Genomic DNA, 114,637 nt, shown 5'->3' on the forward strand with positions numbered 1-114,637 from the left:
GAGCTCGAAGCCGAGCTCGCGGGCCATGCGCTCGCGCATCTCGTACATCGCCTGGAACTTCCAGGTGGTGTCCACGTGCAGCAGGGGGAACGGCGGCTTGGACGGATAGAAGGCCTTGGCCGCCAGATGCAGCATCACGGCCGAGTCCTTGCCGATCGAATAGAGCATCACCGGGCGCTCAGCCTCGGCGACGACCTCGCGCATGATGTGGATGCTCTCGGCTTCCAGGCGCTGCAGGTGGGTGAGGGTCTGGGCGGACAAGCGGCTTTCGCGGGGTTCGGTGAACGGGGCGGGCGCGTGACGGGCGTCCATTGCGGCGACCTTCGGTGACGAGAAAATCTCCGCGCGCCGGACGGCGTTCGGAGGTGGCCCTGGCCAGCCATCTAGAGAAGCGGCCGGACCGCTGCAAGGCGAGGGAGCCGCAGGAAATCTGCAGAGGGTTGCAGGCTTTAACGAGAGACCGGGGTCACGGCCGACGTGCGGCGCAGGTAGACCACCGCGTCGAACTGGTGGTCCAGGCGGGCGTCGATGTAGTGGGCGCGCCGCTCCTGCCGCGGGTTGTAGACGACGCCGATGGCGCGCTGCGGCCGGCGCCGTGAGGCGGGGTCAGGCGTGAGCAGGCGCAGGGCCGCATCCGGCCCTTCGGCGCGGAGCCGGGCTTCATGGCTCTCGGGGATCACCGGCCCCAGCGGGAAGACCCGCGGCCGACCGTCCCAGACCTCGGCGGCCATGACCTCGCCCTCATCGGCCAGGAAGCCCACCAGGAAGGCGCCGCCCCGCTGGCGCAGCAGCTGCCCGAGCGAGAGTTCGCCACGGTCGCGCTGGGAGGTCTCACGGGCGTCGCCGATGTGCGTGTTGTGCGCCCAGATGGCCACCCGCCCCGGGCGGCCGTCCCTCGCCAGGTGGGCGGAGATCTGGGTAGCCGCCTCCGCCATCCGTCGGTCGCGAGCGTTCCAGGCGTAGCCGGTGGACTGGCTGACGCGGAAGTATTCCTCCCCGCCGACCACGGTGGCGGCCGCCCGCAGGAGGCCGAAACGTCGCTCGCGCGCTTCCGCGTCGGCGTGTGGGGGCGGGGGCAGCGCCTGCACCTGCGCCAGCACCGCCTCGGCTGCGCGGCGGCAACTGCGGCCCTCACGCGTGGCCACGGCGTACCGCTCCATGGAGCGACGGTAGCGGCCGAAGCACTGATATTGCGCCTTGGCCTGCGCGCCGGCGTCTGGCGCCACCGCAGCCAGGCCCGCCACCACCGCGTCGGCCGCGTCGAACACATCGTAGACGTCCAGGCCGTAGAGGCCGACGCGCGCTTCCGGGGGCCGGGTGAGGTTGATGCGGCGAAGCGCTTCCACGAAGTCGCGGAACTCGCCGTTCCGCCACATCCAGGTGGGGAACTGGCGGAAGTCGGAGAGGGCGGCCTCCGCCGTGCGGTCTGGCCCAAGCCCGCGGACATAGAGGTTCGCGCGGTGCGCCCCCGACCAATCGCCCTCGATCGCGACGCCGCGCACCTGGGGGTCCTCCAGCAGACCTGCGGTGATGCGGGCGCGCTCGAGATAGAACTCGCGCGTGCCGTGGGTGGATTCCCCCAGCAGCACGAACGTCGACGGCCGCGCCGCGCTGAGCAGCGGCGCGTAGTCTTGAGCTGCGCCGCGGATCGGCGACGCCGGCTGGGCGACAGCGGCCCCGGCGAGCCCCAACGCGGCCGTCAGGGCGCAAGACAGGATGGCGCGCCGGGCCTTACTCCGCCGCATGACGGACGGCCGCGGCCTCGTCCGTGTCCACCGGGCAGCTGTTGCGGCCCGCTGTGATCAGCTTCCAGCCGGCCACGACCCGAGAAGCGGCGCTGTGCAGGGTCGGCATGACCCGAGCCGGGCCCTCCCACGCGGCGGGCGTCGCCCGCGCCGAACCGATCCGCGGCACGGACACCGGCTCCACCAGGAAGGAGTCGAGACCCGCCTCCTTGGCGATAAAACAGGCCAGCTCGGCCCAGGATGCGGCCGGCGCGGCGGCCAGCCGCAGCGAGCCGCGAGCGTCATCGATCAGCAGGTCCAGGACCGTGTTGGCCGCGTCGGGCAGGTAGACTCCCGGCGCCAGCCGGTTCGATGCGGCGCGGAAGGTCTGACCCGCACTCAGGCTGGCGATCACCTGGTCGGCGAACTCCTGCAGGTCGTGGCGGGTCAGCAACTCGTCCGAGCCGATCAGCAGGGCGCGGCCGCCCGGCGGCTCCGTGGCCGGCGCCCCGAGGCGCCAGGAGACGTAAGGCAGGCGGCGACCGGCGGCCAGGCCGGCGAGATCGCCGTCCAGTCCCGCCGCCAGGTTGAGGACGGCCCAGGCGTTGGTCTCATCCAGCCTTTCGCCCACGCACTCGGCCAGCGTCTCGTGCTCGCAAGCGCGGGCGTCGAGGACCACGTGCGCCAGGTGGCGGTGCTCGCACGCCTGGACCAGGGCGTCACGGCGCGCGCAGCGGGGGCCCACGATCAGCAGCGGCCGGGCGGCCTCCGTGTCCGTGGCCGGCAGCGGCCGCTCCTCGCATGGCCGGTCGAGGGCGATCACCTGACCGAAAAAGCGGTCGTGCCGCCGCCACCAGCCCAGGCCCTTCAGCGATGGCGCTTGCGGGCGCTGGCCGGCGGCCAGGGCCTTCAGCAGCGGGACCATGGCGGTGGGGCGCGGCGCACCCTGGCTGAGGTCGAACACCCCGGCTTCATAGAACCCGGCTTCCTCGGCGAGCAGCCGGTTCCAGTCGTAGGAGCCCAGCAGGCCCCAGGTGGTCACCGCCACCAGGTCCACGCCGTCGGCGCGCACCGCCTCGGCGGCGCGCCAGACCTCGTCGAACCAGCGCATCTGTTCTTCGCGGGTGCAGCCGTTGTGGCACTCGGTTATCGCGATGGTCCGGCCGTAGCGCTTCCAGGTCTGGTCGAGGATCGTGCCGATGCCGATCTGGCCGTCGGCCACCGTGCGCACCGCCTCGATGTTGACGTAGGCGCCCGGCCCATCGCCGCCCCGCAGGGCTTCAGGATAGAGTTCCACTCGGTGATCCAGCAGCCTCTCGCTGGAGAGGTAGTGGTTCAGGCCCAGGACGTCGGGCGGGCAGGGATCGTCGGCGATCGCCCGCAGGCGGTCCTCCAGGCCCCAGCCGCACAGGCGTTCCCAGAGTGGGTGTTCCGGGGTCACCATCCCGCAGAGCAGGTCCCAGGTGATCCAACGTCGCTCGTTCTCGTAGTCGGCCTGAGCCTGCATGGGCGGGGTGGCGTGGCAGAAGCCCATGTCCTCGGTTTGCACCAGGCGGGCCTGGGGGTTCACCCGGCGGATCTCGCGCATCGAGAGGCGGGTGGCGTCGATCTCGTTCAGCAGGGCGCGCCAGAAGGCGCCTTCGTTGCGCGTGTGCGGATACCAGATGCCATAGAGGGCGCTGAAGCGGGCGGTGGTCAGGGGCTCGTTCACCGGCGTCCAGTCACGCACCCACGGGTAGCGCTCGGCGGTGGCCCGGGCGTGGTCGGCGAGACCGGTGGCGAAGCCTTGGTCGTCGATCAGGCTGGTGTGCTTTGGCCCGCTGCCGTGGTGACACAGGCCGACGATCGGCCGCATGCCCAGGCGCGCGATCTCGTTCAGCCGGTGATCGGACCAGGTGAAATCGCGCTTGTGATTGCCGTCCGGCGAGACCCGCTCCCAGAGAACCGGGTAGCGCAGCGCCTTCAGCCCAAGGTCAGCGAACAGTTGCAAGTCCGACGGGCGGTCCTGGTGCCCGGACAGGACCGTCTGATCCAGGTAACGATTGCGGACGCGATTGACGGTGCACTCGTGACCGCCCCAGAGTTCCAGCCCCACGACATACCTCTTACTCGGACACCGGGCGGACCCGGCGGACACGCCTCTGCAGGCGGGGCCGATAAGAGGCGGCGGCGAGCGGCTGTTCCGGCTTTTATCGATTGTTGCATTCGGAGTTGGTCCGCACACCGACGTGATCCGAAAGAAAATCGGCGTTGCGGCGACGCTTGAACCCTTTCCTTTTCTGCGAGTTGGGCAAACATCGGGCCGCGCCGGATCGCGGGGCGATGCTGCGCGCCCTTGCTCCTATCTCGCGATTGCTGTTCCATCCGCGCCCGTCGGGAGGGGCTGAACAGGAAGTGTTCCGCCCGCGATGTACCGTGCCTGCAATGCCCGAATGAGCGAGGAACCGGCGGATCTCGCCACGCACCTGCGGACAGAGACCCTCGCGGCGCACCAGCGGTTCGAGCAAAAACTTTCCCTGCTAAGTCGCCCGGCGGACAGACGCCGCTTCTTGGCCGTGTTGGAGCGTTTCCACGGTTTCCACGCGGTTTGGGAGGGGGCCATACGCCGACGCTCCGCCCACGCCGCGTTCCATGCCGGACGAGGTCGGCTGCCGCACCTGCGCCGCGACCTGGCGGCGCTCGGCCGCACCCACAGTGAGATCGCGGCCCTGCCGGCCTGCCATTCGGCCGAGGACCTGCTGGCCTGCGAGGCGGCCGCCGTGGGCTCCATCTACGTGCTGGAGGGCTCGACCCTCGGCGGCCAGGTGATCTCGCGGGCGCTCCAGGGCGAAGCCTGGCTGCCGAGCGGCGGCTTCGCCTACTTCAATCCCTACGGCCAGCGCACCGGCGACATGTGGCGCGGCCTGCGCAGCTGGCTCGGCGACCAGGACGTGGCGCCAGAGGCCGCCGTGGATGGGGCCCGGCGCACCTTCCGGCTGCTCGAAGACTGGGTGGCGGCATGAGCGAGACCATCAGCTCTCCCGCCTCCGCGCCGCCGGAACTGGACCTGGACGCCTGCGCCGCCGAGCCCATCCGCATCCCCGGCGGGATCCAGCCGCATGGCGCCCTGCTGGTCGTCGACCCGGCGCGCCTGACCAGGCTGCAGGCCAGCGCCAACCTGGCGGAGATCAGCGGGCTCGTCCTGGCCGAGGGGCAGTCGCTGGCTGACCTGCCCGAAGCCGTCGGTCTGGTGGGCGAGTTGCGCCGCTGGGCCACGGGCGGCGATCCCGTCCTGCTGCGCACGGTCACCATCGGGGCTTTCGTCCTGCAGGTGTTCGGCCACGTGACGCCGCAGGGCCTGATCCTGGAGTTCGAGGATCCGCCCCGCTCAGAGGCCGAGACGCTGGAGGGCCTCTATCCCCGGCTGCGGCGGTTCCTCGACGCGATCTCCCAGGCCCGGGACGTCCCGGCGGTCGCCGCGGCGGCCGTGCAGGAGGTGAGCGCGCTGACCGGCTTCAACCGGGTGATGCTCTATTCGTTCGACGAGCAGGGCGACGGCACGGTCCTGGCGGAGAATGGGGACGGCGTGCTGCCGTCCTACCTGGGCCAGAGATTTCCGGCCTCCGACATCCCGCCGCAGGCGCGCGCCCTCTATCAGCAGAACCGGATCCGGCTGATCGCCAGCGCCGACTACACGCCTTCGCCGATCGAGCCGCCGCTGAGCCCTGTGGACGGCCAGCCGCTCGACCTGTCGCAGGCGGCGCTGCGCAGCGTCTCGCCCGTGCACCTGGAATACATGCGCAACATGGGCACCGGCTCGTCCATGTCGATCTCCATCCTGGTCGAGGGGCGGCTCTGGGGGCTGATCTCGGGCCACAGCCGTGCGCCGCGGCAGGTCAACGCCCAGGTGCGGACCGCCTGCGACATCCTGGGCCAGGTCCTGTCGCTCCAGATCGAGGCCCGCGAACAGGCGGAGCGCACCGCCCAACGGCTGGCGCTGAAGCATGTGGAAACGGAGCTGCTGGCGCGGCTGGCCCTGGCCTCCAATTTCGAAATCGGCCTGCTGGACAACGCTCACCTCTGGCTGGGCCTGACCAATGCGGCCGGCGCCGCGGTGGTCCGCGAGGGGCGGGTGAAGACCGCAGGCATGACGCCCTCCGTGGACGAGGTGCGCCGACTGGCCGCCGTTCTGGAGATGCGCGGCGAGGAGCTGGTGAACCTCGACTCCATCGCCGAGATCCTGCCGCAGGCGGAGAGCTACGCCTCGGCGGCGGCGGGCTTGCTCGCCGTGTCGATCTCGCAGCTGCATGCGGACTACATCATGTGGTTCCGCCCCGAGGTGGTGCGGACCATCGAGTGGGGCGGCGATCCGCGCAAGCCGATGGAGGTCGGCGCCGACCGGCTGCACCCGCGCAAGTCCTTCGAGATGTGGCGCGAGCAGGTCCGGCTGCGGAGCACGCCCTGGAGCCCCTCCGAGGTCGACAGCGCGCGGGGGTTCCGGAACGCCATCCAGAGCGTGGTGCTGCGCCGCGCCGAGGAGCGGGCGGAACTGACCACCCGGCTCGAGGCGATCAACAAGGAGCTGGAGAGCTTCTCCTACTCCATTTCCCACGACCTTCGCGCCCCGTTCCGGCATATCGTCGGGTACGCCGAGCTGCTCGCCGACCGGCAGCCGGACCTCGACCCCAAGTCGGCCCACTACCTGCAGAGCATCCAGGACGCCGCCCTGTCGGCCGGTCGCCTGGTGGACGACCTGCTGAATTTCTCCCAGCTCGGCCGCGCGAGCCTCACCAAGGACCGTGTGGACATGACCAAGTTGGTGGCCGAGGTTCGCCGCAGCGTCGAGCCCGACCTGGCCGGCCGGCAGATCGACTGGCGCGTCGGAGAGCTGCCGCGGGCCTGGGGCGACGCGGCGATGCTGCGGCAGGTTCTGCAGAACCTGATCCAGAACGCGCTGAAGTACTCGGCCCCGCGCGAGCGAAGCGAGATCACGATCAGCGGCGAGGATCGCGGGGCTATGGTGGCCTACACGGTCATCGACAATGGCGTGGGCTTCGACATGGCTTACGCCCACAAGCTGTTCGGCGTGTTCCAGCGGCTGCACCGGACGGAGGAGTTCGAAGGCACCGGGATCGGCCTTGCGCTCTGCAAGCGGATCATCGAGCGTCACGGCGGGACCATTGCGGCCGCGAGCCATCTGGGCCAAGGCGCATCCTTCACCTTCACTTTGCCCAAGCGCGAGACGGCGCAACAAGGAGATACCCCGCGTGGCTGACCTGAGGCCGATCCTGCTGGTGGAGGACAATCCCCGGGACCTGGAACTCACCCTGGCGGCGCTGGCCAAGTGCCAGCTGGCCAACGACATCGTCGTGGCGCGGGACGGCGCGGAGGCGCTGGACTTCCTCTATTCCAAGGGCGAGCACGCCGACCGCACCCCCGGCGATCCTGCCGTGGTGCTGCTCGACCTGAAGCTGCCGAAGGTGGACGGGCTGGAGGTGCTGGAGCGCGTGAAGAGCGACAGCCAGCGGCGCCAGATCCCGGTGGTGATGCTCACCTCCTCGCGCGAGGAGCGGGACCTGGTGAGGAGCTACGAGCTCGGTGTGAACGCCTTCGTGGTGAAGCCGGTGGACTTCAACGCCTTCTTCGAGGCCATCCAGGACCTCGGCATGTTCTGGGCCATCCTCAACGAGCCTCCGCCAAGGACCGCCGCCAATGCCTGACAGCGAAGGCGGCGGCGCGGGGCGGGAGATCTGCATCCTCCTGCTGGAGGACAGCGAGATCGACGCCGAGCTCCTGGCGGCGCACCTCGCCAAGGCTGAGCTGAGGTTCAACCTGCGACGGGTAGTCAACCGGCGGGAGTTCGTCAGCGCCCTGGAGGAGGGGGGCTGCGAGGTGATCCTCGCCGACTACTCCCTTCCGGACTTCGACGGCCTGTCCGCGCTCAACATCTCCCGCGCCCTGCGGCCGGAGACGCCGTTCATCTTCGTCTCGGGCGTGGTGGGCGAGGAGTTCGCCACCAACGCGCTGAAGCGTGGCGCCACCGACTACGTGATGAAGCGCAACCTCACGCGCCTGGCCACCGCCGTGGAGCGGGCGCTGGAGCAGGCTCGCGAACGGCGGGTTCGCCGCGAGGCCGAGGATGCGCTGTCCCACAGCGAAATGCGCGCAAGGCTCGCCATCGAAGGCGCTGAGCTTGGCCTGTGGGACTACGACCCCCGCACCGGCGCCACCGAGTGGGACGACCGCTGCCGGGCCCTCTTCGGCCTCCCGGCGCAGAGCCCGATCACCTACGAGCTGTTCCTGCGCGGGGTGCACCCGGACGATCGCGAGCGGGTCGATGCCGCGGTCCGACGGGCGATCACCTGGAGCCATGAAAACAGCGGCGCCTATGCGGAGGAGTTCCGCGCGGTCACGCCCAATGGCGTGGAGCGCTGGATCGCCAGCCGCGGCCAGGCGCAGTTCGAGGGCGGCGTCTGCACACGCCTGGTGGGCGTGCTCCGCGACATCAACGAGGAGCGTCAGGCGCAGGAAGCCCTGCGGCGGCTGACGGGGGACCTCGAGCAGCAGGTCGCCGAGCGCACCGCCGAGCGCGACCGGATCTGGCAGCTCTCGCAGGACCTCTTCGCCGTCGCCGGCATCGATGGCCGGCTGGGCCGGGTGAACCCGGCCTGGGAGTCGGTGCTGGGCTATCCGCCCGAGACTCTCGTGGGCAGCAACTTCAACCTGCTGATCCACCCTGACGACGCCGTCGACACGGCCGTGGTGGTGGCCAGGCTGGCCGCCGGGGAGGTGATCGGCCGCTTTGAGAACCGCGTGCGCAAGGCGGACGGCGACTGGTGCTGGATGTCGTGGACCGCGGTGCCTGAGGGCGACGTGTTCTACGCCGTCGGGCGTGACATCACCGCCGAGAAGGCGGCCGCCGAAGCTCTGGCCGAGCGAAATCGGGAACTCGCCGCCCAGATCGAGGAGCGGGAGCGGGTCGAGGCGACCCTTCGCCAGATGCAACGCCTCGAGGCCGTAGGCCAGCTTACCTCGGGTGTGGCGCACGATTTCAACAACCTGCTGACGGTCATCCTCGGCAACATCGGCTTCGTGGAGAAGGCGCTCGCCCGGCAGGGCGTGGACGGGCCTATCGTCGAGCGTATCAGCCACATGCGAACCGCCGCCGAGCGGGGCGCCAAGCTCACCGCCCAGATGCTGGCCTTCTCGCGCCGGCAGAAGCTGGAACCCAAGCCGGTGGACCTGAACGAGACCGTGGCCGGGATGCGCGACCTGCTGCAGTCCACGATGGGCGGCAGCGTGCGCCTGGAGTCCGTGCTGAAGGCGGACCTCTGGCCGGCGCTCGTCGACCCCACGCAGATCGAGCTGATCATCCTCAACCTAGCGATCAACGCCCGCGACGCCATGGAGGTGGGCGGCGGCCTGACGGTGGAGACGGCCAACGTGGTCCTGTCCAACCAGCCCACGCGGCCGGAAGAGCCGCCGCCGGGCGAGTACGTCATGCTGTCGGTCAGCGACACCGGTCCGGGCATGACGCCCGAGGTCCTGGCCAAGGCGTTCGAGCCGTTCTTCACCACGAAGGAAGTGGGCAAGGGGTCCGGGCTCGGGCTGGCGCAGGTGTACGGCTTCGCCAAGCAGTCCGGCGGCGGGGTGCGCATCGAGACCGCCCTCGGCGAGGGCACCACGGTGAAGGTCTACCTGCCGCGCGCCGCGGGCGTGGCGCGGCGGGAGGCGGACGTTCGGCCGCAAGCCGCCGGCCCGGCCAACGCCGCCTCCCGCACCGTGCTGGTCATGGACGACGACAGCGCCGTGCGCGAGATCACCGCGGCCATGCTTCAGGAGCTGGGCTACTCGGTGGTGGAGGCCGGCAGCGGCGGCGCGGCGCTCGACGTGCTGCGCTCCGACCAGCGCATAGACATCCTGCTCGCCGACTATGCGATGCCGGGCATGAACGGGGTGGAGGCTGCGCGCGCGGCGGTCGAGCTGCGGCCTGGCCTGCCTGTGCTGTTCATCACCGGCTATGCCGACCTGAAGGCGCTGCGCGACGTGGGCGAGGACCGGATCATCCAGAAGCCCTTCCGCGACGATGAGCTGGCCCGCAAGGTCGAGGCCGCGCTGGCGGATGTCCGGCCGGACGCCAAGGTGGTGCCTCTCCGCCGCTAAGCCGGCAGGGCCTCGGCCACCACGCGGGCAAGCTCGTCCATCTCGAAGGGTTTGCGAAGGATCACGGGCTGGCCCCCGAGGGCGCTCTCGACCGCCGCGGTGTCGGCATATCCGCTGGCGAAGATGATCGGCAGGCCCGACCACTTCTGGCGGGCCAGGCCCGCGGCCTCGGCGCCGTTCATGTTGGGCATGGCGAAATCCATCAGCACCAGGTCGGGGCGCGTCTGGTCGAGCAGGTCGAGCGCCGCGTGGCCGCCGTCTGCGGTGAGCACGCGGTAGCCGAGCAACTCCAACGTGTCCCGCACCAGGTTGCGCACCTCGCCATCGTCGTCCACGACCAGGATGGTCGCGCCGCCGGCTGGCGCCAGCACCGTCCCTGGCGCGGCCGGAGCCGTGGCCGGGGCGTCTGCATCGGCGGCCGAGCGGCGCAGCAGCAGCCGGACCGTCGTCCCTTGCCCCGGCGCGCTTTCGATCTGTGCGGCGCCGCCGGCCTGGCGCGCCACTCCGTAGACCTGAGACAGGCCAAGTCCGGTGCCCTTGCCGACCCCCTTGGTGGTGAAGAAGGGATCAAAGGCGCGCTCGGCCACTTCCGGAGCCATGCCGGCGCCGGTGTCGGAGACGCTTAGCTCCACATAGGTGTCGGGCGGCAGGACCGGGTGGCCCTGCGCGATCTCCACCACGCGCGTGGCGATGGTCAGTCGTCCGCCTTCGGGCATGGCGTCACGGGCGTTGATCGCCATGTTGAGCACCGCGAGTTCCAGCTGAGTGCGGTCCGAGAGCACCCGCACGCGCTCGTGGTCGAGGTCGAAGACCAGCTCGATGTCGGAGCCGAGGCTCCTGGTGATCAGCTCGCGCATTTCGTCGACCAGCTCCGCCACAATGAACGGACGCAGCTCCAATTTCTGAGCGCGGGAGAAGGCCAGCAGCTGGCGGGTAAGGCTCGCGCCGCGCTCAGCCGCCTGAAGTCCGTTCTCGGCCCATGCGCCCACCCGGGCGGCGTCGTCCGGCTTGCGCCGGATCAGCTCGAAGGCGCCTTGGACGACCTGCAGCAGGTTGTTGAAGTCGTGGGCGATCCCGCCGGTGAGCTGTCCCAGCGCCTCCATCTTCTGGCTCTGCCGCAGCGCCTCTTCGGCCCGCGCGCGCTCGCGCATCTCCACCGTCAACCGCTCGTTCGCCTGCGCCAGCTCACCGGCCCGGCGCTGCAACTGGGCCGCCGCGCGGGTGACGAGCCCCAGCATCAGGAAGGCCATCAAGGTCAGAAGTGCGAGCGCGCCGTGGCGGCCGAGCACGTCGCCGAACGGCTCGGGCTCCGTGCGCAGGTAGACGCCGCCCATGGTGAGGCCCTGCTCAGACACCGGCACGGTCACTTCGGCGCCGCCGCCGCGGTAGTGGGCCCCCGCCGCGCCCAGCTGGGCGGGCGGCGGGGCCGCGGGCGAGCGGGCGTAGGTCACCAGCGGGCGCCCCTCGGAGTCGTACACGCCCGCGGCGGCGATGCGGCGGTTGGCTCGAAGGGCGTCGACGTACTCGCGCATGGCCGGGCGGTCGTCGAAGGCGAGGGCGGCGGTGACGCTCGCCGCCAGGATCTCGGCCTGCACCCCGGCCGCGCGGGCCGCCTGGGCGCGGTAGACGGACTCCGCCCGCGCGCCGAGCAGCAGACCGAGCGCCAGCAGCGCCAGCGCCCCCAGCCAGGCGAGGTTGAGGTGACGCCGCTCGGAGGGGGCGGGAAGGGCCGGTCTCATCGTTTCACCGAAAGGCCGAGCGCCAGCAGCTTGGAGCTGATCGTGAGGCCGCCCTGCGCCGCCTGGCCCGCATCGATGTGGAAGCGGACCCGGTCCTGGAAGACGACGAAGTGGATGACGCCGCGCGCCGGGCCGCGAGCGGCGTCGGTGACGGTCAGCACCGGCGCGCCCCGCACGGCGGCCAGGGTCTGGGCTACGGACTGGCGCGAAGAGCCGGCGGCGTAGAGCACATGGCAGCCCGCGCCACGGTCGGCGACGGTCATCCGGCGCACCACCGCCGCCCCGCCCGCGGCCGCTTCCAGCGCGGTCCCGAACGGGTCGTCACCGACGACGCAGATCCGCACCGGCGGGGCCGCGCCGCCCGGCCAGCTGACGAAGGCCGCAAACTTGGTCAGGAAGGCGGCCTTGACCGCGTATTCCAGCGGCTGAGCGGCCGCACCCATGGGGGCGAGCGCGCAGCCGAGCGCTGCGGCAGCCGCCGCCCATTGGGCCAGGGCTCGCCGCGTGCGCCGCACTCAGGGCGTCCAGCGCAGGGTGACGAAGGCGCTCCGCGGGACCTCCGTTCGTCGCGTCTCGCTCGCCTCGGCGTGCCGCTCGTGCAGGAGGTCGTGGCCGGTGAGGGAAAGCTCGAACTGGTCGGTGACGCGCCAGGCGAGGCGCGCGCTCGCCTCCGCATAGCCGGGCGTTCCGACGTAGCCCGAGGCGGTCAGGCGCGGGACGTCATCGTAGGCGCGCACCGCCAGGTCGAGGCTGACGCGATCGGTCAGGCGAAAATGCGACCGCGCCTTCAGCCACCAGGACGGATCCGCGCCCGCCGCTTCGAAGCGCGCCACGTCCCGGCTGCCGGGTTTCAGGCGGAAGTCCTTGCGCAGCAGAGAGCCGCCGAGGCTGACCCGCCAGGCGGGGGTCACCTGCACCTCGCTCCAGGCCTCCACCCCCCAGGTCTCGCCCTCCATGGTGTTGCCCACGAAGATGGGTGGGGTGCGGCCCGGCACGTTCTCATTGGTCCGCAGTTCGTCGTAGTCGTGGTAGTAGGCGGTGACCGATAGGGTGGCGGCGTCGGTGACCCGGCCGCGATAGCCCGCCTCGTACGCCACCAGCTTTTCCGAACCCATGTGTCCGGGCTCCACCAGGCCCGCGATGGTGAAGTCGCGCTCGATGCGCGAGGGGTTGCGGATGGCCCGCGACACGGCCCCCCAGAAGAACTGCCGATCCGACAAACGCCAACCGAGCCGGGCGTTCGGCATCCACTCGGCCTGGGTGTAGTCGTTGGTCTCGAGCTTCAGGCCGAGCGTCAGCAGCAGGTTGGGACGAAGCGCGATCTCGTCCTGGGCAAAGACATTGCCGATATCCACGCGCCGCCGAGGCGGCGCCAGCAGCTGGGGGTCGGCCAGAGTGCGGAACTCGTCCTTGGTTATCCGATAGCCGGCCCCCACCACCATCGAGTGCCGACCGCCGAAGCTGAAGGCGTGCTGGGCCTGCAGGTCCCAGACCCGCAACTCGTCGTGGAGCGCGCGCGCCTCGCGCTTGATCTCGTCGTAGTAGGCCTGCACCTCGAGCGCCGCGCCGTCGTTGAAGCGGCGCGTCCAGCGACCGAGCAGATTGCCGCCGCGGACGTATCCGGCCGTGAAGCCTTGGCTCTGGTCGATCGCCGCATCCTGCAGGTCGCCCTGGACCGTGAAGGTGTTGGCGCCAAGCGCCCAGTCGGTGCGGAACCCGGCCTGCCAGCCGTCCCAGCCGTCATCGGCGCGGGCCCCGGTGGCGCGCTCCAGGTCGCCGCGCTTGAAGGCGGTGGCGTAAACCCGGCCGGCCCCAGAGTCGCCCAGCTGGGCCCCGTACCGCAGGCGCACGTCGCTATCCAGCGTGCCGAGGTCAGCCACGGCCAAGCCGCCTTGGGTGTCGAAGGCGCTGCGCGAGGTGATGTTCACCACCCCGTTGACCGCGTTGGCGCCCCAGAGCGTGCCGCCCGGGCCGCTGATCACCTCGATGCGGTCGAGGTCGTCCAGGAGGGCGTGGTGCTGGTCCCAGTCCACGCCCGAGAACAGCGGGGTGTAGACGCTGCGCCCATCGATCAGCACCAGCAGCTTGTTGGCCGACTCGAAGCCCGCGAAGCCGCGGGCGGTGATCGAGTAGTCGAGGGCGTCGATCCGCATGACCTCGAGGTTGGGCGCAAGCCGCAGGGCCTCGGGGATGGTGAGCGCCCCGGCCTGCCGGATGGCGTCGTTGGTGATCACATAGACCGAGGAGGCCGCGTGGCTGATCGCCTCGGGCCGCTTCGAGACCGAGGTGATGCTGATCTCTGAGAGCTCGTCGATCGACAGCTCGCCGAGCGCCTGAGCGGCGGGTGCGCTGGCGAGCTGAAAGCTGTCCTGGGCGCGGGCTGCGCCGGCCCACGCGGCGGCAAGGAGCGCGGCCGCGGCCGCTCCGGTGGGGCAGGGGCGACGCCCCGCGCGCTTCGACTTCGTCATGGCCCCCCAGGGATCCAGATCCTGCACAGCCGCCCGGCTTGAGCGTGGATTATCACAAGAACTCCGGATGTTGAGTCCTGTTACCGCCGCCCGCTGCGAGCAGGGCTTTACGCGGCCCATGCTTGCGTAGAACAATGGGTATGCTCCGGCGGCAGACCGGAGGCTGTCCTCCGGGGGAAATCATGACTTTTCGACGCGTCCTGGCCGCAGCGGCGGCCCTTGCCATGCTCGCCGCCGCACCTAGCGGGGCGCAGACCGCGCCCGCCGCCGCCGCCGCGGCGGCCGGCCCGGTGGTGAAGACCGCCCAGGGCGCGGTGCGCGGGGCGGCCGCGGACGGGGTCGCCGTCTTCCAGGGGATCCCCTACGCCGCACCGCCTGTCGGCGACCTGCGCTGGCGCCCGCCGGCCGCGCCCGCCGAGTGGACGGTGGTGCGGGACGCGACCAAGCCTGGCGCGAATTGCACCCAGTCCGAGGACTGCCTGTTCGTGAACGTCACCCGCCCGGCCAACGCGAAGGCCGGCGCGAAGCTGCCGGTGATGGTCTGGATCCACGGCGGCGCCTTCGTCACCGGCAACAGCATCGGCGCCTTCGGGGCCGAGCACGACGGGACCGAGTTCGCCAAGCAGGGGGTGATCACCGTCAGCCTGAACTACCGGCTCGGGCGGGCCGGCTGGTTCGCGCATCCGGCGCTGACCCGCGAGGGGCCCACGGGCAACTACGGGATCATGGACCAGATCGCGGCGCTCAGGTGGGTGCAGCAGAACATCGGGGCCTTCGGTGGCGACCCGAAGAACGTCACCATCTTCGGAGAGTCGGCCGGGGCGATCTCGGTGTTCTATCTGATGCTGACGCCGGACGCCCGGGGTCTGTTCCACAAGGCGATCTCCCAGTCGGGGTTCGCGCGTCACCAGCCGACACCGCTGGCGGTCGCCGAGGCCACCGCCGTGCAGCTGGCGGAGAAGGCGGGCGTGCAGGGCTCCGGGCCCGAGGCCGCCGCGGCGCTCCGCAAGCTGCCGCTCACGGCGCTGCCGGTCGGCGGCGGCCTGACGGCGCCCGGGCGGCCCTCGCCGATACTCGACGGCAAAATCATCACGAGCGGCATAGCCGAAGGCTTCGCGGCGGGACGACAGGCCAAGGTCCCGCTGATCCTCGGCGGCAATTCCAACGAGGCCAGCCTCTTCCGCCCCCAGCCCGCCCAGCTCGACTTGGTGCCCGAGGCCGCCCGGCCGTCGATGCTCGCCGCCTTCGACCCCGACAACACTGGCGACAGGGCCCGCATCGTCCACCGCCTGGCCACCGCCCAGTTCATCACCGAGCCTGACCGCAACCTGGCGCGCATCCATTCCCAGGCGGGGGCGCCGGCCTGGCTCTACTACTTCTCCTACGTCACGCCGGCCGATCGGGCGACCTCGCTGGGCGCGGCCCATACGGCCGAGATCAAGTACGTCTGGGGCGGAGCGAAGCAGAAGTTCGTCGCCGAGGACCTGCCGGTTTCACGGGCGATGAACGCCTACTGGGCCGCCTTCGCCAAGCGGGGCGACCCCGACAGCGCGGGCGGCCCGGCCTGGCCGCGGTTTGCGCCCAAGGAAAGCTCCATCGAGTTCGGCGTGGCCGGCGTGCAGGTGCGCGAGCAACACCTGAAGGCGCAGCTTGACTGGGTCGAGCGGAGCCTGAAGCGCTAAAGGACGGGGGTCGGCGCCGGACGGGGCAGGGGAGCGCGCACCGTGCACACCAGCCCGTCCGGGGCGTAGTCCAGCTCCACCTTGGCCTGCAGCTCGGCGGCCAGGCCGCGGCGGATCAGTCGGGTGCCGAAGCCGGCCCGGTCCGGCGCACGGACGGGCGGGCCGCCGCGCTCGCGCCACACCAGACGCAGCTCGTCCGCTTCGGCGTCGATCGCCCAGGTGAGTTCGACCTGGCCGTCCGGGAGCGAGAGGCCGCCGTATTTGGCGGCGTTGGTGGCCAGCTCGTGGAGCGCCAGGGCCAGGGCCGTGGCCGATTTCGGCGGCAGTTGCAGCTCGGGACCTTCGCAGGAAAACCGATCCGGCCTGGCGGGATCGCTGTGCGGGCTGGCCACCTGCCGCGCGATGGCGGCGAGGCTCGCCCCCGCCCACTCCTCCGCGATCAGGATGTCGTTGGCCTGGGCCAGCGCAATCAGCCGATCGGTGAAGGCCCGGCGCGTGGGCTCCGGCGTGTCCCCGCCCAGGGTCTGGGCGGCGATCGCCTGGACGGTGGCCAGCGAGTTCTTCACCCGGTGGTTCAGCTCGTTCATCATCAGCCGCTGACGCGCTTCGGCCGCGCGCCGGGCGGTGATGTCGCGCACGACGGCTTCCACGCCGCCGCCCGCGAGCACCCCGGCGCTGATCTCCACGTCCACGAGGCTGCCGTCCTTGCGGCGCACGCGCCATTCGCTCATCGCCGGCCGCTCGCGGTGGGGCGAGGCGCGCCAGGCCAGCACCCGCGGCATGTTCTCCGGCCCCATCACGTCCTCGACGCGCATGGAGAGCAGCTCCTCGCGGCTGTAGCCCAGCAGCCGGCAGGCGGCGGCGTTGACCTCCACGTACCGGGCGTCCGCGTCCTCCACGAAGATGGCGTCGCCGGCGGTCTCGAAGAACTCGCGGAACCGCGCCTCGCTGTTGCGCAGCGCGCTCTCGGCGCGGGCCCGCTCCACCGCCGACCAGGTGCGCTCCGCGACCTCCTCCACCAGACGCGCCTCGTCGTCGGTCCACCAGCGCGGCGTGCTCTGGTGCACGTAGAGGGCGGCGGTGAGGCGACCGCCCTTCACCAGGCTCACCACCAGTGAGGCCTTCAACTCCAGGCCGGCGAAGGCCGCCTGCACCTCCGGTGCGGCGAAGGCCGGTTCCGTGGTGGCGTCGTTGACCCGCAGCGTCTGGCCATGGCGCATCGCGGCGAGCACGGGCGGGCCGAAGGCGGCCAGATCGTGCAGGCCGCTGTGATGCTCCACCGTGCCGTCCGTCCAGTTGTGCTCCGTGGTGAAGAAGCGCTCGTCCTCCGCGACGTCGCCATAGCCGACCCGGCTGGCCCCCAGATGCTCGCCCAGGGCCCGCTGGGCCTCGGCGATGATCTCCCGCGGAGCGGTGAGGGGACGCAACCGCCGCTCCAGCTCGAGCAGGAACGCCGACCTGCGCTCGGCGAGCACCGCCTCGGTGGTTTCGCGGCAGATGCACAGCGCGCCCTCCACCGAACCCGTGTCGCCGGTCGCGGGCGTGTAGGAGAAGGTGAACCAGGCTGGCGCGGCGGCGCCGTTGCGCTCGAGGATCACCGGCAGGTCTTCGAAGAAGCTCGCCTGGCCGGCGTAGGCGGCGTCGATGACCGGGCCGATCTCGTCGCGCACCTCCGGCCAGATGTCGAAGAACGCCCGGCCAAGCGCCGCCGGATGCTTGTCGCCGAGGATCGGCGCGTAGGCGTCGTTGTAGATCACCGTCCGCCGCGGGCCCCAGAGCAGGAAGGCCGGCTGGCGGCTGGCGAGCACGAAGGCGACCAGGGTCCGCAGCGAGGCGGGCCACTGCGCGCGCTCGCCCAGCGGCGTCGACGCCCAGTCGCCGGCGCTCACCCGCTCGGCCTGGGACGCGGAAGCGGAAGGTGGGAAGGGCGGATCCACGGGCACGCTAAAGGTTTAACTCACGAGGTCGCGCTTCTCTCCCCAGATCGCCGCCCGCGCAAGCGTGGCCATGCGCAACCGCCGCCCTCCTGCGCCCTCTTGGCGACCTCAACGCCCCATGCCACAAGGCCTTTCGAAGGAAACGCATACCGGCGCTTCGAAGCCAGAAGACTGGCCGCGCCGGAGGTCCAGGGGGAGTTTTCCGCATGACCACCGCCGCGCCTGCAGGCCGTCCGTCGAGCCTGAGCTACAGCTATCTCGTCGTCTTCGTCCTGGCGGTCGTCTACACCCTGAACTTCCTCGACCGGCAGATCGTGGCCATCCTGGCCGAGCCGATCAGGAAGGACCTCAACCTCAGCGACACCCAGCTCGGCATGCTGGGGGGCATCGCCTTCGCGGCCTTCTACACCACCTTCGGCCTGCCGGTGGCGTGGCTGGCGGACCGGGCGAAGCGCGTCTGGATCATCTCCGGCGCCTGCGCGCTCTGGAGCCTGTTCACCGCCCTCTGCGGCACGGCCACGAACTTCGTGCAGCTGGCGCTCTTCCGGATGGGCGTGGGCATCGGCGAGGCCGGCGGCTCCCCGCCGTCTTACTCGCTGATCAGCGACTACTTTCCGCCCGAGAAGCGCGGCACGGCGCTGGCCATCTACTCCCTGGGGGTGCCCGCGGGCTCGATGATCGGCGCCTTCGCGGCCGGCCGCATCGCCGAGGCGTACGGCTGGCGTACGGCCTTCTACGCCATGGGCATTCCCGGCCTGGTCATGGCCGTCCTGCTGCTGCTGCTGATCCGCGAGCCCAAGCGCGGCGCTTTCGACGTGCTCGGCGAGGGCGAGAGCCATGAGCCGGCGCCGCCGCTCTTCCAGGCGATCGGCGGCTTCTTCCAGCAGCGCACCCTGATCCTGACGGCGATCTCCAGCGCCATGAGCGCCTTCGTGGGCTACGCCGCCCTCAACTGGAACGCCCCGTTCCTGATCCGGGTGAAGGGGATGACCCTGGCGGAGGTGGCCAACTACTATTCGCTGGTGCTGGGCGTCACCGGCATGATCGGCACCTTCGCCGCTGGCTGGCTGGTGGACCGGCTCGGCCGGAAGGATCGCCGCTGGTTCGCCTGGGTGCCGGCGATCGCCTTCGCCATCACCATCCCGTTCTGGTTCGGCATCGTCTGGGCGCCCACCTGGCCCCTGGCTCTGCTGTTCATCGCCGTCCCGGCGCTGCTCAACAACATGTATCTCGCGCCGGCCCTCACCGTGGTCCAGAACGCCGTGCCGCCGGCCCGCCGGACCATTTCCGGCGCGGTGCTGCTGTTCATCCTCAACCTGGTCGGGCTGGGCGTCGGCCCCGTCTACGTGGGTCGGATCTCGGACTGGGCGAAGCCGCAGTACGGCGAGGATTCCCTGGCCGTGGGCTTCATCGCCCTCGTGCCGATCATCGTGATCACCATCCTCTGCCACCTGGCGGCGGCGGCCTCTATCAACAGGGACAAGCGGCTCGCCCACAATCTGTGACCCTGGGGACGCAGCGCGTCGGCGCCGTCTCGTCTAGGATGGTTCGCAGGGACACCATTCTGAGTCGGGTCGAGTTGTGAGTGACGTAAGCGAGACGCCGTGGATCCGGAGCTATGCGCTGGCGCCCCGACGCCTAAGCGAAGGCGGCTGGGTGTGGCTGCGCCCCTACGAGTGGCGCTGGGCGCGGCCGGACACCGGCCTCCCGGCGGCCGTAAACCCCCCGCGCGTGTTCTCCCGAAAGACCTCCGGCCGGCGCTGAACGCCGGCCTCAAACGGCCCCCAACCCATTGCGGAGCCGTATGACACCGGTTACCAAAGCTCCCGACAGGGAGTGAGCCGATGTTTGACAAGGTCTATCACGCGACGCACCCGGACATGATGGCCGGTGTGGACAACCAGACGCTGCGCGACCGGTATCTGGTCGGCGGCCTGTTCCAGCCGGGCCGGATCAGCCTGAACTATTCACACAACGAGCGCTTCGTGATCGGCGGCGCCGCCCCGACGTCGGCGGCTCTCACCCTGCCGGTGCAGAGCGAGCCGGAATCGGCCAAGGGCCACCCGTTCCTGGAGCGGCGCGAGCTCGGCGTGGTGAACGTCGGCGGCGCCGGCCGCATCTCCGTGGACGGCCAGGTCTTCGAGCTCGCCCCGCGCGACGGCCTTTACGTGCCGATGGGCTCGGAGACGGTGACCTTTGAGAGCGCCGACGCCGCCGCTCCGGCGCTGTTCTACCTGGTCTCGCTGCCCTGCCACGTGCGCCTCGAGGCGCAGCACATCTCGATCGACAAGGCCAACCCGCTGGAGCGCGGCACGCCCGAGCAGTCGAACGAGCGGACCATCTACCAGTACATCATCCCGGGCGTGTGCAAGTCGGCGCAGCTGCTGCTGGGCGTCACCATCCTGAAGCCGGGCAGCGTCTGGAACACCATGCCGCCGCACCTCCACGACCGGCGCAGCGAGATCTACTTCTACTTCGGCCTCGAGGGCGATAACCGCGTCTTCCACTTCATGGGCGAGCCGGACGCCATGCGCCACGTGGTGATGAGCAACAACGAGGCGGTGATCTCCCCGCCGTGGTCCATCCACATGGGCGCGGGCACCTCGGCCTACGGCTTCATCTGGGCCATGGGCGGCGAGAACCTCGACTACACCGACATGAACGTCCTCGACATCTGCCAGCTGAAGTAGGCGTCGCGCCATGAGCACCGAACTGTTCAGCCTCGCCGGCAAGGTGGCGGTGGTCACGGGCGCCAACACCGGCCTTGGCCAGGCGATCGCCGTGGCCCTGGCGAGCGCTGGCGCGGACGTGGCCGCCGTGGGCCGCTCAGCCATGGACGAGACCCAGAAGGTCGTGGAGGCCACCGGCCGCCGGTTCCTGGCGATTGGCGCGGATCTGGGCTCCACCGAACCGATCGGAAGGATCGTGCGCGAGACGGTCGACGGTCTGGGCGGGCTCGATATCCTGGTGAACAACGCCGGCATCATCCGCCGCGCCGACGCCCTGGAGTTCACCGAAGCGGACTGGGATGCGGTGATCGACGTGAACCTGAAGTCGGCCTTCTTCCTCAGCCAGGCCGCGGCCCGGGTGATGGTGGAGAAGGGCGCGGGGAAGATCATCAACATCGCCTCGATGCTGAGCTTCCAGGGCGGCATTCGGGTGGCGTCCTACACGGCGTCCAAGAGCGGCATCGCGGGCCTTACCAAGCTGCTGGCCAACGAGTGGGCGGCCAAGGGGATCAACGTCAACGCCATCGCGCCCGGCTATTTCGCCACCAACAACACCGAGGCGCTGCGCGCCGACGAGAGCCGCAACAAGGATATCCTGGCCCGCATCCCGGCCGGCCGCTGGGGCCGGCCCGAGGACCTGGGCGGCGCGGCGGTGTTCCTGGCCAGCGCCGCGGCCGACTACATGCACGGCGCCGTGGTGCCGGTGGACGGCGGCTGGCTCGCCCGCTGACAAGACCGTTCGAATAGGAGGTAGGTCCAGGTCACGCCGGCGTTGCGGTTGCTGGGCTGGATCGACTCCTGGTCCACCTCGAGCCGGCAGTTCAGGCCATGCTCCGCCGCCAGGGCTCGTGTCTCGGCCCCTGTGACCTCGAACATGCGCCGGCCTTCCGGAACGGGTCCGTGGCGTAGGGAGATGGAGAGCTGGCCGGCGGGGCCGAGCAGCGGAGCCGTGGCCCTCATGGCCCGCCGGCGCTCGGCTTGGTCCAGGTGCATCCAGACGCCGGTGCACATGACCAGCTCGAAGGTCAGCTGCAGGGCATGCACCGCGGAAAGCTCCGCCAGTCCGTCGCCTAGCCAGGTGATGGCGGGAGAGGGATGCCTGAGCCGAGCGGGCTCCCGAAGCTCGTCGGTGGGCTCGGCGGCGACCACTCGCGCGCCGCGCGCCACCCACCAGCCGGCGTCGCGGCCTGTGCCCGCTCCAATGTCGAGCACGCGAGAGGGGCGTTCCGGGAAGAGGTGCAGGGCGGCGCGGTGGACGTGCTCAAAGGGGAGCGCGTCGTAGCGGTCAAATGCCGCCGCGGCCTCCTGGGCGTAGCCGTCGGTTCCGGTGAAGCGGCGTGTCGTCATCGCGTCCCCCCTGGCCGGATCCTTCAGTGACGCGAGCGCCGTGCGCAAACAAGAACGGCGGCCCAGCCTGGCTGGACCGCCGCCTTGGAGCCGGGTTGTTCCGCGCCTTAGTCCAGCTTGGCCGGCGTCATGCGCGGGCTGAGCAGGTGCACCACCAGCAGGGCCAGCAGGTAGGCCGAGGCGGCCACGACGAAGATCGGGGTGTAGCTGCCGATCTTCTCCAGCACCCAGCCGGCGTACTTGGACATGGCCATGCCGCCGATGCCGCCGATCATGCCGCCGATGCCGATCACCGAGCCCACGGCGGCGCGCGGGAAGACGTCGGAGGGCAGGGTGTAGAGGTTGGCCGAGAAGCCCTGGTGGGCCGCCGTCGCCAGGCCGATGATGCCCACCGCCAGCCAGACGTTGTCGGCGTACATCGCGAAGGCGATCGGCGTCACGCAGACCGCACAGATCAGCATGGTCAGCTTGCGCGCGGCGTTGATGCTCATGCCCCGCTGCATGAAGCGAGAAGAGAGCCAGCCGCCGCCCACGCTGCCGAAGTCGGACAGCAGGTAGATGGCGATCAGCGGCGGGCCGAAGGTCTTCAGGTCCAGGCCATAGCGCTTGGAGAGGAAGTCCGGCAGCCAGAACAGGTACATCCACCAGATCGGGTCGATCAGGAACTTGCCAAGCGCGTAGGCCCAGGTTTCCTTGACCCGGATCAGCTTGCTCCAGGGCACGTGCTGGACCGGGTCGGCAGGATCCTGCTCGATGTAGGCGAGTTCGGCGGCCGACAGCTTCGACTGCTCGCGCGGGCGCTTGTAGACGAACCACCAGACCGGCAGCCAGACGAGGCTGACCACGCCGGTGATGATGAAGGCCGCCTGCCAGCCCATGGTCAGCACGATGCCGGGGACCACCAGCGGGGTGACGATGGCGCCGATGTTGGTGCCGGCGTTGAACACGCCGGTTGCGAAGGCGCGCTCCTTCTTGGGGAACCACTCGGTGACCGCCTTGATGCCGGCCGGGAAGCCGCCACCCTCGCCGATGCCCAGCACCACGCGCGCGGCGATGAAGCCGCCGGCCGACTTGGCGAAGGCGCAGCTGATGTGGCCTATGGTCCAGATGATGAAGGCCGCGGCGAAGCCCATCCGCGCGCCGATGCGGTCCACGAACCGGCCGAAGACGGCGTAGCTCAACGCATAGGCGGCCTGGAACCAGAAGACGATGTCGGCATAGGTGGTCTCGCTCCAGCCGAGCTCCTTCTCGAGGGTCGGCTTCAGCAGGCCCAGCATCTGCCGGTCCACGTAGTTGATCACCATCGCCGTGAAGAGCAGGGCGACGATGATCCAGCGATAGTTGCCGACCTTGACGGCGATCGGCTGCGCCCCTTGCGCCTCAGCGGTCACGGGCATCCTCCCTGGTTATGTTCTTACTTGTTGCGGGCGTCGGTGGCGGTGCAAAGCACCTGCCCCAGCGCGCCGAAGTCGATGACGGCTCGGTCCCCCGGCGCCACGTCGTGGATGCCGGTCAGTTGGCCGGTGGTGATCAGCGCCCCGGCCCGCAGCGGTCGGCCGCGACGGGCGGTGTGGCCCAGAATCCAGGCAAGGCAGCCCAGCGGACCGCCTTCGAGGTTGCCGGCCGAGCCGGTTCCCACTTCGACGCCGTTCACCAGGGTGCGGCAGGTCAGGCTCTCGGGCGCGCGTTCGCGCCAGCCGGGGATCGGCGGACCGAGGATCAGGCCGGCGTTGTTGCCGAAGTCGGAGACGACGACCCGCGGCCCCAGCTCGTTGATGGTGGCGAGCGGGCTGCCGGCCATCTCGCAGCCTATCAGCATCTCAGCAACGAGCTCGGCCGCCTCCTCAGGGGTCCACTCGTACTTGTTGGCCGGCGCATCCTTGGCCAGGCGGATGACCACCTCGGCCTCGACGGCGGCGAAGCCGCCAGGGATGGTCCGGAACGTCCCGGCCTCGCCCGGTGCGGGCTGCTGCACCCGGCCTTCGAAGATGGGTCCCACGAGGCGGGTCTCGCCCACCTCCGCCTGAACGGCGGGCGGCACCTTGCCGATCTTCCAGCCGACCACCTCGCCAGGCCATAGCCCGATGGCGGCCTCCTGGGTTTCGTACCCTTCGGCGAGGGTCTGCGGCAGCGGCCCCGGGAAGGTGGTCACAGCCTCGCCGCCCGTTCTCGCATCGACGAATCGCCGGGCGATGGCGAGGGCGGCGCCCTCTGGCATGGTTGTGGCCGCCGGCTTCGTCAAAACGCTCATCCTCCCGCCCTGCGGCCGGTCTTCTGGTGTCTCAGCAGGGGTATAGGAAACCGGTGTCATTTTCAAATCAAGGTGAGGCTGCGGGACGATCAGACGGCTAACGCCTGGGCGGAATCCACTTCGAGGCGGCCGTAGGCGGTCTCGACCGCCACGCGGAACGCGGGGGCCTGTGTCACGGCGGGCGGGAAGACTGAGCTCAGCGCCAGCAGCGGGGCGAGGTCGGACGCCGGGTCGCCCCTCATCCGCTTGCCGAGGTCCAGCAGTGTGTCGGCCATCGGATCGGTGATCGACTCCCCGGCCTGGGCGCGCGCCCGTATGAAGCGCGCCCAGGCGGCGATGGCGGTCGCCAGTCGGTCTACCGGCCGCCTGGCGGCCAGCGCCTCGGCGGTGGTTTCCAGGATGCGGAACGGCAGCTTCTGCGAGCCGTCCCAGGCGATCTGCGCCAGGCGGTGGGCGATGGCGGGATTGCGGAAGCGCTGCAGCACCGCCGCGATATAGGCGGAGAGGTCGAGGCCAGCGGTGGCGGGCAGGGTGGCCGCAATGTCCTGCCGCATCATGCGTTCCACGAAGGCGGAGAGCCGCGGATCGGCCATCGCCTGGGCCACCGTCTCGTGGCCGAGCCCCAGACCCAGGTAGGCCAGGGTGGAGTGCGCGCCATTCAGCAGCCGCAGCTTCGCCTTCTCGAACGCCGCCACGTCACGGGTCAGGGTGACGCCGGCCGCCGCGAAGGCCTCTGCGTCGCCCCCGAGTTCGTCCTCCACCACCCACTGCACGAACCGCTCGCGCTGGATCGGCCAGGCGTCCTCCAGTCCCAGTTCGTCGCCCACCCGGGCCCGCAGGTCGTCGTCGGTGGCGGGCGTGATGCTGTCCACCATGGTCGACGGGAAGCGGACCTCGCCGGCGATCCAGGCGGCAAGGTCGCGGTCGCCCTTCGCCTCGGCGAACTGCGCCACCGCCCGGCGCAGCCGCTTGCCGTTGTCCGAGAGGTTGTCGCAGCTGACGGCGACGAAGGGGGCGAGCCCGGCGGCGCGTCGGGCCGCCAGGCCAGCCGCGAGCCACGCCGGGAAGCTGACCGGATGGCGATCGCCCGCGAGGTCCCGACGGATGTCCGGGTGCTCGAGGTCCAGGTCGCCGGCCGGGGTCAGGCAGTAGCCCTTCTCGGTTACAGTCGAGGTGACCATGCGGACCATCGGGTCCGCCAGCCGCGCCAGCACGCGCTCCGGCGCCCGCGGCGCGGTGAGCACCGCCTTAATCGAGCCGATCACCCGAAGGCGCGGCTCGGCCTCCCGCTCAGCCAGGGTGTAGAGCCCGTCCTGCGGCGCCAGCGCATCCTCGACATCCGACGAGCGAACCGCGACGCCGCAAACGGCGAAGGCGCCGCCGGCCTTCAGCATCTCATCGAAGTACCAGGCCTGGTGCGCGCGGTGGAACGCGCCGGGGCCGAAGTGCACCACGCCGAGGGCCGCCGCCGCGCGGTCGTAGGCGGGACGCTCCACGTGGTCCGGGACGAGGTGGAGGGTCGCATTGGAAAGGCGCGGCCGGCTCAAAGCGTCACGCCCCGCTTCCAGAGTGCGATCTCCCGCTCCCCGTTCTCCTCGGCCCGGGTGGGCTGGCCGGAGGCGGTGGCGACCACGAGGTCCATCAAGGCGTCGGCGGCCTCGTCCAGGGTCTGGCCAGCGGCGATGCGGCCGGCGTCGAAGTCGATCCAGTGCGGCTTGCGCTGAGCGAGACCTGAGTTGGTGGCGAGCTTCAGGGTGGGCGCCGGGAAGCCGAGCGGCGTCCCCCGTCCGGTGGTGAACAGGATCACCGTGGCCCCCGCGGCGGTGAGCGCCGTTGAGGAGACGGCGTCATTGCCGGGCGCCTCGAGCAGGGCGACGCCCGGCTTGCCGGCGATCTGGCCGCCGTAGCGGACCACTTCCGTCACGGGCGCCCGGCCGGCCTTCTGGACGGCCCCGAGCGACTTTTCCTCCAGAGTTGTAATTCCGCCCGCGATATTGCCCGGCGAGGGGTTCTCGCTGACCGGCTCGCCATGGGCCAGGAAGTAGCCCTTGAAGTCGTTCACCACCGCGGCCACGTCCGCGTAGACGGCCTCGGTTTCGGCGCGGGCCATCAGCAGCCGCTCGGCCCCGAAGATCTCCGGGATCTCGGTCAGGATGGCCGAGCCGCCGGCCGCGCAAACCTTGTCGGCGATGCGCCCCACCAGCGGGTTGGCGGTCAGGCCGGAAAGCCCGTCGGAGCCGCCGCACTTCAGGCCGATCACCAGATCCGAGACGGGGCAGGGTTCGCGCCGGTCTTGCTCCGCGACCCGGACCAGTTCCTCGACCGCCTGCAGCCCCGCCTCGTACTCGTCCTCGGCCACCTGGGTGGTGAAGGACCGCAGCCGCTCCCGATCCAGGTGAGGCGCGCTCTCCAGCAGGGCGGAGAGCTGGTTGTTCTCGCAGCCCAGCCCGATGATCAGCACCCCGCCCGCATTGGGGTGGCCGGCGAGCGCCGCCGTCATCCGCCGGGTCGCCTCGAGGTCCCCGCCGAGCTGCGAGCAGCCGAAGGGGTGGGTCAGGGCATGCACCCCGTCCACGCGGCCTTCGAACAGCCGGTTGGCCCGCTCGGCGATCTTCTGCGCGGTCCGCGAGACGCAGCCGACGGTGGACAGGATCCAGATCTCGTTCCGTGTCCCGACGCGGCCGGTCTTGCGGCGGTACCCCATGAAGGTCTGCTCGCGCGGCGGGGGCAGGGGCTCAGTCGGCGTCGGCTCATAGGCATAGGCGTCGAGCCCCTCGAGCGCTGTCGCCACATTGTGCGTGTGGACGTGGTCGCCGGGCAGGATGTCCGCCGTCGCCCGGCCGATCGGCCAGCCATACTTGCGCACCGCCTCTCCCGCGCGCACCGGCCGGACCGCCACCTTGTGGCCAGCGGGGACGTCGCTGCGGGCCATGACCCCATCGGCGACCGGGTCGCCGGCCATCAGGCCCTGTACCGCCACGGCCACGTCGTCGCGAGGGTCGATCCGCAAGAGGGAGGCTGCTAAGTTCATCACACCTATGGTAACCGGTGTCATAGACGCGGCAAGCCCGCGCGACATCGCAGTGACAAGCGTTGAGAGGAACCACCATGCCCAGGCCGCTCACCCTGCACGAAGACCGGCTGTTCTCGCCCGAGCCCGCTCAGCGCGCCGTGGCCCGCCGGCTCTATGCCGAGGTGAGGGACCTGCCGATCATCAGTCCGCACGGCCATACGGATCCTTCCTGGTTCGCGCTGAACCAGCGGTTCTCCAACGCCACGGAGCTCTTCCTGGCGCCCGACCACTACCTCTACCGGATGCTGTACTCGCAGGGCATCCCGCTGGAGAGCCTGGGGGTGCCGAGCCGGGTCGGCCTTTCGAGCGCCGACCCGCGCAAGGCCTGGCGCATCTTCGCCGAGAACCAGCATCTTTTCCGCGGGACGCCGTCCTCCATGTGGCTCGCGCACGTGTTCGGCGAGGTGTTCGGCTTCACCGAAGCGCTCGCTGCCGAAAACGCCGACGACTACTACGACCGGATCAACGAGAAGCTGGCCAGCGACGCCTTCCGCCCGCGGGCCCTGTTCGACCGCTTCCGCATCGAGGCCCTGGCGACGACCGAGGGGCCGCAGGAGAGCCTCGACCACCACGCCACGATCCGCGCGAGCGGCTGGGGCGGCAAGGTGATCACGGCCTACCGCCCCGATCCGGTCATCGACTGCGAGCACGAGCAGTTCCAGGCCGCCTTGGCCACCTTCGGTGAGATCACCGGCCGGGACGTGATGAGCTGGGACGGCTATCTCGAGGCGCACCGCCTTCGGCGCCAGCAGTTCATGGAAGCGGGCGCCACCTCGACCGACCATGGGCATCCGACCGCGCGCACGGCCGACCTGCCCCGCGCGGAGGCCGAGCGGCTGTTCCAGACGGTGATCTCGGGCAAGGCCTCCGCGGCCGAGGCGGAGCTGTTCCGCGCCCAGATGCTCACCGAGATGGCGAAGATGAGCCTAGACGACGGCCTGGTGATGCAGATCCACCCCGGCTCGTTCCGCAACCACAACCGCCTGATCTTCGACCGCTATGGGCGCGACAAGGGCGCCGACATCCCGACCCGGACGGAATACGTCCATGCGCTCAAGCCGCTGCTCGACCGGTTCGGCAATGAGCGCGACCTCACCGTGATCCTCTTCACCCTCGACGAGACCAGCTATTCCCGCGAGCTCGCCCCGCTCGCCGGCCACTATCCCATCCTGCGGCTCGGCCCTTCGTGGTGGTTCCACGACAGCCCGGAAGGCATGCGCCGGTTCCGGGAGCAGACCACCGAAACGGCGGGCTTCTACAACACGGTCGGCTTCAACGATGACACGCGGGCCTTCCTGTCGATCCCGGCGCGTCACGACGTGGCCCGGCGGATCGATTGCGCCTTCCTGGCCAGGCTGGTGGCCGAGCATCGGCTGGATGAGGACGAAGCCCGCGACGTGGCGATCGACCTCGCCTACAACCTGCCCAGGCGCGCCTATAAGCTGGATCAACCGTCGCCAGCCCCCTTGGCGCACGCCGTCTGAAGGTGCAGCCTGTTGGCCTGCGCCGGCCTCCGGCGCTACAGGTTGCGTGACCGGAGGCCAGACGCCCGTTGACCGAAGCTTCGAATGCATCGCGCCCGGCGCTGGTGTGGGACGCCGCCAAGCGTCCGACGATCAACGACATCGCCCGCCTGGCGCAGGTCTCGAAGAAGACCGTCTCGCGGGTGATCAACCAATCGCCGTTCGTGAAGGCCGACACCCGCGAGCGGGTGAATGCGATCATCGCCGAGCTGGGCTACGCCCCTGACCCGCAGGCCCGGGGCCTCGCCTTCCGCCGCTCGTTCCTGATCGGAATGGTCTACGACAACCCGAGCCCCCAGTACGTCATCGACATGCAGCAGGGCATCCTGGACGCCGTGCGCGGTTCCGGCTTCGAGCTGCTGGTGCACCCCTGCGATCGCTCCAGCCCCACCTTCCTCGCCGACGTGCGCGGGTTCGTGGAGCGGCAGAAGCTGTTCGGCGTGGTTATGCCGCCGTCCGTGTCCGAGGACGAACGGGTGGCCGAACTGCTGACCGAGCTGGACTGCCCCTATGTCCGCATCGCCGGCATCCCGCTCGACGAGCCGGACTCCAGCCTGGTCACCCACGACCGCCATGGCGGCTACCAGGCGGCCAAGCACCTGGTGGAGCTTGGCCACAAGGTGGTGGCGCACATCTCGGGCCCCAACACCTTCCGGTCCGCCCACGAGCGACGGGCGGGTTTTGTAGAAGGGCTCGCCGAAGGCGGGGTCGGGCTGGAGGGCGCCTATTCCGTGGAGGGGCGCTATACCTTCGATTCGGGCGTGGAGTGCGCTCGGCGGCTCTTCGCGCTCTCGCCCAGACCCACCGCGATCTTCACCGGCAACGACGAGATGGCCGCCGGCGTCTATCAGGCCGCCCGCGAAGCCGGCCTGGCGATTCCCAAGGACCTGTCCGTGGTCAGCTATGACGACAGTCCGACCGCGCCCCGCCTGTTCCCGCCGCTGACCAGCGTGCGCCTGCCGATCCGGGAGATCGGCAAGGTGGCCGCGCAGATGCTGCTGCGCGACCCGGAGGCCGAGGCGAGGGCGGAGCCATCGGAGTTCGAGCCCACCCTCATCGTCCGCGAGTCGGCCGCGCCCCCCGCCTGAACGCGTCCCCCGCTGCGGGGCGTTGCTATTCCTGGCGTTTCGGCCATACCGCACCCGAAAGACCCGCAGTTGGCGAACTAGGGGGGAAGGCGGATTGGAACCTGCTGAGCCGTCCAACGGGCGCGCTGAGGACAACCCGCTGCTGCGCGCCTTCTTCGAACGGCGCGAGGCCCTGCTGCTGTTCCTGGCGTCGCGCACCCGCTCCATGGCGGCGGCGGAGGACCTGGTGCAGGACCTCTACGTGAAGCTCGCGACCGCCGAGCTGAAGAGCGAGGTGAGGTCGCCGGCCGCGCTGCTCTACAAGATGGCGGCCAACCTGCTCACCGACCAGGCGCGCAGCGTCCAACGCTCGGCCCGACGGGACGGCGAGTGGCGGCGCGAGACGGTGGTCTCCATCGGCGGCGACGACGTGGTGCGTGAGCCGGCCGCAGACGAGGTGCTCCTGTCCCGCGAACGCATGCGCCTGCTCGCCGAAGCCGTCCAGGCGCTGCCGCCGCAGCAGCAGCGCGCCTTCCGCCTGCACAAGCTGGAAGGGCGCAGCCAGGCAGAGACCGCCGACGCCATGGGGGTGTCGCGCAAGATGATCGAGCAGCACATTCAGGCCGCCGTCCGCAACCTGGCTGAGAGGCTGCGCACGTGATCGGTGCAGAATTTGCAGCCGCACCTAGGGCGAGGGGCGGCCGGCGCCGTCTCTCTGTGAGTCCCGCGTCCCAGGCGCACTTCGGACAGGCGAACGGATGAGCAGCACCATGGCGCAGAAGGAGCGGGCGACGGCCGAAGCCGCCGACTGGCTTGCGCGCCTGCAGCGCGCTGAGGTGTCCGAGGAAGACGGCCTGGCCTTTGAGGCCTGGCTGGCGGCGGGCCCGGAGAATGGCGCCGCCTATCGCGAGGCGCTCTCGGTCTGGCACGCTTACGAGGCGGCGGCCGAGGCGGTGCTGTCCGAGATCGATACGCCGGCGCGGCGCCGGGCCACACGACAGGGGTCCACGCGCCGCTGGTGGGTGGGCGCCGGCGGGTTCGCCGTCGCCGCCGGGCTCGGCCTGGCCATCCTGCCGCCGATGCTCGCCCAGGCCCCCACAGACCTCTACCAGACCGGCCGCGGCCAGCACCGAACGGTGAAGCTGGCGGACGGCTCAACCATCCACCTCAACGCCGAAACCCGCCTGACCGTCAGCCTCGCGCGCTCCGAACGACGCGTGGCGCTCGAGGACGGGGAGGCGATCTTCCAGGTGGCTGCGGACAAGGCGCGGCCGTTCACCGTCGCGTCCATCGGCCACGAGGTGCGCGTGGTCGGCACCCAATTCGACGTGCGCAGCCGTGACGGGGATCTCGCGGTCACCGTGGCCGAGGGCAGGGTCCAGGTGACGCCCAGCGCCGCGAGCCACGGCGCGCCCGTGCTGCTGACGCCCGGCCAGAAGCTCGACATCGCCGCATCCGGCCTGGCGCGGCTGAGCCGGGTGGATCCGCAGGAGGCGTTCAGCTGGCGCTCGGGCCGGCTGGTCTACCGCGACGAGCCCCTGGGCAAGGTCGTGGCCGACTTGAACCGGCAGTTCGCGCAACAGATCGAGATCGCCGACGCCGAGCTTGCGAACATTCCGATCACCGGCGTCATCGTGCTCGACGACCCGGGCGCCGTGACGCAGCGCTTGTCCTTGATGCTGCCCATAAGATCAGTACCTTCCGAGCGGGGGCTGCGGCTTCTCAAGAAGTAGCGCCAAGCGGTTAGGGCGGACGAACCATCTCCAGGCGACGGGAATTTGCCGCCGCGTTGACGGGTGTCGGCGTGGCCCTTGGCTTGGCTGATTCCAGCCAGGCGGCGACCGCGCCTGTTCGCTTCCGGATCGAGCCGAAGCCCTATTCCGAAGCTCTGATCGACTTGGCTCAGCAGGCCAACATCACCCTCGTCGGCGCCCGCGCCTGTGACGGCGAGGTCGGGCCGGCCCTGGTCGGCAGCTTCACTCTGGAGCAGGCCCTCGACCGGCTGTTGGCCGACGCGCCGTGCGCCTGGCGTCTCGTGGCCGCCCGCACTGTGGAGGTCACTCCGCGCCGGGCCGAACCGGCGCAGGCCGCTCCGCGACCGACGACCTTGTCGGAGCTGCTCGTCACGGCGACCAAGCGGGTGCGCAACCCACGCCAGCTGGCGGTCGCCATCTCGGCGGCCTCAGGGCGAGATCTGGAGCGGGCCGGGGCCACTGACATCGCCGACGCCTCGCCGCAGCTCGCCGGCGTGCTGGCCACCAACCTGGGCCCTGGCCGCAACAAGCTGCTGCTCCGCGGGCTGGCGGACGGCGCCTATACCGGGCGGACCCGCTCGACGGTGGCCACCTACCTCGACGACATCCCGCTGAACTACAACGCGCCGGACCCCGACCTGCGGCTGGTCGACGTGGAGCGGGTGGAGGTGGCTCGGGGACCGCAGGGCGCGCTCTATGGCGCGGGCTCGTTGAGCGGCGTCTATCGCATCGTCACCCGCAAGCCCGACCCGAACGCCTTCGAAGGCGAGGTGCGCGGGACCCGCGCCACCACCGAGGGCGGGGAGCCCAGCTTTGCGGCCCAGGCCTATCTGAACCTGCCCGTGTGGCGCGACGTGGCGGCTCTGCGGCTGTCCGGCTACCACGAGATCCAGGGCGGCCAGCTGGACGACATCAGCCTCGGGCGGAACAACGTCGACCGGACCGAGCGGCAAGGCGGGCGCGCCGCCCTGGTGGTACAGCCGTTTGCCGACTGGACCCTGACCCTCACCGGCGCCGGGCAGCACCTGCGGTCCGAGGACACGCACTACACCACGCTTGGCAAGGGGCTGAACCGCAGCAACCGGATTCCCGAGCCGCACGTGAACGACATCCTGCTCGGGACCGGCACGCTGAAGGGCTCGCTCGGCGGCCTCCAGTTCACCTCGTCCACCGGCTTCGTCCGTCACGCCTACGGAAGCTTCTACGACGCCACCTCGGTCCAGGAGACCTACACCAGCTTCGCAACGACGGCGGCCTACTCCGAGCGCAGCCGCACCCGCATGCTGGTGCACGACATGTTCGTCTCCTACGACGGCGAGCGCCTGGAGTGGCTGGTCGGGCTCTACGGCTCGGCCACCTCGGCCCACTCGCCTAGCGAGCTGCTGGCGCAGAACAGCCTGGCGGGACAGCGGATCGACGTCCCGGTCTATTCCGACGACCGGCGCGACCGCATGCGCGAGTTCGCGGCCTATGGAGAGGCGGCCTTCCGGCTCGCGCCGGGCTGGACCGTAGCCTTGGGAGGCCGAGTCTTCACGCACAGCACCCGCACGGCCTCCAACGTGATCTCCGAGCGCTGGGGGCCGCGCAGCTTCGAGCTGAGCCGCGACTTCACAAGCTTCTCGCCCAAGCTGTCGGTCCAGTACGAGACGCCCGAGGGCGACCTCTTCTATGGCGTATTCTCCGAGGGTCACCGTCCCGGCGGCTTCAATTCTGGCGGGGCGCGCCCGGTGGAGCCGGAGCAACTCGCCACCTATACGCCGGACCGGCTGCGCCACGCTGAACTCGGGGCGAAGCTGCAGTTTCCCGAGCTCCGCCTGGCGATCAATTCGGCGCTCTTCTACGACGCCTGGCGCAACATCCAGACCGACCAGTTCCGCCGCTCCGGCATCCCCTTCGCCATCAACGCCGGCGACGCCCAGATCCTGGGCTTGGAAACCGAGCTCGCCTTCCGCTGGACCGAGAACCTCTCGACCCAGCTCAACGGGCGGATCACCCAGACGCGGACCAGCGACGCCAATCCGTTCTTCGAGCGCGGCCTGGCCGACGCGCTGCCCGGCGCCCCCGCGATCTCGGGCGCGGCCGTGGTGGCGTACGAGCGTCCGCTCGCCGGCGACTGGCTGCTGCGGCTGACCGGCGAGGCCGCCTACCTCGGCCGCTCACGGCTCAGCTGGGAGCGCTCGGACGCCCAGCGGATGGGCGGCTATGTTCGCAGCCGGCTGGTGGCGGAGGTCAGCCGGGGCCGCTTCGGCCTGCAGGCCTTCGTCAGCAACCCCACGAACGCCTTTGGCGACACCTTCGCGTTCGGCAATCCGTTCCGGAAGGAGCCGCAGGTGACCCCGCAGCGGCCGCGGACCGTCGGCCTGACGGCGTTCCTCGCCTACTGAAGTTTTTTCGCAGGCGACCTGGGGATGCGGGGGCCGGGCGCCGTCTTCACCACGATCCCGGCCTTCTGGAGAGGCCGGTATCCGGACCCCGCTGACCACGAGGCCCGAAAGAATCGAGACGGCGCGCGATCCGAGCCCAACACTCGCGCCGTTTCGGACGAGCGCGGCCCCGGCGAAGGAGAGCGCCGGGGGCCGCGCCTTGTCGCATGCGGCGCCCGCATAGTTCAGTTGGCCGATCCGCAAGCCGGTGCTAGGCTCCCCTTTGTTGATTGCGGCTGGCTCGGGTCGCGTTGGCGCTTCTGGCGCCGATCAGGTCAATGCGCGCCGGTTCTCTCCAGTCGCCGGCGCGGGATACTGCCCCGGCTCGAGGACGTCACACCTCGGCCGGGGCCTCTCCCACAGAACCCCTCCTGACAGCCGTCGCGCTTCGCCGGTTGCGTCTCGTGACACCGGTGTCACAATGCGCGGATGAGCGCGTTCACGACCCGCCGCAGCCTGCTGCTCGCCGGCGCCGCCGCCAGCTTCGCCCGTCCTGCCTGGGCTGAGATCGCGCCGCGCCGTGACAGGGTGCTGGCCGCCATGCGCCGGGCCACGCGCTTCATGACCGACAAGGTGGCGTTCAACGGCGGTTACGTCTGGAGCTACCTGCCGGACTTCTCCCGTCGGTGGGGCGAGCTGGAGGCGAAGCCGACCATGGTCTGGGTGCAGCCGCCCGGCACGGCGACCATGGGCCACCTCTACCTCGACGCCTATCACGCCACCGGCGAGGCCCAGTACTACGCCGCGGCCGAGCAGGTCGCCGGCGCCCTAATCTACGGCCAGCTCGAATCCGGCGGTTGGAACTACCTGATCGACTTCGGCGGCGAGGGCTCGATCGCCGACTGGTACGCCACCACCGGCCGCAACGCCTGGCGGATGGAGGAATTCCACCACTACCTCGGCAACTCCACCTTCGATGACGCCGGCACGTCCGAGGCCATGCAGTTCCTGCTGCGGCTCTATCTCGAGAAGCGCGACCCGAAGTACCGGCCCCCTGTGGACCGGGCGATCGATTTTGTCCTGGCCAGCCAATACCCTGTGGGCGGCTGGCCGCAGCGGTGGCCGCACGCCGCCGAGGGGCCGGACTACGCCCGCTACATCACGTTCAACGACGACGTGGCCGGCGAGAACCTGAAGTTCCTGGTGATGGTCTACCAGACGCTCGGCGAGCGGCGGGTGCTGGACGCCATCAACCGGGCGATGACCTCGTTCCTGGTGACCCAGCAAGGCCAGCCACAGCCCGGCTGGGCCCTCCAGCACACGGCGGACCTGAAGCCCGCCGGCGCGCGCACCTACGAGCCGAAGGCCCTGGCCACCCACACCACGGCCAACAACCTCGAACAGCTGATGAACTTCTACGAGCTCACCGGGGACAGCAAGTTCCTGGCCCGGGTGGGCGAGGGGATCGACTGGCTGGACAAGGTGAAGCTGGCCGCCCCACGTCCTGACGGGCGCACTCACCCGACCTACATCGAGCTCGGCACGGATCGGCCGCTCTACGTGCACCGCACCGGCTCGAACGCTGTGAACGGCCGCTACTACGCCGACTACGACGACCAGAAACTGCTCGGCCACTACAGCGCCCACCGCAAGATCGACGTGGCCGCGCTGCGCCGGCGGCTGGCCCGGCTGCAGGCGACCCCGCCGGCCGAGGCTGCGAAGAACTCGCCGCTGTTGTCGAAAACGCCGATCAACCTGCCGCGCTACTTCGCCAACCAGGACATCTCCACGTCCGACCTGAACGCGGTGCGGGCCCCGCCGAAGGACAACAAGGCGCAGGCGGCGGCGCAGATCGTCTCCGAGCTAAACGCCGAGGGCTGGTGGCCGTCACGGCTGGCCGCGCTCAGCAACCCGTACCGCGGGCCCGGACCGGCGACGCCGACGCCGGGCGACTACGCCTCGACCCACGTGGGCGACCAGTGGGACACCTCGCCCTTTCCGGTGAAGGACGGGCCCGTGGGCATCTCCATCGCCCACTACATCGGCAACATGAGCACCCTTATCGCCTATCTGGACCAGGCGCGCTGACGGCCGACAGTCGCCCGTCGAAGCGCTGGCCGCCGATCTGCAGGTTGTCCAGCGTCAGGCCGCGGACGTTCTCCAGCACGAAGTTGGTCTTCGCCGAAGCCACGCTGACGTCCTTGATCAGCACCCCGTCCAGCGGCGCAGCGGCCGGCGCGTGGCCCTCGAACACCACGCCCACGTTCTGGACCTTGATGTCTTCGAAGACGATGTCCCGGTAGGTGGAGGGGAAGTTCCCGCCCAACTCGCCCGGATAGTTCAGCTGGAACCAGAACAGGGTCCCAAAGTCCTCGACGGTGAAGTTGCGCACGCGCACGTGCTCCACCGTCCCGCCGCGATCGAGATTGGCCTTGAAGCGGATCGCGGACGCGCCCTTGCGCAGCACGTTGTCGGTGAAGAAGACGTGGGCGATCCCGCCCGACATTTCTGAGCCGAGCGCGATGCCGTCCTCGCCACCCATGTCGTTGTTGCGCACCACCACATGGGTGGAAGGCCGGGCGATCGTGCGCCCGTCGAGATCGCGGCCCGACTTCACGACCACGGAGTCGTCGCCCGTGCGGAACTTTGAGTTCTCGATCAGCACATAGGTGGAGGAGTCCACGTCGACCCCGTCGTTGTTCGGGAACATGGAGTCCACCGTGATCCCGCGCACGACGGCGTGGTCCACGTACACCAGGTGGTTCACCCAGAAGGGCGAGTTCTTCACCGTGTAGCCTTCCAGCTTCACGCGCTTGCCGCCCAGGATCTGGATGATGCTGGGACGCAGGTAGGTCCCCTCGGCGAAGACGCGCCTGCGCAGCGGAACGCCGTCGAACCCCATCCGGCGCAGGCGCTGGAAGTCGGGCTCGGCCGTTTTGTGCCAGGCGTGGAAGCCGCTCTGCGCGTTTCCGTCGATGACGCCCGCGCCGGTGATCGCCACGTCCTCGACGTCCGCGGCGTAGATCAGCGGCGAGTAGCTCATCACCTCGGTGCCTTCCCAGCGGGTCTTCACCACCGGCAGGTAGTCGGCTGGCTCCGGCGAGAAGAGCAGGGTGGCGCCGGCCTCCAGGTGCAGGTCGATCCGGCTCTTCAGGTGGATCGGGCCCTTGGAAAACCAGACGCCGGGCCCCAGGACCACACGGCCCCCGCCCGCGCGGCTCGCCTGTCGGATGGCCGCCATGATTGCAGGGCGGGCATCGGCCTTGCCGTCCGTCGGGCCCTTCACCCGCACCACCCGGGCCGGAATGCGCGGCGCCTGGATGGACGCGACGATCTCGTCGGCCATGCGCCAGTCGGCGGCGGTGGACTGGGCCACGGCGGGCGAGGCGAGGGCGGCGGCGAGCGCCGCGGCGATCAGCAGCCTACACAAGACGCATCACCGGGCGGCCGTTCACCGTCACGTCCTGCAACTTCAGGCCCTTCACGTTCTTGACGATGCTGGGCTCGGCCACGCCCTGGAAGTCGCAGTCGCGGATCGTCAGGTCGTGGATCGGCGCATTCTCGAAGCCCTGCAGGTCGGCGACCCGCGTGGACTTCGCGCTCCGCACCCGCTCGACCACCACGTTGCGCAGCACCGGGGTGAAGCGGCCGTTGCGGCCTTCCTCGTAGTTGAAGTCGACGGTCACCACGGCCTTTCGGACCTGGCCCACCTCGAGGTCGCGGAAGAAGCAGTTCTCCACGACGCCGCCCCGCAGGGCGTTGTTCTTGAAGCGGATGGCGTGATCGAGGTCGGGGCTGTCCAGGCGGCATTTCTCGGCGAAGATGTTGCGCGCGTTGCCGCTGATTTGGCTGCCCACCGTCAGCCCGCCGTGACCATCGGCCATGCGGCAGTTGCGGATGACGATGTTCTCGGACGGCGTCTTCAGGCGGCGACCGTCCTCGTTGCGACCCGAATTCACCGCGATGCAGTCGTCGCCCGTGGAGAAGAAGCAGTCCTCGATCAGCACGTCGCGGCAGCTCTCGGGATCGCAGCCGTCGTTGTTCGGACCGTGGCTGTTCACGTCCACGCCGCGAATGGTGACGTTGGTGCAGAGCACCGGATGGATCTGCCAGAACGGCGAGCGGCGGAGCTTCACGCCTTCGATCAGCACGTTCTTGCAGCGGTAGGGCTGCAGGAAGCTCGGCCTCAGGTAGGAGCCCTCGCCGAACACCCGCTGCGCAACGGGGACGCGGTCCTCGGCCATCTGGAACAGCTTCGCGCGCGCGGGCCGCTGGTCGGGCATGCCCTCGACCCAGCCGTGCTGGTTCTGCTTCCACTTGCCCTTCCAGGTCCACCAGTGCTCGCGGCTGCACTGGCCGTCGATCACCCCCTTGCCGGTGATGGCGATGTTCTCGCACTCGAAGGCGTAGATGAACGGCGAATAGTTCATCAGCTCGATGCCCTCCCACCGGGTGAACACCACCGGCAGGTAGGCCTTGGGATCGGTCTTGAACCTGAGCGTCGCGCCTTCAGAGACGTGCAGGTTGACGTTGCTCTTCAGGTGGATCGGCCCGGTCAGCCAGTCGCCCGGCGGGATGACCACCCTGCCGCCGCCGGCGGCGTGGCACTCGGCGATGGCCTTGGCGATGGCGGCGCTGCTGTCGGCCACGGCCTCGCCGTCCCCGCCATAGCGGTCGATCGGGAAGTCGCGGTCGGGGAAGGTCGGGGCCTTGATCCGCGCGACGATGGCGGCGGCCTCAGCCCACGGATCGCCCGGGGCGGCGGCGGCGCGTCCCGCGAGCAGGGCGGCGGCCGAGGTGAGCAGGAGGTCACGGCGAGCGAGCATCGGGGAACTCCGTACGAAAGAAAAAGGCGGGCGCCCCGGGGAGGAGAGGGGCGCCCGCCTTCGCGTCAGCTCATCAGAAGCTGTAACGCAGACCCAGGTAGTACTGTCGGCCGAAGTGGTGGTTGGTCCAGATGCGCTTGGCCTCGGTGTCGTTGTACTGGCGGCTGGGCTCGTCCGTCAGGTTGATGCCCTCCAGGCTGACCCGCATCTTCTCGGTGAGCTGGTAGGAGATGGTGGCGTCGACGGTGTCCGTGGCGGGCACGAAGTCGGCGTCCTGGTACTCCAGCCGGTTGGCGCTGCCGAACAGGCCCGCGTTGGCCGACGGGCTGGCCGTCAGGTACTCGTCGCGGTGGGCGAACGAGATCCGCGCGCTCAGCTTCTCGTCCTCGTAGAAGAACGTGAAGTTGTACGCCCCCTCGGACGCGTTCAGGCGCTGGCTCCGGAAGGGGTTGGGGCACACGCCGTTGACCGGGGTCGACGGGCAGTTCTCCTGCTTGCCGAGGAAGTGGGTGTAGTTCGCCAGCACCCCGAAGTTGCCGGTCCACTCGGGCAGGCCGAACCGCTCGGGCAGGAAGGTCAACGGCATCTGGACGTTGGCTTCGAAGCCCTTGATCGTCGCGCCGCTGTCGTTGTTCACGGTGGTGGTGAACTGGGTCTCATCGTTCGGCGTGCGGCCGGTGCCCACCAGCAGCGACTCCGGCAGGCCGAACGAGCTGTAGGGGCCGGTCAGGCGCACCGTCGTGAAGTCCCGGGTGAACTTCTTGTAGAAGAGGCCGAGCGCCACCAGCGACTTCCCGCCCGGATACCACTCGAAGGACAGGTCGGCCGTGTTGGCCACCTGCGGCAGCAGGCGCGGGTTGCCGGCGGTGACCGTCAGGTTGCCGGTGGTGTTCAGCGTGCCGCCCGGGTTCAGGGCGCCCAGGCCCGGGCGAACCATGACCTTGGCCGCGGCGCCGCGGACCAGGAACTGCGGCGTAACCTCGGCCACCACGTTGGCCGCCGGCAGCCAGTTCTTGTAGGAGTTCGGCACCGTCAGGGCCACCGGGGCGCCCCCCGCAAAGGTGTAGCCGCGGGCGGTGATGTCAGTGTCCACGTAGCGGACTCCCACGTCGCCGCGCAGCCGCCAGGGCAGGGCGTCGGTGTCAAAGTCGAGCTGCACATAGGCGGCGCGCGACTCTTCGGTGATCGTCCGGAAGCTGCCGCGGGCGTTAGTGTTCTCGATCCCGAACAGCTGGAACGTGCCGGTGTTGCTGTAGATGTTCAGCGCCGAGGCGATGGCGTCGAAGTTCGGCACGACCCACCCTTCCGGGATGCCGTCGCCGTCCAGGCCCTTGCCGAAGCCGCTGAGCTGCTGGGCGAGAGACGCCATCGTCGTGCCGGCCGGCAGGGTTGGGATCGCGAATTCAGTGCTGCGGCGATATTCCTGGCCGTCGTTGACGTACTTCTTCCAGACCGCGCCGGCGCGGAAGGTGAAGGTGTCGTTGAACTCCCACTCGATGTCGCCGACCGCCTGATCGAAGGTGTTGCGCACGAACTGCGGGCGCAGGCGGATTTCGCTCGGGCGCACCGTGCCGGTTGCGTTGGCGTTTCCGAAGGTGAAGGCGTTCGGGTCGTTGTAGTCGAAGCCCCAGGTGATGTTGGGCATCTCGGGATCGTTGCGGGCGTCGTAGATCCAGCCGTCCTGGTTGGCCCGGTCGAAGGTGATCGTCGTCTGGACCGGGTTCTTGAAGCTCGACTTGGACGTCCCGTACATCCCGCTGAGCCGGATATTGTCGGTCAGCTCGTGCGTGCCGCTCAGGGTGTACTGGGTGAAGATCGTCCGCAGCTCGTCCTCGCGGGCCTCGATGCGGATGTCGACGTTGTCGAAGCGGCCGTAGGTGAGCGTGCCGTTCTCATCCGTCTCGAACTCCCGCACGATCATGTACGGCTTGCCGAACTCCGGCGAGGCGGCGGCGCGGCTGAAGGAAATGGCCTCCAGGTAGTTCTCGCGGCGATCGCCCTTGAAGTCTGAATAGAGATAGTCGAGCGAGATCGTGGTGCGGTCGGTGGGCTTCCACTGGACAGAGCCGGTGATCCCCAGGCGCTCCTGCTCGTAGTCCAGGCGCGCGAAGCGGGGCAGGCGGGGATGCCAGCTCGCAGGGCTGTTGGCCCGCTGGTACGCCGCGATCTCAGCCGCCGTGGAGGCACGCGGTTCGCCCACGAGGCAGTTGGTGGCCGAGGAGCCGATGGTCGCGTTGGCGCCGGGGTTGAACTGCTGGCCGGCTTGGGTCGCGTTGGTGTCGAAGCCAAGGGGACTGCAGAAGCCGCCGCTGGAGGTGCCTTCCGCCCAGCGCACGGTGTTGAAGCCTTCTTCGCGCACGTTGCGCTTGGAGTAGGCCACCGAGCCCAGGATGCCGACGGTGTCGTCGAAGAAGGTCTTCGAGAACAGGCCGGCGAAGCGGGGGTCCCACTTCTTCGACAGGTCGTTGTAGCCATAGTTCACCGACAGCACCGCGGCGTCCTTGCGGAAGTCGAACGGGCGCGAGGTCGTCAGGTCGATGGTGGCGCCCAGCGAGCCTTCCTCGGTCGAGGCCGACGGCGTCTTGCGCACGGCCAGGCTGTTGAAGAGTTCCGAGGCGAAGACGTTGAAGTCGAACTGGCGGTTGCGGTTGGCCCCGCCGTCGGCGTCCGAGCCGCCGGTGGAGGTCAGCGTCTCCAGCCCGTTGATCCGCACCCGGGTGAACTGCGGTCCCAGGCCGCGCACCGTGATGTTGCGGCCTTCGCCGCCCGCACGGGTGATCGAAACCCCCGGCACCCGCTGCAGGGATTCAGCCAGGTTGTTGTCGGGGAATTTGGCGACGTCCTCGGCCTTGATGATGTCGACGACCGCGGTCTCTTCCCGCTTCTCGGCGATGGCGCTTTCGATCGACGCGCGGAAGCCGGTGACCACGACCTCCTCGACCTCGGATTCCTGCGCGTTCGCCACGCCGCCCACGGACAGGGCGAGCACGGCCATCGATGCGCCGCAGGCAAGCGTGCGCAGGCGAGATCCCGTGTTGAGCTTCATCTTCTTCCCTCCGTGGCCGGGGCTCACCCCGATCCCGCGCATCTCGCGCTTGCTTCTGCTACCGGTGTCAATCTGCGCCGCAGGAAGCTGACACCGGTGTCAAAGGAGCTTAGAGCCGCAGAGCGGAAAATCAAGCCGGACGGTTAAGGTCGGTTTTCACGCACGTCGGGCAACGCGGTTCTGCGACCTTCCCGCCACACTCCGACGCCGGAACCGGCGCTTGTTGTGCCGGTTGAAGTCGGGTTCGCAGGAAAGGGAGCCACTTGGCCGAGCTGCAGGTTTCGCGAGCTTGGCGCGCCGCGGCGGACCGGCTCTGCGAGGGCCCATGGCGTCGGCTGGTCGTCCTGGGCGCCTGCGACCGGGGCAAGAGCACCTTCTGCCGCTATCTTGCGGCCCGGCTCGCCGCCGGGGGGGACGTGGCGGTGCTGGACTGCGATCTCGGCCAGAAGCTGGTCGGGCGCCCCGCCTGCGTGACGCTCGGGCGGGCCGCCGGCGGTGCGATCTTTCTCGACCGCCTCCGGTTCATCGGCGAGACCAACCCCACGCTCAGCTTGGCGGGCGTGGTGGCGGCCGCCGCTCGTCTGGCCCGGACCGCAGGCCCTGGACGTCTTGTGGTCAACACCAGCGGTCTGATCGCCGGCCCGGGCCTCACCCTCAAGCGCTGGAAGCTGGAGGCCCTTGATCCGGATTGGATCTTGGGACTGGCCATCGACGACGAGCTCGAGCCCCTCCTGGCGCCGCTGCCTCAGGCCCGCGTGCTACGGATCCCCCCTTCTGCAGCCGCTGTCCGGAAGGGTGACGCCCTGCGCAGCGCGGCGCGTATCTCCGCCTTGGCGGCGGCGCTGACAGGGGCCACCCGCCAGGCCCTGTCCTCGAAGGTCGTCATGGAAGAGCTGCAGCGGGAGCCTCCGCCCGGTCCGCGCCTGTGTGGCCTGGCCGACTTCGCTGGCGAGGATCTTGGCCTCGGGATAATTGATCTGAAAGACCCAGACTGGGTGAACACGCCGGTGGATGCTGGCTGCGTTCGACGCGTGCGCATCGGCATGGCCGCCCCGCCGCCGCTGCTCAACCCCGCCCCGTCACCCGGCGCAGCCAGGCCGTAAGGTCGCGATCGAGGGCGTCACGGCATTGGTCCAGGCCGTGCCGGCATCCCGGATAAAGAGTCAGCTGCTTCGGCTCTCGCGCCCGGCGGTGCAGGTCGAGCGAGCAGCGCGGGGGCAGGACCTCGTCGGCTTCGCCGTGGGCAAAGAGAACCGGCCTCGGGCTGAGCGCCCCCACCGCCTCGGTCCCGGCGGTCTGGCTCGAGAGAGCAGCGACGGCGATCACCTGCTCGCTCGCCGCGCCGGCGGTGATAACCACCGCGCCTCCGAACGAGTGGCCGACCAGCACCACCCGCGTCTTGCCGAGCGCCGCAAGGTGCTCGATTCCGGTGAGCACATCCGCGACGCAGGGGCCGAGGCGGCCTGGACGACGGTAATCCAGCTCGAGGGAGGCGATCCCGCCGGGGCGCAGCACTTCCGCCAGACGGTCGTAGAGGCCGCCCGCCGGCCCGCCCAGGCCGCCGCCAGAACCGAACACCCATAGGATCGCGGTGTCCCCCGGACAGGCGTGAAGGCGGCCACTCAGTTCGCCCTGCTCGGTCAGCAGCCGGAGCGGGTAGACGCCCTCCGCCTCCGGCGCGGCCCCTTCGGCGCGGAAGGGCAGGGCGTCCATGGCTCAGGCGTGGCCGCGCGGGTCGGCCGCGGCGGCCTCCTCGTCCTCGGCCTCCCCGCGCCAGCTCGCCGCCTCCTGGGCCAGTTTGCGGGCCATGGCCTCGGCTTCCGGCGCGCGGACCAGGTCCATCTGTTCGGGGATGGTGCGTTGCTCGGGGCCCACGCTGTCGTCGGGCACGCCAGGGCCGGTCTCGGCCACCGTCTCGTCGAGGGGGCGACTGTTGGTTCCGCCGCCGGGCGTCTGTCCGCGTGCTTCTGACATGTCCGCGCCTCCGTTCTCGGCGCTCAACCCGCCCCTCCGCCCTCACGTTCCCGGACGGGTTCGATGAGGGTCGAAACCGTCCGCAGAGGTTGGACGCCGGGGCGAGGCCGCCTAGGTAGGCGGCTCCGCAGTCAGGAGCGCATCATGAGCCAGCCGGCGAAGCCCATCTTCCAGGTCGTCGATCCGGCCACCGGCCAGCCGGGCCGGGCCTACGAGGGGATCACGGGCGACGAGGCCCTGGCGATCGCCCGCCGGGTCCGGGCGCGTTTCGACAGCTGGCGGCGCACGTCGTTCGCCGAGCGCGCGGCCCTGATGCGGGAAGCCGCCTCGGTCCTGCGGCGGCGGACCGAAGAGTTCGCCGGGCTGATGTGCGGCGAGATGGGCAAGACACTCGCGGACGGACGCGCCGAGGTGGAGAAGTGCGCCGTGGGCTGCGACTTCTACGCCGAGCACGCCGAGGCCTTCCTCGCCGACCAGCCGGTGGACATGGGCGGCCCCAGGGCGAAGGTCCTCTACCGACCGCTGGGGACCATCCTGGCGGTGATGCCTTGGAACTATCCGTTCTGGCAGGCCTTCCGCTTCGCCGCGCCGACCCTGATGGCCGGCAACGCGGCGGTCCTGAAGCATGCCTCCAACGTGCCGGGCTCGGCGCTGGCCATCGAGCAGGTGTTCCGCGAAGCCGGCTTCCCCGACGACGTTTTCCGGACCCTGCTGATCCCCAGCCGGGACGTGAAGGCGCTGATCGAGGATCCGGCGATCGCCGCGGTCAGCCTCACCGGCAGCGTGGAGGCCGGCAAGACGGTGGCCGCCCAGGCCGGGGCGGTGCTGAAGAAGTGCGTGCTCGAGCTCGGCGGCAGCGACGCCTACCTGGTGCTCGACGACGTCGATCCCGCCAAGGCGGCCAAGGTCGCCGCCGCCGCGCGGCTGGTGAACGCCGGCCAGAGCTGCATCGCCGGCAAGCGCTTCATCGTGCTCGCCAGCGTCCGCGAAGCCTTCGAGCAGGCGCTGGTGCGGGAAATGGAGAGCTACACGCTCGGCGACCCGCGGGCGGACGGTACGAAGCTCGGGCCGCTGCAGGCGGTGCAGGCGCGCGACGATGTCCACGACCAGGTCGCTCGCGCCGTCGAGGCGGGCGCGCGCCTGCTCACCGGCGGCCAGCTGCCGAACCGGCCGGGCGCCTGGTATCCGGCCACTGTGCTGACCGACGTCGCGCCCGGCAACCCGGCCTTCGACGAGGAGGTGTTCGGGCCGGTGGCCGCCGTGATCGAGGCGAGGGATGAGGCCGAGGCGATCGCGCTGGCCAACACCTCGGAGTTCGGGCTGGGCTCGGGCGTGCTGACCGGGAATCCGGCTCGCGGCGAGCGCATCGCCAGCGACAGCCTGGAGGCGGGCATGAGCTTCGTGAACCAGAACGTCCGCTCGGACGCCCGGCTGCCGTTCGGGGGGATCAAGCACTCCGGCTACGGCCGCGAGCTGTCGGCCTTCGGCCTCCGCGAGTTCGTCAACGTAAAGAGCGTGCTCGTTTCGCCGGAGACGCTTGCCGCCGGCGGGCCCGAGTAGGGCTCAGGCCGAGGGGCGGCTGACCACATAGGCGGCCACTACGATCAGCAGGGCGCCGACGCCCAGCGACAGGAGGAGTTTATGCGTGGTCAGGGCCAGGATGCCCCAGCTGGTCGCCATCATCACCACCGCCAGCAGCTTGGCGCGCCGGGGAATGGCGCCGCGGGCCTCCCAGTCGCGGATGTAGGGGCCGAAGCGCGGATCGGCGCGGATCCGCTCGGCCCACTCGGGCGAGCTGCGGGCGAAGGCCCAGACGGCGACGATCAGGAAGATGGTGGTCGGCAGCAACGGCAGGAAGACGCCCGCGGTCCCAAGCGCCACGGCGGCCACGCCGAGCGTGCGATAGGCGAGCACCGCCGCCCGGCCGGGGCGGCGCTTCGCGGGCGGCGTGTCGGGCGCAGGTGCGGTCACGCGCGCCATGTGCCCAGATCGCGCGGGACCGGGCAAGCCGGCGCCCCGAGGCCGCCACGTTTGGCTGGGCAACTGCCCGCCTGTTCCTCAGGAGGTCGCCCTTGAGAATTCTGCTGGCGGGCGCGCTCGCCCTGGCCGCCGTTTCCCTCGCCGCTCCAACGCGCGCACAGGACCCCGCCGCCGACGCCGGCTCGGCCATGCGCGCCTGCCTGGATGCGGTGATCGACGGCGCGCCGGTGGATTCCATCCGCGCCGGCGCCGTGGAGATCAGCCGGGAGAAACAGCCCAACGCCTGCACCGTAACCGTCAACGAGGGTGAGCCGGCCGTGGTGCGCGAGGCGGTGCTCAAGGCGGTGGGTGAGCGCCGGGAGCGGTTCTCGCCCGCCAGGACTCGATGGGATCCCGGCCAGTTCGCCAGCCGCGAGACCTTGTGCAGCCTGCCGGGCCGGCGGCACCTCAACGTGGTGATCTCCACCGGCATGCCTGGTCGGCCGCTGAAGCTGATCGCCACGGCGCTGGAGGCCAAGGACCGCGACGCCCGCTGCGACCGCGACGAGGGGCTGCAGAAGCCCGCGCTGCAAGCCGCGCCGCCGGCTCCGGCCGCCGGCTAGGCGTTACGGGCCATCAGCCCGCCGTCCACCGGGATCACGGCGCCAGTGATGTAGCTCGCCGCCGGGAGGCACAGGCTCAGCGTCATGTGCGCCACCTCCTCGGGCTCGCCGTAGCGGCGCAGCGCCGTGCGGCGGTTGGCGAAGGTGCGCCGGTCTTCCTCGGACAAGCCTTGGGTCATGCCGGTGAGGATCGGACCCGGGCAGATGCAGTTGACCGTGACCCCTTCCTTGCCAAGCTCGACGGCCAGAGCGCGGGTCAGGCCCGTGACGCCCGCCTTGGCCGCTGCGTAGGGGCTGTCGCGCGCGGTGGCGCCCAGCGCCTCGGTGGAGGCGATGTTGACGATCCGCGGACTCTGCGAGCGCCGCAGGTTGGGGAGGGCGGCGCGGACCAGCCGCTGGTGGGCGGTGAGCAGGATGGAGAACGCCCGGTCCCACACCTCCTCGTAGCCCTCGGAATCGACGGCCGCGAAGGCCGAGATCCCGGCGTTGTTGACCAGGATGTCGAGCCCGCCGAACCGCTGCGCCACCGCCTGCGTCACCTCAGCGATGGCGTTCGGGTCGGAGACGTCCAGCCCCCAGCCCTCGGCGGAGAAGCCCTCCGCCCGCAGCCGGGCGGCGACCTCCGTCACCCCCTCAGCGGACAGGTCCGTGACGGCGACGTTGGCCCCCTCGCGGGCGAAGAGTTCGGCGGTCGCCAGGCCCATGCCGGAGGCGGCGCCGGTGATCAGGGCGGTCAGCCCTTGGACGGAGCGGGACAGCGGCATCTCAGCGGCCCTCGAACACCGGCTCGCGCTTCTCCAGGAAGCTGGTGACGCCCTCGCGGTGGTCGTGCGTCTGCATCAGCAGCCGGATCTTCTCGATGGCCCAGGCGCCGATCTCGCGCGGATCGCCGTAGCTGAACTTCGCCAGCCCGGCCTTCAGGTGGCGCACGGCCAGCGGCGGGTTCGCCGCGATCTTCGCAGCCAGAGCCTCCGCGCGCGGCAGCAGTTCGGCGTGCGGCGTCACCTCGGTGACCAGGCCGATGCGCAGGGCTTCGGCCGCGTCGAACACCTCGCCGGTGAACAGCAGCTCGGCGGCCTTGGCCGGACCCACGATGGCCGGAAGCCGGTAGAAGCCGCCGACGTCGCAGACGAGGCCGCGTTTGACGAACAGCTCCCCGAACTTGGCCTTCTCCGACGCGAGCCGGACGTCGGCGAACAGCGCCAGCTCCATGCCCCAGCCGACCGCCGCTCCGTTCACCGCCGCGATCACCGGCTTGTCGCACTCCAGCGCCGCGATCGCCGCAGGCGTGGCCTGGTAGGTCCCCGGCAGGGGCGCCTTCGAGACCGGCTTCGGCCCCGCCATGATCTCGCCGACGTCGTCGCCCGAGCAGAAGGCCGGGTCCGCGCCGGTGACGATCACGCAGCGCACCTCGGGGTCCGCCGCGGCCAGCCGGAAGCTCTGCTCCAGCTCGTCGTAGGCGCGGTAGGAGAGCGCATTGCGCCGCTCGGGCCGGTTCAGGGTGATCGTCGCCACGTGGCCCGCGAGGTCCACGAGCACCGCCTCGAAGCCCGCGGCCCGTTCCGTGATGGAGACCATGCGCCTCCTCCTTTCCGGCCACGATGCGCGCGGCTCCGCGACAGGGTCAACGGTGACGCCCCGTCAGTCTTGCCATGCGGCCGGGCGGGGGGAAAGCATGGCGGCCTGAGGGAGCCGACAGATGCCCGAATTCCGGATGATCGACGCCGGCGAGGCCACGATCCGCTGCGCCGTGGAAGGCGAGGGGCCGCTCGTGGTGCTCGTGCATGGCTTCCCGGAGAGCTGGTACTCCTGGCGCCATCAGCTGCAGCCCATTGCGCAGGCGGGCTTCACCGCCTGCGCCATCGACGTGCGCGGTTACGGCGGCTCGGACAAGCCCCAGCGGGTCGAGGACTACGCCATGGAGCGCCTGACGGCCGACGTGGCCGGCGTCGCCGGCGCGCTGCAGCCGGATCGGCCGGCGATCCTGGTCGGCCACGACTGGGGCGCGCCCATCGTCTGGAACACCGCGCTTAGCCGGCCCGAGGCGATCTCGGCTGTGGCGGGCCTTTCCGTGCCGTTCACCGGCGTGCCCAGCCGGCCGTTCACGGAGGTCTTCACCGAGGCGTTCACAAGGAAGAACCGCTTCTTCTACCAGGCCTGGTTCCAGAAGGTGGGCCCGCCGGAGGCGGAGGCCGAGCGCGACGTGCGCGACTTCCTGCGGAAGTTCTACTTCGCGATCTCCGGCGACGCCCCCGCCGGCGCCTGGCCGCAGAAGGCCGCCGACGCCACCCTGCTGGAGGGCATGGTCGATCCCGGCGAGTTCCCGGCGTGGATGAGCCCCGACGACCTCGACTACTACCTGGTCGAGTTCGAGCGCTCGGGCTTCTTCGGACCCATCAGCCGCTACCGCAACCACGAGCGCGACTTCGAGTGGCTGCAGGCCTTCAAGGACCGCAAGCTCGAGATGCCCACCCTGCTGATCGGCGGAGACCGCGACCCGGCCTTCACCGTCTTCGGCGCCGTCGCTGATCCGGGCGCCCTGATGCGCCAGCACGCCACCGACCTGCGCGCCGTCCACGTGCTTGAAGGCTGCGGTCACTGGACCCAGCAGGAGCGGCCAGCCGAGGTGAATGACATCCTCATCCCCTGGCTCAAGAGCCTCTGAAGGAGACGACCCATGGCCGACCTTGAGCTGCGGCAGGAGGGCGAGGTCATCTGGGCGACCCTCAACCGCCCCGATCGGCTGAATGCGCTCTCCCGCAACCTGGTGGAGGAGCTGCGCGCCTTCTTCGTCGATCTCTACTGGCGGCGTGACGTGCGTGTGGTGGTGCTGCAGGGGGCGGGGAACGCCTTCTGCGCCGGCCTCGACCTGAAGGAGCGCACGGAAGCGTCTGGCGACCGTTCGATCGGGGCGGGGCTCACCGCCCAGCGGCGGATCAGCGAGATCGTCGTCGCCATGCGGCGCTGCCCGCAACCGATCATCGCCTGCGTCAACGGCGCGGCGGCTGGCGGCGGCTTCGCCCTGGCGCTCGCCTCCGACGTGCGGATCGCCACGCCGACGGCGCGCATGAACGCCGCCTTCATCCGCATCGGGCTGTCGGCCTGCGACATCGGAGTGAGCTACTTCCTGCCGCGGATGGTCGGAAGCTCGGTCGCCGCCGAGTACATGCTCACCGGCCGCTTCATCACCGCCGAGCGCGCCCGCGAGCTCGGCCTGGTCAGCCAGATCGTGCCGCCGGATGAGCTTGCGCCCGTCGCCCAGGGGTTCGTGGATGACATGCTGCACGCCACCCCGCTGGGCCTTCGTCTCACCAAGGAGGCGCTGAACCACGCCATCGACGCCGGCGGCCTGGAAGCCGCCATCGCCATGGAGGACCGCAACCAGATCCTGGCCAGCGCCGACGGCGACTTCGGCGAGGGCGTCCGCGCCTTCCTGGAGAAGCGTCGCCCGGTCTACAGCCAGCGGGAGGGGTAGGGCGATGATCGAGCTCTGGCACTGTCCCGACGCCAGGTCTTTCCGGGTGCTCTGGGCCCTGGAGGAGCTGGGCCTCGAGTACCGGCTGCACAACCTGCCGTTCCCGCCCCGCGTCCGTGCCCCCGAGTTCCTGGAGGTCAATCCGCTCGGCACCATCCCGGCGCTGCGCGAGGGCGAGACCTTCATGAGCGAGAGCGCCGCCATCGTGCAGTACCTGGCCACGCGCCATGCCCCCAACGACCTCCTGGTGCCGGTGGAGGACCCGGCCTACGGCGCCTGGTTGAACTGGCTGCACTTCGGCGAGGCGACGCTCACCTTCCCGCAGACGCTGGTGCTGCGGTACGGGACCTTCGAGAAGGGCAAGGCCGACGCCGCCGCGGCCGACTACGCGCAGTGGTTCCTGAGCCGGCTGCGCCACGTGGACCGGGCGCTGCAGGACGCCGAGTGGCTTTGCGCGGGCCGATTCACGGCCGCAGACATCTCCGTGGGTTACGCCCTTCTGCTGGCCAATCACCTGAAGCTGTCCGAGCACTTCAGCCCGGCGGTGGCGGACTATTGGCGCAGGCTGAAGGCCCGCCCTGGGTTCCAGGCGGCCAAGGCCGCCCAGAAGATCGAGCTCTCCGAGGCGCTTTCCTCATGATCATCCTCTATGACCACCCGCTCTCGCCCTACGCCCAGAAGGTCAAGATCGCCCTGCGCGAGAAGGGGCTGGCCTTTCAGGCGGTGCAGCCGGGCGGTTTGGGCGCCGGCGGGGCCGCCGGGGACTTTGTCGAGGCAAGCCCGCGCGCCGAGGTGCCGGCCCTGGTGGAGGGCGAGGTTCGGGTCTTCGACTCCACCATCATCCTCGAATACCTGGAGGACGCTCATCCGGAGCCGCCGCTGCGGCCCGCCAGCCCCGCCGAACGCGCCCGTGTGCGGATGCTGGAAGAGGTCATGGACACCCACTTCGAGGCGATCAACTGGGGCCTGTCGGAGCTGCGCTGGTTCCGCCGCGCCGAGGGCGAGCAGGCCCGCGCCCTGGAGGCCGCCGCGCGTCGTCAGACGGAGGGCTTCTACGCCTGGCTGGAGCGCCAGCTGGCGGGCCGCGACTGGTTCAACGGCGACGCCTTCGGATGGGGCGACCTCAGCGTCGCGCCCTATCTCAACGGCTCCGTCGGCCACGGCCATCCGCCGCCGGAGGGCTCCCGCCTCGCCGCCTGGCTGGCCCGCGTCAACGCTCGCCCGTCAGTCGCCGACACCGTGGCCGAAGCCGCGGCCTCCAGCCGCGCCGCCGCCATGCCCAATGTCGCCGAGCTGGTGGAGAAGGGCCTCTTCAGGCGCGAATACCGCGACCACCGCCTGGAGTGGATGATCAAGTCCGGGGGCCTTGACGTGGTCCTGCGCGGCCTGGAGCGCGACAACATCCGCTTCGCACCGGAGTTCGGCTGAGGCCCCACGCGCAGCGCCACTCGCCGACCGCCCCAGCTCTCCCTTCCTCCGCGATGGAGGAAGGGCGGATGGCGGTGGGGGCAGTGAGCACAAGGCGGAGCGCCGTTCGGCGCTGGCGCCCACTGCGCCGCACGGGGCGACGCGTGCGCGAACACCACCACCCAACCCTCCTCCATCGAGGAGGAGGGCCTCGACCTACTCCGTCGTCTTGCCGTCGAAGTGCTCCTCGGTCTCGTCGGCCTTGGTCTTCACCACCACGCCGTCGCGGTGCTCGGGCGGGCCATAGAGGGTGTAGAGCCGAAGCGGCGCGTCGCCGGTGTTGATCACATTGTGGCGGGCGCCGGCCGGGACGATCACCGCGTCGTCGTCCTGGATGTCGGTGCGCTGGCCGTCGATCTCGACCTGGCCGCGGCCCTCCTCGATGCGGAAGAACTGGTCGTGGTCCTCGTGGACCTCGGCGCCGATCTCCTCGCCCGGCTGCAGGGTCATCAGGACCAGTTGCAGGTACTTGCCGGTGTAGAGCACGCGCCGGTAGTCGTCGCTCTCGACGGTCAGTTTCTCGATGTTCTCGACGAAGCCCTTCATTCCGATCTCCGGGTCACTGTGGCGCTTTCAGGTGGGGTCGCGCCGGAGCGGACGCAACGAGGATCGGCGCCGATTTGATCCGGCCGAGAGGGCTGGTTCGCCGGCCTGACGCCACGGCAGCTTACGCGGCGGCGCGCTTGCGGGCAGGCGCCATTGGCCTAGGGTTCGGCGGCAAAGCCCGGGAACACGGGGAGGAAAACCATGAGCCTTGTGGACGACGCCGCCCTGCCGGTCAGCGCCAACCTGCCGCCCTTCAAGCCCCTGCCGCAGAAGGCGCCGGACGTCTCCGTGGAGCGGCGCCCCGACGGGACCGTCTTCATCCGCTCGAACCACCCGCCGGGGGAGGGCCCGCGCTCCATCGCCCACCTGCTGGCCGAGCGGGCGGCCGAGCACCCGGACCGCCCCTACATCCTGCAGCGTGCGCCGGGCCACGGGCCCTGGCAGGGCGTGACCTATGGCGAGGCGAAGCGCGCGGCCGACGGTATCGCCCAGTGGCTGCTGGACCGCGGCCTCACCGGCGCCGACAGCGTGATGGTGCTCTCCGCCAATTCGGTGGAGCACGCCCTGGTCATGCTGGGCTGCTACACCGCGGGCGTCCCGATCGCCCCGATCAGCCCCGCCTACAGCCTGATCTCGTCGGACCACGCCAAGCTCAAGCACTGCTTCGCCACCGTCCGGCCCAAGGCGGTGTTCGTGCAGAATTCGGACATGTTCGCCCGGGCCATCGAAACCCTGAAGGGGCTGGACCCGCAGCTGTTCTTCGTCAGCGGCGACGGCGGGAACGGCACGGTCCCGCTGTCCGAGCTCGTCGCCACCGAGCCGACCCAGGCGGTGGAGGACGCCCGCGAGCGGCTGAACCATTCTACCGTCGCCAAGTACCTGTTCACCTCCGGCTCGACGGGCATGCCCAAGGGCGTCCCCCAGACGCACGGCATGTTCGCCGGCGTGATCGCCGGCCAGGAGGGCCTGCGCGACGAGCCCAAGGACCCGGACCTGATCCCCCAGGCTCTGGAATGGATGCCCTGGAGCCACATCTCCGCGGGCAACATCGGCTTCAACGGCGTCCTTTGGAGCGGGGGCACCCTCTACCTCGATGAGGGCAAGCCGATCCCGGGCATGTTCGAGACCACCATCAAGAACCTCTCCGAGGTCTCGCCCCTGGTGTTCGGCTCCGCGCCCGTGGCCTTCGGCATGCTGGTTGAGGCCATGGAACGCGACCCGCAGCTGCGCGCCAGCTTCTTCCGCAACATGCGCCAGATGGGCTACGGCGGCGCGACCCTCTCCAACGACATCTACGAGCGGATCCAGGCGCTGGCGATCGAGGAGACCGGCCACCGCATCCCGCTCACCACCATGTACGGGGCGACCGAAACCCAGGGGATCACCGTCGTCCACTGGATCACCGAGCGCGTCGGCCTGATCGGCCTGCCGCTGCCCGGCATCACGCTCAAGCTGGTGCCCAACGGGTCCAAGCTGGAGGTGCGGGTGAAGGGCCCGACCGTCACCACCGGCTACCACAACGATCCCGACAAGACCGCCGCGGCCTTCGACGAGGAGGGCTTCTACAAGCTGGGCGACGCCTGCCGCTTCCTGGATCCGGACGACCCGGCCCAGGGCCTGGTGTTCGACGGCCGGGTGACCGAGGACTTCAAGCTGGACAGCGGCACCTGGGTCTCGGTGGGCACCCTGCGCCCCGATCTGGTGGCCGCCTGCACGCCCTACGTCTTCGACATGGTGATCACCGGCCAGGACAAGCCGTTCGCCGGCGCCTTGATCTGGCCGTCGCCGGCCGGCCTGGCCGAGCTCGGCGACGATCCGCTGACCAAGCTGACCGCGGTGCTGAAGGAGCGCCTGTCGGCCTTCAACGCCACGGCCGGCGGCTCCTCCCGCCGGATCGGCCGGTTCGTCATCATGACCGAGCCGCCGTCCATCGACGCCGGCGAGATCACCGACAAGGGCTACGTAAACCAGCGCGCCACCCTGGAGCGCCGCCACGCCCTGGTGGACTCCCTCTACGCCAACCCGCCGGGCCCGGGCGTCGTGGTCCTCTAGATGGCCGAGCTGATCCTGCACCACTACGACACCTCGCCCTTCTCGGAGAAGGTGCGGGCCATGCTGGGTGTCAAAGGCCTGGCGTGGCGCTCGGTGATCCAGCCGGTGATCATGCCCAAGCCCGAGCTGGTCCCGCTCACCGGCGGCTACCGGCGCATTCCGGTGATGCAGGCGGGCGCCGACGTCTACTGCGACAGCCAGGTGATCCTCGAGGAGATCGAGCGCCGCCATCCCGAACCGAAGGTGATCCGCGGCGCGGACTGGGCGGTGAACCTGTTCTGCGACCGCACCTGGTTCCAGGCCAGCGTGGCGATCATCTTCGCGCGCCTGGGCGACGCCGTGCCCCGGGCCTTCATTGAGGACCGCGAGAAGCTCTCCGGACGACCTTTCGACGTGAAGGCCATGCAGGCCGCCGCGCCCTTCGCGCGCGACCAGTGGCGGGCCTACGCCGCGTGGGCGGACGCCGCCCTGGCGGACGCGCCGTTCCTGGGCGGCGAGCGGCCGTCGCTGGCCGACGTGGCCACCTGGATGCCGATTTGGTGGGCGGCGGGCGCCGACGCCGCGCTGCTGAACGGGCTCGACAACCTCAGCGGCTGGGCCGAGCGCATGCGCTCCTTCGGCCATGGCCAGCGCACTGAGATGAGTCCGGCCGACGCTCTGGCCGCCGCCCGCGCGGCCGAGCCGGAGGGTTACGACGGTACGTCCCTGTCCGAAGGGCCAGCGCCAGGCCAGGCGGTTCGGGTCAGCGCCGACGACTATGGCCGCGATCCCATCCGCGGACGGCTGGTGCATGCCGGCGGCCGGCGTATCGTCATCGCCCGCGAGGACCCCGACCTCGGCCGGCTGAACATCCATTTGCCGCGCGCCGGCTATGTGCTGGCCGCGGACGACCAGGGAGCTTGACCATGAACGACCGCGTGACGGTGGACATCAAGGACGGCGTCGCCGACGTGCGCCTCGTCCGGACCGACAAGATGAACGCCCTCGACAACGCCATGTTCGAGGCTCTGGTGGAGGCGGGCGAGAGCCTGAAGTCCAACAAGGACGTCCGCGCGGTGGTGCTCTCCGGCGACGGCCGCGCCTTCTGCGCCGGCCTCGACATGGGCAACTTCTCGCAGATGGCGTCCGGCGAGCGGAAGGGTGGCCAGCGCAGCGTCGACGAGCTCACCAAGGGCCGCACCCCCGCCGGCGCCAACCGGGCGCAGCAGTGCTGCTATGTCTGGCGCGAGGTGCCCGTGCCGGTGATCGCCGCCGTACACGGCGTGGCCTTCGGCGGCGGCTTCCAGCTGGCCCTGGGCGCCGACCTGCGCTTCGTCACCCGCGACGCCAAGCTGGCGGTGCTGGAGATCAAGTGGGGCCTGGTGCCCGACATGGCCGGCATCGTCCTGATGCGCGGCCTGATCCGCGACGACGTGGCCCGCGAGCTCACCTGGAGCGGGCGGATCTTCTCGGGCGAGGAGGCCGTGCAGATGGGCCTGGCCACCCGCGTCTGCGACGACCCGCGCGCCGACGCCCTGGCGCTCGCGGCCGAAATCGCCGCCAAGAACCCCGACGCCATCCGCGCGGGCAAGCGCCTGCTCAACCTGGCCCAGTCGGACGCGAGCGTCTCCGAGATCTTCCTGGAGGAAACCCGCGAGCAGGTCGCCCTCATCGGCGCCCCCAACCAGGTGGAGGCCGTGAAGGCCAACATGGAAAAGCGCGCCCCAGTCTTCGCGTAGGCGCCGCTGGCGAGGCCTCACCCCAGCTCTCCCTTCGTCCTCGATGGAGGAAGGGCGGGGATGGTGGTGTGCGCACTAAGCTGAAGGCGTGCCGCGGGAGGCGCCGGCCCCCTTCAGCGCGTCTGTGGCGCCGCCCTGCACACACCACCACCCAACCCTGCTCCATCGAGGACGAGGGCTATGGGCTCAGCGCGCCGCCACCCGCGTCTGCGCCGGCGCGCCGGCCAGCTGGCCCATGGTCTTGCTGACGGTGCTCTTCACGCAGGCGCGCTGCAGGTCGACGGGGAAGCTCGCGCCGATGGTCTCGCGCACGCAGAGCGAGCGGGCGGCCTTGGTGACCTCGGCCTGCACCTGCTCGGCGCTCTTGCCGACGGTGGAGATGCGGATGGACTTGGCGCTCGCCGGGGCGGCGATCGACAGGGCCGCGGCGGCGGCCAGGGTCAGGATGCGGATCATGGTTCGGTTCCGGACTGAGGTTGCTTCCAACCCCTTTCGCGGCGTTCCTCGTCGGCGTGGCCGGAACTGACGTGGCCTTGCGCCTGAGCTCCCGATGCCTTGGAACCGCTGAGTGAGCAACGATCATGTTGCGTCGCAGCATGATTTTTTCGCGACGCTGCCGAGGCCCTGAGCCGGGCGCCTCAGGTTTGGGCGCTCGGCGCCTGATCCGTCAGCCGCGGCCGATGAACGGCATCTTGGTGGCCATCACCGTCATGAACTGGACGTTCGCCTCCAGCGGCAGGCTGCCCATGTAGAGCACCGCGTCGGCCACCGCCTGGACGTCCATCACCGGCTCGGGCGCCATCGTGCCGTCGGCCTGCGGCACGCCGCGGGCCATGGCGCGGGTCATGTCCGTGCCGGCGTTGCCGATGTCGATCTGCCCGCAGGCGATGTCATAGGCCCGCCCGTCCAGCGAGGTGGAGCGGGTCAGCCCCGTGATCGCATGCTTGGTGGCGGTGTAGGCGACGGAGCGCGGCCTGGGCGCGTGCGCCGAGATCGAGCCGTTGTTGATGATCCGCCCGCCGCGCGGGTCCTGGTCCTTCATCAGCCGGAAGGCCGCCTGGGTGCAGAGGAAGGCGCCGGTCAGGTTGACGTCCACCACCCGCTTCCAGGCCTCCAGCGACAGCTCCTCCAGCGGCACGGGCGGCGCGCCGGTCCCGGCGTTGTTGAACAGCAGGTCCAGCCGGCCGAACCGGCCCCGGGTCGCCTCGAACAGCCGGTCCACTGCGACGGGATCGGCCACATCGGTGGCCAGCGGCATGGCCCAGTCCGCCGCCTCGCCGGCCAGGCGCACCGTCTCCTCCAGCGCCTCGCCGCGCCGGCCGGCCAGGCTCACCGCCCAGCCGTTCGCCAGCAAGGTGAGCGCCACCGCCCGCCCGATGCCGGACCCGGCCCCCGTGACGATCGCAACCTTCCCCGAACCTGTGGCCATGCGCCTCGATAGCCCCGATCCCCGCGGGCCGCTAGACGGAGGGCGCGAAGCAGGGAGCAGGTCCGTGACGTTCGAGATCGAGGTGAGCGGGCAGGGGGGCGGCCCCCGCACGCTGCGCGTCCGCCGCGCCGGCGGCGAGGCCCTGGGGTACGTGCTCGCCGACGACAGCCAGGCCGCCTACCAGGACCTGTTCGCCCGGCTGGCCGCCGACTTCGGGTGTCGCGTGCCGCTGGCGCGTCGGCCGGTGGACTTCGACCGTCCGGACCCGCGGCTGGAGCCGCTGCTCACCGAGAACCTGGGCGAAGGCGTGCTCTACGGCTACGGCGATCCCTGCGTGCTGCGCGACGGCGACCGCTGGTGGATGGCGGTGACGTCGAACGACGCGCCGGAGAGCTTCCCGCTGTTCGGGTCGCGGGACCTCATCCACTGGGAGCCCGCAGGATTCGCCTTCCCGTCCGGCCGCAAGCCGGCCTGGGCCCTGGACGGTCCGGGCAGCGACTATTGGGCGCCCGAGATGCACCGGGTGGGCGACGAGGTCTGGCTTTGCTTCACGGCGCGCCGAACCGACGGCGAGCTGGCCATCGGGCTCGCCAGGGCGCCGTCGCCCGCCGGGCCGTTCTCCGCGCCGGACGCCCCGCTGCTGGCCGGCGACGTGATCGACGCCCACATCCTGCCGGACCCCGCGGGCCCGGTGCTCTATTGGAAGCAGGACAGCAACGGCCACTGGCCGGGTCCGCTGTCGCGCCTGCTTTGGGAGCGCCCGCACCTGATCGAACGCCTGTTCCCGCGGGCCGAGGACCAGGTCACCGCCGAGCTTGCGCGGACGCTGCACGCCTGGGGCGAGACGCTCGGCCCCATGGAGCAGTTCTGCCTGCGCCAGCTGCTCATCGAAGCGGTGACGGAGGATTTAGCCGGCTTCCGCGCGCGGCTGGCCAGCCTGCGCGCCGGGGCGGGGCCGCTCGCCGACGGAATCCTGGAGGCCCTGACCACCACCGTCTACGCCCAGCGCCTGTCGCCGGACGGGACGCGGCTGGTCGGCGAGCGCACGGCGGTGCTGTGCAACGACCAGCCATGGGAGGCCCACCTCATCGAGGGCATGTGGATCACCGAGCAGGCCGGCCGGTACTGGATGTTCTATTCCGGCAACGACTTCTCCACCGCCCAGTACGGCGTCGGGGTGGCGGTGGCCGACCATCCCTTCGGCCCGTTCGTGAAGCAGCCAGAGCCCTTCCTGAAGTCTTCGCGGGACTGGTGGGGGCCCGGGCACGTCTCGGTGGCGCCCGGCCCGGACGGGCGGCCCCGGCTCTTCCTGCACGCCTTCAAGCCGGGGCAGATGGGCTACAAGGTGTTCCGCGCCCTGCTGAGCGCAGGCCTGGTGTTCGATGACGGCGCCGTGAGGCTGGAAGCGCGGCCGCTACGTGGGGTTGCCTAGGCTCGAACACCTGTTTAGCCGTGGCCGCCCATGGCCGACCTTCCCCCGCCTCCCCCCGCCGCCGAACTCGAAGTCGTGGTGGTCCGTCCGCCCAGGCTGAACCCGCTTGGCGGCGAGGCCGCCTTCAGCGCGGTGCCGATCGGGCCGGAGATCCTGCGGACGACACCTCGGCTGGACGAGGCGCTGAAGCGTGCGCCGGGGGTCTCGCTCTTCCGCCGCACGGGCAGCCTCGCGGCCAACCCCACCACCCAGGGGCTGTCGCTCCGCTCCATCGCGCCCTCGGGCGCCGGCCGCGCCTTGGTGACCCTGGACGGCGCCCCGCAGAACGACCCCTTCGGCGGCTGGGTGATCTGGAGCGCCCTGCCGCCCGAAGGGCTGGACGGGGCGACCATCGTCCGCGGGGCGGGCGCGGGGCCCTATGGCGCGGGCGCGCTCACCGGCGTCGTGGCCCTGCAGGAGCGCGGGGCGGGCGAGGGCCTGGCCGCCTTCGACGCCTCGGCCGGCCAGCGTGACAGCTGGCGCCTCGCGGCGTCCGGCGGCGGCCCCGGCGTCCTGGTCACCGCCAGCGCCGAGCGCACCGACGGCTATGTGCCGGTCCGCGGCGCGCGGGCCGGCGCGGCCGACCGGCCGCTGGAACTGGAGGACGTGAGCCTGGCCTTCCGTGTGCAGCGGCAGGTGGCGGGCGTGGACGGCGCCGTGCGCCTCTCGGCCTACGAGGAGCGCCGCGGCGCAGGGCTCGCTGGCACCCGCTCAGTCGCCTCCGGCGGCTCCGCCACCCTGACCCTGGCGCGGGCGCCCGCCCAGGGCGTCGGGGGCTGGCGGCTGCAGGGCTGGGTGCGGAGCAGCGACCTGAAGAACAGTTCGGTCGCCGTGGCCGCGGGGCGCGCGACCACCACGCCCGCCAACGACCAGTACGCCACCCCGGCGGTCGGCTACGGCCTCAACGCCGCCCTACAGGGCCTGTGGGGCGACCTGGCCTGGGAGGCCGGGGCGGACGTGCGCCTGACGGACGGCGAGGCGCGCGAGCGCTTCCGGCTGATGAACGGCGTCTTCACCCGCGGCCGCCTGGCCGGCGGCAAGACGATGGTCGGCGGGGCTTACCTGGAGACCGCCCTCGACAGCGGCCCCTGGCTGGTCACCGGCGGCGTGCGGGTTGACGGCTGGAGGTCATACGACGCCATCCGCCGCGAGTGGGACCTGGCCAACAACGCCGTGCTGCTGAACCAGGCCACCGCCGACGCCTCCGGCACGACGCCGACCGCCCGCCTGGGGGTGCGCTACGAGATCGCCGAGGCGGTCTGGGTGCGCGCCGCGGCCTACGGCGGCTTCCGCCCGCCGACCCTGAACGAGCTGCACCGGCCGTTCCGGGTCGGAAACGACATCACCGAGGCCAACCCGACCCTGAAGCCCGAAACCCTGCAGGGCGTCGAGGTGGGCGTGGGCGGCGACACGGCCGTACGCTGGAGCGCGACCGTCTTCTACAACCGGCTCGAAGACCCGATCACCAACGTCACGATCGGCATCGGCCCGGGAACCTTCCCCACCGCGGGCTTCGTCCCCGCCGGCGGGGTGCTCCGCCAGCGGCGCAACGCCGGCGAGATCACCGCCTGGGGCGTAGAAGCCGACGGGTCGGGGGAGGTCGGCCCGGCGCTCGGCTGGCGCGCGGCCTTGTCCTACACCGAGGCCGAGGTGGACGGCGGCGCGGCGGCCCCGCAGCTGACCGGGAAGCGTCCCGCTCAGACGCCGAAGCTGACGGCCACCGCCGGCCTCGACTGGCAGGTGACCGAGCGGCTCGGGCTGAGGGCGGACGCTCGTTACGAGACCGCTCGTTGGGAGGACGACCTCAACACCCGCAAGCTCGGGGCCGGCGTGCAGCTGGACCTTCGGGCCGCCTGGCGCCTGACCAGGGCCAGCGAGTTCTACGTGGCCGCCGAGAACCTGCTCGACGAGAAGCTGGAGGTCGGCGAGACGGCGGACGGGGTGGAGAGCTTCGCTGCGCCGCGCACCGTCCGGGTGGGCTTCGCCCTGCGCCGCTAGGCCGGGACCGGGCCGAACAGCTCGTCGTGCCGCGCGCAGATCCGCGGCCACAGCGCGGCGGCCTCCGGCAGGTCGAGGTCGAACGCCTCGCCGAGCACCGCCACGTACGCGTCCGCGGAGCCGATCAGGCGCTGGTCCGCGCGGCGCGGGCGGACTTCCCGGAGCACCCGGCCGCGGAGCTGCAGCAGGTGGTCGGGCCGCCAGCGCTGGACCAATGCATTCTGCACGAAGACGCTTTCCGGGGCGGTCTGCAGCCACTGGCACTTGGCGCCCAGCAGGTCTTCCGCAGCGGGCTCGAGGGTGAAGTCGTAGGACTTCGCGCCGCCCTGGTCGTGGTTGTGGAAGCGCCACCAGCGCCCGTCGAGATCCGCGAGCCTGAAGTCGAAGCCGTCCGCCCGGATCGCGCCGGCGGCCAGCGGGAAGGGCTCCAGGCTGCCGTCGCCGAAGCCCACGTCGGCGATCCAGGGCCGGTCGAGGTGCACGAGCAGCACCAGGTGGTTGCCGGCCTGGACGTCGCCGATCAGCTCACGCATCACGCCGCCCGCCAGCCGCGTCACGCGAAAGCCGATGGCCTCCAGCGCCGCCCCGAAGACGCCGTTCATCTCGTAGCACCAGCCGCCCCGCCGCCGGCCGACCAGCTTATCGAAGGCGGCGCGCGGGTCGGGCGTCAGCGGCCGACCGAGCTGGACATCCAGGTTCTCGTAGGGAATGGCCAGCAGGTGCGCCCGGTGCAGGGCCCGAAGCGTCGCAAGGTCCGGCCGGGCCTCGCCCTGGAAGCCGATCCGCTCGAAATAGGCCGCAAGGTCCATGGTCCCGCCTCCCGCCACCAGACTTAGGGGCTGCGGCCAGGCTTCGCCAGCTACTCCGCGCCGCCCGCGTTGGGCGCCTGGCCCGTGATCAGCTGGACGATCTCGGGGCGGATGTTGTCGGCGCCCTTCTCCATCATGTGCTGGACGATCCGCGCGCCAACGGCGTTGCGCACCTCGGCGGTGAACTCGGCCTTGTTCTCGCCCACCCAGGCCATGGAGGCCTCGCGGTTGACGTTCAGCTGCTGGAACTGCGGGAAGACATAGCGGGCGACGAGTTCGTAGCTGCGCTTCTTGCGCTCCCAGGGCGCCCAGTTGTGGTCCATGAACAGGAAGGCGCCGAAGCCGGCGCTCTCGTCGACCAGCTGCTGGATCCGGCGCGCCGCGTCCTCCGGCGTGCCGATCACCGCAAGCCCGGTGTCGATCATCGCCTGCACCGGGTCATCGCCCTCGGGGACGATCGGCAGGTTGGCGATCTCCCGGAAATAGTAGATCCACTTGTCCAGGCCGAAGCGGACGTCCTCCATGGCCTGCTCTCGCGTCTCGGCCACGTGCATGGGGCCCACCAGACGCCAGGCGTTGCGGTCCATGGTCTGGCCGTGTTCGGCCGCCTGCTCGTTGGCGATCGCCCAGTTCGAGGCCAGGGCGTTGAACCCTGCGGTGGAGGTGGCGCCCAGCGACAGAAGCCCCACGCCGTGGCGACCGGCCGCGCGCGCGCCGGTGGGGGAGACCTGGCTCGCCACCGCCATTTCCACCGACGGCCGCGAGTAGGGCGTCATCTGCAGGCGGGCGTTGCGCAGCTCGAACCAGTCGGAGTGGTGGGTGACTTCCTCGCCGCGCATCAGCCGGACCAGCACGTCCAGCGCCTCGTCCATGCGATCCCGCTGCTTCTGGACGGGAATGCCCATCATGAAGGCGTCGGAAACCAAGGCGCCCGGCCCGACGCCGAACATCACCCGCCCACGCGTCATGTGGTCGAGCTGGTTGATGCGGTCGGCCAGCATCATCGGGTGGTGGTAGGGCAGGGAAGCGACGCCGGTGCCCAGGCGGATGTGCTTCGTGCGCTCGGCGGCCGCGGCGATGAACACCTCCGGGCTGGCGATCAGCTCGTAGCCGGCGGAGTGGTGCTCGCCGATCCAGGCCTCGTCGTAGCCGTGGCGGTCCAGCCACTCCACAAGCTCCAGGTCGCGCTGGAGCGCGAGGGTGGGGTTCTCGTCCACCGGATGGAATGGCGCGATGAAGGCGCCGAAGCGCAGGCGGGCCGGCAGCATATCTTCCTCCCAAGGTGCGCGGTTCCCCCCGCGCCTCGGGCTGAACGATACCGGCGTTCCGCCGCGGTAGGCTACGCCTTGCCGGCGCCCTTCGCCTGCTCGGCGATCTCCTCCTTCACCTCGTCGCGAGCCGCTTCGAGGAAGCGGAGCACGGCGAGCTCGAACGCGCGCTCGTCCTTCGCGGCCTTCAGGGGCAGGGCGCCGCGCTGGTAGCTGTCGAGCACCACCGGGTGGATGTAGGCGCTGCGGCACACCGCAGCGGTGTTGCCGAGCACGCCGGCCACAGCTTTGACGCAGGTGTTGATGTTGCGCTTGGCTTCCGTCGCGGTGGCGCATTGCGGCAGCTCGATCAGACCGCGTGCGGCGGCCAGCGTGCCGGCCCAGGTGCGGAAGTCCTTGGCCGAAAAGTCCTCGCCCATGGTCTCGCGCAGGTACGCGTTGACGTCGGCGGACTCCACGACCCGCTGCTCGCCGTCCTCGTCGATGTACTGGAAGAGCCGTTGGCCCGGCAGGTCCTGGCAGGCCTTCACCACCCGGGCGAGCCGGCGATCGTTGAAGCCGGTTCGGTGCGCCTTGCCGCTCTTGCCGCGGAACTCGAAGACCGCCCCCTTCGCGTCGATCTTCGCGTGCCGGTCACGCAGCGTGGTCAGGCCGAAGCTCTTGTTCTGCTTGGCGTATTCCTCGTTGCCCACGCGGATGAGGGTCTTCTCCATCACCCGGATCACGGCGGCGAGCACCTTTTCCCGGGGGAGGCCGCGGCGGGAGAGATCCTCGTCCACCCGGCGGCGCAGCTTGGGCAGGGCGCGGCCGAAGGCGATCACCCGATCGTACTTGTGCGTGTCGCGAACCTCGCGCCAGCGCTCGTGATACCGGTACTGCTTGCGGCCCTTCTGGTCGCGGCCCACGGCCTGGATGTGGCCGTTGGCCCTGGGGCAGATCCAGACGTCGGTCCAGGCCGGCGGGATGGCCAGCTTGCGGATGCGGTCCAGCGTCTTCTCGTCCGTGACCGGGTCGCCGTTCGGCTTGATGTAGTTGAAGCCGTTCGACCGGGCGGGCCGGCGGGTGATGCCGCGGTCCGTGTCGCTCACATAGACCAGCCCAGCGGCCTCCATGTCGTCGAGGCCGGGCGGGGCGGTCTCCAGGTTGTCGGGCATGTCCCTGGCCATGGTCGTCGCACACTCCTCCGGCCTCGCGGCAACGTGGTATGCGGAGGGCCGGTTCCTCCCGCCTCCGGAGCAGACTTGAACTACCGTCACGCCTTCCACGCCGGGAACTTCGCCGACCTCGTGAAGCACGCGTGCCTGCTGCAGCTGCTCGCGCGGCTCCGGGCCGAGCCGACGCCGCTGGCGATCATCGACACCCACGCCGGGCGGGGGCTCTACGACCTTGCCGGCGAGGAGGCGCGCAAGTCGGGGGAGGCGGACGCCGGGGTCGTGCGGCTAATGGGGGCCGCCGACGCGCCCGACGCCTTCGCGCCCCTGGTCCAGGCGGTGGGCGCCCTCAACCGCGGCGGCGGCGTGCGCCGCTATCCGGGCTCGCCGCGGCTGATCGCCGACGCGCTGCGGCCCGGCGACAGCTATCTGGCCTGCGAACTGCGGCCCGAGGAGCACGGGGCGCTGAAGACCCTGCTGAAGGATGCGCCCGGGGTCAGAACGGCGTGCGCCGATGGCTATGCCGCAGCCTTGGCCGAGACGCCCCGACGCGGCCGGGCGCTGCTCGTCATCGACCCGCCGTTCGAGCGCGCCGACGACTATGCTCAGTGCGTCGCGACCCTGGCGCAGGCGCGCCGGCGCAATCCGGCCCTCCAGGCGCTGGTCTGGCTGCCGCTCAAGGACCTGGAGACCTTCGACGCCTTCCTGCGGGACCTGGAGGATGCGGTCGAGGCGCCCCTGCTGGCGGCCGAGACGCGCATGCGGCCGCTGCACGATCCGATGAAGATGAACGGCTGCGCCCTGGTGCTGCTCGACCCGCCGGCCGGGCTGACGCCTGTGCTGGAGGCGATCTGCGGCTGGACGGCGGGAAGCCTGGGCGAGGGCGGCGAGGCCCGCGTCTACGCCCTGGCGGCTTGAGCGGCTCGGAGGAGTTGGCGGCGGCGCCCGCGCCGGCCTAGAAGCGCCGTGTGAAGCGGCTGATCGACATCGCGGGCGGCCTTGTGGGGCTGGTGCTCTTCTCACCCCTTCTGCTGGCGCTGGCGGTAGCGATTCGGCTGGAGAGCCGGGGCCCTGCGCTGCACTGGTCCAAGCGGGTCGGCCGGGACAATCGGCTGTTCGCCATGCCGAAGTTCCGCACCATGCGGGTCGGGGCGCCGGACGTCGCCACCCACCTGCTTGCCGACCCTGACCAGTGGGTGACGCCCCTCGGCCGCCTCCTGCGACGCACGAGCCTGGACGAGCTGCCGCAGTTCTGGAGCGTGCTGGTCGGCCACATGAGCCTGGTCGGGCCGCGGCCGGCCCTGTTCAACCAGGACGACCTCGTCGCCCTCCGCACGGAGCACGGCGTCCACCGCCTTCGCCCGGGCGTCACCGGCTGGGCGCAGGTGAACGGGCGCGACGAGCTGCCGATCCCCGAGAAGGTGCGCCTGGACCGCGAATACCTCGATCGCCGGTCGCTGGCGTTCGATCTGGCCATCCTCCTGCGCACGATCCGGGCGGCGTTCAGCGGGAAAGGCGTAAGCCATTAAACTTTGAGGGGAACTCCACCGCGGGGCTTGGGCGTTTCTCCGCCTGGGCCGTCCCAGGAGCAGACCCGTGAGCAACGACGCCTTCCAGAATCCGGAGCCCGGCAAGCGCCGCGCCCCTGGCCAGCCGGGCCGGCCGGGCGACGCCGGCCGCCGCCGCCCGCTGCAGCGGGCGGGGACCTGGACGCGTGAGCACTGGCAGGCCGCGCGGGCGCGCATGGCGGCCACGCGGCTGAAGAAGCCCAGCCCGAAGTCGCTGAAGATCGCCGGCGCCGTGCTGGCGACCCTGGCCATCGCCATCGCCATCCTCATCGCCATCTGGGACTGGAACTGGTTCCGGGGCCCGCTGGCCCGCTTCGCCTCGGCCCGCATGCACCGTGAGGTGCAGATCACCGGCGACCTCGACGTCCACCTCTGGTCCTGGCAGCCGCGGGCCTCGGTGGAAGGCATCCGCATCGCCAACCCGGACTGGGCGCCCGACAAGCGGCAGATGGCGCAGATCGACCGCATCGTCGTGCAGATCCGCCTGCTGCCCCTGCTGAAGGGCGACGTGGACCTGCGCCTGCTGCAGTTCGACCGCCCGAACGTGCGCCTCTACGCCGACGCGCAGGGCCGCAAGACCTGGGATTTCTCGGACGGCCGCCAGCCGGACAAGCCGACCAAGCTGCCGCCGATCCGCAACTTCATCATCAACCAGGGCCAGATCGACTTCCGGGACGTGAAGCGCGGCCTGACCTTCTCGGGCACGCTCAATGCCAGTGAGCAAATGAACGGCGCCAACCGTGGCTTCCAGGTGCTGGGCCAGGGCTCCTACAATCGCCAGCCGTTCAACCTCCGTGTCACCGGCGGGCCGCTGCTGAACATCGACAAGGACGTGCCGTACCCGTTCGACGCCTACATCCGGGCGGGCCAGACGATCATCACCGCGCGCGGCGACGTGCCGAAGCCCTTCGACCTGGCCCAGTTCCAGATGAACGCCTCGGTGCGCGGTCCCGACATGGCCGAGCTCTACGGCCTGACCGGTATCGCGCTTCCCAACACCCCGCCCTACACGGTGCGCGGCCGGCTCTCGCGCGACGAGAAGTTCTACCGGGTGACCGGGCTGAACGGCCGCGTCGGCGACAGCGACCTGTCCGGCACGGTGAGCGTGGATACGGGCAAGGAGCGCCCGTACCTGAAGGCCAACCTGTCCACCCGCAGCCTGGACTTCGACGACCTGGGCGCCCTGTTCGGCGGCGCGCCCTCGACGGCGCCGGGCGAGACGGCGTCCGCCGAACAGAAGGCGGTGGCGCAGAACCTCAACGCCCAGCAGCGGCTGTTCCCCGACTCCACCCTGGCCGTGGAGCGGATCCGGGCGATCGACGCCGACGTCAGCTACAAGGTGGCCTCGATCCGCGACGCGCCGGTGCACCTGCGCTCCGCCTCCGTGACGGTGAAGCTGGATGACGGGCTGCTCCGCGCCGACCCGCTGCGGCTCGACCTGCCGCAGGGCCAGATCGCCGGCCACGTGCAGCTGAACGCGCGCCGTGCGACGCCCGTCACCGACCTCGACCTGCGGCTGTCGAACGCCCGGCTGGAGCAGCTCATCCCGATCCGCACCCCGGGCGGGCCGATGCCGCTGACCGGCTCGCTGGTGGGCCGCGCCCGGCTGACCGGCGAGGGCAACAGCGTCCACAAGGCCTTCGCCAACGCCGACGGCGAGGTCATGGTGGTGATCCCCAACGGCGAGATCCGCGAGGCCTTCGCCGAACTAATGGGCGTCAACGTGGTCAAGGGCCTGGGCCTCCTGCTCAAGAAGGACCAGGACAAGGTGCCCGTCCGCTGCGGCGTGGCCCACTTCCAGACTACCGACGGGGTGATGCGCGCCAACCGCATCGTCTTCGACACCGAGCCGGTGGTGGTGACCGGCACGGGCACGGTCAACCTCGGCACGGAGCGGATGGACTTCCGCGTGCAAGGCCAGCCCAAGAAGTTCCGGCTGGTGCGGCTCATGCTGCCGGTCACCGCCAAGGGGCCGCTGCGCGCGCCGAAGATGGGCGTGGAGCCCGGCAAGGCCATCGCCCAGGGCGGCCTGGCCGTGGCGCTGGGTTCGGTGCTCTCGCCGATCGCGGCCATCCTGCCGTTCGTCGACCCAGGCCTGGCCAAGGACGCCAACTGCTCGGCACTCCTCGCCAGCGCCTCGGCGGAAGGCGCGCCGGTGAAGTCGGCCCGCCGCTAGCCGTTGACGGCCGGCCGGCCGGCGCGGCAACCTCGCGCCGCCGCCGGTCAGGCGGGGGTCAGCGGAGTGAAGGCGATGGGCGGCAGGATCGGTTATGCGGCGGGCGCGGCGCTCGCCCTGAGCGTGGGCCTGGCGGTGGCGGCCACGGGGGCGCTGGCGCACAACACCCACGGCGAGACCGCCACGACGCCCGGAGCCAAGGCGGCGCTGGCGCGGCACGACAACTTCGAGCGGATGGGCGCAGCCTTCAAGCGGCTGAACGACGAACTGCGCAAGGGCTCCCCGGATAAGGCCGTGGTCGCGCAGAGCGCCGGCCAGCTCAAGACCCTCGCCGGCCAGATGCCCACCTGGTTCCCGCGCGGCTCGGGCCAGGAGGCGCGGCCCAAGAGCGAGGCCAAGGCCAACATCTGGACCGATGCGGCCGGCTTCAACGCCGCCTCGTCCAACCTGCAGGTGCAGGTGGCCAAGCTGCAGCAGCTGGCGGCCGCCGGCGACATCGAGGGCGTCAAGGCCCAGGTGCGGCCCACCGGCGGCGCCTGCAAGGGCTGCCACGACAAGTACCGCGTCCAGAAGGAGTCCTGATCCGGTGGCGGCGGAGCCGGAACTGACCGTCCGGGCGCGGCTCTGGGACGCGCCGGTGCGGCTCGTTCACTGGAGCCTCGTCCTGCTCATCGGCTTTTCCTGGTGGAGCGCCGAGACCGAGCGGCTGCAGTGGCACCGCTGGAGCGGCTACGCCATCCTGGGCCTGGTGATGTTCCGGCTGATGTGGGGCCTGTGGGGCTCGGCCAACGCCCGGTTCGCCAGCTTCGTGAAGGGCCCCGGCGCGACCCTGGCCTACCTGCGCAGTCTCCCAGGTCGGGCGCCCGCCGACACGCCGGGGCACAATCCGCTCGGCGCCTGGAGCGTGGTGGCCATCCTGCTGCTGCTGGTCTTCCAGGTGGCGACGGGGCTGTTCGCCGTCGACATCGACGCCTTCGAGGCGGGGCCGCTGTCGGACCGGGTGAGCTTCGAGACCGGCCGGGCGATCTCCGAGCTGCACGAGGCGAGCTTCACCGTCCTGCAGATCCTGGTCGCCGTCCACGTGGCGGCGGTCGGCTTCTACCTGGCGTGGAAGCGCTCGAACCTGATCGGGCCGATGATCACCGGCTACCGGCGCGTCGCCGCCGATCCCAAGCTCACCTTCGCCCCCTGGTGGAAGGTGCTGGCGACGGCCGTGGCGGCCGCCGCCATCGCCTGGATCCTGTCGAAGGGCCTGCGGCTCTAACCGATCTCGGCGGCTTCCCGCAGGGACTTCAGCCAGGCGTCCTCGCGCGCCTTCTCGGCGGTCCGCAGCTTGTCTTCGGCCTCGCGCACGGCCGCATCGTGCTTGCGCCACTCCAGCACCGCGCCCTCGCGCGCCGCGCGGGCCGCCTCAAGGGTGGGGTAGCGGGCCAGGACCGCGCGCACCGAGTAGCTCACCGGCGGCCCGACCGTCTCGCGGTCCGGGTAGAAGCCGGAGATGGAGTCGGCGGTTTCGCTCTCGATGTGGAAGACGTCCGCCCAGCCGGCATGATGGCGCATCAGGGCCCAGGGCCGTTCCATCCGCTCGCTCACCGCATTCTCCTTGCGTCTATTGGCTCGAATCCGCCCTTCGGCGGTGGGGCGCAACCTACTCCGCAGCCCCGCCTGCTCCAACGCCGGGGATGGCATTTTGGCTCTTCCGTTCCCCAAGGAAGGCGTGGCAAGCCTTGGACATTCCTTTCGACCTTTTCAGTGACGAGATTTCCGGTTTGACCCAGATCGTGATCGGCCGCCGGTTCTGCGGCCCGCCGAACTCCGGCAACGGCGGCTATGTCTGCGGCGTGCTGGCCAAGGACTTCGACGGCCCGGCGACGGCCATGCTGCGCGCCCCGGTGCCGCTGGATGTCGGCCTCGAGCTCGCCGTGCAGGACGGCCAGGTGGTGATGACCGGGGAGGGCGGCGCCCTCATCGGCCAGGGCCGCGCCTCCGACGGCGCCGAGCTTCCCGCGCCGCCGCGGCCGATCTCACTGGAGGAAGCCCGCGCCGCCGGCGCCCGGCACCTCGGCCACACCCAGCGCTTCCATCCCATCTGCTTCACCTGCGGGCCGGAGCGGGACGAGGGCGACGGCCTGCGGGTGTTCGCCGGCCAGGTGGAGGGCCGCGAGGCGGGCGTGGTCGCCGACGCGTGGACGCCGCACGAGGCCTTCGCGGACGCCGACGGTTTGGCGCCGCTGGAGGTGGTCTGGGCCGCTCTCGACTGCCCCGGCTACTTCGCCTGGGTGGAGAAGGAGGGCCGGCACGGCGCCCTGCTCGGCACCATGACCGGCGAGGTCCTGCGCCGGCCGAAGGCGGGGGAGCCGTGCGTGGTGATGGCCTGGCCGCTGGCCCGCGAGGGTCGCAAGGAGACGGCCGGCGTCGCCCTGTTCAGCGCCCAGGGCGAGCTGATGGCCCGCGCCCATCAGGTGTGGATCGTCATGGCCCCGCGTCCTGCGGCCGACGCGGCGGCGAAGGAACAGGCTTCCGCCTGAGGCCGCGGCGCCGCACCCTGCCGCCGAACGAGCGGGAGGGGCGATGCGCGCAGCTTCGGTGTCGGACTATCGGGAGCTCGCCCGGCGGCGGCTGCCGAAGATCTTCTTCGAATACATCGACGGCGGCTCCTACGCCGAGGAGACCCTGCGCCGCAACGTCGCCGACCTGGAGGTCATCGCGCTCCGCCAGAGGGTGATGCGCGACATGAGCCAGCTGGACATGTCGGTGCAGTTGCTGGGCCAGACGCTCTCCATGCCGGTGGGCCTGGCGCCGGTGGGCATGGCCGGCATGTACGCACGGCGCGGCGAGGTGCAGGCGGCCCGGGCGGCCGCGGCCGCTGGCGTGCCGTTCTGCCTGTCGACGGTCGGCGTCTGCTCGGTGGAGGAGGTGGCCCGGGGCGCCCAGGCGCCCTGGTTCCAGCTCTACATGCTGAAGGACCGCGGCTACATGCGCGAGCTGCTCGCCCGGGCCAAGGACCTCGGCTGCCCGGTCCTGGTCTTCACCGTCGACCTGCCGACGCCAGGGGCGCGCTACCGGGACGTCCGCTCGGGCTTCACCGGCGGGACGAGGCTGGAGGCGGCGCTGGCCCAGCTGCGCGACGGGGTGACCCATCCAGCCTGGACCTGGGACGTGTTCGTCAACGGCCGGCCGCACACCCTGGGCTCGGTGGCCGGCGCGGTGAAGGAGAGCCGCCGCGTCACCGACTTCCTGAGCTGGATCGCCCGCAACTTCGACCGCTCGGTGACGTGGAAGGACCTCGACTGGGTGCGCGAGACCTGGGACGGCCCGATCGTCGTTAAGGGCGTGCTCGATCCCGACGACGCCCGCGATGCGGTGCGGGCGGGCGCCCAGGGCCTGGTGGTGTCGAACCATGGCGGGCGCCAGCTGGACGGCGTCCGCTCCTCGATTTCCGCCCTCCCGCGCATCGTCGAGGCGGTGGGCGACGACCTCGAGGTGTTCATGGACGGCGGCGTCCGCTCCGGCCTCGACGTGCTGAAGGCGCTGTCGCTGGGGGCGAAGGCCTGCTTCCTCGGTCGCGCTTGGGCCTACGCCCTCGGCGCCGGCGGCGAGGCCCAGGTCGCCCGGATGCTGGCCACGATCCGCTCGGAGCTGGCGGTGGCGATGATCCTCACCGGCTGCCGGTCGGCGCGGGCGGCGGGACCGGAGCTGCTGGACGGGCTGGACCGGCCTTCCGTGTCCCGCCCAAACCGGTCTTGAAGAGCTTCATCAGCGGCTTCTCGACAAGCTGATAGGTCAGGAGGCCGGCGACCACGCCGGCGATCAGTCCGCCGGCCAGGATCAGGGGCGGCGAGGCCAGCCCCGCCATGTCGAGGATCCGCACGGTGGCCGAGATGGCCAGGCCGTGCACCAGGTAGAGCGAGTACGAGGCGTCGCCCAAGGCCTGCAGCGGCCGCCAGTTGGGCACGGCGCCCCGCCGCTCGATGCTGACCGCGCCCGCCACCAGCAGCAGGGCTGGCACGCCCCAGATCAGGAACCGCGCACGTTCCACGTCGACGCCGGAGGCGCCCGCCGCAGCGAAGCCCAGGAGCCCCGCGATCACCAGGGCCCAGCCCGCGCGGACCCCGGGCAGCCGGCCCTCGGCCCAGGCTCGGCCGAGCCAGATGCCGGCCCCGAACTCCAGCAGCAGCGGATTGGTGTAGGTGGCCCAGATCGGGTTCGCCGTATCGCCCAGCGGCCGGACGGCCACCAGGGCGACCAGCGCCGCCGTCACCAGCCAGGCGCGCAGCTTCGTCGGTGCCAGCAGGCCCGCGGCGAACAGCAGGTAGAAGAACATCTCGTAGTTCAGCGTCCAGCCGGGGATCACCAGGGGCGCGATGAGGCCCGTGTGGTCGCGGTAAGGGACGAAGAATAGCGACTTCACCAGCGCCTCGGCCGTGACCTGCATGGCCGGGAACACCCACGGCGCCGCCAGCGCCACGCCCGCTACCAGCAGGGTGAGGCCCCAGTAGAGCGGCACGATCCGCTGGACCCGGCGCCAGAGGAACTGGCCGGGCGAGGGGGTCCGGTTGCAGGTGACCACCCACATGATGAAGCCGGAGATCACGAAGAAGACGTCCACGCCCGCCGCGCCCAGGCCGAAGTGCCCGCCGGCCCGCTCGGCCGCGTGGAAGACCAGCACGCCGAACGCCGCGAACCCGCGCAGGTACTGGATCGAGCGCACCTCGGAAGGCGCCTGCCGGGCCTCGGGCTGCGGCGTCAGTTCGACCAATTTTCCCCCTCCGAACGCGTCGCCCCGCGCGCCGGCGCAGGGGCGGTGAAGCTTTGCGTCCAAACGGCTCGCCGTGCGTTTGGCTCCCGACCGATTGCTCAAGCTCCGGAGGGGCGCCCGTGAAGCTGGCCTATTTCGTCCACGACCTCGCCGACCCGGCGGTCACCCGGCGGGTGCGGATGCTGCGGGCCGGCGGGGCGGAGCCGGTGGTCCTGGGCTTCCGTCGGACCGACGCGGCGCCGGAGAGCGTCGGCGGCGCGCCGGCCGTCGACCTCGGGCGCACCTACGACGGCCGCATGGGGCACCGGGCGAAGGTCACGGCGCTCACCGCGCTGCGAGCCGGCCGCTGGCGCGGGCTGCTGACGGGGGCGGAGGTGTTTGTCGGCCGGACCCTGGAGGCCCTGGCGGTGGCGGAGTCGGCCCGGGTGCAGGGCGGGTCCAAGGCCCGGCTGGTCTACGAGTGCCTCGACATCCACCGGATGATGCTGGGCGAGGGGTCCAAGAGCCGGGCCATGCGGGCGGTGGAGCGGGCGCTGCTGCGCCGCGCGGACCTCCTGGTGGTCAGCTCGCCGGCCTTTCTCGACCACTACTTCGCGGCGCGGCAGGGCGTGGGGGCGGACCTCGCCGTCGAAACCCTGCTGGTCGAGAACAAGCCGCTGGATCTCGGCGGCGGACCGCCGCCCAGGCGGCCGATGCGGGCGGCCGGTCCGCCCTGGCGGATCGGGTGGATGGGCGCCATCCGCTGCCGCAAGAGCCTGGACGTCCTGACCGAGATCGCCGCCCGCCGGCCCGACCTCCTGGAGGTGCGGATCCACGGCCGACCCGCCTACACCGAGTTCGACGACTTCGACGCCCAGGTCGCGCGGGCGCCGAACGTCGACTTCTTCGGCGCCTATACGGCCGAGGACCTGCCGCGCATCTACGGCGACGTCCATTTCAGCTGGGCCTTCGACTATATGGAGGAGGGGCTCAACTCCGCCTGGCTGCTGCCTAACCGGATCTACGAGAGCGGCCGCTATGGCGTCGTCCCCATCGCCCTCGCCGGTGTCGAGACCGGCCGCTACCTCGCCAACCGCGGCTTCGGGGTGCGGCTGGAGGACCCCCGCGACGTGGAAGCCTTCCTGGAGCGGTTGACCCCCGCCGCCTATGCCGCCCTGCGGGCGCAGCTGGACGCCGTGCCGGCCGACGCCTTCGTGGTTGACGAGGGGGACTGCCGACGGCTGGTTAACGCGCTCGCCGGTCGGACGGTGACTTCGAACGTTCAGTCAACTGACGGCGCTGCAGCAACGCGCCGCGTCGCCTGAGCGCTGCATTACCCGAAATGAGCATCCCCGCGCCCGCCACAGAGACTAGCCTGCGGCGCAGCTCGTATAGTGGCCAAAATGTGTTCCAGCTCGGCCGCGCAAAAAAGCGCAATGGTCAAGCTCACATCCGCCGGAACGTAATCGGGCAGAGGCTGTTTTAGGCCCGACGCGCGCAGGAGCTTCGCTGCCGCGTCGCTGGTCACAGTGCAGGTTCCGACGCTATGCTTAATCCCAAGCCCACCGCTGGGCGGTCTCTTGGTTCCGAGAACCCGAGCCATGAGGACGGCGTCGCGCGCCGCCCGGCCGAGCCGCGCTCGTTTGCGCCGACCGAACGCGCGGCCGCCGACGAGCCCTTCGCCGGCCTGCTGCCGCAGGCCTGGGACAGGATCGATCCCGAGGCGGTGATCCGCCTGGCCGAGACGGCGGCGGAGGCGCCGCAGCCGGCGACCACCGGTGATCCTGGCCGGCGCGCGTTGATCGTCATCCCCTGCCTGAACGAAGAGGCTGTGATCGCCGACGTGATCCAGCAGGTGCTGAACGACGACGGCCTCATCGATCCGCTGGTGCTGGTCGCCGACGGCGGCTCGAGCGACCGCAGCCGCGAGATTGTCGCCGACATCGCCGCCCGCGACCCCCGGGTCCGGCTGCTGGCCAACCCCGGCCGGCTGCAGAGCGCCGGCATGAACCTGGCGGCCCGCGTGATGGGCGGGGAGCGTCCGTGGCTGGTGCGTGTGGACGCCCATGCCGACTATCCGAAGAACTACGCCTCGACCCTGATCGAAGAGGCCCGGCGTACGGGCGCCGACTCTGTGGTGGTGTCCATGGACACCCGCGGCGAGGGCTTCTTCCAGCGCGCCGTGGCGGTGGCCCAGAACTCGGTGCTGGGCACCGGCGGCTCGGCGCACCGGCTCGCGAGCCACGGCCAGTGGGTCGACCACGGCCACCATGCCCTGTTCAGCCTCGAGGCCTACACGGCGGTCGGTGGCTATGACGAGAGCTTCAGCCACAACGAGGACGCCGAGCTCGACCTGCGGCTGGCGGAGCAGGGCGGCCGCATCTGGCTCACCGACAAGGTGCGCATCGGCTACTATCCGCGCAGCACGCCCAAGGCCCTGGCCAAGCAGTACTTCAGCTACGGTCGCGGCCGAGCCCGGACAGTGCTGAAGCACTACACCCCGCTGAAGATCCGCCAGGCCCTGCCGCTCGCCGTCGCCCCCGCCGTGGCCACCCTGGCGTTGGCGCCGCTCTCCTGGGCCTTCGCCGTCCCGGCGCTGGTCTGGATGCTGGCGGCGCTGAGCTACGGCGTCCTGCTGGGCGTGAAGCGGCGCGACCGGGCCGCCTTCCTCTCCGGGCCCGCGGCGATGATCATGCACCTCTCCTGGTCGGCGGGCTTCTGGGCGCAGCTCTTCACCTGGCGCAGCGATCGCAAGCCGCGGCCGCCGGTGGGACTCGCCCCTCAGGCGGTGTCATGACGGCGGAGCGGCCGACCGTCTCGGTCGTCACGGCCAACTACAACGGCGCGCGCTACCTGGCCCAGGCCGTGCGCTCGGTGCTGGACCAGACGCTGGCCTCCCTCGAACTCATCGTGGTGGACGACTGTTCCACCGACGGCAGCGTGGCCGTCATTGAAGCTGCCGCCGCCGGGGACCCGCGCGTGCGGGTCTTCGTTCAGCCCAAGAACGGCGGCCCCGGCGCCGCCCGCAATCGCGCTCTGGCCGAGGCGCGCGGCGAGTGGATCGCGGTGTTTGACTCCGACGACCTGATGACTCCGGACCGGCTCGAGCGCCTGGTGGCGCGCGCGCAAGCCAGCGGCGCCGACATCGTGGTCGACAACCTCACGGTCTTCCAGGATGGCGGCCCAGCTGACGCCGGGCGCCCTTTCCTGGCCGGGAAGGACTGGGACGCGGCGCGGCCGATCACGCTCGCCGAGTACGTCGACGCGGCGCGCATGTACGCGCGCAAGCCGGGCCTGGGCTACCTCAAGCCTCTGTTCAGGGCCGGGCCCGTCAAGGGCGCGGGCTACCGTGAAGCCCTGCGGATCGGCGAGGACTATGACTTGGTGGTCCGGCTGCTGGCGCAGGGCCGCACCCTGCACTTCGAGCCGGCCGCCCTGTATCGCTACCGCAAGCACGGCGCCTCCATTTCGCACGTGATGAGGCGCGAGCACCTGGTGCAGATGATCGCCGCCGACGCATCCCTTGAAGGCGTGATGATGGGTCAGCCCAAGGACGTGCGCCGAGCCTTCGCCGCGCGGCGTCGCTCCCTGCATGCCGCCCTGGTCTATGACGACGTCATCCAGCGGCTGAAGGCGCGCGACCTGCTCGGCGGGCTCGCGGCCGGCGTTTCGACCCCGGACGTGTGGCCGCTGCTCACCCTCCCGGTGAAGGCCCGCCTCAAGCGCCTGGCCGCCCGCCTCGCCCCCACCCGCGCGCCCGCCGCCGCCTAGCTCGTCCTCCTGCCGTCATCCCGGTCCGCCTCGCGCCGACCGCCACGCCAGCTAACCCCCTGCGCTCATCCCGGCGAAAGCCGGGACCCAAGCCGAGTCCGCCACCGGGCCCACCGCGTGTTTCACCACCAAGATCACCAAGACCACCAAGGCGGGCCCGCGCGGGCCGCGCCGCGTCACGCCTGCGCGCCTGCGGCGCGAGACTGGGCCCGAGCTCCCCGTCGGCGCACGTTCGGCGCCGCCCCCCTTCGTGATCTTGGTGTCCTTGGTGGTCCGCTCTGAACCTCCGCGGCTGTGCCCAACCTCAACCCAATGGGTACAGAGGTCCCGGTCTTCGGCTGCGCCGAAACCGGGATGACAGCCGAGGAGACGGCGGCGCCCCTGGCCCCCGCGCCACGCGGCAGGGGAGGGCGGGTTACGCCTGCGCCGCGTCGCCGAGCGCCTGGGCGTGCTGGAAGGCGTGCAGGTCGTCGAGCAAGCGCCGCCGCGCGGTGCTCCAGAGCACTGCCCCGTAGGCCACGGCGCCCAGGGTGATCATCAGGACCAGCTCCAGCCAGAGCGGGGCATGCGTCAGGGCCTCGCGGGCGGCGAGCACCGCGGCCGCCATGACCACGCAGCCCAGCGCCGAAGGGGCGAAGGCCGCCAGCAGCCGGCGCCGCGGCATCTGCAGGTCGCCGGCCAGCACGTGGATGTAGATGGCGCAGACCACGCCCATGGCGCCGGCCACCGCCGCCGAGACCGGCTCCAGGCCGAAGCGCACCACCGCCGCCACCGCGCCCACCACCACGACGCCCAGCAGGATCGAAAGCTTGAGCCGCTGCGCGGTCTTGCCCAGGCCCATGAAGGTGGTGGCCATGATCGAGCACATGCAGAAGAAGAAGCCGGCGCCGGCGAGAATGCGGAGCGGGCCGATGGCGTCGTACCACTTGTCGCCGAGCACCAGCTTCACCGCTAGGTCGGCCACCAGGGCCAGACCGACGAACACCGGGGCCAGGAAGGTCGCGCCCAGCCGCAGCGCCGACGTCGCCAGGTCCTGCATCGCCGCCTTCGAGGCGCCGTTCGCGGTGCGCGCCACGGCCGTGAAGATGTAGAGATAGAAGGGGCCGGAGATCAGCATGTCGGGGGCCCGGACGATCTGGTAGGCCATGGCGTAGAAGCCCAGCATGGTCGCGCCCAGCACGCCGCCGACGATCAGGCTGTCCAGGTTGCGGGAGACGAAGTCGGCCAGGATCGCGCCGATCGTCTGAGCCCCGAAGGCCAGCAGCCCCTTCGCCTCCTCGAAGCGGTAGTGCAGCCGGATCGGGGCGCCCGCCCGAGAGCTGACCCAGGCCAGCTTGCAGATCCACAGGACCAGCTGCTGGGCGACCAGGGCCCAGGCGCCCCAGCCCGCCAGCGCCGCGGCCAGGGCGGTGAGCGCGCTGGCCACCGTGGAGATCAGGTCGCCGGCCGCGAAGATGCCGAAGCGGCCTTCTCGGATGATGCGGCCGTTGGAGACGGTCGTCAGGCTGTTGATCAGCAGGATCGGCGAGAGCGCGACGATCAGCAGCGGCAGGCGCGGCTGGTTGAGCAGGGCGCCCATGGGCCAGGCGGCCGCGACGCACCCCAGGGACAGCGCCAGGCCAAGGCCCGCCGACAGCCAGAAGACGGTCGATTCCTGGTCCCGGCTCACCGCCTGCTGGCGGCCGAGCGCATAGCCCATGCCGCCGTCCGACAGCACGTTGGCCAGCAGGATGAAGGGCATGGCCAGCGCCACCAGGCCGTACTCGGCCGGCCCGATCAGCCGCGCCAGGATCGGCAGCATGGCGAACTGCAGGCCCAGCCGCAGCGCGCTCGCGCCGGTCAGGGCGAGCGCGCCCAGCGAGGTGCGGTGCAGGGTCTTGCGGCGGCCGCCCGGCCCCGGGGTGTCGGCCACCTCGCCAGCCGCGCTCATTGACCGCGCGGCAGGTCGGAGCGCAGCAGCCGCATGTTGGGCCGCGCGCTCACGTGAGGATTGGCCCAGCCGCTCGGGATCTGCTCCACCGGCCAGACCTGGACGATCCGCGGAGTCGGCGGCCGATAGGGCTGGCGGGCCAGCTTCGGCGAGTCGACCCGGCCGAAGGCGGCGCCGAGGGCCCCGAAGGCCAGGACGGTCGAGAAGTAGAAAGGCGCGATGCCGATGGTCTCGATGCCGGTGCGCGACAGCTGGTAGAGCAGCACGCCGACCCAGAAGACCAGCGCCAGGTTGGGCCGCAGCACGAACCGCCGGACGAGGGCGAAGACGCCCACCGCAACCGTGATCCCCACCACGATCAGGCCGAGCAGGCCCATGGTGACCAGGATTTCCACGAAGGTGTTGTGGAAGGTGAAGCCGCCGCGGCTCTCGATGCCGAAGTATTTCCAGAGGCCCTCGGCGTCGGGGTTCCCCTGCAGCCAGAAGGCGTAGTAGCCGCGGCCGAGCAGGGGCTTCTCGTGCATCAGGTCGGCGGCGCGGTACCAGAGATAGGTGCGGCCGGTCAGGGTGGGGTCCTTGTCGAAGGTCTGGGCGCCCCATTCGATCAGCGCCTGGGACAGCCACCGGTAGCTGAAGCCGACCGCGATCAGGACCACGCCGACCATAGTCGTCAGCCAGGCCCGCACCGCCTTGCCGGCCTTCAGCAGCGGCAGCAGGGCCAGCATGCCGCCGACGCCCATGGCGAGGCCGAGCAGGGCCCCCGCGGATCGGGCGGCGGTCACCGCGTGGAAGCCGAGCAGGAGACCCACCAGGGCGACGGCGGCCCACAGCCAGCTGCGGCTGCGCACGGCCATCAGGCCGACGCCCAGGAACACCAGCACGCCGGTCGAGGCGATGTCGGCCAGCAGGTTCTTGCTCTCGGTGAGGCCGGAGAAGGCGCTGCCGCCGGCGCCCACGCCAATCGCCACGGTGCCGCCGCTGACCAAAGAGAAGCCGATGTAGGTCAGGAAGGCGCAGGCCATGGCGCGCAGCACGTTCTCCTGACTCCGCGCCGAGGAGATCAGCAGGCCCGCGACCACCGTAATGGCGAGCTCGAGGGCGAACTTCAGCGTCTCTTTCGGCGCCTCGGACCAGATGGTCGAGAAGATGGCGAAGGCGGGGATCGCGAAAAGGAAGCTCCGGGCGATCAGCACCCGCTCCAGCTTCTTGCGCCGCACGAACAGGTAAAGCGGCACGGCGGCGGCGATGATGGCGGCGCCGAGCGTGCCCCAGTTGGCGATGAACAGCAGGGCCAGGAACAGGCCGAAGGTGAAGACCGCGTCCAGGTCCACGGTCAGGCCCCCGAGCCGCACCGTGGCCCCTTCAGCCGCGCCGGGCTCCACCATCCGCTCCACGCGCGGGGCGGCCATGCGGACCCGGCGCTGGTCGCGCCAGCTGACCGGATGCGGGTTGGGGATCTCGCCGCCGCGGATCCGGCGCGGGCGGGCGGAGGTCGGGCCGAAGGAATCCCAGGTGGTCATGGCGCGAACCTGTAGGCGCGGATGTAGTCGATCTGCATCCGGGCAGGGAAAGGCGTGGTCTCGTCGGGCTCGCCGGCCCAGCTGCCGCCCAGCGCGATGTTGGCCAGCAGGTACATGGGCTTGTGCATGTCCGCGGGGGTGGGCTGGCGCTTCACCTCGCGGCCGTTCACGAACCAGACCAGCTGGTCCTTGTCCCAGCTGACCGCAAAGGTGTTGAAGGCTTCGGGGTCGACCTTCACCTCAACGCCCTGGCCCTTCACATGGTTGGAGTGAGCGGTGACGTAGACTGTGGAGGGGTCGCCGACGCTCTCCATGATGTCGATCTCTGGAGGCCAGGACAGGTCCAGCGGCAGCATCCAGAAGGCCGGCCACACGCCCTTGCCGCGCGGCAGGCGGGCGCGCATCTCGAAGTAGCCGTAGGTCTGCGAGAAAGAGGGCTGGGTGGTGATCAGCCCCGACACATAGCGGAAGCCGCCGAGGTGCTGAACCGCGTGGGCCGGCGCCCTGTCAGCACGGATCTCGAGCACCCCGTCGCGAACCGTGAAGGGATCGAGGCCGAGCGCCCGGTCGGTCGCCTGGCGGCGCGCCCGCCGGCCCTCGTCACCGGGCCGCTCGTCGTCCCCGTGCCGGCCGCGGTGGCCGACCATGTCGGGGTCCACGTAGAGCTGGAGCTCCTTGTTCCACTTGAGCGTGCGCAGGTTGAAGTCGTCGTCGTTGTCGTCCCGCCCGTCGCGGAAGGTGGTGCGCCACACCCCCTGGCCGTTGCGGTAGCGGCGGAAGCTGTCGAACTCGTCGGTGAAGACGAGCTTCAGGGCGCGCCCGTCCGGCGCCCGGGCCAGCGGCGCCGTGGTCGCGGCTTCGGCGCGCGAGCCGCCGCCCTGACAGGCGGCGAGGCCCGCGGCCAGCACGGCCGCGGTCAGCGCCGCCCGGTGGGAAGCTCGGAAACGATCCAGCATGGTGGTCCCCCGCGGCCCGTCAGGCCGCGGCGATGTAGTAGTTCTTGAAGTAGCCGTAGTAGTCGCTGCTATCGCCGTAGCCGTAGCGCGCCTGGCCCTTGACGTTGACCTTGGTCAGCAGCGCGCCGGCGACGTTGGCCCCGCACTCCTGCAGGATGTCCACGGCGGACTGGGCGGCGCGCAGCGGCGTCTTGTTCCACTGCACGAGGTAGAGGACCCGGTCGGCCTTGGCGGCCAGGATGCGGGCGTCGGCGACGCCCAGGATCGGCGGCGCGTCCAGGATCACGTAGTCGAACTGGTTGGCGAGGTCGCGCAGAACCTCGTCGGTCACCGGGTTCGAGAACAGGTCGTAGGGCACGCTCTTGCCGGCCGCGGGCAGGACGAAGAGGTTGGTCCTGGCGTCGTGCACCAGGGCTTCCGTCAGCGGCACGCCATCCTGCACCACTTCGACAAGGCCCACATCGCGGGCGCCGATCAGCTTGGTGACGCCGCGCTGGCGCAGGTCGCAGTCCACCAGGCACACCCGGCTGCCGGAAAGGGCGAGGGTGCGCGCCAGGCAGAAGGAGGTCAGGCTCTTGCCCTCCCGCGGCACGGCCGAGGTGAGCGCGATGAGCTTCGAGTCCTCGTGCGGCGCGCTGATCATCAGGAAGGCGCGCAGGTTGCGGAAGGCCTCGGCGAAACCAGAGAAGGGGTGGCTGACCAGGTATTCCTCGGGAGCCGCCTCCGGGCCGCGCAAGCCCTTCGGCTTCACCGACCGGAAGTCGGGCAGGACGCCGGCGAACGGCACGCCGAGCTCCCGCTCCACGTCCAGGCGCGAGCGCAGTTGCTTGTCCCAGAACTCCGCGATCAGCACCGCCGCGCCCGCCGCCACCAGGCCGGCCAGGACAGCCAGCGCCGCGCCCAGCTTCATGTTCGGCGAGGAGGGAGCCGTGGGAATGGCGGCGCGGGCGTTGATCGTGGCGTCCGCCTGTTGGAGGCTGCCTTCGGCGGCCACTTCCTTGGCGCGGCCGAGATAGGCCTCGTAGATCGCCTTGGCGGCCTCGGCCTTCTGCTGCAGGCCCACCAAGCCGACCATCGCCTCGTTGTTCTGAGCGATGCCCCCCTGCGCTGCGCCGCGGCTGCCCATCAGCGAGGCCTGACGGCCGGCGGCCGCCTGAGCCTCGGCGCGCAGGCTCGACAGGATGCGGTTGATCTCGATCTGGATCTGGCCGCGGATGTCATTCAGCTGAGCTTGGGTGCGCTTCACCTCGGGATATTGATCGGTAAAGTCGGTCTTCAGCTGGGCGAGCTTGACCGACAGCTCGGCCTCGCGCTTGCGCATCTCACGGACCGTGTCCGAGCCGAGCGCCGCGCCCACGTCGGCGCCGCCGCTGCCGTTGCGCAGCTGAGCCTGGGCGGCCGCGAGGCGGGCGTACTTTTCGGCGGTCTCGGCGCGGGCGATCGCCAGCTGCTGGTTGAGCGTGGAAACCTCTTGCTCGGCCATGGTCGAGCCTTCGGCGCTCAGCAGGCCGTGCTGGTTCTTGTAGCGCTGAACGTTGGCCTCGGCGATCTCAGCGTCGCGACGCATCTTCTCGAGGCTCATGCCCAGCTCGCGGTTCGCGCGCGTCACGCGGGCGAGCTTCTCGTCCAGCTGCAGGCGCTGGTATTCTTCCATGTAGGCGTTGGAGAGCCGGGCGGCCTTCTCGGGCGAGGTGGAGTTGACGCCCACCAGCACCACATAGGTCAGGCCCGCGCGGCGGACCCAGGTCTTGTTCATCAGCACGGTGGCCGTGTGCTCGACCAGCCGCGGCGCGGGGTTGACGATCGGCTCGGCAGGCTTCTTCAGGCCGAAGAAGCCGGGCGCCATACGCGAGTTGAATTCCGGGTCGTTGTAGAGCTTCTGCGCCCGCACTACCCGCTCGGCGACCCCGCGCGAGCGCAGCACCTCGACCTGGGTGTCCACGGCGCTGGTGTCGGCGGGAAGGCCAGAGCTCTGCTGCTCGGCGCGCGCCAGGTTCCGGCCGCTCGGGTCGATCACCACCGAGCCCACGGCCGTGTAGGTCGGCGTCTGCATGGCGAAGGCGCCGAGGACGACCACGAACACCGCCGCCGCGACTCCCAGACCCAGCTTGGCGCGTTGGAGCAGGATGCCGAACAGCTGGCGCAGGTGCATGCGCTCCGGCTCGATCGGCCGGAACGGCGCCGAGGGCTGCGCCGGCAGCTGGTGGTTGATCGGAATCAGATTGTTCATAGGCGACCTGCGTTGGCACTGACCGTCAGGTGGGGGCCGGAAACCTGGCTCCTGGTTGCGTCGCGCCCTGGACCTTGCGGGTCCCTCTCCAGTGCACGCTACGCGGAACTTGGGCTCGCAAGCCCCACCCGAACTTCGGAAAAACTAGCGTTGCCAATAACCCCGACCCTCCGGCCGGGTTCCGATGGAAAGCGCACGCCGGTCTGGCGCCCGGCGTGCGCCTGACAGTGATCACCAGGGGCGGATCAGCATCCCCAGCAGGCCGAAGCCGCCCTGGAAGTTCTGCATGAAGTTCTTGGCGCCAGAGGTGTCGACGACGACGATGTCGTTGCCGTACACGGGCGGATCCTCAGCCTTGCCGGAGCGAATGGCGGCCAGATCGTAGAAGGCGCTCCGGCGCTGTCCGCCGATCTGGCGGAAGATGGCCACCCGCTTGACGTTGGCGAGTTTCGGATCGGGACCGCGGGCCAAGGAGACCGCCTGCATCAGCGTCGTGGGACCGGCCAGTGCATACTGCCCCGGCTGCAGCACCGCGCCGTCGACCGTCACCTTCTGGCTCTGGGCCTCCTTGACCGTGACGATGACCTGCGGGTCCTTCATGTAGCTCTTCTTCAGGAGCCCGGCGATGTCGTTGGACAACTCGGCCGGCGTGCGGCCGCCCGCCTGCACCTGGCCGATCAGCGGCAGGAGAATCTTCCCGCCGGAGTCCACCTGGACTTCCCGCTTCAGTTCCTCGATGCCGAAGACGTTGATCTCCACCTTGTCCTGAGCGCCGATGCGATAATCGGCGGCGTCAGGCCGGAGCAAGGCGCCGGCGTCGGGTGGGGGTAGGGCGCTCGCGGCAAGCGCGGGCGCGGATGCGCCGGCCAGCGACAGAAACGCCGCTGCGGCGAGCGAGGGCAGACGCCTACGCATGACTATCTAGCTCCAGAAATCGCGACCAAACGATTTGCGGCCTTGCGCTGGGCGCACTGCTGCGCGTGTCAAACCCGCAGGGCTGCCTGCATGTTCCCTACGGCGCCGCTTGTCAGTAGAGCTGCAGTTCCTTGAGCCCGGCTAGCCGGGCGACCACGCCCGCGTGCATCGAGCCGCGAACCAACCATCTGCTGCGGCGGGCGGGAGACAGGACGGAGGCCGCCGCGCCCGCCAGGCAGACGCCGCTCTTGGCGCCCGCGACGCCGATCTGGGCGATCTTCGCCGGGCCGTGGTGACGAGCCTCGAGCCGGGCGCCATGGGTCTGGCCGGTGCGGAAGCTGCGCTTCAGAAGCCACTGGAGCGACGCGCGGCCGGCGGGGACGGGCTCGTAGGCGAGCGCGTCCGGCGCATAGCCGATGGTCCCGCCGGTATCGGTGAGGCGGTAGAAGAAGTCGTCGTCCTCACCCCCCTGGCGGCCGAGGGCAAGATTGAACCGAAGCCCGCGGGATCGGACCGCGTCCATGCGGATCAGGACGTTGCCGGCGTAGCCCTTGAGGATCTTTCCGTCCACTTGGACGGGGGCGGTGGAGTGGAAGTCGCCGGCGACCAGCCAGTTGGGCGCCTCAGCCTCGTAGACCGCTTTGACCGGTCCCAGCACCGCGTCCCAGCCGCCGCGCCCGGCTTCAGCGAGCAGGGCGGCCAGCCAGCCGGGCGTGGCGGTCTCGTCGTCGTCGATGAACGCCAGGAAATCGCCCGACGCCGCGTCCAGGCACGCGTTTCGCGCGAGCGAAATGTTGCGCGACGGCGCGTGGACGTAGGTCAGGGCCACGCCGGCCGCCTCAGCGCCGGCGCGGATCCGGCCCTCGGCCTCGTTCGTCTCGTCGTTGTCGGCGACCACCACGCGCATGACGACGCCGTCGGGGAGGCGCTGGTCTCCCAACGAGACAAGAGTTTCGGCGACGGCCGCGCGGCGGAAGGTGCACACGCCCACGTCGACGTTCATGGCCAAAACCCCCTGCAACCTGCACCGTGCGGAAATGACCGCCGCGGGCCTCAGTTCCCGAAGATCCAGCCGCCGGGGAGGGCAGACAGCTGGATTGCGGCCAGGATCATCCGCCCGCCGCCCCCCAGGTCGAGGACCACGTCGGCCCCGACCTGGGCCACGGTGTAGGCGGCGCCCGGCAGCAGCTGGACGCGGTCGCCCTCGGCGACGCTGAAGTCCGTCACCCGATCGACCCCGGCCTCGGCGAAGGTGTGGAAGACGTCAGCGCCGTCCCCGCCGGTCAGGGTGTCGTCGCCGCGGTCGCCGGACAGCCAATCGTTCCCGGACCCGCCAAGCACCAGGTCGTCGCCCTGGCCGCCGCGTACAATGTCCGCGCCTTCGCCGCTGTCGCAGGTGTCCGCGCCAAGGTTGCCGTAGACGATGTCGTCGCCGAGGTCGCCGAACAGGAGATCGTTGTCCTTGCCGCCGACCACCCAGTCCGGACCAAGCCCGCCTGAGGCGGTGTCGTCGCCCATGTTGCCGTTGATGTCGTCGAACCCCGGACCACCCGCGAGCCGGTCGCGCCCTTCGTCGCCGCGGAGGTAGTCGTCCCCGCCGCCCCCGAACACCACGTCGTCTCCACCGCCGCCGCTCAGGGTCTCGCTGTCTCCGTCGCCCAGGAGGGTGTCGGCCAGGGCGTCCCCCGCCTGGGTGCGGCCAAGGTCGACGGAGAGGTAGCTCGTGAATCGGTCGACGCCGCCTCCGCTGCGGGCGACCAGCAGGTCGGCGCGTCCGTCGCCGTTCAGGTCGCCCGCAGCAAGGCGATCCAGCGCGCCGAGACTGGGCACAAATCCCGGGGCGGTGGCGAAGCGGCCGAGCCCGTCGTTCAGCAGCACGGCGCCGGCGCTGGTCGCGCCGCCGCTCAGGATCACGTCCGCTGCGCCGTCGCCGTTCAGGTCCACGAGCGGCGCGCGGTAGATCCAGCCCGCCTCGGCCGCCAGTCCGCCGTTCGGCAACCGCTGCGCCGTCTCGTCGGTGAAGACGCCGCCGCCCTGGTTGATCATCACGCGCAGGGCGCCACGGTTGAAGTTGTCGATCGCGACCGTCAGCAGGAGATCCTGCCGCCCGTCGCCGTTCAGATCGGCGGCGGCGGCGTCCACCACCAAGTGTGCGCCGGGAATGGGGAAGGTCATACCGTCCGGCACGGCGAAATGGCCCATCCCGTCGTTCAGCAGCACCTTGGAGTCGCCGTCGCCGCCCAGGAAAAGGTCGGGCGCGGTGTCCCCGTTAGCGTCGAACATCAACGCCGTGGAATAGCGGCCATTGGCTGGGTTGGAGATCAGCGCCGGCAACCGGCCTTGGTCGACGGTAAAGTTCCCGGCGCCGTCGTTCAGCAGGACATAGGGACCCCGCTGCCCGAGGTCGCCGACGAGCAGGTCCACGTCGCCGTCCCGCTCGATGTCTCCCGCGACCACGGTGGGCGTATAGTCGCTGAACGCCGGCAACCGGGCGCTGGCGTCGATCCAGCCGCCGGGAGCCGACAGCACCAGGGTGTTCGGCGCACCGGGGTAGGGCGGGGCGCCGTAGCCGGTGTCGGCGAGGAAGAGGTCCTGCCGCCCGTCGCCGTTCAGGTCCGCGAGCACATGGGCGCGGGCGTCCACCAGCCGCGGCACGCCGCCCGCGAAGAGCCCCGCCGTGCCGTCGCTAAAGCCGCCAGCCCCGTCGCCCAGCAGGGCGCGGAGCGGCACCGGGCGATCCTCGACTGGGAACAGCTGGTAGGTGAGAAGCGCGTCCAGGCGGCCGTCGCCGTTGACGTCGGCCAGCACGAATTCCCGGACCACCGTGTCCCCCGCCGTGGGGCGGGGGAACAGCTGGTCCGACGGCGTGAGATAGGTCGGCATCGAACAAGCTCCACTAGGCGAAGCTTGGCCGGAACGCTCATTTGCCAGGCCGGTTTCCGGCTAGGCGCCGAAGATCCAGCCGCCGGGCAGCGAACTCATCTGCACATTGGCCAGCACCATCTGGGCGCCGCCGCTCACCTGGATCACCGTGTCCGCGCCCGCCTGAGCGAGGGTGTATTGCGTGCCCGCCAGCAGCTGGACGCGGTCGCCTTCGGCGGCGTTGAAGTCGACCACGCGGTCGAGCCCGGCTTCCGCAAAGGTGTGGAAGATGTCCGCGCCTGAGCCGCCGGAGAGGGTGTCGTCGCCGCGATCGCCCGATAGCCAGTCGTTCCCCGCCTGGCCGAACACCTGGTCGTTCCCCTGGCCGCCGCGGACGACGTCGGCGCCGGCGCCGCCCTCGTTCCAGTCATCGCCGATGTTGCCGTAGACGATGTCGTCGCCGTCATCGCCGTAGAGCATGTCCTGGTCCTTGCCGCCGACCACCCAGTCGTTGCCGCCGCCGCCCAGCACCGTGTCGTTGCCCATGTTGCCATGGACGTCGTCGAAGCTGTCGCCGCCGACGATCCGGTCGTTGCCCTCGTCGCCGCGCAGGTAGTCCTCGCCGGCGGTGCCGGTGATCGTGTCGTCGCCGGCCAGGGCGTTGACCGGCGAGCGGCCGGGGGCCGCCTGCAGGCTGTCGTTGCCGTTGGTGGCCGCGCCCGGACCGCCGCTGCCGCCGCCGTTCGGCTGGGAGGCGTTCATGATGCGATAGAGCTGCTGGCCGCCGGCGCCGTTCGTGGCGATCAGCTCACCCGAGGCGGTGACGCCGGTGAGGTCGCCGGCGAGCTCACGGACTGGGCCGTACCAGCCGGGCACGTCGCCGCCGTAGGCCCACTCGTCATATGCCCGGGCGTAGGTGCGGCCGTCGGGTGCGTCCCAGCTGGCCGCGAAACCGCCGAAGTCGGTGGCCACGAAGCGGACGTCGCCCGTGGCCGGGCCGAGCTCCTGCCGGGTGAAGGTCAGCTTCACCGGGTCGAACACCATCGCCCAGGCGGCCTGGCCGGCGCCGTCGGGCTTCATGTAGCCGAACACCACCTTGCCGCTGGAGAGCCAGGTCCCGCTGCCGGTGAACTGGCTGACCGAGCCAGCCATCAGGGTTGTGGCCTGGCCAAGGACGCCGTTGTTGGACACCGTCCCGAACACCGCGCCGGCGTCTTCCCAGATCACGAAGGCCTTGCCGGGGGGACCCGAAGCGGGCCGGGCGTTTTGGATGGAGATCGTGGCCGAACTGACCGGGGTCCCGTCTGCGAAGGTTTCGGTGACGTTGGCCTGGCCTGAGGTGGCGCCGCCGACCGTGTGCAACGTGCCCACCGGCAGTTCGGGGCTTTCGCGCACCACCTGCGTCGACCCGTCGGCTAGGGCATAGGCCCGCACGTAATCGACCTTCATCGTCGTGGGGAACTGCGAGGCGTCAGGCGTGCCGCCCCAGCCGCCGACCGCCAGGTTGACGATCATGGCCATGGGGTACTGCCAGTTGGCCGGCGTCGGCCCCTGCAGCACGGCAATTCCATCGTAGTAGAAGGTGACGGTCTGCGGCGACCACAGCATGCCGTAGGTGTGCATGCCGCCCACCTCCAGCTTGAGGGTGTCGTCGTACTGGGTCTCGCCGCCGCCGAGCGCGCGGCGGTAGTCGATCTCGGGGGTGATCGCCAGGCCCTCGAAGATGTCGGCTTCCACCCCGCTGACGAAGGGGTGGGTCATCATCCAGAACGCCGGCCAGGAGCCGGCCGCCGTAGGCATCTCGGCGCGGATTTCGAAGTAGCCGTACTTCTGCTCGAACATGCCAAGCGTGTTGAGCATCCCGGAGGAGTATTCCCGGTTCCAGGCGGCGTAGGCCTTGTCGTCGGGTATCTCTTGGGCGGTGATCGTCAGCACCCCGCCCGAGATCGAGAAGGGGTTGAGGTCGAGGTCGGCCTCACCGCGGCCCTGGAAGCCGGGCTGGGTATAGACCTGCACCTCACCGTTGGTGACGATGGTGTAGGCCCATTGGTCCTTCAGGTTGCCGCCGAAGTCGGCGCGCCACTGGCCGGTCCCCGTGGACGGGTTCCAGACCTGCAGCGAGTTGAATTCATCCTGGAAGGTGAGCGCGCCCAGCTTCGCGGTGTCGAGCGGCAGCAGGAACTGGCGATCCTGAATGGTGGAGAGCAGCTCGTCGCGCAGGATCAGCTTCTCGCCGTTGGCGAAGCTGAACACCACGTCGTTCCCCTGCTGGCTCATCAGGCCGCGCAGCTGGGCGGCGCTGGTGACGCCGTAGCCGTGCAGCTGCAGCTGGCTGTTGCCGTTCCAGTTGTAGATGACGTCGGAGCCCTCGCCGGCGCGGAGCACGAAGGTGGTCTTCTGGGTGGCGGCGCCCACCAGGACGTCGTCGCCGCCGGCGCCGTAGATCCAGTGCGTGGCGTCGTCGACGGTGATCAGGTTCCCGAGCGCGTTGCCCACGGCGTAGTTGTAGGCGCCGTTGACCACCAGGTTCTCGACGTTCGCCTGCAGCTTCAGGTCGGTCCAGCCGATCATGGTGTCGACGCCGCCGCCGGGCTGCTCGACGACTCGGTCCTTGGGATGGGTGATCCAGTGGCGATTGTCGAGATTGTTCCCGATCAGCAGGTCGCCGCCGCCCTCGCCGGAGAGCGAGGAGTGCCCGGCGGGCGCGTTGATGGTCTCGTTCGCTACAGCTGTGCCTGCAATGCGCGCCTGCTCGGCCGCGCTCTCGGGCATCGCCTCTCCACGGGCGTTGTAATAGGTCACTGTCGGAAGTCTCCAGCTAGCGGCGAGCACAACACCGGAACGGGCGGGTTGGTTCTGACGCTTCGGCTTTGCCTTAGGCAGATCGGTTCCTGACCGTGGCGCCGCGGACACCGAACGGCCAATCCACGATGGGCAGCCCGACCGCCGGCGGCATCTCGCACGCGCGAAAATGTGACGGTTCCGCGGCGCAACCCAGCCACGGACGGGGTGTTCAGCTTTGAGTGTGGCGTAGGAGGGCCGGGGTCATGCAGGAGCCGCGTTCGTTCGCGTACTCGCTCAGCCAGGGCGAGAAGGGCTGGAGCTGGAGCGTGTACGACGAGGAGGGGGTGACGGTCGCCCGAGGCGCCGACGCCAGCCGCGCCGCCGCCCAGGCCGCCGTGGAACGAACCCTGCGACGCCCGCCTCAGCTGGACGACGGCTTAGCCTCGATTTGAGCTCGCCCGCCCAGCGGCCGGCGCAGGCCGCTCCGCCGGCGGCTTCCAGCCTGCAGCTTCAGTCGTCAGCCTTCAGCCTTCGACCCAGCGCTGCCGCGTGGCGTAGCCGCTGCGTGCAGCCAGCGTCTTGCGGGCATGCACACGGGTTCCAAGCCGCGGGAGGGTCGGCAAGCGACCGTACTTGACGTAATCGAGCAGGGCGCGGGTGACCACGTAGGGGGCCGTGGCGGGCGAACGCAGCAGCTGGCGAGCCAACCCCGGCAAGCCATGGGCCCGCTTTGCGTCGAGCACCGCCCGCAACTGGGCCTTGGCCGCCACCTGAGCGCGATGGGCGCGGGCGGCGGCCGCCTCGCGGCGCGAAAGCGGCAGCTTCAGCATTTCGCCACATGCGTCGGCCAGGTGGGCGAGGTCGGCGCCCTCGTGGCGGGCGGACAGGGAGTCCGGCCGTTCCACCGAGACGTAGCCGCAGGGCGGAACCAGCTTGAAGCGGGCGCCCAGGGTGAGCGCCCGCGCGTAGAGGATGAAGTCCTCCCCCAGCCGCAGGCGCTCGTCGTAGCGCAGGCCGTGAGCGTCGAGGAAGCTGCGCCGGATCAGGGGCTTCAGGAAGCCCAGTTCGCTGCGCGGCCGGTCGGGGCGACTGATGTTGCCGCGCACGAAGGTGGTGAAGTCGAGCGCCCGCGGCTGGTCCAGCCCGCCCACGAGGGCGCGCATGGTGGAGGCAGGGTCGCCGGCCTTCAGCCGCAGCAGGTCGTCGGCGACTAGGTCCGCGTCGGCGGCCTGGGCCAGCAAGCCCGCAAGGCGCCCCGGCAGCATGTAGTCGTCCGCGTCCAGCAGGGCGATCCACGGGGCGGCTGTGGCGGCGATGGCGAGGTTCCGGGCGGAGGCGGGCCCGGCTCGGCGTGGACGCGAGAGGATCCGCAGGCGGCCAGTGCCGTCGTCGCAGGCCAGCGCGGCCTCGGGGGTGCGGTCGGTGGAGCCGTCGTCGACGACCACCACCTCGGCGGCCTCGGGCTGCGCCAGGGCGGACGACACTGCCCGGCCCACGGTCGCGGCCGCATTGAGGGCCGGTATGATCACGCAGACGCTGGGGCGGGTTTCGGTCACGTGAGCTCCGGCAAGGCAACGGTTTCCGGCGCTCAACTGAGCAGCCCCGCTCAAGGTTCGCCACAACTTCGCCTTTTTTGACCTCACGTCCGGGCTGCTCAACGATTGCCGAGAGGATCACGTTAGCGCGAGCACAGGGCTGGCGGATTGGCGCGCGGCCCGGGTGGTGTTCTTTTGAAGCCGCGGTCGGCGGCCGCCAGAAAATTCCACAAGCTTGACCACGGAACCCGACGGCGTGGCTTCGGGTTGATGCGCCGTTCCTGGCGGGGACTGGCTTCGCCGGACAGCTTCCGAAGTTTCCGATGTCTGAATTTGTCTATGCCAACGAGGTCCTTGGAGGGACCCGAGTCCGGGCGCGCAGGGTTCCTCTGGATCAGCCGCTTACAGAAGCCATGAACTTCGTGGTCGCGCTTCTGGCCCTGATCTTCCTGGCGCCGGTCATGATCGCAGTGGCGATCGCCGTCTACGCGCAGGATGGCGGACCGATACTGTTCGCCCACCGGCGTTTGGGAAAGAACGGCCGCTACTTCTACTGCCTGAAGTTCCGCAGCATGGCGGTCGACGCCGAGCAACGGCTGAAGGACCTGCTGGCCAGCGACCCCGCGGCCCGCGAAGAGTGGGAGAAGGACCACAAGCTGCGCAGGGACCCGCGGGTCACCCGCCTGGGCGAGTTCATGCGCAAGACCAGCCTCGACGAGTTGCCGCAGCTGTTCAACGTGCTGCGCGGCGAGATGAGCCTGGTCGGGCCGCGTCCGATCGTCGAGGCGGAAATCGCCAAGTACGGCCGCCGCTTCAAGCACTATTGCGCCGTGAAGCCCGGCATCACCGGCCTGTGGCAGGTGAGCGGCCGCAACGACACCACCTACCGCGCCCGGGTGGCCATGGACTGCGTCTACGCTGCCCGGCGCAACGTGTGGATGGACTTCCGGGTGCTGGCGCTGACGGTGCCGGCGGTGCTGGCCCGGCGCGGCTCGTACTGAGCCCATGGTGACGAAGGCCGAGGAGCGGGTCGATCCGAGAGGACGTCCGCTCCGCACGCTCTTCAAGCGGATCGAGAGCCGGCTGCTCCTGATCCTGCTGGCCGCCGCCGCGGCCTTTTCCGCCTTCTTCGAGCTGGCGAGCGACGTCGCCGAGGGCGACACGACCGACATCGACCGGCAGATCCTGCTGTCGTTCCGCAATCCCGCAGACCTGTCGGACCCGCTCGGGCCCCGCACCCTGGAAGAGGCGCTGCGCGACATCACGGCGCTCGGCGGCTTCACGGTGCTGACGATCGTGACCGTCGTGGCGACCCTGGCCTTCCTGTTCCACCGCCGCCGCATGCATGCCGCCGTGATGGCCGGAACGGTGATCCTGGCGCAGTTCGCCAGCTCGTTCGCCAAGGTCATGTATGACCGGCCCCGCCCGGACCTCGTGAGCCACGGCTCCTACGTCTATTCCAACAGCTTCCCGAGCGGTCACTCGATGCTGTCGGCGGCCACCTACCTGACGCTGGCCATGCTGATCGCCAGCCTTGAGCCCACCCGGGCGACCAAGTTCATGGCCTATGTGCTGGCCGTGGCGGTGATCGTCGCCGTCGGGATCAGCCGGGTCTACCTGGGCGTCCACTGGCCCAGCGACGTGCTGGGCGGCTGGGCGTTCGGCGCGGCCTTCAGCCTGCTGGCCTGGCTTGTGCTGCTGAAGCTCGGGGCTCGTCCCGCGCCGCCGAGAGGCTAGGCGACCTGCGCCACGACCCCTGCGATCACCGGGGCGAGCCGACCGGCGATCACCTGGGCGCCGCGGGCGTTGGGGTGAATGCCGTCGGGCTGGTTCAAGGCGGGATTGCCGGCCACGCCCGCCAGAAGGTTCGGGTAGAGGGTGACGCCGTGCGCGCGCGCCAGGGCCGGGAACACCGCGTTGAACTCGCGGGCGTAGTTGCGACCAAGCTCGGGCGGCGCTTCCAGGCCGCAGAGGACCACCCGCTTCTTCCTCTGCTTCAGCCGGGCCACGATGCCGTCCAGGTTGGCCCTGACGGTGCGCGGCGACAGGCCCTGCAGCAGGTCGTTGCCGCCCAGCGCCACGACACAGACGGCGGTGTCGGGGCGGACGCTGAAGTTCACCCGGGCCAGGCCGCCGGCGGTGGTGTCGCCCGAGACGCCGGCGTTGCGGACCACGGCGGCGACCCCGCGGCGCTGGAGCTCGGCCTGCAGCCGCGCGGGCAGGGCGGCGGCGGCGGGCAGGCCGTAACCGGCGGTGATCGAGTCGCCCAGCATCGTCACCACGGGACCGCGGGCCCCGTGCGCAGTCACGGGCCAGGCGGCCAGGCCGGCGAGCACCAGGCCGCGGCGGGTGAGGGCGGATGTGTCGATCATCGGTCTGCCCTATCTAGTGCGAAGACACGCCCCGCCAACCGCGCCCGATGAGGTTTCGTTGCCCGACGCTCCGCCGCTCCGCCTCGACGACGTCCACCTGACCCTGCCCTCGGCGGCCGGGCCGGTGGAGATCTTGCGCGGCCTCAACGTGCAGGTGAACGCCGGTGAGCGGGTGGCGCTGGTGGGCCCATCCGGGTCGGGCAAGTCGTCGCTGATCGCCGTCGCCGCGGGTCTGGAGCGGCCGACGCGCGGGTCGGTGTCGCTGTTCGGTCGCGACCTGGCGCGCCTGGACGAGGATGGCCGCGCGCGGCTGCGTCGGGGCCGGGTCTCGCTGGTCTTCCAGGCCTTCCACCTGCTGCCCAACATGACGGCGGAGGAGAACGTCGCCGCGCCGCTCGAGATTGCTGGCCTGCGCGACGCCACGGCGACGGCGCGATCCTGGCTGGATCGGGTCGGCCTGTCGGGACGGCTGCGCCACTATCCGCACCAGCTGTCGGGCGGCGAGCAGCAGCGGGTGGCCCTGGCCCGGGCCCTGGCCCCGCGGCCGGCCCTGCTGTTCGCCGACGAGCCCACGGGCAATCTCGACGCGGTGAACGCCCGGCACGTCGCCGACTTGATCCTTGAGCTCACGGCCGAAACCGGCGCGGCCATGGTGCTGGTCACCCACGACGAGGCGCTGGCGGGGCGCGCCAGCCGCACGGTGCGGCTGCGCGACGGGCGGGCGGCGTGATCCCGCTCGCCCTGCGGTTCGCCGCCCGCGAGCTGCGCGGCGGTGTGCGCGGCTTCCGGATCTTCCTCGCGTGCCTGGCCCTGGGCGTGGCCGCGATCGCCGCGGCGGGCTCCACGGCGGAAGCCTTCCGGCAGGGCCTGGCGGCGGATGCGCGCAACATCCTCGGCGGCGACCTGGCGGTCTCGGTGCAGGGGAGGCGGTTCACGGAGGGCGAGCGGCGCCTGTTCCACGCGGCGGGGCCGACCGCCTATGCGGTGGCGCACCGGGCCATGGCCGAGGCGCCGAACGGCGAGCGGCGGCTTGTGGAGCTGCGCGGCGTCAGCGCCAGCTATCCGGTGGCTGGACGGGTCGGCCTGAGCGGCGCGCCGGACGTGGCGAGCGCCGTACGGCGGCGGGGCGACGCCTGGGGGGCGGCCGTGGAGCCGGCCCTGCTCGAGCGGCTGGGCCTGCGGCTCGGCGACCGCTTCATGGTCGGCAACTCGCCCATGGTGGCCACCGCGCTTCTTCTGGAAGAGCCCGATCGACTGTCGCGGGGCTTCGCCTTGGGGCCGCGGGTCCTGACGAGCCTGGAGGCCATGGAGGCGGGCGGCGCGCTGAAGGCCGGTCTGCCGTTCGGCGCGACCGCCCGGATCGTGCTCGCGCCCGGCGCCGACCCGGGCCGCCTCGCTGCGGAGATCCGGCGGCAGGCTGCGGGCAAGCCGGTGCGCATCCGCACCCGCGCCGACGCGACCCAGGGGCTGGGGCGGATGATCGACCAGCTCGAGTACTTCCTGGCGTTCATTGGCCTCGCCTCGCTGGTGGCCGGCGGCCTGGGGGTGCACGGGGCGGTGAACGCCTACCTGGAAGGTCGCAAGCCGGTGATCGCCACCCTCAAGTCGCTCGGCGCCGAGGGGCGGCTGGTGCGCGACGTCTATCTGCTTCAGGTGGGCCTGCTGGCGTTGCTGGGCGTTGCAATCGGGCTTGGCGTGGGCGCGGCTGCGCCGCTCGTCCTCGGCCGGCTGGCCCCCGAGGACCTGCCCGTGCAGGCGCTGTTCGACGTCTATCCGGAGCCGCTGCTCAAGGCGGCCGCTTTCGGCCTGCTCTGTGCGGCGGCCTTCTCGCTGGCCCCGCTGGGGCGCGCCCGCCAGACGCCGCCGGCCAGCCTGTTCCGGCGGGATCTCGCCCCCAGGCTGCGGTTCGGGCCGGAGATCCTGGGCGCGCTGGCGGCGGCGGCGGGGCTGGCCGCCCTGGCCCTGGTCACCGCCCCGACTCTGCTCACCGCGGCGGTGTTGATCGGCGGGGTGGCCGTGGCCTTCGTCCTGCTGTGGCTGATGGGGGCGGGCGGCGCGCGGCTGGCCGGCCGCTTGCGGCTCGGCGCCCGCGGACCGCTGCGCATCGGCTTGGCGAACCTGGCGGGGCCCGGCTCGGCTGCGCGCACCGCGGCCCCGGCCATAGGGCTCGGCGTGGCCTTGCTGGCGAGCGTGGTGCTGATCCAGTCGGCCCTATTGCGGCAGGTGTCGGAGATCGCCCCCCGATCAGCGCCCGCGCTGGTCTTCACCGAGGTCCCGGCCGACCGGCTGGCGGCTTTCGACGCCGAGGTGGCGCGCGCCTTCGGCCGTCGGCTCTCGCCGGACACCTACATGCGCGCGCCCATGCTGAACGGGCGCATCGTGCGGGTGCGCGGCGCGGCCGTGGATCGGACGCAGATCAAGCCTGGCGCGCGCTGGGCCTACGACTCCTCGGTGACGCTTTCGGCGCTGGGGCCCGAGCCGCCCAACGCCCTGGTCCGGCGGGGCCGCTGGTGGCGCGCCGACTACGCCGGGCCGCCGCTTGTGGCGGTCAGCGAGGATGTTGCGGAAGGCGCGGACCTGAAGCTCGGCGACAGCCTGACAATCGAGCTGTTCGGGGTGGAGGTGGAGGCGCGGGTGGCGGTGATCCGCGAGGTGGAGCTGGGCGGCTTCGGGGCGAGCTTCCCGCTGGTCCTGACGCCGAACGCCATAGACGGCGCCGAGCCCCGGCACGTGGCCATAGCCAAGGCGAGCCGCGCCCAGGAGGCGGCGGTGATCCGGGCGCTGGGCGCCAGCTTTCCGGAGGTGAACGTGATCTCGGTCCGCGAGCAGCTGGAGGCGGCGACCGAGCTCTTCGAGCGGCTGTCCCTTGCCGTTCGGGGCGCCGCGGCCGTGGCCGGGCTGGCGGGTCTGCTGGTGCTGGCCGGGGCGATCGCCGCCCGCGCCCGCGAGCGGACCCGTGAGGCGGCGACCCTGAAGGTGCTGGGCGCCTCGCGCGGCCAGATCCTGGCGGCCTATGTGCTGGAGTACGGCGCCGTGGGGCTGATTGCAGGGGCGGCGGGCGTGGCCCTGGGCTACGCCGCGGCCTGGCCCGTGGTCGTCAAGGTGTTCGAGACCGACTGGAGCGTCGACTGGGGCGGAGTGTTGGCCCTCCTGGCCGGCGCGGCCGCAGTCACCGGCGCCGGCGGCCTGCTGGCCGCCTTCCAGGCGCTTTCGAAGCGGCCCGCCCCAGCCCTGCGCAGTGACTAGGCGGCGAACCCCGCCAGATCCGGCGTGCGGCCGTTCCAGCCCGAAACGGTCTCGAAGGCGGCGCCGACGGACACCACGGTAGCCTCGTCACCTGGCCGTCCCAGCACCTGCAGGCCGGCCGGCAGGCCTTCGTCGGTGAGGCCGCAGGGCACGCTGATGCCCGGCAGGTCGAGGTAGTTGGCGGCCCGGGTCAGGCGGCTGAGCGGCGATATGGTCTCGTCCACCTCGTCCATGGGCGGAGCCGGGATCGGGCAGGTGGGGCTGAGCAGGCCGTCGAACCCCGCGAGCCAGGCATGGAACTCGGCCTGCTGGGCGGCGCGCTCGTCATGGGCCCGCTGCAGGCGCGCGTCGCTGATCTCCCGGCCCGCCTCGAAGCGGCGGACGATCCAGGGGTCCATGACCTCGCGGTGCCGGGCGATGCGCTCGCCCCAGATGCGCCAGCCCTCGCCGGCCATGAGCAGGCCATTGGGCCCGAACGACTGCTCCAGCGAGCGGGCCGGGGCGACCATGCTCACGGTGACCCCGAGTTCGCGCAGGCGGTCCAGCGCTTCCAGATAGAGGCGGGCGACCTCGGGGTGCACCTCGCCCAACTGGTCAAGCGGCATGGCGGCGAGGTTCAGGCCGCGCACGTCGCGGGCCAGCGCAGCGTCTGCATCAAACGGACCGCGCACGGCCGCCGCCTCGTCAGGGCCGGAGATCGTCGCCAGCATCCGTGCGGCGGTGGCCACGTCGCGGGCGAGCGCGCCCACGGTGTCGAGGGCCGGGCTGAGCGGGTGGACGCCGCGCAGGCTGACCAGGCCACGGCCGGGCTTCAGCCCGACCACCCCGCAGGCCGCCGCCGGGATGCGCACGGAGCCGCCGGTGTCGGAGCCCAGCGCCCCATCGCAGAAGCCCGCCGCCACCGCCACGGCCGAACCCGAAGAGGAGCCGCCCGGCGCCCGGTGGACCTTGGCGTCCCAAGGGTTCCAGGGCGCGCCAACCGCACGGTTGGTGCCCCAGCCGCCATAGGCGAGCTCGACCGTGTGGGTCTTGCCGACCGCGGTCCAGCCCGCCTGCAGCAGGCGCTCCACCACCCGGGCGTGTTGCGGCGGGTTGCGCTCCAGCGGCACGACCGCGCCGCCGCCGGTGGGGACGCCCTCCACGTCGAAGAGGTCCTTGATGGCGAACACCGGCCCGACGGCGCCCTTGTTCGTCAGCGGGGGATCGAACACGCGAACGAAAGCCTGCAGCCGGCCGTCGTAGCGGCGGATCCGGTCGAGGGCTTCGTCTGGCGTCATGTGGGGCTCCTGGGCGTGTCGCACCGGACTATCGCCGAGGCTCGGCGGGGAAACCAGATGACGGGCCGCTGACCTTGCGTCATTCCTTCGCGCCGATGACCCAGTCGCTCCCCGACCAGCTCCGCGCCACCGTTCGCTTCCTCGGCCGCATCCTCGGCGACGTGATCCGCGCCGAAGACGGGGAGGCGGTGTTCAGCCAGATCGAGGAGATCCGCCAGGCTTCCGTCGGCTTCCATCGGGAGGGGACGCCCGAGGCGGCGCGGCTGATGGCCGAGCGGCTGGAGGGGCTGTCGCTGCCGGACACGGTGCGCTTCGCCCACTCGTTCGCGGTGTTCCTGCAGATCACCAACATCGCCGAGGACCAGATCCAGCGGCGGCGGGGGAGGGCCGGGGACGCCCGCCACGACACACTGGCGGGGGCGCTGCGCACCCTGAAGGGGGACGGGATCGACACCAAGCAGGTGGTGGAGCTGCTGCGCGGCGCGCTGATCGCCCCGGTGATCACCGCCCACCCCAGCGAGGTGCGCCGCAAGAGCGTGCTGGACCGGCAGAGCGCCATCGCCCACGACCTGGACGCCTTCGACCACGCGCGCAGCGAGGGGGAACGGGCGGCGATCGAGCGCGAGCTCGTTCGGCAGATGTCGATCTTCTGGCGGACCCGGCTGCTGCGAAACGTGCGCATCGCCGTCGCCGACGAGATCGAGAACGCCGTCTCCTACTTTGACCGCAGCTTCCTGGCCGAGCTGCCGAGGCTCTACGCCCACTGGCGCGAGGTGCTGGCGACCGACGAGCTGCCGAGTTTCCTGCGGGTCGGCTCGTGGGTGGGCGGCGACCGGGACGGCAATCCCTATGTGACCGCTCAGGTCATGCGCCATGCGCTGGTGCGGCAGTCCCGGGCGGCGCTGAGGATGTACCTGGAGCGGATCCACGCGCTGGGCGCTGAGCTCTCCATGTCGGCCGACCTGGCTGAGGTGACCCCGGAGCTGCAGGCGCTGGCGGACGGCAGCCACGACGAGTCGCCCCATCGGGCGGACGAGCCCTACCGCCGCGCGCTGACGGGCGTCTACGCCCGCCTGGCGGCGTCCTACGGGGATCTCACCGGCGAGGCCGCGCCCCGGCCGTCGCCCAAGGGGGCGGAGCCCTACGCCGGCCCCGAGGCGCTGAAGGCCGACCTGCAGACCGTGCTGGACTCGCTCGTGCAGAAGCACGGTCCCGCCTTCGAGGCCGGACCCCTGCCTGACCTGATCCGGGCGGTGGACGTGTTCGGGTTCCACCTGGCCACCCTCGACATGCGGCAGAACTCGGCGGTGCACGCCCGGGTGGTCGGCGAGCTGCTGAAGGTCGCGGGCGTCTGCGCCGACTACGAGGCGCTGGACGAGGCGGCGCGTTGCGAGCTGCTCACGAAGGAACTTTCGCATGGGCGGCTGCTCGCCTCGCCCTACGCGGACTATGCCGACGAGACGCGGCGTGAGCTCGAGACGCTCGCCATGGCGGCCGAGATCAAGCGTCGCTACGGCCCCGAAGCGATCCGGACCTACATCGTCTCGAACACCCAATCGGTGTCCGACCTGCTGGAGGTCTACCTCCTCCTGAAGGAGGTGGGCCTCTACCGGCCAGGGGATCCGCCCCAGGCCGAGATCTTCGCCGAGCCCCTGTTCGAAACGATCGAGGACCTGCGCGCCGCGTCCAAGACCATGGCGCGCTACCTGTCGCTTCCGCTGATCCGCCGGCTGCTCGCGCCGCAGGGCATGCAGGAGGTGATGATCGGCTATTCGGACAGCAACAAGGACGGCAGCTATCTCACCTCCACCTGGGAACTGCACAAGGCGTCGCGGGCGCTGTGCGCGGTGGTCGGCGGAGAGGGGCTGCGGCTGCAGCTGTTCCACGGCCGCGGCGGCGCGGTGGGCCGCGGCGGCGGGTCGAGCTTCGAAGCCTTGCTGGCCCAGCCGCAGGGCACGGTCCATGGCCGCATCCGCATCACCGAACAGGGCGAGGTGGTGGCCAACAAATACGCCGACCCGGAGATCGCGCGCCAAAGCCTGGAGACCCTGACCGCGGGCGTGGTGCTGACGTCGCTGCGCAAGCAGGCGGCCGATGAGCTGGCGGCGCCGCACTCGAAGGCCATGGACGCGTTGGCCCGCACCGCCATGGGCGCCTACCGGGCGCTGGTCTACGACACCCCGGGCTTCGTGGACTACTTCTACGCCGCCACGCCAATCAGCGAGATCGCGGATCTGAACATCGGCAGCCGGCCCACCTCCCGGCAGCCGACGCGGAGCATCCAGGGCCTCCGCGCGATCCCCTGGGTGTTCTCCTGGTCGCAGTCGCGGGCGATGGTCCCAGGCTGGTTCGGCTTCGGCTCGGCGGTGGCCAAGGGCGGGGTCTCCATGGCCCAGCTGCGCGAACTGAACGAGGTCTGGCCCTTCTTCCACTCGACCCTGGCCAACATGGAGATGGTCCTGGCCAAGTCGGACCTGGCGATCGCGGGCCGCTACGCGGGCCTGGTGGAGGACCGGGCGCTGGCCGACCACGTGTTCGGGGAGATCCGTGCGGAGTGGCAGCGCACCCATGACGCCCTGCTGGAGATCACGGGCCAGTCACAGCTGCTGGAGAAGAACCCGGACCTGGCGGCGGTGATCCGCTCGCGGCTGCCGTACATCGACCCGCTGAACCACCTGCAGATCGAGCTGATCCGGCGTCGCCGCCGCGGCGACGCGGACGAGGCCGTGCGCGAGGGCATCCACCTGACCATCAACGGCGTGGCCGCCGGCCTGCGGAACACCGGCTGATGTCGGGGAACCTGTACGAGCGGCTGGCCGCGGGCTTCCCGGCCGACCGTACACGGCCGTGCTTCCTGCTCTCCGACGGTTCGCAGGTGAGCTACGGGGAACTGGAGGCGAGCGTGGCGCGGGTGGCCGGTCGCCTGGTGGCTGAGGGCGTTCGCCCGGGCGACCGCGTGGCCCTGCAGGCCGAGAAAAGCGTCGCCGGCGTGGTGATCTACCTGGCCACCCTGAAGGCCGGGGCGGTGTACCTGCCGCTCAACGGAGCCTACACCGCGGCCGAGGTGGACTACTTCCTGAGGGATGCCGAGCCTGCGGTCTACATCACCGACGACCTCGGCTATGTGGCCGCGGCGGCCGAGGCCACGCCGCTGGCGGCGCCTGTGGCGCGCACCCCGGCAGACCTGGCCTCTATCATCTACACCTCCGGGACCACGGGCCGCTCCAAGGGCGCGATGCTCAGCCACGGCAATCTGGCGGCCAACGCCGAGGCTCTGCACGAGGCCTGGGGCTTCACGCCGGACGACGTGTTGCTGCACGCCCTGCCGATCTTCCACGTGCATGGGCTGTTCGTGGCCCTGCACTGCGCCTTCCTTTCGGGCTGCCCGATGGTGTGGCTGCCCAAGTTCAGCGACGCCGAGGTGCTGACGGGTCTCTCGCGAGCGACGGTGATGATGGGGGTGCCGACCTTCTACACGCGGCTGCTGGCCAATCCCGGCTTCACCCGTGACACCGCCGACGGCGTGCGGCTGTTCATCTCCGGTTCGGCGCCCCTGCTGCCGTCGACGTTCGATGAGTTCGAGGCGCGCACTGGCCAGCGGATCCTGGAGCGCTACGGGATGAGCGAGGCGGTGATCATCACCAGCAACCCGCTCGAGGGAGAGCGGATCGCGGGCTCAGTGGGCTATCCGCTGCCCGGCGTGGAACTGCGGATCGGGGGCGGTGAGGAGACTGGCGTCATCGAGATCCGCGGGCCGAGCGTGGCCGGCGGCTACTGGCGCAATCCCGAGAAGACGGCCGAGGAATTCACGCCGGACGGCTTCTTCCGGACCGGAGACGTGGGACGGCGGGACCCGGATGGCCGGGTGTGGATCTCCGGCCGGGCCAAGGACCTGATCATCTCGGGCGGCTACAACGTCTATCCGAAGGAGGTCGAGCTGGTGCTCGACGAGCTCCCCGGCGTGACCGAGAGCGCGGTCGTCGGCGTGCCTCACCCCGACTTCGGTGAAGGCGTGGTCGCCGTGGTGATCGGGCAGGGTGAGGAGGCGGCCGTGATCGCCGCGGCGCGTGGGCGGCTGGCGGCCTACAAGGCGCCCAAGCGCGTCGTGTTCGTCGACGAGCTGCCGCGGAACGCCATGGGCAAGGTGCAGAAGAACCTGCTGCGCGAGCGTTACGCGGGGCTGTTCAGCGGCTCGTGAGGCGGCTCGTCGCCGCCCCGTGGATCGCGTTCAGCAGGCGCCGCCAATTGGGTCAGCTCGCCGCCCACGCCCTGCACCAGGACCTCAGCCTCATAGCCCTGCCGGCGGGCCTGCGCCGCCAGCCGCTGGGCGGCCGCGAGCGCGCTCTCGCGCGAGGCATAGCGGTCATACCGCACGCCCGGCGCGATCAGCGTCCACCGACCGCCATACCAGATCACCGCAAACTGCAGCGCCATGCCGCCGCCGCCCTCCGCCAAGCGTGACTCAGCAGGGCACGGAGCGGCGGGCGGCGCAATGTCCGATGTTAAGCGGAGGCGAGCCGTGCCGCCGCCGCCGCCGGCCTCAGCTGCACGGCGGGACGGTAGTCGGAGATGCTCACCAGCAGGTCCCGCTGCAGCAGGATCGCCACGCCGGAGCGCAGCTCGATCAGCTTCTCCCGGCGGAGCTGCTGCAGGGTGCGGTTGACGTGAACGATGGAGAGCCCGAGCACGTCGGCCATGATCTCCTGCGTCAGAGGCAGAGGGAATCGCTGGAGATCGCCCAGGCCGGCGACCTGCAGGCGGGTCTGCAGCTCGAGCAGGAAGTGGGCGACCCGCTCGTAGGCGGTCTGCCGCCCCAGCCGCACCATGTGGTCGAGCAGCAGAGCCTGCTCGAAATGTTGGCTCTGCTGCAGAGCGCGGGCGAGTCCCGGCGCGCGGCCGGACAGGGCGGCTTCCACCACGGGCTCGGCGTCTACGGTTTCCAGTGCCGTGAGCGCCACGGTGGCGCCGAGCGCCGGCGCCGGGGGGCGTTCGCCGACGCCGATCGCCTCGCCCGGCAGCGCGAAGCCGAAGATTTGGCGGCGACCGTCAGGCAGCACCCGCTGCCGGCACGCCCAGCCTGAGACCACGAAGCGGGCGCGGCGACTGCCCTGGCCCTCGGCGATAAGTTCTTCACCGGGCGCATGGCGCTCGCGGCGTTCGCCGAGGTGCCGCAGCAGATCCTGTTCAGACTCGCTGAGGCTGCCGAGCAGCCGCATCCGCCGCAGCACCGCGTCCAGAGGGCGCGGCGCGATGTGAGGTCGAAACCGGCCCGTCATCCGGTGGCCCCTTTGCTCTATGTGACACGCGGGAAACAGGCAGAAGGACCCGCGAGGTTGAAACCCTTTGGGCGAAGGAAAGTTCCATCGCGACTGCAACCATGCCGCGAGTCGTCAAGAACTCCGATTGTGCGCACCGCTCCTTGTCCGGATCGTCACTGACAATGTCGGCCATCCGACATAAAGCAGAGCCGTCACTTGCAGTGCAGACGAATAGATCATCTTGGCCGATCTTCTGCCTGTTCTCTCACCACCTGCAAGGAACGAAGCTGCCCCCGCTCCGTTTTGGGGAACCAGTATTTGAGAGCGTGGGCGCCAAATGAGAGACGACGCGAGTTTCGGCTACCGCATTTGCAGGGAAGAGGGCGGCTGGACCTGGACCACCTTCGATCTCGCGGGCGAGGTGCTGCTGAAGGGCCATGCGCCGACGAAGGCCGTGGCCGCGGCCTGCGTTATCCGGGCGCTGGCGCGCTCTGTTCTGCCGAGCGAGGCCGCGCAGGCGGCCTGAGCCTCACGGACGATCAGGCGGCGCCCAGCGCCGCCGCCATGGCCGAGATCTTCGACTCGGTTTCCTGACGCTCCTGCCGCGGGTCGCTGTCGGCGACGATTCCGGCGCCTGCGCGGGCCTCGACCCGCCACGTGGCGCCTGGCCTATCCCCCTCCTGGACGAAGCCGGCGGTGCGGATCAGCACGCTGGAGTCCAGCATCCCGTCGAAGCCGAGCTGGAACATGGCGCCGAAGAACGGCCCGCGCGGCGGCTCCAGCTGGGAAATGACCTTCATCGCCTGCACCTTGGGCGCCCCGGTGATCGACCCCGGCGGGAAGCTCGCCTGCAGCAGGTCGACGGCCGTGCGCCCCGGCGCCAGCAGGCCGGTGACGGTCGAGACCAGGTGGTGCACGTTGGCGAAGCTCACCAGGCGGAAGAGTTCTGGGGTGCGGACTGAGCCGGCGGAACAGACCCTGGCCAGGTCGTTGCGCATCAGGTCGACGATCATCAGGTTTTCGGCGCGGTCCTTCGGCGAGGCGGCGAGCGCCTCGGCCAACGCCCGGTCCTCGGCCTCGCTGCGCCCGCGGGGCGCGGTGCCCTTGATCGGCTGGGTCTCGGCCGTGAGGCGGCCGTCGCAGGGAACGACCCGCAGGAATCGCTCCGGAGAGTTCGACACCACCGCGCGTCCGGGCAGGCGCAGGTAGCTGGCGAACGGAGCCGGGCTGCGGGCGGCGAGATTGGCCAGCACGTCGGCGGGGGCGGCGCCCTGCGCCAGCCGTCCGCGCCAGCGCCGGGCGATGTTGGCCTGGAAGATCTCGCCGGCGTGGATCCGCCCCACCACCTCGGCGACCGCGGCCTCGTAGACCGCCGGGTCGTCGGGGGATAGGTCCGCCGCGGGCGGCGCGGCCTGACGGGCGGGCAGCGCGAGCCAGGCCAGCGCGGTCTCGGCGGCTCGCCGCGCGGCGGCCGGGTCGGCCCCGCGGCCCACGGCGATGCTGCGGCGACGGCGGTGGTCGAAGGCCAGCACCGAGGGATAGCGGCCGCAAGCGAGATCCGGCCAGTCGTCCAGGCGGCCAAGCCCCAGGCGCTCGACGCGATCTCCCAGGTCGTAGCTGGCCAGCCCCGCGACGCCGCCCTGGAACGGCGGACCGTCCGGCGCGCCGGACGTGGGCTCCCCGACCATCTCCTTCAGCGCGGCGAAGGGGTCGCGGCGGTCGTCGGCGGCGAGGGTGAGGGTCGCGTCCGGCGCGGCGGCGACGTAGGACCAGCCCGCGTCCGTGCCGCCCGAGAGGAAGCCGATCGCCCAAGGCTCGTCCGCAAGCGCGCCCAGGGTCTCGGCCGGATCGCGCCAGACTGCTTCGAGGAGGGCCGTGGCCAGCATGGCGCCGCCATAGCGCGGGCGACCGGCGGCCGCCAGCGCGGTTGAGACGCCGCTTCGACGGCAGGGGCGGTGCGGAGCCTAGGGGTCAGACTGGCGCGCCGCCGCCGGCTGGGGCAGGGTCGCGCCCGCCAAGCAGAAACAAGGGGAACGCGCATGGACCTGCAGCTGAAGGGCAAGACCGCGATCGTCACCGGCGGCACCCGCGGCATCGGCCGCAGCATCGCCGAACTGTTCGCACAGGAGGGCGCCAACGTCGCCGTCTGCGCGCGCAACGCCGAGCAGGTGCAGGCCTTCGTCGCCGAACTGAAGGGCTATGGAGTCGAGGCCTATGGCGAAGCGGTGGACATCGCCGACGGCCCGGCCCTGACCGGCTTCGTGCAAGCGGCGGGCGAGCGGCTGGGCGGCCTGGATGTCCTGGTCTCCAACGCCAGCGCCCTCGTCAACGGCGGCTCGGAGGCCGACTGGCGGGCGATGTTCGAGATCGACATGCTGGGCGCGGTGCGCACCTTCGAAGCGGCCCTGCCGTTCCTTGAGCAGGCGGCCCAGCAGACGGGCGACGCCGCGTTCGTGATCGTCTCGTCCGTGTCCGCGGCCGAGACCAGCGGCGGCTCAGCGTACGGCCCGATGAAGGCCGCGCTGATCCACTACGCCAAGGGCCTGGCCCGGCAGCACGCGGCCAAGAAGGTGCGCGCCAACGTGGTCTCGCCCGGCACCGTGCTGTTCGAGGGCGGCGTCTGGGGCAACGTCCGCGAGCAGGCGCCCGGCTTCTTCGAGCAGATGATCAAGCGCAACCCGACCGGCCGGATGGCCACGCCGGAGGAGATCGCCGCCGCCGTGGTCTTCCTGGCCAGTCCGCGCTCGGCCTTCACGACCGGCTCGAACCTGCTGGTGGACGGGGCGATCTCCAGCCGGGTGAACTTCTAGGGCCTAGGCCTCCTGGATGGCCGAAAGCTTCCAGGGGCCGTAGGCCTGGCGCACGAAGGTCCACAGCTCGGTGGTCTGGGTGGGCTTTTCGGCGTCGCCCGAGACCACCTGGCCGCTCGTCCGGTCGCGCATCACGTCGCGGCTCTCATAGCGCAGGGCGGCGGTGACGTACTCGCGGTCCCCCTCACGCCAGGCCTCGGCGATGTCGGCCTCCAGCAGCTTGACATCCGTGACCTCGTTGCGGCGGCCCTGCGTCGCGTTCTGGCTGAGCTCCTCGGAGAGGTAGCTCATCACCTCCGGCGTGGTCACCTCGCGCAGCGTTCCATAGTCCTCGCGCCCGAAGGCGGTCTGCACCTCGGTCAGCAGGCGCTCGAAGTCGCTGCGGTCTTCGGCGGTGACGGCGAGATCGATGGCCGGCCCGGCCGGCGGGGCGGCGCTGGCCGGAGACGACGGGGTGTAGGCCGTGCCGCCCATGGGCCGGGCGCCCGATCGGGCTTCCGGCGCCTCGAACTTCGAGGTCGCGCCCGGCCAGCCCGCGGCGGCCGCGCCCGCGGCGGCCGGCTGCTGACGGCGGCGGAACAGCTTCATCAGCAGGAAGACGCCCAGGCCGATCAGCGCCAGCTGGAAGAGCAGGGCGGCGAAGCCGGCCATGCCCGCGCCGAAGCCGTGGCCGAGCAGGGCCCCGAACAGGCCGCCCAGCAGCAGGCCGCCGAGCAGGCCGCCGCCCAAGCCGCCCAGGAACCCGCCGCGGCGCGGCTGCGCCGCCGGCGCGCCCGCCGTGGCCGGACGCGCGCCGGGCTGCTGCGCCGTCGGCTGGCGCGGCGTCATCGAGCGCTCGATGGGCGCCGTCTGGGTGGGCGCGGTCTGGGTGCGCGGCGGCGGAGTGTAGGTCCGCGCGCCACGGCTGCCGAAGCTGCCGCCCCGGCGGGCGTCGGCGGGCTCGGCCACCAGGATCGAGGCGGCGAGCGCCACGCCGAAGGCGGCGGCGAACTTGGAGCGGTGCAGGCTCATAAGACGAAGAATCTCCCTTTGCCCCTCATGTATGGTCCCGCCGGCCCGAGGGTTAGGGGCCAGGGCGGCGAAATCGCTCGTTTAGGCGGCGCTGACGTTGTCGAACAGGCCGGCGTTGTAGTCGCGGATGGCGTCCATGATCTCCTCGCGGCTGGTCATCACGAACGGTCCATGGGCCACCACCGGTTCCCGGATCGGCTCGGCGTGGCCGAACAGCAGGACGGCGTCCTGTTTGGCGGAGAGCTCCACGGTGTCGCCCTCGAGGTCCAGCTCCGCCAGGTGCCACGGCGCCAGCGCCTTGCCGTTGACGCTGGCCTTGCCCCGCACCGCGTAGAGGAAGACGTTGCGTCCGCCGAGGGAGCCGAAGCCCACCTTGCCGCCCGCCCTCAGCTCCACGGTGGCCATGAAGACGCCGGTCAGCGACGAGACGGGTCCCGTCTGGCCGCCCCACGCTCCGCTGATCAGGTTGATGATCGCCCGACCCTGGTCGGCGGTCAGCGCCGGGATCTGCTCCCTCTGGACGCCGGCGTAGCGCGGCCGGGTCATCTTCAGGCGCGACGGCAGGTTCACCCACAGCTGCAGGATCTCCAGCGGCCCGCCCGCGGACTTGAAGCTCTCCGGCGAGACCTCAGCGTGGATCAGGCCGGAGCCCGCCGTCATCCACTGGACGCCGCCTTCGCGGATGACGCTCTCGTGGCCGGCGGAGTCGCGGTGCGCCAGCTCGCCCTCGAGGATGAAGGTCACCGTCTCGAAGCCGCGGTGCGGATGCGGCCCGAACGGCAGGCCGCCGTTGCCGGGCGGATAGACCTGCGGGCCGTGATGGTTGAGGAACAGGAAGGGATCCACCTGCGCCACCTTTGGTCCGGGGACCGGCCGGCGGGTCACCAGGTCGCCGATGTCGTCTCGGTGCGCGGCGTGCTGGGCGAGCACGGTCTTGGCGGGCATGCGGGCTCCTCTCTCGAGCCAGAACGCATATAGGCCGGTTCGGCCCCTTGCGAAGCTCGGCGGAAGGCTCGAAGAACGGCCGCGATGGACGCTTCCTTCTTCGACCTCCGCGGCACCCACAACCCGCACCGCTGGTACATGCCGCTGTCGCCGGCCGTCTGCGTGGGGCCGCCGGACAACCTCTTCATGTTCGGCGGGGTTGGCCTGGCTTCCGCCGTCAGCGCCATGGAGCGCACCACGGGCCGCCCGGTCATCTGGGCCACGGCCCAGTACCTGTCGTACGCCCGCCCGCCGAGCGTGGTGGACCTCGACGTCTGGGTCCCGGCGGCCGGCAAGTACAACAGCCAGGCCCGCGTCACCGGCCACGTGGACGACCGCGAGATCTTCACCGTCAACGCCGCCCTGGGCGCGCGGCCGAGCGAGCTCTCGAAGCAGTGGCTGCAGATGCCTGACGCGCCTCGGCCGGAGGACTGCGACCCGGCCGACCATTGGCGCGGGAGCGGGGAGGGGCTGCACAGCCGGATCGAGGTCCGCGTGGCCAAGGGCCGCTACGGCGCGGACCGGGTCGGCAAGGCCGAGGAAGATGGCCGCTCGCTGCTCTGGATCCGGCCGCGCGAACGCTTCCCCATCGACGCCCCGATGCTGGCCATCATGGCCGACTTCGTCCCCTCCGGGATCGGCAATGCGCTGGGCCAGAACGCCGGCGGCAACAGCCTGGACAATACGCTTCGCGTCCGCCGGATCGTGCCCACCGAATGGGTGCTCTGCGACATCCGCATCCACGGCGTCCACGGCGGCTTCGGCCACGGCGCCATGTACCTGTTCGCCCAGGACGGCGAGCTCATGGCCACCGCGAGCCAGAGCCTCATCGTCCGCGTCCGCGAAAGCGCCAAGGACCGCTGACTGCGGTCCTGCCCCTCGGGAGACACCCCCACACCCGCTCACTCCGGCGAAAGCCGGGGCCCAAGCCGAGCCCGCCGCCGCGCCTGCCCACCTCCCTCAGCTTGGATCCCGGCTTTCGCCGGGACGAGCGGGAGAGGGGGCCTGTTCGTGCATTCCACGAGGGCGCCGAGCAGCGCTCAGAACCCCTCCGCGACCACGCCCGGCCGCTCGTTGTCCCAGATCATCGAGATGATCTTCCAGGCGCCGTCCGGACCCTTGTAGAGCTGGATGGAGTTGATCCCCCGCCGCTCGGGCTCGGCGTCCGCGGGATCGTTCCGGGCCTCGTAGAGGCTCCACACGTGAGCCATGGCGCCCAGCACGTCGATGCGCCGGGCGATCTCCACCTCGAAGAAGCCGGTCGCGTCGAAGAACGGCTGCACGTTGGCCCGGTATTCGTCTGGGCCCATGATGGTGATGGTGGCGCGCCCGTCCGCGTCCACCGCGGTGCGCATCTGCCGCGACTGCGGGTGGAACAGCTCGGGCTGACGCGCCCAGTCGCGGGGCCCGGCGGGCCCCGAGATCATGGCGTACATGCCGTCGATGACGGCGCCGATCGCTTGCCTGTCGTCCATGGCGACGCTTGTCGCCGCAGACGCCGCCGAAGTCTAGGCGCGGGCGGGGATCACCACCGGCAGGTGCTCGTAGCCCTTCACGAAGGTCGAGTAGACCCGCTTGGGCTCGCCCACCACGTTGATCTCCGGGAACCGCTTCATGATCTCTTCCCAGATGATCTTGAGCTGCAGCTCGGCGAGCCGGTTGCCGACGCAGCGATGGATGCCGAAGCCGAACGACAGGTGGTTCCGCACCCGCGGGCGGTCGATGATGTAGTCGTCCGGACGCTCGATGACCTCGTCGTCGCGGTTCCCGGAGACGTACCACATGACGACCTTGTCCCCTTTGCGGATGGTCTTGCCGCCGATCTCGTAGTCGGCCAGCGCCCTGCGGCGCATGTGGGCCAGCGGGGTCTGCCAGCGGATGGTCTCGGAGACCATCGAGGGGATCAGGTCCGGGTTCTCGCGCAGCTTCTTGTACTGGTCCGGGTTCTGGTTCAGCGCCAGGATCGAGCCCGAGATGGTGTTGCGGGTGGTGTCATTGCCGCCCACCGTCAGCAGCACGATGTTCCCGAAATACTCGCGGGCCTCCATGTTCCGGGTCGCCTCGCCGTGCGCCAGCATGGAAACCAGGTCGCCGGTGGGATCTGAGTTCACCCGCTCGTTCCAGAGCTTCGTGAAGTAGGCGTGGTACTCGACGAAGATCTGCATCTTCTGCTCGATCGTCTCCACGATGCCGCCGGGCATGGGGATCGCGGTGACCACGTCGGACCAGTAGATCAGCTGGCGCCGGTCCTCCTGCGGCATGCCGAACAGCGTGGCCAGCGTCATGCCGGTCAGCTCCTTCGACACCTTGTCCACCCAGTCGAACTCTTCGCCGATGGGCAGGTCGTCCAGGATCTTGGCCGCCCGTTCGCGGATCAGCGGCTCGAGGCGCTGCAGGTTCATGGGCGACACGGCCGGCGACACCGTCTTGCGCTGCACGTCGTGCTTCGGCGGGTCCATGGCGATGAACATCGGCAGCGGGCCCTGGTCGCCCTGCTGCTCGGTGATGGTGATGCCGCCTTCGGACGAGAACACCTGGTGGTTGGTGTCCACCGCCATGATGTCGTTGTACTTGGTGATCGACCAGTAGGGGCCGTACTCGCTGTCGGCGGTGAAGTGGACCGGATCCTCGGCGCGAAGGCGCTCGAACATCGGCCAGTGGGCGTCGGCCGCGAACAGCGCCGGCTGGGCCGGGTTCAGCTGCTCGAGCGGGGTCGAGTAGGCCTCATCCCGCGCCGCGTTCAGGGTCAGCAGATTTCCGTCGGCCATTGTACTTCCTCCACCACTTGCCGCATGGGTACAGGGAAGGTGACGCAGGCGTCAACTTTGCAGCGCCCTCAGCGCGGTTTCGTGATCGTGCAACCCACCACCGCAATGCGCTCCACGTCGGCGTACGGCGCGGTGTCCAGCTCCTCGCCGAACACGTCCGGGTCCAGCTCGCGGTAGGCGAGGGCGCAGCCCTGCGCCTCGGCTGCGCGGGTCAGTTCCGCCTTCAGCTGGTCGCGCCCGCCGCGAAGTATTGCGCTGCCGGTGTAGAGCAGGAACCGGCCGCCCGGTGCGAGCTTCGGGATCGCCGCCTTCGCCCACTGGAGGGAGATCTCGCCACCGTGCAGGTCGCCGCCGTCCCGATAGGTGCGGCCGGCTTCGTCCACGATGTAGGGCGGGTTGGCGAGGATGAGGTCGCAGTTCTCCGGCGCGCCATCCAGGTCCGCAGCCTCGCGTGTGGTGATCGGGATCCCGGCATGCTGGGCGTTGATCCGCGCCAGCCGCAGGGCGCGGCGGTTCACGTCCGTCAGGATCGCCTCAGCGGGCCGACACGCCTGCGATGCGATCAGGGCGCCGACCCCAGCGCCGCCCCCGATGTCGACCAGCCGCTCCAGGCGGCAGTCCGGCCCCATCTCGGCCAGCACGAAGTCCGCGAACCGGTAGCTGTCGGGGCCCAGGAAGACGGAGTCCTCGTCGTCGGTAGGGAAGGCGGAATGCAGGAACAGCAGGCCGTGCACGCGGGAGACCCTGACGGTGCTCTTCCACAGTGTCCCGTGCCGCGCCAGCGCCCCGCCGCTCTGCAATGCCCGGAACAGTTCAGCCGGAAGGACCTCCGGTTCGAAAGGGAGGCTCCAGCCCAGCACGTCGCGCACGTCGCGCGCCGTCTGCATGCCGGGCCGGCGCACCACCCGCTGGTGGGTCAGCGGCGTCGGGGTGACGAAGTCGTACCCGCTGTCGTCCAGGCGCCGGAGCAGCTCCAGAAGGGCGTCGTCGGTCGAGGTCATGGCGGCGGCGTCAGGCATGTAGCCAAGAAAAGCCGCGGGAGCGGCCAAGGTTCACCGCATCCGATCGCGCACGGCAGCGTTCCAGCCCCGCGGGGATGGAATTCGCGGAAGGAGCAGGCGTGGCGTCGAGGTGGCCTGAACGGCTTTGGATCGTCCGGCACGGCGAGAGCGCCGGCAATGTGGCCCGCAATCTGGCCGAGGCCGGGGGGCACGGCCGGATCGAGATCGCCGACCGGGACGTGGACGTGGCGCTCTCGCCGCTCGGCGAGGCCCAGGCCTGCGCCCTCGGTCGCTGGTTCGGCGACATGCCCGAGCACGAGCGGCCGGAGGTGGTGCTGAGCTCGCCTTATGTGCGCGCCTTGCGGACGGCGGACATCATCCGCGACTGCGGCGGCTTTTCGCCGGAGGCGCACCGCCCGACGCCGGACGAGCGGCTGCGCGAGAAGGAGTTTGGCGTCCTCGACCGGCTGACCCGCCATGGGATCATGGAGCTGCATCCCGAACAGGCCGAGTTCCGTCGGCTGCTTGGCAAGTTCTATCACCGGCCGCCGGGCGGGGAGAGCTGGTGCGACGTCATCCTGCGGCTGCGCAGCGCGCTCGACACGCTCTCGCTGCACCACGCGGACCGCCGGGTGCTGATCGTCACCCACCAGGTGGTGGTGCTCTGCCTCCGCTACCTGCTGGAATGCCTCACGGAAGAGCAGATCCTCGCCATCGATCGGGAGCGCGACGTGGCCAACTGCTCGGTGACCGAATACCGGTTGGATCCGACCTGCGGGCCGAACGGCGAGCTGAAGCTGTTCCGCTACAACTTCACCGCGCCGCTGGAGCGCGAGGACACGCCCGTCACGCGGGAGCCCGACGCCGCGGTGGCGGCCCGATGAGCGACGGGGAGCTCGTCACGCCCGAGCTGCTGGGGTCCTGGCGGCCGCCCGCCGTGCCCGACCACGGCGACAAGGAGACCCGTGGGCGGGTCCTGGTGCTCGCCGGCGGCGCCCAGGTGGCGGGCGCCACCCTGCTGACCGCGACAGCGGCGATGCGCGCGGGAGCGGGCAAGCTGCAGATCGCCGCGCCCCGGAGCCTGGCGCAGGGCCTCGCCTTCGCCATGCCCGAAGCCCGGGTGCTGTCCTGTCCGGAAACCGCCGAGGGCGAGCTCGCGCCCGAAGCCGCCGAGACCCTGCGCAGCGCGCTCGGCCGCGCCCGGGCGGCGGTGATCGGGCCGGGCATGATCGAGGACGAGCCGGCGGGCGAGCTGGCGCTCCGCCTTGTGGAAGCGGGCGGACCGCCCATGGTCGTCGACGCCGCCGCCATGCGCGGTCTGGCCGACGCGCCCGACCGCGCTCGCGCGCGGCAGGGCGAGCTGGTGCTCACGCCTCACGCGGGCGAGATGGCGGGCCTGCTGGGCTGCTCCAAGGACGATCTCGCCCGCGACGCGCTGGGCCTCGCCCGCAAGGCGGCGGCGGAGTGGAAGGCGGTGGTTGTGCTCAAGGGCGCCACAACCCTGATCGTCAGCCCCGACGGCAAGGCTTGGCGGCACGAGGCCGGGCACGCGGGGCTCGCGACCTCAGGCTCCGGCGACGTTCTCGCGGGCGTTATCGCCGGGCTGATCGCCCGGGGCGCGTCGCCTGCCCAGGCGGCGGTCTGGGGCGTCGCCGCGCATTCGCGGGCCGGCGCGCGGCTCGCGGCCCGGATCGCCCGCATCGGCTACCTGGCCCGGGAGCTGGTGGACGAGGTCGCCCCCACGATGGCCGAGCTCGGCGGCGCATGACAAAGCCGTAAGGACCGGCCGCCGAAATCCGGTGTAGGAAGCGCCAAAAGCGCGGGTGCGCCCGCGTCCACGGAGTCTCCGCTGCATGTTCCTTCGCAAGTCTTGGCTGGCCGCCGCGTCGGCCGCCGCCCTTCTCGCCGGTTGCGCCACCCCGGCCGAGCCGCCCGCTCCGGTCGCGCAGGCGCCCGCTGCGCCGGCGCCGGCTGCTCCGAAGCCCACCTTTGGGACGTTCGGCTTCGACACCGCCGGGATGGACCGCTCGGTGGCGCCTGGGGACGACTTCTTCGAGTACGCCAATGGCGGTTGGGCCAAGGCCACGCAGATTCCGGCCGATCGATCGAGCTTCAACAGCTTCACCGCCATTTCCGAGCGCGCCGCCGAGCGCACTCGGGCGATCATCGAGGAGGCCGCCGCCGCGGCGCCCGCCGGCTCCGAGGCCCGCAAGATCGGCGACTTCTACGCCAGCTTCATGGACGAGGCCCGTGCGGAGCAGCTGGGCGCTCAGCCCCTCAAGCCGGCGCTGGATCGCATCGCCTCCATCCGCACCCGGCGCGAGCTGTCGCGAGAGCTGGGGAGCTCGATCCGCGCCGACGTGGACGCGCTGAACGCGACGGACTTCTACACGCCCAACCTGTTCGGCCTGTGGGTCGCCGAGGATCTGGACGACACGACCAAATACCGGCCCTACCTGATGCAAGGCGGCCTCGGCATGCCCGACCGGGAGTACTACCTGGGGGCCAGCCCGCGCTACGCCGAGCTGCGCAAGGCCTACCAGGCCCACATGGCGAAGCTGCTGGCGCTCGCGGGCTATCCTGACGCCGAAGCCGCCGCGGCCCGCGTGCTGGCGCTGGAGACCGCCATCGCCCGCGCGCACTGGACGGTCGATCAGACCGCCGACATCACGAAGGCGAACACGGTCTGGAGCCGGGCCGAGCTGGCCCGCAAGGCGCCGGGGATAGACTGGGAGGCGTTCCTCCAGGGCGCGGGCCTGGCCGACCAGCCGCGGTTCGGCGCCTGGCAGGACACCGCCATCGCCGGCATCGCCAGGCTGGTGGGCGCCCAGCCGGTGCAGGCCTGGCGGGACTATCTCGCGGTCCACACCATCCAGGACGCTGCGCCCTTCCTGTCCAAGGCCTTTGCCGACGAGTCCTTCGCCTTCAACGGCACGGCGCTCTCCGGCACGCCGCAGCAGCGCGAGCGCTGGAAGCGGGGGGTGGATTTCACGTCCGCGGCCCTGGGCGAGGCGGTCGGCAAGATCTACGTCCAGCGTCACTTCCCGGCCGAGCGGAAGGCCCAGGTCGAGGAGATGGCCAAGAACGTGCTGACCGCCTTCGCCCAGCGCATCGACCGCATCGACTGGATGACGCCGCAGACCAAGGCCCGCGCCAAGGCCAAGCTCGCCAATTTCCGCGTCTACGTGGGCTACCCAAACCGTTGGCGCGACTATTCCGGGCTCGAGGTCGTGCGCGGGGACGCCTACGGCAACCACGTGCGCGCCGACGTCTTCGAGTACCGCCGCAACCTCGCGAAGCTGGGTGGGCCGGTG

Annotated in this window: 96 protein-coding genes (1 of these 96 cut by a window edge); 49 read left to right on the forward strand and 47 right to left on the reverse strand. The window is 70.9% G+C overall.

Annotated elements, in window-relative coordinates:
• From VIL67_RS00005 to VIL67_RS00015, 3 genes are all read right to left on the reverse strand, one after another.
• A partial coding sequence (locus VIL67_RS00005) for a phosphoadenosine phosphosulfate reductase domain-containing protein (RefSeq protein ID WP_332046785.1) occupies positions 1-312 on the reverse strand: 312 nt, incomplete at its 3' end.
• A gap of 137 nt (positions 313-449) precedes the next feature.
• A complete protein-coding gene (locus tag VIL67_RS00010; RefSeq protein WP_332046786.1) occupies positions 450-1,745 on the reverse strand; it encodes an erythromycin esterase family protein in 1,296 nt (431 codons plus the stop codon).
• Positions 1,732-3,819, reverse strand: coding sequence for a family 1 glycosylhydrolase (locus VIL67_RS00015; protein ID WP_332046787.1), 2,088 nt, complete (start codon positions 3,817-3,819; stop codon positions 1,732-1,734). The genes VIL67_RS00010 and VIL67_RS00015 overlap by 14 nt, the downstream gene beginning before the upstream one ends.
• Positions 3,820-4,156: 337 nt before the next feature.
• On the opposite strand from VIL67_RS00015, the gene VIL67_RS00020 reads away from it, so the two are divergent.
• From VIL67_RS00020 to VIL67_RS00035, 4 genes are read left to right on the forward strand one after another with little or no spacing between them, the layout of a single operon-like run.
• Complete coding sequence (locus VIL67_RS00020) at positions 4,157-4,726, forward strand: biliverdin-producing heme oxygenase (RefSeq protein WP_332046788.1); 570 nt, start codon at positions 4,157-4,159, stop codon at positions 4,724-4,726.
• Positions 4,723-6,978 carry an ATP-binding protein gene (locus tag VIL67_RS00025; protein WP_332046789.1) on the forward strand — a complete coding sequence of 752 codons (2,256 nt, stop codon included), beginning with the start codon at positions 4,723-4,725 and terminating at the stop codon, positions 6,976-6,978. The genes VIL67_RS00020 and VIL67_RS00025 overlap by 4 nt, the downstream gene beginning before the upstream one ends.
• Positions 6,971-7,423 carry a response regulator gene (locus VIL67_RS00030; RefSeq protein WP_332046790.1) on the forward strand — a complete coding sequence of 151 codons (453 nt, stop codon included), beginning with the start codon at positions 6,971-6,973 and terminating at the stop codon, positions 7,421-7,423. Before VIL67_RS00025 ends, VIL67_RS00030 begins: the two co-directional genes overlap by 8 nt.
• A complete protein-coding gene (locus tag VIL67_RS00035) occupies positions 7,416-9,866 on the forward strand; it encodes a response regulator (RefSeq protein WP_332046791.1) in 2,451 nt (816 codons plus the stop codon). Before VIL67_RS00030 ends, VIL67_RS00035 begins: the two co-directional genes overlap by 8 nt.
• Here the strand turns inward: VIL67_RS00035 and VIL67_RS00040 are convergent.
• From VIL67_RS00040 to VIL67_RS00050, 3 genes are read right to left on the reverse strand one after another with little or no spacing between them, the layout of a single operon-like run.
• Positions 9,863-11,605, reverse strand: a complete 1,743-nt coding sequence (locus tag VIL67_RS00040; protein ID WP_332046792.1) for a response regulator — start codon at positions 11,603-11,605, stop codon at positions 9,863-9,865. The two genes, VIL67_RS00035 and VIL67_RS00040, sit on opposite strands and share 4 nt — an antisense overlap.
• Positions 11,602-12,120 carry a YfiR family protein gene (locus tag VIL67_RS00045; protein ID WP_332046793.1) on the reverse strand — a complete coding sequence of 173 codons (519 nt, stop codon included), beginning with the start codon at positions 12,118-12,120 and terminating at the stop codon, positions 11,602-11,604. Before VIL67_RS00045 ends, VIL67_RS00040 begins: the two co-directional genes overlap by 4 nt.
• The gene (locus tag VIL67_RS00050; RefSeq protein ID WP_332046794.1) at positions 12,121-14,073 is read right to left on the reverse strand and encodes a TOL_0244 family TonB-dependent receptor; all 1,953 of its coding nucleotides are present in this window, start codon (positions 14,071-14,073) and stop codon (positions 12,121-12,123) included.
• A gap of 182 nt (positions 14,074-14,255) precedes the next feature.
• Here VIL67_RS00050 and VIL67_RS00055 point away from each other — a divergent pair, with 182 nt between their 5' ends.
• Complete coding sequence (locus VIL67_RS00055) at positions 14,256-15,755, forward strand: carboxylesterase/lipase family protein (protein WP_332046795.1); 1,500 nt, start codon at positions 14,256-14,258, stop codon at positions 15,753-15,755.
• Here the strand turns inward: VIL67_RS00055 and VIL67_RS00060 are convergent.
• Positions 15,752-17,644, reverse strand: a complete 1,893-nt coding sequence (locus tag VIL67_RS00060) for a PAS domain-containing sensor histidine kinase (RefSeq protein ID WP_332046796.1) — start codon at positions 17,642-17,644, stop codon at positions 15,752-15,754. The genes VIL67_RS00055 and VIL67_RS00060 overlap by 4 nt on opposite strands.
• A gap of 254 nt (positions 17,645-17,898) precedes the next feature.
• Here VIL67_RS00060 and VIL67_RS00065 point away from each other — a divergent pair, with 254 nt between their 5' ends.
• From VIL67_RS00065 to kduD, 3 genes are all read left to right on the forward strand, one after another.
• Complete coding sequence (locus tag VIL67_RS00065) at positions 17,899-19,197, forward strand: spinster family MFS transporter (protein WP_332046797.1); 1,299 nt, start codon at positions 17,899-17,901, stop codon at positions 19,195-19,197.
• A 339-nt stretch (positions 19,198-19,536) separates the two neighbouring features.
• Positions 19,537-20,382, forward strand: a complete 846-nt coding sequence (gene kduI, locus VIL67_RS00070; RefSeq protein ID WP_332046798.1) for a 5-dehydro-4-deoxy-D-glucuronate isomerase — start codon at positions 19,537-19,539, stop codon at positions 20,380-20,382.
• A gap of 10 nt (positions 20,383-20,392) precedes the next feature.
• Complete coding sequence (gene kduD / locus VIL67_RS00075; protein WP_332046799.1) at positions 20,393-21,151, forward strand: 2-dehydro-3-deoxy-D-gluconate 5-dehydrogenase KduD; 759 nt, start codon at positions 20,393-20,395, stop codon at positions 21,149-21,151.
• Here kduD and VIL67_RS00080 read toward each other — a convergent pair.
• The 5 genes from VIL67_RS00080 to VIL67_RS00100 all read right to left on the reverse strand — a co-directional run bounded on the left by VIL67_RS00080 (position 21,100) and on the right by VIL67_RS00100 (position 27,050).
• The gene (locus VIL67_RS00080) at positions 21,100-21,768 is read right to left on the reverse strand and encodes a class I SAM-dependent methyltransferase (protein ID WP_332046800.1); all 669 of its coding nucleotides are present in this window, start codon (positions 21,766-21,768) and stop codon (positions 21,100-21,102) included. The genes kduD and VIL67_RS00080 overlap by 52 nt on opposite strands.
• 107 nt (positions 21,769-21,875) lie before the next feature.
• Entirely contained in the window at positions 21,876-23,159 is a 1,284-nt protein-coding gene (locus VIL67_RS00085) for an MFS transporter (protein WP_332046801.1), read from the reverse strand.
• Between the two features lie 23 nt (positions 23,160-23,182).
• A complete protein-coding gene (locus VIL67_RS00090; protein WP_332046802.1) occupies positions 23,183-23,986 on the reverse strand; it encodes a 2-keto-4-pentenoate hydratase in 804 nt (267 codons plus the stop codon).
• Between the two features lie 122 nt (positions 23,987-24,108).
• Entirely contained in the window at positions 24,109-25,566 is a 1,458-nt protein-coding gene (locus tag VIL67_RS00095; RefSeq protein ID WP_332046803.1) for a mannitol dehydrogenase family protein, read from the reverse strand.
• Positions 25,563-27,050, reverse strand: coding sequence for a UxaA family hydrolase (locus tag VIL67_RS00100; protein ID WP_332046804.1), 1,488 nt, complete (start codon positions 27,048-27,050; stop codon positions 25,563-25,565). Before VIL67_RS00100 ends, VIL67_RS00095 begins: the two co-directional genes overlap by 4 nt.
• A 77-nt stretch (positions 27,051-27,127) precedes the next feature.
• Between VIL67_RS00100 and uxaC the strand changes: the two genes are divergently transcribed.
• From uxaC to VIL67_RS00130, 6 genes are all read left to right on the forward strand, one after another.
• Positions 27,128-28,576, forward strand: coding sequence for a glucuronate isomerase (gene uxaC / locus VIL67_RS00105; RefSeq protein WP_332046805.1), 1,449 nt, complete (start codon positions 27,128-27,130; stop codon positions 28,574-28,576).
• Positions 28,577-28,644: 68 nt separating this feature from the next.
• Entirely contained in the window at positions 28,645-29,703 is a 1,059-nt protein-coding gene (locus VIL67_RS00110; RefSeq protein ID WP_332046806.1) for a LacI family DNA-binding transcriptional regulator, read from the forward strand.
• Between the two features lie 94 nt (positions 29,704-29,797).
• Positions 29,798-30,343, forward strand: coding sequence for an RNA polymerase sigma factor (locus VIL67_RS00115; RefSeq protein WP_332046807.1), 546 nt, complete (start codon positions 29,798-29,800; stop codon positions 30,341-30,343).
• Positions 30,344-30,440: 97 nt separating this feature from the next.
• Positions 30,441-31,415 (forward strand): FecR family protein, encoded by a 975-nt coding sequence (locus VIL67_RS00120; protein WP_332046808.1) that lies wholly within the window; start codon positions 30,441-30,443, stop codon positions 31,413-31,415.
• 83 nt (positions 31,416-31,498) lie between these two features.
• Positions 31,499-33,820: a TonB-dependent receptor gene (locus VIL67_RS00125; protein WP_332046809.1), complete on the forward strand. Its 2,322-nt coding sequence runs from the start codon at positions 31,499-31,501 to the stop codon at positions 33,818-33,820.
• Between the two features lie 468 nt (positions 33,821-34,288).
• A complete protein-coding gene (locus tag VIL67_RS00130; RefSeq protein ID WP_332046810.1) occupies positions 34,289-35,887 on the forward strand; it encodes a pectate lyase in 1,599 nt (532 codons plus the stop codon).
• On the opposite strand, the gene VIL67_RS00135 is transcribed toward VIL67_RS00130, so the two are convergent.
• From VIL67_RS00135 to VIL67_RS00145, 3 genes are all read right to left on the reverse strand, one after another.
• Entirely contained in the window at positions 35,859-37,229 is a 1,371-nt protein-coding gene (locus tag VIL67_RS00135) for a glycoside hydrolase family 28 protein (RefSeq protein WP_332046811.1), read from the reverse strand. The two genes, VIL67_RS00130 and VIL67_RS00135, sit on opposite strands and share 29 nt — an antisense overlap.
• Positions 37,222-38,625 carry a glycoside hydrolase family 28 protein gene (locus VIL67_RS00140; RefSeq protein ID WP_332046812.1) on the reverse strand — a complete coding sequence of 468 codons (1,404 nt, stop codon included), beginning with the start codon at positions 38,623-38,625 and terminating at the stop codon, positions 37,222-37,224. Before VIL67_RS00140 ends, VIL67_RS00135 begins: the two co-directional genes overlap by 8 nt.
• Positions 38,626-38,698: 73 nt before the next feature.
• Positions 38,699-41,671, reverse strand: a complete 2,973-nt coding sequence (locus VIL67_RS00145) for a TonB-dependent receptor (protein ID WP_332046813.1) — start codon at positions 41,669-41,671, stop codon at positions 38,699-38,701.
• Between the two features lie 263 nt (positions 41,672-41,934).
• Between VIL67_RS00145 and VIL67_RS00150 the strand changes: the two genes are divergently transcribed.
• A complete protein-coding gene (locus tag VIL67_RS00150; RefSeq protein ID WP_332046814.1) occupies positions 41,935-42,774 on the forward strand; it encodes a Clp1/GlmU family protein in 840 nt (279 codons plus the stop codon).
• Here VIL67_RS00150 and VIL67_RS00155 read toward each other — a convergent pair.
• Both VIL67_RS00155 and VIL67_RS00160 read right to left on the reverse strand, forming a co-directional pair.
• The gene (locus tag VIL67_RS00155) at positions 42,737-43,384 is read right to left on the reverse strand and encodes an alpha/beta hydrolase (protein WP_332046815.1); all 648 of its coding nucleotides are present in this window, start codon (positions 43,382-43,384) and stop codon (positions 42,737-42,739) included. The genes VIL67_RS00150 and VIL67_RS00155 overlap by 38 nt on opposite strands.
• A gap of 3 nt (positions 43,385-43,387) precedes the next feature.
• On the reverse strand, positions 43,388-43,645 hold the full coding sequence (locus tag VIL67_RS00160) for a hypothetical protein (RefSeq protein ID WP_332046816.1): 258 nt from the start codon (positions 43,643-43,645) through the stop codon (positions 43,388-43,390).
• A 144-nt stretch (positions 43,646-43,789) separates the two neighbouring features.
• Between VIL67_RS00160 and VIL67_RS00165 the strand changes: the two genes are divergently transcribed.
• Complete coding sequence (locus VIL67_RS00165) at positions 43,790-45,205, forward strand: NAD-dependent succinate-semialdehyde dehydrogenase (RefSeq protein WP_332046817.1); 1,416 nt, start codon at positions 43,790-43,792, stop codon at positions 45,203-45,205.
• Between the two features lie 3 nt (positions 45,206-45,208).
• Here the strand turns inward: VIL67_RS00165 and VIL67_RS00170 are convergent, their stop codons facing one another.
• Positions 45,209-45,625 carry a YbaN family protein gene (locus VIL67_RS00170; protein ID WP_332046818.1) on the reverse strand — a complete coding sequence of 139 codons (417 nt, stop codon included), beginning with the start codon at positions 45,623-45,625 and terminating at the stop codon, positions 45,209-45,211.
• Between the two features lie 92 nt (positions 45,626-45,717).
• On the opposite strand from VIL67_RS00170, the gene VIL67_RS00175 reads away from it, so the two are divergent.
• Positions 45,718-46,227, forward strand: a complete 510-nt coding sequence (locus VIL67_RS00175) for a hypothetical protein (protein ID WP_332046819.1) — start codon at positions 45,718-45,720, stop codon at positions 46,225-46,227.
• Here the strand turns inward: VIL67_RS00175 and VIL67_RS00180 are convergent.
• Positions 46,224-46,991 (reverse strand): SDR family NAD(P)-dependent oxidoreductase, encoded by a 768-nt coding sequence (locus VIL67_RS00180; RefSeq protein ID WP_332046820.1) that lies wholly within the window; start codon positions 46,989-46,991, stop codon positions 46,224-46,226. The two genes, VIL67_RS00175 and VIL67_RS00180, sit on opposite strands and share 4 nt — an antisense overlap.
• A 1-nt stretch (position 46,992) precedes the next feature.
• Complete coding sequence (locus tag VIL67_RS00185) at positions 46,993-47,805, reverse strand: enoyl-CoA hydratase/isomerase family protein (RefSeq protein WP_332046821.1); 813 nt, start codon at positions 47,803-47,805, stop codon at positions 46,993-46,995.
• Between the two features lie 121 nt (positions 47,806-47,926).
• On the opposite strand from VIL67_RS00185, the gene VIL67_RS00190 reads away from it, so the two are divergent.
• From VIL67_RS00190 to VIL67_RS00205, 4 genes are read left to right on the forward strand one after another with little or no spacing between them, the layout of a single operon-like run.
• Positions 47,927-48,892, forward strand: coding sequence for an alpha/beta fold hydrolase (locus VIL67_RS00190; RefSeq protein WP_332046822.1), 966 nt, complete (start codon positions 47,927-47,929; stop codon positions 48,890-48,892).
• A 12-nt stretch (positions 48,893-48,904) separates the two neighbouring features.
• Entirely contained in the window at positions 48,905-49,702 is a 798-nt protein-coding gene (locus tag VIL67_RS00195) for an enoyl-CoA hydratase/isomerase family protein (RefSeq protein ID WP_332046823.1), read from the forward strand.
• Between the two features lie 4 nt (positions 49,703-49,706).
• On the forward strand, positions 49,707-50,342 hold the full coding sequence (locus VIL67_RS00200; RefSeq protein WP_332046824.1) for a glutathione S-transferase family protein: 636 nt from the start codon (positions 49,707-49,709) through the stop codon (positions 50,340-50,342).
• Positions 50,339-51,130, forward strand: coding sequence for a glutathione S-transferase family protein (locus tag VIL67_RS00205; protein WP_332046825.1), 792 nt, complete (start codon positions 50,339-50,341; stop codon positions 51,128-51,130). Before VIL67_RS00200 ends, VIL67_RS00205 begins: the two co-directional genes overlap by 4 nt.
• Before the next feature lie 195 nt (positions 51,131-51,325).
• Here VIL67_RS00205 and VIL67_RS00210 read toward each other — a convergent pair whose 3' ends face one another.
• Entirely contained in the window at positions 51,326-51,715 is a 390-nt protein-coding gene (locus tag VIL67_RS00210; RefSeq protein WP_332046826.1) for a cupin domain-containing protein, read from the reverse strand.
• Positions 51,716-51,916: 201 nt separating this feature from the next.
• Here VIL67_RS00210 and VIL67_RS00215 point away from each other — a divergent pair, with 201 nt between their 5' ends.
• From VIL67_RS00215 to VIL67_RS00225, 3 genes are read left to right on the forward strand one after another with little or no spacing between them, the layout of a single operon-like run.
• On the forward strand, positions 51,917-53,767 hold the full coding sequence (locus VIL67_RS00215) for an AMP-binding protein (RefSeq protein WP_332046827.1): 1,851 nt from the start codon (positions 51,917-51,919) through the stop codon (positions 53,765-53,767).
• Positions 53,768-54,670 carry a glutathione S-transferase family protein gene (locus tag VIL67_RS00220; RefSeq protein WP_332046828.1) on the forward strand — a complete coding sequence of 301 codons (903 nt, stop codon included), beginning with the start codon at positions 53,768-53,770 and terminating at the stop codon, positions 54,668-54,670. It abuts the gene before it with no gap.
• A gap of 2 nt (positions 54,671-54,672) precedes the next feature.
• Positions 54,673-55,485, forward strand: a complete 813-nt coding sequence (locus VIL67_RS00225) for a crotonase/enoyl-CoA hydratase family protein (protein WP_332046829.1) — start codon at positions 54,673-54,675, stop codon at positions 55,483-55,485.
• A gap of 186 nt (positions 55,486-55,671) precedes the next feature.
• Here the strand turns inward: VIL67_RS00225 and VIL67_RS00230 are convergent, their stop codons facing one another.
• Together VIL67_RS00230 and VIL67_RS00235 are read right to left on the reverse strand one after the other, a co-directional pair.
• Positions 55,672-55,941 carry a hypothetical protein gene (locus VIL67_RS00230; protein ID WP_332046830.1) on the reverse strand — a complete coding sequence of 90 codons (270 nt, stop codon included), beginning with the start codon at positions 55,939-55,941 and terminating at the stop codon, positions 55,672-55,674.
• Between the two features lie 211 nt (positions 55,942-56,152).
• Positions 56,153-56,914, reverse strand: coding sequence for an SDR family oxidoreductase (locus tag VIL67_RS00235; protein ID WP_332046831.1), 762 nt, complete (start codon positions 56,912-56,914; stop codon positions 56,153-56,155).
• Positions 56,915-56,978: 64 nt separating this feature from the next.
• On the opposite strand from VIL67_RS00235, the gene VIL67_RS00240 reads away from it, so the two are divergent.
• Together VIL67_RS00240 and VIL67_RS00245 are read left to right on the forward strand one after the other, a co-directional pair.
• Positions 56,979-58,346, forward strand: a complete 1,368-nt coding sequence (locus tag VIL67_RS00240; protein WP_332046832.1) for a family 43 glycosylhydrolase — start codon at positions 56,979-56,981, stop codon at positions 58,344-58,346.
• A gap of 30 nt (positions 58,347-58,376) precedes the next feature.
• Complete coding sequence (locus VIL67_RS00245) at positions 58,377-60,383, forward strand: TonB-dependent receptor (protein ID WP_332046833.1); 2,007 nt, start codon at positions 58,377-58,379, stop codon at positions 60,381-60,383.
• Here VIL67_RS00245 and VIL67_RS00250 read toward each other — a convergent pair.
• From VIL67_RS00250 to VIL67_RS00260, 3 genes are all read right to left on the reverse strand, one after another.
• On the reverse strand, positions 60,380-61,192 hold the full coding sequence (locus tag VIL67_RS00250) for an arylamine N-acetyltransferase family protein (RefSeq protein WP_332046834.1): 813 nt from the start codon (positions 61,190-61,192) through the stop codon (positions 60,380-60,382). The two genes, VIL67_RS00245 and VIL67_RS00250, sit on opposite strands and share 4 nt — an antisense overlap.
• A 50-nt stretch (positions 61,193-61,242) precedes the next feature.
• Positions 61,243-62,460, reverse strand: a complete 1,218-nt coding sequence (locus tag VIL67_RS00255) for an LLM class flavin-dependent oxidoreductase (RefSeq protein ID WP_332046835.1) — start codon at positions 62,458-62,460, stop codon at positions 61,243-61,245.
• A gap of 71 nt (positions 62,461-62,531) precedes the next feature.
• Complete coding sequence (locus VIL67_RS00260) at positions 62,532-63,626, reverse strand: DNA topoisomerase IB (RefSeq protein ID WP_332046836.1); 1,095 nt, start codon at positions 63,624-63,626, stop codon at positions 62,532-62,534.
• 75 nt (positions 63,627-63,701) lie between these two features.
• Here VIL67_RS00260 and rlmJ point away from each other — a divergent pair, with 75 nt between their 5' ends.
• From rlmJ to VIL67_RS00285, 5 genes are all read left to right on the forward strand, one after another.
• Positions 63,702-64,529, forward strand: a complete 828-nt coding sequence (rlmJ, locus tag VIL67_RS00265) for a 23S rRNA (adenine(2030)-N(6))-methyltransferase RlmJ (protein ID WP_332046837.1) — start codon at positions 63,702-63,704, stop codon at positions 64,527-64,529.
• Between the two features lie 50 nt (positions 64,530-64,579).
• Positions 64,580-65,140 carry a sugar transferase gene (locus VIL67_RS00270; protein WP_332046838.1) on the forward strand — a complete coding sequence of 187 codons (561 nt, stop codon included), beginning with the start codon at positions 64,580-64,582 and terminating at the stop codon, positions 65,138-65,140.
• Positions 65,141-65,207: 67 nt separating this feature from the next.
• A complete protein-coding gene (locus VIL67_RS00275) occupies positions 65,208-67,355 on the forward strand; it encodes an AsmA family protein (RefSeq protein WP_332046839.1) in 2,148 nt (715 codons plus the stop codon).
• A gap of 75 nt (positions 67,356-67,430) precedes the next feature.
• Complete coding sequence (locus VIL67_RS00280; protein WP_332046840.1) at positions 67,431-67,937, forward strand: c-type cytochrome; 507 nt, start codon at positions 67,431-67,433, stop codon at positions 67,935-67,937.
• Positions 67,938-67,941: 4 nt separating this feature from the next.
• The gene (locus VIL67_RS00285) at positions 67,942-68,619 is read left to right on the forward strand and encodes a cytochrome b/b6 domain-containing protein (protein ID WP_332046841.1); all 678 of its coding nucleotides are present in this window, start codon (positions 67,942-67,944) and stop codon (positions 68,617-68,619) included.
• Here VIL67_RS00285 and VIL67_RS00290 read toward each other — a convergent pair.
• Positions 68,616-68,948 carry a hypothetical protein gene (locus VIL67_RS00290; RefSeq protein ID WP_332046842.1) on the reverse strand — a complete coding sequence of 111 codons (333 nt, stop codon included), beginning with the start codon at positions 68,946-68,948 and terminating at the stop codon, positions 68,616-68,618. The genes VIL67_RS00285 and VIL67_RS00290 overlap by 4 nt on opposite strands.
• Before the next feature lie 176 nt (positions 68,949-69,124).
• Here VIL67_RS00290 and VIL67_RS00295 point away from each other — a divergent pair, with 176 nt between their 5' ends.
• Both VIL67_RS00295 and VIL67_RS00300 read left to right on the forward strand, forming a co-directional pair.
• A complete protein-coding gene (locus VIL67_RS00295; RefSeq protein WP_332046843.1) occupies positions 69,125-69,883 on the forward strand; it encodes a hypothetical protein in 759 nt (252 codons plus the stop codon).
• A 43-nt stretch (positions 69,884-69,926) separates the two neighbouring features.
• The gene (locus VIL67_RS00300) at positions 69,927-71,102 is read left to right on the forward strand and encodes an L-lactate dehydrogenase (RefSeq protein ID WP_332046844.1); all 1,176 of its coding nucleotides are present in this window, start codon (positions 69,927-69,929) and stop codon (positions 71,100-71,102) included.
• Here the strand turns inward: VIL67_RS00300 and VIL67_RS00305 are convergent.
• Positions 71,014-72,114, reverse strand: a complete 1,101-nt coding sequence (locus VIL67_RS00305; RefSeq protein WP_332046845.1) for an acyltransferase family protein — start codon at positions 72,112-72,114, stop codon at positions 71,014-71,016. The two genes, VIL67_RS00300 and VIL67_RS00305, sit on opposite strands and share 89 nt — an antisense overlap.
• A gap of 119 nt (positions 72,115-72,233) precedes the next feature.
• On the opposite strand from VIL67_RS00305, the gene VIL67_RS00310 reads away from it, so the two are divergent.
• The 3 genes from VIL67_RS00310 to VIL67_RS00320 all read left to right on the forward strand — a co-directional run bounded on the left by VIL67_RS00310 (position 72,234) and on the right by VIL67_RS00320 (position 75,864).
• A complete protein-coding gene (locus VIL67_RS00310) occupies positions 72,234-73,418 on the forward strand; it encodes a glycosyltransferase (protein WP_332046846.1) in 1,185 nt (394 codons plus the stop codon).
• Between the two features lie 221 nt (positions 73,419-73,639).
• Entirely contained in the window at positions 73,640-74,890 is a 1,251-nt protein-coding gene (locus VIL67_RS00315) for a glycosyltransferase family 2 protein (protein WP_332046847.1), read from the forward strand.
• The gene (locus tag VIL67_RS00320) at positions 74,887-75,864 is read left to right on the forward strand and encodes a glycosyltransferase family 2 protein (RefSeq protein WP_332046848.1); all 978 of its coding nucleotides are present in this window, start codon (positions 74,887-74,889) and stop codon (positions 75,862-75,864) included. Before VIL67_RS00315 ends, VIL67_RS00320 begins: the two co-directional genes overlap by 4 nt.
• 415 nt (positions 75,865-76,279) lie before the next feature.
• On the opposite strand, the gene VIL67_RS00325 is transcribed toward VIL67_RS00320, so the two are convergent.
• The 8 genes from VIL67_RS00325 to VIL67_RS00360 form a co-directional block, all read right to left on the reverse strand.
• On the reverse strand, positions 76,280-77,776 hold the full coding sequence (locus VIL67_RS00325) for an oligosaccharide flippase family protein (RefSeq protein WP_332046849.1): 1,497 nt from the start codon (positions 77,774-77,776) through the stop codon (positions 76,280-76,282).
• 14 nt (positions 77,777-77,790) lie between these two features.
• Positions 77,791-79,314, reverse strand: a complete 1,524-nt coding sequence (locus tag VIL67_RS00330) for an O-antigen ligase family protein (RefSeq protein WP_332046850.1) — start codon at positions 79,312-79,314, stop codon at positions 77,791-77,793.
• Entirely contained in the window at positions 79,311-80,270 is a 960-nt protein-coding gene (locus tag VIL67_RS00335) for a glycoside hydrolase family 16 protein (RefSeq protein ID WP_332046851.1), read from the reverse strand. The genes VIL67_RS00330 and VIL67_RS00335 overlap by 4 nt, the downstream gene beginning before the upstream one ends.
• A 19-nt stretch (positions 80,271-80,289) precedes the next feature.
• Positions 80,290-82,500 carry a GumC family protein gene (locus tag VIL67_RS00340; RefSeq protein ID WP_332046852.1) on the reverse strand — a complete coding sequence of 737 codons (2,211 nt, stop codon included), beginning with the start codon at positions 82,498-82,500 and terminating at the stop codon, positions 80,290-80,292.
• Between the two features lie 231 nt (positions 82,501-82,731).
• The gene (locus VIL67_RS00345; RefSeq protein WP_332046853.1) at positions 82,732-83,415 is read right to left on the reverse strand and encodes a polysaccharide biosynthesis/export family protein; all 684 of its coding nucleotides are present in this window, start codon (positions 83,413-83,415) and stop codon (positions 82,732-82,734) included.
• Between the two features lie 112 nt (positions 83,416-83,527).
• Positions 83,528-84,418, reverse strand: a complete 891-nt coding sequence (locus tag VIL67_RS00350) for a glycosyltransferase family 2 protein (RefSeq protein ID WP_332046854.1) — start codon at positions 84,416-84,418, stop codon at positions 83,528-83,530.
• A gap of 50 nt (positions 84,419-84,468) precedes the next feature.
• The gene (locus VIL67_RS00355; RefSeq protein ID WP_332046855.1) at positions 84,469-86,298 is read right to left on the reverse strand and encodes an FG-GAP-like repeat-containing protein; all 1,830 of its coding nucleotides are present in this window, start codon (positions 86,296-86,298) and stop codon (positions 84,469-84,471) included.
• 60 nt (positions 86,299-86,358) lie between these two features.
• Positions 86,359-89,079 carry a family 16 glycosylhydrolase gene (locus VIL67_RS00360; RefSeq protein ID WP_332046856.1) on the reverse strand — a complete coding sequence of 907 codons (2,721 nt, stop codon included), beginning with the start codon at positions 89,077-89,079 and terminating at the stop codon, positions 86,359-86,361.
• A gap of 245 nt (positions 89,080-89,324) precedes the next feature.
• Between VIL67_RS00360 and VIL67_RS00365 the strand changes: the two genes are divergently transcribed.
• Positions 89,325-89,513: a hypothetical protein gene (locus VIL67_RS00365; RefSeq protein WP_332046857.1), complete on the forward strand. Its 189-nt coding sequence runs from the start codon at positions 89,325-89,327 to the stop codon at positions 89,511-89,513.
• Between the two features lie 72 nt (positions 89,514-89,585).
• Here VIL67_RS00365 and VIL67_RS00370 read toward each other — a convergent pair whose 3' ends face one another.
• A complete protein-coding gene (locus VIL67_RS00370; RefSeq protein WP_332046858.1) occupies positions 89,586-90,617 on the reverse strand; it encodes a glycosyltransferase family 2 protein in 1,032 nt (343 codons plus the stop codon).
• Between the two features lie 392 nt (positions 90,618-91,009).
• Between VIL67_RS00370 and VIL67_RS00375 the strand changes: the two genes are divergently transcribed.
• Positions 91,010-91,597 carry a sugar transferase gene (locus VIL67_RS00375; protein ID WP_332046859.1) on the forward strand — a complete coding sequence of 196 codons (588 nt, stop codon included), beginning with the start codon at positions 91,010-91,012 and terminating at the stop codon, positions 91,595-91,597.
• Between the two features lie 7 nt (positions 91,598-91,604).
• Complete coding sequence (locus VIL67_RS00380) at positions 91,605-92,333, forward strand: phosphatase PAP2 family protein (protein WP_332046860.1); 729 nt, start codon at positions 91,605-91,607, stop codon at positions 92,331-92,333.
• Here the strand turns inward: VIL67_RS00380 and VIL67_RS00385 are convergent.
• Positions 92,330-92,968: an arylesterase gene (locus VIL67_RS00385; protein ID WP_332046861.1), complete on the reverse strand. Its 639-nt coding sequence runs from the start codon at positions 92,966-92,968 to the stop codon at positions 92,330-92,332. The two genes, VIL67_RS00380 and VIL67_RS00385, sit on opposite strands and share 4 nt — an antisense overlap.
• 58 nt (positions 92,969-93,026) lie before the next feature.
• Here VIL67_RS00385 and VIL67_RS00390 point away from each other — a divergent pair, with 58 nt between their 5' ends.
• Positions 93,027-93,698, forward strand: a complete 672-nt coding sequence (locus tag VIL67_RS00390) for an ABC transporter ATP-binding protein (protein WP_349257497.1) — start codon at positions 93,027-93,029, stop codon at positions 93,696-93,698.
• Positions 93,695-96,214, forward strand: a complete 2,520-nt coding sequence (locus VIL67_RS00395; protein ID WP_332046862.1) for an ABC transporter permease — start codon at positions 93,695-93,697, stop codon at positions 96,212-96,214. The genes VIL67_RS00390 and VIL67_RS00395 overlap by 4 nt, the downstream gene beginning before the upstream one ends.
• On the opposite strand, the gene VIL67_RS00400 is transcribed toward VIL67_RS00395, so the two are convergent.
• Entirely contained in the window at positions 96,211-97,491 is a 1,281-nt protein-coding gene (locus VIL67_RS00400) for an amidase (RefSeq protein ID WP_332046863.1), read from the reverse strand. The genes VIL67_RS00395 and VIL67_RS00400 overlap by 4 nt on opposite strands.
• 74 nt (positions 97,492-97,565) lie before the next feature.
• On the opposite strand from VIL67_RS00400, the gene ppc reads away from it, so the two are divergent.
• A complete protein-coding gene (gene ppc / locus VIL67_RS00405) occupies positions 97,566-100,280 on the forward strand; it encodes a phosphoenolpyruvate carboxylase (protein WP_332046864.1) in 2,715 nt (904 codons plus the stop codon).
• Positions 100,280-101,689, forward strand: coding sequence for an AMP-binding protein (locus VIL67_RS00410; protein WP_332046865.1), 1,410 nt, complete (start codon positions 100,280-100,282; stop codon positions 101,687-101,689). Before ppc ends, VIL67_RS00410 begins: the two co-directional genes overlap by 1 nt.
• Here the strand turns inward: VIL67_RS00410 and VIL67_RS00415 are convergent.
• Both VIL67_RS00415 and VIL67_RS00420 read right to left on the reverse strand, forming a co-directional pair.
• The gene (locus tag VIL67_RS00415; protein ID WP_332046866.1) at positions 101,662-101,925 is read right to left on the reverse strand and encodes a hypothetical protein; all 264 of its coding nucleotides are present in this window, start codon (positions 101,923-101,925) and stop codon (positions 101,662-101,664) included. The two genes, VIL67_RS00410 and VIL67_RS00415, sit on opposite strands and share 28 nt — an antisense overlap.
• 68 nt (positions 101,926-101,993) lie before the next feature.
• The gene (locus tag VIL67_RS00420) at positions 101,994-102,767 is read right to left on the reverse strand and encodes a Crp/Fnr family transcriptional regulator (RefSeq protein ID WP_332046867.1); all 774 of its coding nucleotides are present in this window, start codon (positions 102,765-102,767) and stop codon (positions 101,994-101,996) included.
• A gap of 319 nt (positions 102,768-103,086) precedes the next feature.
• On the opposite strand from VIL67_RS00420, the gene VIL67_RS00425 reads away from it, so the two are divergent.
• Positions 103,087-103,275 carry a hypothetical protein gene (locus VIL67_RS00425; RefSeq protein WP_332046868.1) on the forward strand — a complete coding sequence of 63 codons (189 nt, stop codon included), beginning with the start codon at positions 103,087-103,089 and terminating at the stop codon, positions 103,273-103,275.
• Between the two features lie 13 nt (positions 103,276-103,288).
• Here VIL67_RS00425 and VIL67_RS00430 read toward each other — a convergent pair whose 3' ends face one another.
• On the reverse strand, positions 103,289-104,635 hold the full coding sequence (locus VIL67_RS00430; RefSeq protein WP_332046869.1) for an anthranilate synthase component I family protein: 1,347 nt from the start codon (positions 104,633-104,635) through the stop codon (positions 103,289-103,291).
• 153 nt (positions 104,636-104,788) lie between these two features.
• Between VIL67_RS00430 and VIL67_RS00435 the strand changes: the two genes are divergently transcribed.
• On the forward strand, positions 104,789-105,559 hold the full coding sequence (locus tag VIL67_RS00435) for an SDR family NAD(P)-dependent oxidoreductase (protein WP_332046870.1): 771 nt from the start codon (positions 104,789-104,791) through the stop codon (positions 105,557-105,559).
• Between the two features lie 3 nt (positions 105,560-105,562).
• On the opposite strand, the gene VIL67_RS00440 is transcribed toward VIL67_RS00435, so the two are convergent.
• Together VIL67_RS00440 and VIL67_RS00445 are read right to left on the reverse strand one after the other, a co-directional pair.
• The gene (locus VIL67_RS00440) at positions 105,563-106,570 is read right to left on the reverse strand and encodes a Tim44 domain-containing protein (protein ID WP_332046871.1); all 1,008 of its coding nucleotides are present in this window, start codon (positions 106,568-106,570) and stop codon (positions 105,563-105,565) included.
• An 81-nt stretch (positions 106,571-106,651) separates the two neighbouring features.
• The gene (locus VIL67_RS00445) at positions 106,652-107,515 is read right to left on the reverse strand and encodes a pirin family protein (RefSeq protein ID WP_332046872.1); all 864 of its coding nucleotides are present in this window, start codon (positions 107,513-107,515) and stop codon (positions 106,652-106,654) included.
• 84 nt (positions 107,516-107,599) lie between these two features.
• Here VIL67_RS00445 and VIL67_RS00450 point away from each other — a divergent pair, with 84 nt between their 5' ends.
• Positions 107,600-108,418 (forward strand): acyl-CoA thioesterase, encoded by an 819-nt coding sequence (locus VIL67_RS00450; RefSeq protein ID WP_332046873.1) that lies wholly within the window; start codon positions 107,600-107,602, stop codon positions 108,416-108,418.
• A 176-nt stretch (positions 108,419-108,594) separates the two neighbouring features.
• Here VIL67_RS00450 and VIL67_RS00455 read toward each other — a convergent pair whose 3' ends face one another.
• The 3 genes from VIL67_RS00455 to VIL67_RS00465 form a co-directional block, all read right to left on the reverse strand.
• Complete coding sequence (locus VIL67_RS00455) at positions 108,595-109,029, reverse strand: Cif family virulence factor (protein WP_332046874.1); 435 nt, start codon at positions 109,027-109,029, stop codon at positions 108,595-108,597.
• Between the two features lie 33 nt (positions 109,030-109,062).
• Positions 109,063-110,322: a cytochrome P450 gene (locus VIL67_RS00460; protein ID WP_332046875.1), complete on the reverse strand. Its 1,260-nt coding sequence runs from the start codon at positions 110,320-110,322 to the stop codon at positions 109,063-109,065.
• 68 nt (positions 110,323-110,390) lie between these two features.
• Positions 110,391-111,323, reverse strand: a complete 933-nt coding sequence (locus tag VIL67_RS00465; RefSeq protein WP_332046876.1) for a methyltransferase — start codon at positions 111,321-111,323, stop codon at positions 110,391-110,393.
• 119 nt (positions 111,324-111,442) lie between these two features.
• On the opposite strand from VIL67_RS00465, the gene VIL67_RS00470 reads away from it, so the two are divergent.
• The 3 genes from VIL67_RS00470 to VIL67_RS00480 all read left to right on the forward strand — a co-directional run.
• Positions 111,443-112,207: a histidine phosphatase family protein gene (locus tag VIL67_RS00470; protein WP_332046877.1), complete on the forward strand. Its 765-nt coding sequence runs from the start codon at positions 111,443-111,445 to the stop codon at positions 112,205-112,207.
• Positions 112,204-113,091 (forward strand): NAD(P)H-hydrate dehydratase, encoded by an 888-nt coding sequence (locus tag VIL67_RS00475; RefSeq protein ID WP_332046878.1) that lies wholly within the window; start codon positions 112,204-112,206, stop codon positions 113,089-113,091. The genes VIL67_RS00470 and VIL67_RS00475 overlap by 4 nt, the downstream gene beginning before the upstream one ends.
• An 85-nt stretch (positions 113,092-113,176) precedes the next feature.
• On the forward strand, positions 113,177-114,637 hold the 5' portion of the coding sequence (locus VIL67_RS00480) for a M13 family metallopeptidase (protein ID WP_332046879.1). Its footprint extends 651 nt past the window's final position; the window shows 1,461 of its 2,112 coding nt (coding positions 1-1,461); it begins with the start codon at positions 113,177-113,179; its stop codon lies beyond the right edge, outside the window.

It is taken from the genome of Phenylobacterium sp. (assembly GCF_036563385.1).
Classification (GTDB): Bacteria; Pseudomonadota; Alphaproteobacteria; order Caulobacterales; family Caulobacteraceae; genus Phenylobacterium.

Bases quoted from the DNA above. Each gene is read 5' to 3' on its own strand.
- VIL67_RS00010 (WP_332046786.1), bottom strand. From the start codon at position 1,745: ATGCGGCGGAGTAAGGCCCGGCGCGCCATCCTGTCTTGCGCCCTGACG.
- VIL67_RS00020 (WP_332046788.1), top strand. From the start codon at position 4,157: ATGAGCGAGGAACCGGCGGATCTCGCCACGCACCTGCGGACAGAGACC.
- VIL67_RS00025 (WP_332046789.1), top strand. From the start codon at position 4,723: ATGAGCGAGACCATCAGCTCTCCCGCCTCCGCGCCGCCGGAACTGGAC.
- VIL67_RS00035 (WP_332046791.1), top strand. From the start codon at position 7,416: ATGCCTGACAGCGAAGGCGGCGGCGCGGGGCGGGAGATCTGCATCCTC.
- VIL67_RS00040 (WP_332046792.1), bottom strand. From the start codon at position 11,605: ATGAGACCGGCCCTTCCCGCCCCCTCCGAGCGGCGTCACCTCAACCTC.
- VIL67_RS00050 (WP_332046794.1), bottom strand. From the start codon at position 14,073: ATGACGAAGTCGAAGCGCGCGGGGCGTCGCCCCTGCCCCACCGGAGCG.
- VIL67_RS00055 (WP_332046795.1), top strand. From the start codon at position 14,256: ATGACTTTTCGACGCGTCCTGGCCGCAGCGGCGGCCCTTGCCATGCTC.
- VIL67_RS00065 (WP_332046797.1), top strand. From the start codon at position 17,899: ATGACCACCGCCGCGCCTGCAGGCCGTCCGTCGAGCCTGAGCTACAGC.
- kduI (WP_332046798.1), top strand. From the start codon at position 19,537: ATGTTTGACAAGGTCTATCACGCGACGCACCCGGACATGATGGCCGGT.
- kduD (WP_332046799.1), top strand. From the start codon at position 20,393: ATGAGCACCGAACTGTTCAGCCTCGCCGGCAAGGTGGCGGTGGTCACG.
- VIL67_RS00080 (WP_332046800.1), bottom strand. From the start codon at position 21,768: ATGACGACACGCCGCTTCACCGGAACCGACGGCTACGCCCAGGAGGCC.
- VIL67_RS00090 (WP_332046802.1), bottom strand. From the start codon at position 23,986: ATGCCAGAGGGCGCCGCCCTCGCCATCGCCCGGCGATTCGTCGATGCG.
- VIL67_RS00100 (WP_332046804.1), bottom strand. From the start codon at position 27,050: ATGAACTTAGCAGCCTCCCTCTTGCGGATCGACCCTCGCGACGACGTG.
- uxaC (WP_332046805.1), top strand. From the start codon at position 27,128: ATGCCCAGGCCGCTCACCCTGCACGAAGACCGGCTGTTCTCGCCCGAG.
- VIL67_RS00120 (WP_332046808.1), top strand. From the start codon at position 30,441: ATGAGCAGCACCATGGCGCAGAAGGAGCGGGCGACGGCCGAAGCCGCC.
- VIL67_RS00130 (WP_332046810.1), top strand. From the start codon at position 34,289: ATGAGCGCGTTCACGACCCGCCGCAGCCTGCTGCTCGCCGGCGCCGCC.
- VIL67_RS00140 (WP_332046812.1), bottom strand. From the start codon at position 38,625: ATGCTCGCTCGCCGTGACCTCCTGCTCACCTCGGCCGCCGCCCTGCTC.
- VIL67_RS00145 (WP_332046813.1), bottom strand. From the start codon at position 41,671: ATGAAGCTCAACACGGGATCTCGCCTGCGCACGCTTGCCTGCGGCGCA.
- VIL67_RS00155 (WP_332046815.1), bottom strand. From the start codon at position 43,384: ATGGACGCCCTGCCCTTCCGCGCCGAAGGGGCCGCGCCGGAGGCGGAG.
- VIL67_RS00160 (WP_332046816.1), bottom strand. From the start codon at position 43,645: ATGTCAGAAGCACGCGGACAGACGCCCGGCGGCGGAACCAACAGTCGC.
- VIL67_RS00165 (WP_332046817.1), top strand. From the start codon at position 43,790: ATGAGCCAGCCGGCGAAGCCCATCTTCCAGGTCGTCGATCCGGCCACC.
- VIL67_RS00170 (WP_332046818.1), bottom strand. From the start codon at position 45,625: ATGGCGCGCGTGACCGCACCTGCGCCCGACACGCCGCCCGCGAAGCGC.
- VIL67_RS00180 (WP_332046820.1), bottom strand. From the start codon at position 46,991: ATGCCGCTGTCCCGCTCCGTCCAAGGGCTGACCGCCCTGATCACCGGC.
- VIL67_RS00185 (WP_332046821.1), bottom strand. From the start codon at position 47,805: ATGGTCTCCATCACGGAACGGGCCGCGGGCTTCGAGGCGGTGCTCGTG.
- VIL67_RS00190 (WP_332046822.1), top strand. From the start codon at position 47,927: ATGCCCGAATTCCGGATGATCGACGCCGGCGAGGCCACGATCCGCTGC.
- VIL67_RS00195 (WP_332046823.1), top strand. From the start codon at position 48,905: ATGGCCGACCTTGAGCTGCGGCAGGAGGGCGAGGTCATCTGGGCGACC.
- VIL67_RS00200 (WP_332046824.1), top strand. From the start codon at position 49,707: ATGATCGAGCTCTGGCACTGTCCCGACGCCAGGTCTTTCCGGGTGCTC.
- VIL67_RS00205 (WP_332046825.1), top strand. From the start codon at position 50,339: ATGATCATCCTCTATGACCACCCGCTCTCGCCCTACGCCCAGAAGGTC.
- VIL67_RS00210 (WP_332046826.1), bottom strand. From the start codon at position 51,715: ATGAAGGGCTTCGTCGAGAACATCGAGAAACTGACCGTCGAGAGCGAC.
- VIL67_RS00215 (WP_332046827.1), top strand. From the start codon at position 51,917: ATGAGCCTTGTGGACGACGCCGCCCTGCCGGTCAGCGCCAACCTGCCG.
- VIL67_RS00220 (WP_332046828.1), top strand. From the start codon at position 53,768: ATGGCCGAGCTGATCCTGCACCACTACGACACCTCGCCCTTCTCGGAG.
- VIL67_RS00225 (WP_332046829.1), top strand. From the start codon at position 54,673: ATGAACGACCGCGTGACGGTGGACATCAAGGACGGCGTCGCCGACGTG.
- VIL67_RS00230 (WP_332046830.1), bottom strand. From the start codon at position 55,941: ATGATCCGCATCCTGACCCTGGCCGCCGCCGCGGCCCTGTCGATCGCC.
- VIL67_RS00235 (WP_332046831.1), bottom strand. From the start codon at position 56,914: ATGGCCACAGGTTCGGGGAAGGTTGCGATCGTCACGGGGGCCGGGTCC.
- VIL67_RS00245 (WP_332046833.1), top strand. From the start codon at position 58,377: ATGGCCGACCTTCCCCCGCCTCCCCCCGCCGCCGAACTCGAAGTCGTG.
- VIL67_RS00250 (WP_332046834.1), bottom strand. From the start codon at position 61,192: ATGGACCTTGCGGCCTATTTCGAGCGGATCGGCTTCCAGGGCGAGGCC.
- VIL67_RS00255 (WP_332046835.1), bottom strand. From the start codon at position 62,460: ATGCTGCCGGCCCGCCTGCGCTTCGGCGCCTTCATCGCGCCATTCCAT.
- VIL67_RS00260 (WP_332046836.1), bottom strand. From the start codon at position 63,626: ATGGCCAGGGACATGCCCGACAACCTGGAGACCGCCCCGCCCGGCCTC.
- VIL67_RS00280 (WP_332046840.1), top strand. From the start codon at position 67,431: ATGGGCGGCAGGATCGGTTATGCGGCGGGCGCGGCGCTCGCCCTGAGC.
- VIL67_RS00300 (WP_332046844.1), top strand. From the start codon at position 69,927: ATGCGCGCAGCTTCGGTGTCGGACTATCGGGAGCTCGCCCGGCGGCGG.
- VIL67_RS00315 (WP_332046847.1), top strand. From the start codon at position 73,640: ATGCTTAATCCCAAGCCCACCGCTGGGCGGTCTCTTGGTTCCGAGAAC.
- VIL67_RS00320 (WP_332046848.1), top strand. From the start codon at position 74,887: ATGACGGCGGAGCGGCCGACCGTCTCGGTCGTCACGGCCAACTACAAC.
- VIL67_RS00330 (WP_332046850.1), bottom strand. From the start codon at position 79,314: ATGACCACCTGGGATTCCTTCGGCCCGACCTCCGCCCGCCCGCGCCGG.
- VIL67_RS00335 (WP_332046851.1), bottom strand. From the start codon at position 80,270: ATGCTGGATCGTTTCCGAGCTTCCCACCGGGCGGCGCTGACCGCGGCC.
- VIL67_RS00340 (WP_332046852.1), bottom strand. From the start codon at position 82,500: ATGAACAATCTGATTCCGATCAACCACCAGCTGCCGGCGCAGCCCTCG.
- VIL67_RS00345 (WP_332046853.1), bottom strand. From the start codon at position 83,415: ATGCGTAGGCGTCTGCCCTCGCTCGCCGCAGCGGCGTTTCTGTCGCTG.
- VIL67_RS00350 (WP_332046854.1), bottom strand. From the start codon at position 84,418: ATGAACGTCGACGTGGGCGTGTGCACCTTCCGCCGCGCGGCCGTCGCC.
- VIL67_RS00355 (WP_332046855.1), bottom strand. From the start codon at position 86,298: ATGCCGACCTATCTCACGCCGTCGGACCAGCTGTTCCCCCGCCCCACG.
- VIL67_RS00365 (WP_332046857.1), top strand. From the start codon at position 89,325: ATGCAGGAGCCGCGTTCGTTCGCGTACTCGCTCAGCCAGGGCGAGAAG.
- VIL67_RS00375 (WP_332046859.1), top strand. From the start codon at position 91,010: ATGAACTTCGTGGTCGCGCTTCTGGCCCTGATCTTCCTGGCGCCGGTC.
- VIL67_RS00385 (WP_332046861.1), bottom strand. From the start codon at position 92,968: ATGATCGACACATCCGCCCTCACCCGCCGCGGCCTGGTGCTCGCCGGC.
- VIL67_RS00400 (WP_332046863.1), bottom strand. From the start codon at position 97,491: ATGACGCCAGACGAAGCCCTCGACCGGATCCGCCGCTACGACGGCCGG.
- VIL67_RS00410 (WP_332046865.1), top strand. From the start codon at position 100,280: ATGTCGGGGAACCTGTACGAGCGGCTGGCCGCGGGCTTCCCGGCCGAC.
- VIL67_RS00415 (WP_332046866.1), bottom strand. From the start codon at position 101,925: ATGGCGCTGCAGTTTGCGGTGATCTGGTATGGCGGTCGGTGGACGCTG.
- VIL67_RS00420 (WP_332046867.1), bottom strand. From the start codon at position 102,767: ATGACGGGCCGGTTTCGACCTCACATCGCGCCGCGCCCTCTGGACGCG.
- VIL67_RS00425 (WP_332046868.1), top strand. From the start codon at position 103,087: ATGAGAGACGACGCGAGTTTCGGCTACCGCATTTGCAGGGAAGAGGGC.
- VIL67_RS00430 (WP_332046869.1), bottom strand. From the start codon at position 104,635: ATGCTGGCCACGGCCCTCCTCGAAGCAGTCTGGCGCGATCCGGCCGAG.
- VIL67_RS00435 (WP_332046870.1), top strand. From the start codon at position 104,789: ATGGACCTGCAGCTGAAGGGCAAGACCGCGATCGTCACCGGCGGCACC.
- VIL67_RS00440 (WP_332046871.1), bottom strand. From the start codon at position 106,570: ATGAGCCTGCACCGCTCCAAGTTCGCCGCCGCCTTCGGCGTGGCGCTC.
- VIL67_RS00445 (WP_332046872.1), bottom strand. From the start codon at position 107,515: ATGCCCGCCAAGACCGTGCTCGCCCAGCACGCCGCGCACCGAGACGAC.
- VIL67_RS00450 (WP_332046873.1), top strand. From the start codon at position 107,600: ATGGACGCTTCCTTCTTCGACCTCCGCGGCACCCACAACCCGCACCGC.
- VIL67_RS00455 (WP_332046874.1), bottom strand. From the start codon at position 109,029: ATGGACGACAGGCAAGCGATCGGCGCCGTCATCGACGGCATGTACGCC.
- VIL67_RS00460 (WP_332046875.1), bottom strand. From the start codon at position 110,322: ATGGCCGACGGAAATCTGCTGACCCTGAACGCGGCGCGGGATGAGGCC.
- VIL67_RS00465 (WP_332046876.1), bottom strand. From the start codon at position 111,323: ATGACCTCGACCGACGACGCCCTTCTGGAGCTGCTCCGGCGCCTGGAC.
- VIL67_RS00475 (WP_332046878.1), top strand. From the start codon at position 112,204: ATGAGCGACGGGGAGCTCGTCACGCCCGAGCTGCTGGGGTCCTGGCGG.